The sequence below is a fragment of the Spirosoma profusum genome (assembly GCF_014699005.1).
GTDB classification, from domain to species: Bacteria; Bacteroidota; Bacteroidia; order Cytophagales; family Spirosomataceae; genus Spirosoma; species Spirosoma profusum.
Genome location: NZ_JACWZY010000028.1, coordinates 1 through 115,343, shown reverse-complemented (window position 1 = coordinate 115,343; position 115,343 = coordinate 1). Strand labels below are relative to the sequence as shown.

Annotated in this window: 93 protein-coding genes, 2 tRNA genes and 2 pseudogenes (1 of these 97 running past the window's edge); 47 read left to right on the top strand and 50 right to left on the bottom strand. The window is 48.5% G+C overall.

What is annotated here, in order from left to right; translation table 11 throughout:
- The 3 genes in view from IC229_RS26255 to IC229_RS26245 are tightly spaced (at most 23 nt apart) and all read right to left on the bottom strand, a layout consistent with a single transcriptional unit that may run on beyond the window.
- Nucleotides 1-1,608 carry the 5' portion of a hypothetical protein gene (locus IC229_RS26255; protein WP_190890525.1) on the bottom strand. The gene continues 441 nt to the left of window position 1, outside the view, so the window shows 1,608 of its 2,049 coding nt (coding positions 1-1,608); its start codon is at nucleotides 1,606-1,608; its stop codon lies beyond the left edge, outside the window.
- On the bottom strand, nucleotides 1,608-2,000 hold the full coding sequence (locus tag IC229_RS26250; RefSeq protein ID WP_223834205.1) for a hypothetical protein: 393 nt from the start codon (nucleotides 1,998-2,000) through the stop codon (nucleotides 1,608-1,610). The genes IC229_RS26255 and IC229_RS26250 overlap by 1 nt, the downstream gene beginning before the upstream one ends.
- Nucleotides 2,001-2,023: 23 nt before the next feature.
- Nucleotides 2,024-2,428, bottom strand: coding sequence for a hypothetical protein (locus IC229_RS26245; protein ID WP_190890521.1), 405 nt, complete (start codon nucleotides 2,426-2,428; stop codon nucleotides 2,024-2,026).
- A 219-nt stretch (nucleotides 2,429-2,647) separates the two neighbouring features.
- On the opposite strand from IC229_RS26245, the gene IC229_RS26240 reads away from it, so the two are divergent.
- Nucleotides 2,648-4,288 (top strand): autotransporter outer membrane beta-barrel domain-containing protein, encoded by a 1,641-nt coding sequence (locus IC229_RS26240; RefSeq protein WP_190890519.1) that lies wholly within the window; start codon nucleotides 2,648-2,650, stop codon nucleotides 4,286-4,288.
- Between the two features lie 93 nt (nucleotides 4,289-4,381).
- Here IC229_RS26240 and IC229_RS26235 read toward each other — a convergent pair whose 3' ends face one another.
- Nucleotides 4,382-4,990: a hypothetical protein gene (locus IC229_RS26235; RefSeq protein WP_190890517.1), complete on the bottom strand. Its 609-nt coding sequence runs from the start codon at nucleotides 4,988-4,990 to the stop codon at nucleotides 4,382-4,384.
- A 31-nt stretch (nucleotides 4,991-5,021) separates the two neighbouring features.
- Between IC229_RS26235 and IC229_RS26230 the strand changes: the two genes are divergently transcribed.
- The 9 genes from IC229_RS26230 to IC229_RS26190 all read left to right on the top strand — a co-directional run bounded on the left by IC229_RS26230 (nucleotide 5,022) and on the right by IC229_RS26190 (nucleotide 11,771).
- Complete coding sequence (locus IC229_RS26230) at nucleotides 5,022-5,273, top strand: helix-turn-helix domain-containing protein (RefSeq protein WP_223834204.1); 252 nt, start codon at nucleotides 5,022-5,024, stop codon at nucleotides 5,271-5,273.
- Between the two features lie 161 nt (nucleotides 5,274-5,434).
- A complete protein-coding gene (locus tag IC229_RS26225) occupies nucleotides 5,435-6,175 on the top strand; it encodes a S24 family peptidase (protein ID WP_190890513.1) in 741 nt (246 codons plus the stop codon).
- Entirely contained in the window at nucleotides 6,172-6,585 is a 414-nt protein-coding gene (locus IC229_RS26220) for a hypothetical protein (protein ID WP_190890511.1), read from the top strand. Before IC229_RS26225 ends, IC229_RS26220 begins: the two co-directional genes overlap by 4 nt.
- On the top strand, nucleotides 6,575-6,991 hold the full coding sequence (locus tag IC229_RS26215) for a hypothetical protein (RefSeq protein WP_190890509.1): 417 nt from the start codon (nucleotides 6,575-6,577) through the stop codon (nucleotides 6,989-6,991). Before IC229_RS26220 ends, IC229_RS26215 begins: the two co-directional genes overlap by 11 nt.
- Nucleotides 6,988-7,257, top strand: coding sequence for a hypothetical protein (locus tag IC229_RS26210; protein WP_190890506.1), 270 nt, complete (start codon nucleotides 6,988-6,990; stop codon nucleotides 7,255-7,257). The genes IC229_RS26215 and IC229_RS26210 overlap by 4 nt, the downstream gene beginning before the upstream one ends.
- A 199-nt stretch (nucleotides 7,258-7,456) precedes the next feature.
- The gene (locus IC229_RS26205; protein ID WP_190890504.1) at nucleotides 7,457-8,701 is read left to right on the top strand and encodes a hypothetical protein; all 1,245 of its coding nucleotides are present in this window, start codon (nucleotides 7,457-7,459) and stop codon (nucleotides 8,699-8,701) included.
- 233 nt (nucleotides 8,702-8,934) lie between these two features.
- Nucleotides 8,935-9,699 carry a hypothetical protein gene (locus IC229_RS26200; protein ID WP_190890502.1) on the top strand — a complete coding sequence of 255 codons (765 nt, stop codon included), beginning with the start codon at nucleotides 8,935-8,937 and terminating at the stop codon, nucleotides 9,697-9,699.
- A 45-nt stretch (nucleotides 9,700-9,744) separates the two neighbouring features.
- The gene (locus tag IC229_RS26195; protein WP_190890500.1) at nucleotides 9,745-10,269 is read left to right on the top strand and encodes a hypothetical protein; all 525 of its coding nucleotides are present in this window, start codon (nucleotides 9,745-9,747) and stop codon (nucleotides 10,267-10,269) included.
- Between the two features lie 122 nt (nucleotides 10,270-10,391).
- The gene (locus IC229_RS26190; protein ID WP_190890498.1) at nucleotides 10,392-11,771 is read left to right on the top strand and encodes a right-handed parallel beta-helix repeat-containing protein; all 1,380 of its coding nucleotides are present in this window, start codon (nucleotides 10,392-10,394) and stop codon (nucleotides 11,769-11,771) included.
- 120 nt (nucleotides 11,772-11,891) lie between these two features.
- On the opposite strand, the gene IC229_RS26185 is transcribed toward IC229_RS26190, so the two are convergent.
- The 6 genes from IC229_RS26185 to IC229_RS26160 all read right to left on the bottom strand — a co-directional run bounded on the left by IC229_RS26185 (nucleotide 11,892) and on the right by IC229_RS26160 (nucleotide 16,401).
- The gene (locus tag IC229_RS26185) at nucleotides 11,892-12,320 is read right to left on the bottom strand and encodes a hypothetical protein (protein WP_190890496.1); all 429 of its coding nucleotides are present in this window, start codon (nucleotides 12,318-12,320) and stop codon (nucleotides 11,892-11,894) included.
- Between the two features lie 420 nt (nucleotides 12,321-12,740).
- A complete protein-coding gene (locus IC229_RS26180; protein WP_190890494.1) occupies nucleotides 12,741-13,829 on the bottom strand; it encodes a hypothetical protein in 1,089 nt (362 codons plus the stop codon).
- A gap of 90 nt (nucleotides 13,830-13,919) precedes the next feature.
- Nucleotides 13,920-15,245, bottom strand: a complete 1,326-nt coding sequence (locus tag IC229_RS26175; RefSeq protein WP_190890492.1) for a hypothetical protein — start codon at nucleotides 15,243-15,245, stop codon at nucleotides 13,920-13,922.
- 500 nt (nucleotides 15,246-15,745) lie between these two features.
- A complete protein-coding gene (locus IC229_RS26170) occupies nucleotides 15,746-16,054 on the bottom strand; it encodes a hypothetical protein (RefSeq protein WP_190890491.1) in 309 nt (102 codons plus the stop codon).
- 73 nt (nucleotides 16,055-16,127) lie between these two features.
- Nucleotides 16,128-16,200 (bottom strand) — tRNA-Lys (locus IC229_RS26165).
- 127 nt (nucleotides 16,201-16,327) lie between these two features.
- Nucleotides 16,328-16,401, bottom strand: a tRNA-Arg gene (locus IC229_RS26160).
- 220 nt (nucleotides 16,402-16,621) lie between these two features.
- On the opposite strand from IC229_RS26160, the gene IC229_RS26155 reads away from it, so the two are divergent.
- From IC229_RS26155 to yiaA, 3 genes are all read left to right on the top strand, one after another.
- Complete coding sequence (locus tag IC229_RS26155; protein WP_190890489.1) at nucleotides 16,622-17,629, top strand: ankyrin repeat domain-containing protein; 1,008 nt, start codon at nucleotides 16,622-16,624, stop codon at nucleotides 17,627-17,629.
- A gap of 12 nt (nucleotides 17,630-17,641) precedes the next feature.
- Nucleotides 17,642-18,250 (top strand): CbrC family protein, encoded by a 609-nt coding sequence (locus IC229_RS26150; RefSeq protein ID WP_190890487.1) that lies wholly within the window; start codon nucleotides 17,642-17,644, stop codon nucleotides 18,248-18,250.
- A 71-nt stretch (nucleotides 18,251-18,321) separates the two neighbouring features.
- Nucleotides 18,322-18,711 carry an inner membrane protein YiaA gene (gene yiaA, locus IC229_RS26145; RefSeq protein ID WP_190890485.1) on the top strand — a complete coding sequence of 130 codons (390 nt, stop codon included), beginning with the start codon at nucleotides 18,322-18,324 and terminating at the stop codon, nucleotides 18,709-18,711.
- A 100-nt stretch (nucleotides 18,712-18,811) separates the two neighbouring features.
- On the opposite strand, the gene IC229_RS26140 is transcribed toward yiaA, so the two are convergent.
- From IC229_RS26140 to IC229_RS26090, 11 genes and pseudogenes are all read right to left on the bottom strand, one after another.
- Entirely contained in the window at nucleotides 18,812-20,104 is a 1,293-nt protein-coding gene (locus IC229_RS26140) for an enolase C-terminal domain-like protein (protein WP_190890483.1), read from the bottom strand.
- A 98-nt stretch (nucleotides 20,105-20,202) separates the two neighbouring features.
- Nucleotides 20,203-21,318, bottom strand: coding sequence for a mannonate dehydratase (locus tag IC229_RS26135; protein WP_190890481.1), 1,116 nt, complete (start codon nucleotides 21,316-21,318; stop codon nucleotides 20,203-20,205).
- Nucleotides 21,319-21,336: 18 nt separating this feature from the next.
- Nucleotides 21,337-22,209 (bottom strand): annotated as a pseudogene (locus tag IC229_RS26130) (2-hydroxy-3-oxopropionate reductase); the annotation flags it as partial.
- Nucleotides 22,210-22,440: 231 nt separating this feature from the next.
- Complete coding sequence (locus IC229_RS26125; protein ID WP_190890478.1) at nucleotides 22,441-23,868, bottom strand: GntP family permease; 1,428 nt, start codon at nucleotides 23,866-23,868, stop codon at nucleotides 22,441-22,443.
- 65 nt (nucleotides 23,869-23,933) lie between these two features.
- The gene (locus IC229_RS26120) at nucleotides 23,934-24,701 is read right to left on the bottom strand and encodes an HpcH/HpaI aldolase family protein (protein ID WP_190890476.1); all 768 of its coding nucleotides are present in this window, start codon (nucleotides 24,699-24,701) and stop codon (nucleotides 23,934-23,936) included.
- Nucleotides 24,698-25,657: an amidohydrolase family protein gene (locus tag IC229_RS26115; RefSeq protein WP_190890473.1), complete on the bottom strand. Its 960-nt coding sequence runs from the start codon at nucleotides 25,655-25,657 to the stop codon at nucleotides 24,698-24,700. The genes IC229_RS26120 and IC229_RS26115 overlap by 4 nt, the downstream gene beginning before the upstream one ends.
- Nucleotides 25,658-25,721: 64 nt before the next feature.
- Nucleotides 25,722-27,251 carry a SusD/RagB family nutrient-binding outer membrane lipoprotein gene (locus IC229_RS26110; protein WP_190890472.1) on the bottom strand — a complete coding sequence of 510 codons (1,530 nt, stop codon included), beginning with the start codon at nucleotides 27,249-27,251 and terminating at the stop codon, nucleotides 25,722-25,724.
- A gap of 45 nt (nucleotides 27,252-27,296) precedes the next feature.
- Entirely contained in the window at nucleotides 27,297-30,764 is a 3,468-nt protein-coding gene (locus tag IC229_RS26105) for a SusC/RagA family TonB-linked outer membrane protein (protein ID WP_223834203.1), read from the bottom strand.
- Between the two features lie 114 nt (nucleotides 30,765-30,878).
- On the bottom strand, nucleotides 30,879-31,994 hold the full coding sequence (locus tag IC229_RS26100) for a FecR family protein (protein ID WP_190890468.1): 1,116 nt from the start codon (nucleotides 31,992-31,994) through the stop codon (nucleotides 30,879-30,881).
- Between the two features lie 38 nt (nucleotides 31,995-32,032).
- Entirely contained in the window at nucleotides 32,033-32,629 is a 597-nt protein-coding gene (locus IC229_RS26095; RefSeq protein ID WP_190890467.1) for an RNA polymerase sigma factor, read from the bottom strand.
- Between the two features lie 169 nt (nucleotides 32,630-32,798).
- Nucleotides 32,799-33,974 (bottom strand): glycosyltransferase, encoded by a 1,176-nt coding sequence (locus IC229_RS26090; protein WP_190890465.1) that lies wholly within the window; start codon nucleotides 33,972-33,974, stop codon nucleotides 32,799-32,801.
- Nucleotides 33,975-34,146: 172 nt separating this feature from the next.
- Here IC229_RS26090 and IC229_RS26085 point away from each other — a divergent pair, with 172 nt between their 5' ends.
- Nucleotides 34,147-35,103 carry a nitrilase family protein gene (locus tag IC229_RS26085; protein ID WP_190890463.1) on the top strand — a complete coding sequence of 319 codons (957 nt, stop codon included), beginning with the start codon at nucleotides 34,147-34,149 and terminating at the stop codon, nucleotides 35,101-35,103.
- A gap of 213 nt (nucleotides 35,104-35,316) precedes the next feature.
- On the opposite strand, the gene IC229_RS26080 is transcribed toward IC229_RS26085, so the two are convergent.
- The 3 genes from IC229_RS26080 to IC229_RS26070 form a co-directional block, all read right to left on the bottom strand.
- Nucleotides 35,317-39,087, bottom strand: coding sequence for a PVC-type heme-binding CxxCH protein (locus IC229_RS26080; protein ID WP_190890461.1), 3,771 nt, complete (start codon nucleotides 39,085-39,087; stop codon nucleotides 35,317-35,319).
- A gap of 23 nt (nucleotides 39,088-39,110) precedes the next feature.
- Nucleotides 39,111-40,223: a Gfo/Idh/MocA family protein gene (locus tag IC229_RS26075; protein ID WP_190890459.1), complete on the bottom strand. Its 1,113-nt coding sequence runs from the start codon at nucleotides 40,221-40,223 to the stop codon at nucleotides 39,111-39,113.
- Nucleotides 40,224-40,293: 70 nt separating this feature from the next.
- Nucleotides 40,294-41,178: a sugar phosphate isomerase/epimerase family protein gene (locus IC229_RS26070; RefSeq protein ID WP_190890458.1), complete on the bottom strand. Its 885-nt coding sequence runs from the start codon at nucleotides 41,176-41,178 to the stop codon at nucleotides 40,294-40,296.
- Nucleotides 41,179-41,308: 130 nt separating this feature from the next.
- Between IC229_RS26070 and IC229_RS26065 the strand changes: the two genes are divergently transcribed.
- Nucleotides 41,309-42,181 carry an AraC family transcriptional regulator gene (locus tag IC229_RS26065; protein WP_190890456.1) on the top strand — a complete coding sequence of 291 codons (873 nt, stop codon included), beginning with the start codon at nucleotides 41,309-41,311 and terminating at the stop codon, nucleotides 42,179-42,181.
- A gap of 86 nt (nucleotides 42,182-42,267) precedes the next feature.
- Here the strand turns inward: IC229_RS26065 and IC229_RS26060 are convergent, their stop codons facing one another.
- On the bottom strand, nucleotides 42,268-43,143 hold the full coding sequence (locus IC229_RS26060) for an alpha/beta fold hydrolase (protein WP_190890454.1): 876 nt from the start codon (nucleotides 43,141-43,143) through the stop codon (nucleotides 42,268-42,270).
- A 118-nt stretch (nucleotides 43,144-43,261) separates the two neighbouring features.
- On the opposite strand from IC229_RS26060, the gene IC229_RS26055 reads away from it, so the two are divergent.
- Nucleotides 43,262-43,747, top strand: coding sequence for a DinB family protein (locus IC229_RS26055; protein ID WP_190890453.1), 486 nt, complete (start codon nucleotides 43,262-43,264; stop codon nucleotides 43,745-43,747).
- On the opposite strand, the gene IC229_RS26050 is transcribed toward IC229_RS26055, so the two are convergent.
- The 3 genes from IC229_RS26050 to IC229_RS26040 form a co-directional block, all read right to left on the bottom strand.
- Nucleotides 43,729-44,733 (bottom strand): glycine-rich domain-containing protein, encoded by a 1,005-nt coding sequence (locus IC229_RS26050; protein WP_190890451.1) that lies wholly within the window; start codon nucleotides 44,731-44,733, stop codon nucleotides 43,729-43,731. The genes IC229_RS26055 and IC229_RS26050 overlap by 19 nt on opposite strands.
- Before the next feature lie 158 nt (nucleotides 44,734-44,891).
- On the bottom strand, nucleotides 44,892-47,816 hold the full coding sequence (locus IC229_RS26045) for a fibronectin type III domain-containing protein (protein ID WP_190890449.1): 2,925 nt from the start codon (nucleotides 47,814-47,816) through the stop codon (nucleotides 44,892-44,894).
- A gap of 270 nt (nucleotides 47,817-48,086) precedes the next feature.
- Nucleotides 48,087-49,763: a Kelch repeat-containing protein gene (locus tag IC229_RS26040; protein WP_190890447.1), complete on the bottom strand. Its 1,677-nt coding sequence runs from the start codon at nucleotides 49,761-49,763 to the stop codon at nucleotides 48,087-48,089.
- A 169-nt stretch (nucleotides 49,764-49,932) separates the two neighbouring features.
- Between IC229_RS26040 and IC229_RS26035 the strand changes: the two genes are divergently transcribed.
- On the top strand, nucleotides 49,933-51,858 hold the full coding sequence (locus IC229_RS26035; RefSeq protein ID WP_190890446.1) for a sensor histidine kinase: 1,926 nt from the start codon (nucleotides 49,933-49,935) through the stop codon (nucleotides 51,856-51,858).
- 216 nt (nucleotides 51,859-52,074) lie between these two features.
- Here the strand turns inward: IC229_RS26035 and IC229_RS26030 are convergent, their stop codons facing one another.
- From IC229_RS26030 to IC229_RS26020, 3 genes are all read right to left on the bottom strand, one after another.
- Entirely contained in the window at nucleotides 52,075-52,698 is a 624-nt protein-coding gene (locus tag IC229_RS26030; protein ID WP_190890444.1) for a response regulator, read from the bottom strand.
- Between the two features lie 172 nt (nucleotides 52,699-52,870).
- On the bottom strand, nucleotides 52,871-53,695 hold the full coding sequence (locus IC229_RS26025; RefSeq protein WP_190890443.1) for a glycoside hydrolase family 16 protein: 825 nt from the start codon (nucleotides 53,693-53,695) through the stop codon (nucleotides 52,871-52,873).
- A gap of 27 nt (nucleotides 53,696-53,722) precedes the next feature.
- Complete coding sequence (locus IC229_RS26020; RefSeq protein WP_190890441.1) at nucleotides 53,723-54,613, bottom strand: alpha/beta hydrolase; 891 nt, start codon at nucleotides 54,611-54,613, stop codon at nucleotides 53,723-53,725.
- Nucleotides 54,614-54,767: 154 nt separating this feature from the next.
- Between IC229_RS26020 and IC229_RS26015 the strand changes: the two genes are divergently transcribed.
- From IC229_RS26015 to IC229_RS26005, 3 genes are all read left to right on the top strand, one after another.
- Complete coding sequence (locus tag IC229_RS26015; protein WP_190890439.1) at nucleotides 54,768-55,472, top strand: esterase family protein; 705 nt, start codon at nucleotides 54,768-54,770, stop codon at nucleotides 55,470-55,472.
- 76 nt (nucleotides 55,473-55,548) lie between these two features.
- The gene (locus IC229_RS26010; protein WP_190890437.1) at nucleotides 55,549-55,989 is read left to right on the top strand and encodes a DinB family protein; all 441 of its coding nucleotides are present in this window, start codon (nucleotides 55,549-55,551) and stop codon (nucleotides 55,987-55,989) included.
- Nucleotides 55,990-56,672: 683 nt separating this feature from the next.
- Nucleotides 56,673-57,737: an ATP-grasp domain-containing protein gene (locus IC229_RS26005; protein WP_190890435.1), complete on the top strand. Its 1,065-nt coding sequence runs from the start codon at nucleotides 56,673-56,675 to the stop codon at nucleotides 57,735-57,737.
- 141 nt (nucleotides 57,738-57,878) lie between these two features.
- On the opposite strand, the gene IC229_RS26000 is transcribed toward IC229_RS26005, so the two are convergent.
- Entirely contained in the window at nucleotides 57,879-58,088 is a 210-nt protein-coding gene (locus IC229_RS26000; protein WP_190890433.1) for a hypothetical protein, read from the bottom strand.
- Between the two features lie 191 nt (nucleotides 58,089-58,279).
- Here IC229_RS26000 and IC229_RS25995 point away from each other — a divergent pair, with 191 nt between their 5' ends.
- From IC229_RS25995 to IC229_RS25925, 15 genes and pseudogenes are all read left to right on the top strand, one after another.
- A complete protein-coding gene (locus IC229_RS25995) occupies nucleotides 58,280-59,938 on the top strand; it encodes a TldD/PmbA family protein (RefSeq protein WP_190890432.1) in 1,659 nt (552 codons plus the stop codon).
- Nucleotides 59,939-59,994: 56 nt separating this feature from the next.
- The gene (locus IC229_RS25990; protein WP_190890430.1) at nucleotides 59,995-61,362 is read left to right on the top strand and encodes a TldD/PmbA family protein; all 1,368 of its coding nucleotides are present in this window, start codon (nucleotides 59,995-59,997) and stop codon (nucleotides 61,360-61,362) included.
- Nucleotides 61,363-61,477: 115 nt separating this feature from the next.
- A complete protein-coding gene (locus IC229_RS25985) occupies nucleotides 61,478-63,118 on the top strand; it encodes a TldD/PmbA family protein (protein WP_190890429.1) in 1,641 nt (546 codons plus the stop codon).
- Between the two features lie 123 nt (nucleotides 63,119-63,241).
- Nucleotides 63,242-64,603, top strand: a complete 1,362-nt coding sequence (locus tag IC229_RS25980; protein ID WP_190890427.1) for a TldD/PmbA family protein — start codon at nucleotides 63,242-63,244, stop codon at nucleotides 64,601-64,603.
- Nucleotides 64,593-65,015 (top strand): annotated as a pseudogene (locus IC229_RS25975) (GxxExxY protein). The gene IC229_RS25980 and the pseudogene IC229_RS25975 overlap by 11 nt, the downstream one beginning before the upstream one ends.
- Before the next feature lie 53 nt (nucleotides 65,016-65,068).
- Nucleotides 65,069-66,709, top strand: coding sequence for a TldD/PmbA family protein (locus IC229_RS25970; RefSeq protein WP_190890426.1), 1,641 nt, complete (start codon nucleotides 65,069-65,071; stop codon nucleotides 66,707-66,709).
- Nucleotides 66,710-66,796: 87 nt separating this feature from the next.
- The gene (locus IC229_RS25965; protein WP_190890424.1) at nucleotides 66,797-68,134 is read left to right on the top strand and encodes a TldD/PmbA family protein; all 1,338 of its coding nucleotides are present in this window, start codon (nucleotides 66,797-66,799) and stop codon (nucleotides 68,132-68,134) included.
- 18 nt (nucleotides 68,135-68,152) lie between these two features.
- The gene (locus IC229_RS25960; protein ID WP_190890423.1) at nucleotides 68,153-68,662 is read left to right on the top strand and encodes a GNAT family N-acetyltransferase; all 510 of its coding nucleotides are present in this window, start codon (nucleotides 68,153-68,155) and stop codon (nucleotides 68,660-68,662) included.
- An 81-nt stretch (nucleotides 68,663-68,743) separates the two neighbouring features.
- A complete protein-coding gene (locus IC229_RS25955; protein WP_190890421.1) occupies nucleotides 68,744-69,250 on the top strand; it encodes a GNAT family N-acetyltransferase in 507 nt (168 codons plus the stop codon).
- Between the two features lie 36 nt (nucleotides 69,251-69,286).
- Nucleotides 69,287-69,904 (top strand): DUF4159 domain-containing protein, encoded by a 618-nt coding sequence (locus IC229_RS25950; RefSeq protein ID WP_190890419.1) that lies wholly within the window; start codon nucleotides 69,287-69,289, stop codon nucleotides 69,902-69,904.
- A 104-nt stretch (nucleotides 69,905-70,008) separates the two neighbouring features.
- Complete coding sequence (locus IC229_RS25945) at nucleotides 70,009-70,983, top strand: AAA family ATPase (RefSeq protein WP_190890417.1); 975 nt, start codon at nucleotides 70,009-70,011, stop codon at nucleotides 70,981-70,983.
- 100 nt (nucleotides 70,984-71,083) lie between these two features.
- Nucleotides 71,084-71,935 carry a DUF58 domain-containing protein gene (locus tag IC229_RS25940; RefSeq protein ID WP_190890415.1) on the top strand — a complete coding sequence of 284 codons (852 nt, stop codon included), beginning with the start codon at nucleotides 71,084-71,086 and terminating at the stop codon, nucleotides 71,933-71,935.
- 10 nt (nucleotides 71,936-71,945) lie between these two features.
- Nucleotides 71,946-73,139 (top strand): BatA domain-containing protein, encoded by a 1,194-nt coding sequence (locus tag IC229_RS25935; RefSeq protein WP_190890414.1) that lies wholly within the window; start codon nucleotides 71,946-71,948, stop codon nucleotides 73,137-73,139.
- On the top strand, nucleotides 73,136-75,382 hold the full coding sequence (locus IC229_RS25930; protein WP_190890412.1) for a hypothetical protein: 2,247 nt from the start codon (nucleotides 73,136-73,138) through the stop codon (nucleotides 75,380-75,382). The genes IC229_RS25935 and IC229_RS25930 overlap by 4 nt, the downstream gene beginning before the upstream one ends.
- Nucleotides 75,383-75,387: 5 nt before the next feature.
- The gene (locus IC229_RS25925; protein WP_190890410.1) at nucleotides 75,388-77,025 is read left to right on the top strand and encodes a hypothetical protein; all 1,638 of its coding nucleotides are present in this window, start codon (nucleotides 75,388-75,390) and stop codon (nucleotides 77,023-77,025) included.
- Nucleotides 77,026-77,300: 275 nt separating this feature from the next.
- On the opposite strand, the gene IC229_RS25920 is transcribed toward IC229_RS25925, so the two are convergent.
- Nucleotides 77,301-78,251 carry a hypothetical protein gene (locus tag IC229_RS25920; protein ID WP_190890408.1) on the bottom strand — a complete coding sequence of 317 codons (951 nt, stop codon included), beginning with the start codon at nucleotides 78,249-78,251 and terminating at the stop codon, nucleotides 77,301-77,303.
- Between the two features lie 407 nt (nucleotides 78,252-78,658).
- Here IC229_RS25920 and IC229_RS25915 point away from each other — a divergent pair, with 407 nt between their 5' ends.
- The 4 genes from IC229_RS25915 (at nucleotide 78,659) to IC229_RS25900 (ending at nucleotide 83,021) form a co-directional block, all read left to right on the top strand.
- On the top strand, nucleotides 78,659-79,759 hold the full coding sequence (locus tag IC229_RS25915) for a carboxylate-amine ligase (protein ID WP_190890407.1): 1,101 nt from the start codon (nucleotides 78,659-78,661) through the stop codon (nucleotides 79,757-79,759).
- A 134-nt stretch (nucleotides 79,760-79,893) separates the two neighbouring features.
- Entirely contained in the window at nucleotides 79,894-80,724 is an 831-nt protein-coding gene (locus tag IC229_RS25910; protein WP_190890405.1) for a type 1 glutamine amidotransferase, read from the top strand.
- A gap of 87 nt (nucleotides 80,725-80,811) precedes the next feature.
- Complete coding sequence (locus IC229_RS25905) at nucleotides 80,812-82,023, top strand: hypothetical protein (RefSeq protein ID WP_190890404.1); 1,212 nt, start codon at nucleotides 80,812-80,814, stop codon at nucleotides 82,021-82,023.
- 221 nt (nucleotides 82,024-82,244) lie between these two features.
- Nucleotides 82,245-83,021 (top strand): SDR family NAD(P)-dependent oxidoreductase, encoded by a 777-nt coding sequence (locus IC229_RS25900; RefSeq protein WP_190890402.1) that lies wholly within the window; start codon nucleotides 82,245-82,247, stop codon nucleotides 83,019-83,021.
- Nucleotides 83,022-83,039: 18 nt separating this feature from the next.
- On the opposite strand, the gene IC229_RS25895 is transcribed toward IC229_RS25900, so the two are convergent.
- The 12 genes from IC229_RS25895 to IC229_RS25840 form a co-directional block, all read right to left on the bottom strand.
- Nucleotides 83,040-83,831: a glucosamine-6-phosphate deaminase gene (locus tag IC229_RS25895; protein WP_190890400.1), complete on the bottom strand. Its 792-nt coding sequence runs from the start codon at nucleotides 83,829-83,831 to the stop codon at nucleotides 83,040-83,042.
- Nucleotides 83,832-83,850: 19 nt separating this feature from the next.
- The gene (nagA, locus tag IC229_RS25890; protein WP_190890398.1) at nucleotides 83,851-85,029 is read right to left on the bottom strand and encodes an N-acetylglucosamine-6-phosphate deacetylase; all 1,179 of its coding nucleotides are present in this window, start codon (nucleotides 85,027-85,029) and stop codon (nucleotides 83,851-83,853) included.
- Nucleotides 85,017-86,333: a sugar MFS transporter gene (locus tag IC229_RS25885; protein WP_190890396.1), complete on the bottom strand. Its 1,317-nt coding sequence runs from the start codon at nucleotides 86,331-86,333 to the stop codon at nucleotides 85,017-85,019. Before IC229_RS25885 ends, nagA begins: the two co-directional genes overlap by 13 nt.
- A gap of 56 nt (nucleotides 86,334-86,389) precedes the next feature.
- Nucleotides 86,390-87,757 (bottom strand): Gfo/Idh/MocA family protein, encoded by a 1,368-nt coding sequence (locus IC229_RS25880; RefSeq protein ID WP_190890395.1) that lies wholly within the window; start codon nucleotides 87,755-87,757, stop codon nucleotides 86,390-86,392.
- Nucleotides 87,758-87,994: 237 nt separating this feature from the next.
- Complete coding sequence (locus IC229_RS25875; protein WP_190890393.1) at nucleotides 87,995-89,314, bottom strand: NHL repeat-containing protein; 1,320 nt, start codon at nucleotides 89,312-89,314, stop codon at nucleotides 87,995-87,997.
- Nucleotides 89,315-89,340: 26 nt separating this feature from the next.
- On the bottom strand, nucleotides 89,341-90,708 hold the full coding sequence (locus tag IC229_RS25870) for a neutral/alkaline non-lysosomal ceramidase N-terminal domain-containing protein (protein ID WP_190890391.1): 1,368 nt from the start codon (nucleotides 90,706-90,708) through the stop codon (nucleotides 89,341-89,343).
- On the bottom strand, nucleotides 90,705-92,123 hold the full coding sequence (locus IC229_RS25865; RefSeq protein ID WP_190890390.1) for a DegT/DnrJ/EryC1/StrS family aminotransferase: 1,419 nt from the start codon (nucleotides 92,121-92,123) through the stop codon (nucleotides 90,705-90,707). The genes IC229_RS25870 and IC229_RS25865 overlap by 4 nt, the downstream gene beginning before the upstream one ends.
- Before the next feature lie 187 nt (nucleotides 92,124-92,310).
- Nucleotides 92,311-93,960, bottom strand: a complete 1,650-nt coding sequence (locus IC229_RS25860) for a DUF4980 domain-containing protein (RefSeq protein ID WP_190890388.1) — start codon at nucleotides 93,958-93,960, stop codon at nucleotides 92,311-92,313.
- A gap of 13 nt (nucleotides 93,961-93,973) precedes the next feature.
- A complete protein-coding gene (locus IC229_RS25855; protein ID WP_190890387.1) occupies nucleotides 93,974-94,990 on the bottom strand; it encodes a Gfo/Idh/MocA family protein in 1,017 nt (338 codons plus the stop codon).
- Between the two features lie 92 nt (nucleotides 94,991-95,082).
- Nucleotides 95,083-95,904, bottom strand: coding sequence for a PhzF family phenazine biosynthesis protein (locus IC229_RS25850; protein ID WP_190890386.1), 822 nt, complete (start codon nucleotides 95,902-95,904; stop codon nucleotides 95,083-95,085).
- A 27-nt stretch (nucleotides 95,905-95,931) separates the two neighbouring features.
- Entirely contained in the window at nucleotides 95,932-96,627 is a 696-nt protein-coding gene (hxpB, locus tag IC229_RS25845; protein ID WP_190890385.1) for a hexitol phosphatase HxpB, read from the bottom strand.
- Between the two features lie 81 nt (nucleotides 96,628-96,708).
- A complete protein-coding gene (locus tag IC229_RS25840; protein WP_190890384.1) occupies nucleotides 96,709-96,996 on the bottom strand; it encodes a YciI family protein in 288 nt (95 codons plus the stop codon).
- A 245-nt stretch (nucleotides 96,997-97,241) separates the two neighbouring features.
- Between IC229_RS25840 and IC229_RS25835 the strand changes: the two genes are divergently transcribed.
- Entirely contained in the window at nucleotides 97,242-99,683 is a 2,442-nt protein-coding gene (locus IC229_RS25835) for a S9 family peptidase (protein WP_190890383.1), read from the top strand.
- 150 nt (nucleotides 99,684-99,833) lie between these two features.
- Here the strand turns inward: IC229_RS25835 and IC229_RS25830 are convergent, their stop codons facing one another.
- The 5 genes from IC229_RS25830 to IC229_RS25810 form a co-directional block, all read right to left on the bottom strand.
- Nucleotides 99,834-102,146 (bottom strand): T9SS type A sorting domain-containing protein, encoded by a 2,313-nt coding sequence (locus IC229_RS25830; protein WP_317171638.1) that lies wholly within the window; start codon nucleotides 102,144-102,146, stop codon nucleotides 99,834-99,836.
- A 192-nt stretch (nucleotides 102,147-102,338) separates the two neighbouring features.
- Nucleotides 102,339-103,130 carry a LytR/AlgR family response regulator transcription factor gene (locus IC229_RS25825; RefSeq protein WP_190890381.1) on the bottom strand — a complete coding sequence of 264 codons (792 nt, stop codon included), beginning with the start codon at nucleotides 103,128-103,130 and terminating at the stop codon, nucleotides 102,339-102,341.
- Nucleotides 103,127-104,245: a sensor histidine kinase gene (locus tag IC229_RS25820; RefSeq protein ID WP_223834202.1), complete on the bottom strand. Its 1,119-nt coding sequence runs from the start codon at nucleotides 104,243-104,245 to the stop codon at nucleotides 103,127-103,129. The genes IC229_RS25825 and IC229_RS25820 overlap by 4 nt, the downstream gene beginning before the upstream one ends.
- A 139-nt stretch (nucleotides 104,246-104,384) precedes the next feature.
- Entirely contained in the window at nucleotides 104,385-105,470 is a 1,086-nt protein-coding gene (locus tag IC229_RS25815; protein WP_223834201.1) for a sensor histidine kinase, read from the bottom strand.
- A gap of 327 nt (nucleotides 105,471-105,797) precedes the next feature.
- Complete coding sequence (locus tag IC229_RS25810) at nucleotides 105,798-106,292, bottom strand: hypothetical protein (protein WP_190890380.1); 495 nt, start codon at nucleotides 106,290-106,292, stop codon at nucleotides 105,798-105,800.
- A 295-nt stretch (nucleotides 106,293-106,587) separates the two neighbouring features.
- On the opposite strand from IC229_RS25810, the gene IC229_RS25805 reads away from it, so the two are divergent.
- From IC229_RS25805 to IC229_RS25775, 7 genes are all read left to right on the top strand, one after another.
- On the top strand, nucleotides 106,588-109,080 hold the full coding sequence (locus IC229_RS25805; protein ID WP_223834200.1) for a DUF11 domain-containing protein: 2,493 nt from the start codon (nucleotides 106,588-106,590) through the stop codon (nucleotides 109,078-109,080).
- 145 nt (nucleotides 109,081-109,225) lie between these two features.
- Nucleotides 109,226-109,966: a peptidase gene (locus tag IC229_RS25800; protein WP_190890379.1), complete on the top strand. Its 741-nt coding sequence runs from the start codon at nucleotides 109,226-109,228 to the stop codon at nucleotides 109,964-109,966.
- 94 nt (nucleotides 109,967-110,060) lie between these two features.
- The gene (locus IC229_RS25795) at nucleotides 110,061-110,891 is read left to right on the top strand and encodes a transglutaminase family protein (RefSeq protein WP_190890378.1); all 831 of its coding nucleotides are present in this window, start codon (nucleotides 110,061-110,063) and stop codon (nucleotides 110,889-110,891) included.
- 196 nt (nucleotides 110,892-111,087) lie between these two features.
- Nucleotides 111,088-112,488: a phosphoglucosamine mutase gene (glmM, locus tag IC229_RS25790; RefSeq protein ID WP_190890377.1), complete on the top strand. Its 1,401-nt coding sequence runs from the start codon at nucleotides 111,088-111,090 to the stop codon at nucleotides 112,486-112,488.
- A gap of 293 nt (nucleotides 112,489-112,781) precedes the next feature.
- A complete protein-coding gene (locus IC229_RS25785; protein WP_190890376.1) occupies nucleotides 112,782-113,144 on the top strand; it encodes a YtxH domain-containing protein in 363 nt (120 codons plus the stop codon).
- 152 nt (nucleotides 113,145-113,296) lie between these two features.
- Entirely contained in the window at nucleotides 113,297-113,656 is a 360-nt protein-coding gene (locus IC229_RS25780; RefSeq protein WP_190890375.1) for a hypothetical protein, read from the top strand.
- A gap of 24 nt (nucleotides 113,657-113,680) precedes the next feature.
- The coding region (locus IC229_RS25775; protein WP_190890374.1) for an FAD-binding protein at nucleotides 113,681-115,343 on the top strand (1,663 nt) is incomplete at its 3' end.

Here is a 115,343-nt window from a genome sequence, read left to right as displayed (position 1 = left end):
GTTATCCTGCTTAAACTCCTGAAGGTTTTTTAGCTTGCGCTCCAACTCTTCCAGTTCAGTCAGTGGCTTGGTATAGGATTCTTTTTCCGGTTTCGTAATAACGGGAGGTTTGACTGGAGCCAGGGGCTTACCCTGTGCGATCCTGATTTGATCGTTCAGCCGCTTAATCTCCTCCTCGCCCTGCGCTTTTTTAATGCGTCCTAGTTTGATCTGTTCGCGTACCTGAGCAATCTGCTCTTTGTATCCGTTAACCGTTGCGGTCGTTAAATCGGATTGACGCTCTGCGTTCTCCTGTGTGAGTCTGGCAAGTTCAGCCTCCGCTTTTTTCTGTTTCGCCAACCCCTCGACAAGGTCATTAGGTAGTGCTGTAAGTCGGTTACTGACAGGAGCCAGCCCGCCAGGCGTTTGTATAAATTGAGGTTGTCGCGCGGCAATCTTTTTCGCCAAAGCCACCCGATCAGCCTGACTCATGCGCTCAAGCTCAATTTCGGTTTTGCCTGATTCCCTCGCTAGTATTTGCAAAGCGGTACTTTGCTGACGTATCGAATCGGTTAACTCCTCATTGGCTTTTTTGATCTTCTCCTCACCTAATGCAATCCGGATCTTTCGCTCATACTGTGCATTTACGTCAGCCAGTCGCCTGGATAGTAACTCAGTCGAAACCGATTCAGCGTCAATCTTACCTAGAAATTCAGGGTAATCCTGGTTGAGTTTTTGAATCAGGCTCAGGCGTACCGTCTCGTTATCATTGGCCAGAGCGATAGCCCCTACCAGCGAGTTAAGTTCTACCTGTTGCTTTCGTAGTTCCTGAGCCGGGGAGTTTGCCACTAAGTCGGTAAACACACCCAGCAACGAACTAGCCGCGCTCACCACCTGCTTAAATGTTCCCGAAATACCGGCATCGCCCAGCGCTACCAGCAAACGGTCGTAAGCATCGCCCAGGTTGCTAACTAGCCCCTCCTGCGTCTGAGCAACGGCGCTCATGCTGCCTGCTACACCGGAGAGTTGTCCGAACTTCTGAATTGCGCCGGTAATTCCCTCACTAGTTAAGCCAACGGTCTGCGTAAGTCCTTTAAACGACAAAGACACCTGATCGCCGGATTTAGAGGCACGAACACCGAACTCCTTTAGCCGTTCGAACTCGCCGGACTGCGCGTCAAGTATGGCCTCGGTCAGTTGATCGAATCCCTTGCCCTGTGAGGCTGCCAGATCGCCAAAATTAGTAAGCTGCTGTTTCGATGGGATTAAGCCCCGATTGACGAATTTGATAAACGAGCCGGTTAACTCATCTAGCTGGTTGGGTGTTTCAGCGGCAAAGTCGGTGAGTTGGCCTAAGCTGGATCGGGCGGCTGACTGACTACCGAGGGCGTTTTTAAGAATGGAATTATATTTCTCAAACTTGCCCGATGTGCTCAGGAGTTCCTGCCCGAAACCAATAACCTGATCGACCGCAAACAGGCTACCTAATGACTTCCCGATGGTACTTAATCCATTGAAGTCATTTTTAATCTGTTTGCTGAATTGTGAGCTGGTTTGTCCGGCCTGTTTAAAGCCGTTGACAAAGTCGGTAATAATTACACCGAGTACAATATTTACGGCCCCTGCCATTAGCTTTCTTGGTTAGTAGGTGTTGAGTCGTTGTCTATGGTGCTTTCTTCTACTGGAGACCAGGGTTCGCCACGATGTAAGGCTATCCTTGCCTGTCGCCAATCGCCGGGAGGTGGCCACTGCCAGCCATTCGCCCGAAACTCGGCTTTAGCTATTTCTTCCTCTGTCCAGACCATTGGTTTAGTTTTTCGCTCCCGTTTGGGCTTTTCCCCTAAGAAGGTCAATACGTCTTCGCCTGTAATCGCCGGGTTCTTTTCGCCCCGATTGAGGTTGTAGTGCAGCGCGTACGTTTCCCGGTAGTAGTAAGCAGCGCGGTTCTCCCGTCGGTAGTATCCCTCTACTTTTTGAACAAATACCGAGGGGGGCATATCCCAGAATTGCTGAGGAGTCATCCCCATCTCGCCAATGGCCAGACTTAAGAGGGCGTCCCAGTCGGTTGGGGTTGGTTTTCTACGGCTTTTTGTGCCAGTGCTTTTACGTCCTCTTCGGCCACGCCCAGCACCCGGCTGATAAACCCCAATGCCCGTTTGCCTGCCTGTACCAGCTCGCGGGTGGTGGCCTCGTCAAAGTCGTCTAACAGCTCATACATTTCCTGCTTGGAAATGGTCTCTTTCATCTGGTTAACAGACTTGGCTTTCAGGGCGCTGATCAGCACGTTGGCCACAGCAAACCCCTCGTCTTTCTCTTCGGTCAGGTTCACCAGACCGTCCCCGTATACCTGTTCAAGGTTATAGCGGAATGACCAGCCAAACCCAAAGGTATAGTTGCGGCCAGACTTGCCGATTTTGGTGATTTCGCCGGATAGTGCTTCCGTTGTCATAATTATTCTATTAAATTATATATATAGGTAAATATAATAATGACACAACTAACCAGCAAGGAATTAAGGTGATATCTGGGAAAACAATTACGATTATGTATATACGTAGTCTTTTAATGCCGGTTGATCAAAAGTGTAATCTTGTTAAAGTCGATTTTGTAAATTACTGCCTTGTAGTAAGCTATTTTTAAATCTCTCCTCACGTTAAACTATCCTTGTATGATTAAGCACTTCACCTTCGTTGCCCTTCCCCTGCTTTTACCTGGCTTGCTACTGGCTCAGGGCAACTATGTGGCCAATACAGCCAACAATACTACTCGTGGAACAAACAATACGCTGGTCGGTCCTAACGCTGCTCCATCCGTAACGAGTGATCGGAATACAATCGTCGGCTATAATGCTGGTTCTGCCTTAACCCTCGGGAAAGATAACAGCTTCTTTGGGGCGGGAGCCGGTCAGAATAATACAATCGGTGGGTATAATGTGTTTCTAGGCAAGGAGTCGGGTTACAATACTACATCTGCCTCATATAACACCTTTATCGGCATGAGAGCGGGGTATAGAAATACCACAGGTGGAAGTAATGTAATTACCGGCGCTTATGCGGGATATAACAATACCGAGGGTGATGATAATGTATTTAGTGGAAATTCTGCGGGGTACAACAACACCACAGGTAGTTATAATGTATCTAGTGGGCCTTTTGCTGGCTATAGTAGCACGACAGGCGACAACAACGTGTTTTTAGGTAATCGGGCAGGCTTTACTAACACTACCGCCAGTAATAACGTGTTCATTGGTTATCAGGCTGGCTACACCAATACCACCGGCACCGCTAACCTATTCCTGGGTTCCTACGCAGGTGTCAGCAGCAACGGCTCCTACAACCTGTTCATGGGCAACTCATCCGGCCAGCAAACGACCTCGGGGGCAGGCAACACCTTCATTGGCAATGGCTCGGGCTACGGCAATACCACTGGCCTGAACAATACCTATATCGGCAATGGGGCTGGCTTTACGGGGAATGGGGCGGGTCAGAGCAACACCTTCATTGGCCAGAATGCAGGAGTGTCATCGGGAGCCGTCGTCAATAACGCCACCGCCATCGGGGTAGGTGCCCAGGTTTCGGCCGACTATGCGATTGTGTTAGGTGCTCCCAATCCTCTGTGGAAAGTAGGCATCGGTAACACGGCTCCCGGCAATAAGCTGGAGATTACCCACGGCACGAATGGTCAGTCGGGATTACGCTTCACCAACCTGAAAAGCACGAACTCGGCTACAGCCACGAATGCAACAAAAGTGCTGTCTGTTAATGAAAATGGGGATGTGATTCTGGTGAGTACAAACGGTTCAACTCGTGAGGGGGTTAGTGAATTCCTATGGCAACGTAACGGTTCGTTTTTGCAAAGCACTCAGAACGATGCGGTTATTATTGGGGAGGGTGTCAGCAAGACCCCATCGGATTACAACCTATTTGTGAGCAAGGGGATTCTAACCGAGAAAGTGAAAGTAGCGGTTAGGAATACGAGCGATTGGAGCGATAAGGTGTTTGATGAAGGGTACAGCCTGAAAGGGTTGGCAGAGGTGGAAAAGTATATACAGGATAACAAACACCTGCCGGGTGTACCCTCGGCCAAAGAAGTCGTTGAGAAGGGTGTTGACGTAGCCAAAATGGACGCTAAACTTCTGGAAAAGATTGAGGAGCTGACCTTGTACAGTATTGGGCAGGAAAAGAAAGCCAGTAAACAGGAAGCTATAATTCAGCAGCAGCAAGCGCGTATCGATCAACTAGAATTACAGCACAAGAAAGAGATCGACGAACTCAAGGCGCTAGTTAAACAGCTTCTGGAGAAGAAATAGAGATACCCTTATGAGAGGAAAAATATCCTTGTTTTTGAGGGGGAGGCTAGATTAGTGCCAGCGGGAATATATCCGGCAACTTCATGCCGGATACTATTGTTTTTTGCCTCCAATATCTATCCCCAATTTTATTGCCAAATAGGTATTTACCAGTGCTAATGAAGCCGAGCCTGCCCCTCCTGTACTGGCAATGAGGGAAGACTGAGAGTCTGGTATGAAATTATAGTCTGCTCCCAATACGATCCTCCCAGCTTTTAAACCGGCACGGATCATTGCGCCCAAGTATATACCAGAATTATCAAAGCCGTATGTCCAGTAACCACCGCCGTTCCCAACGCTTACTGCTGGAACAAAAAATATCCCTAAACCCACCCCAACGAATGGTCGCAATCCGGCTGGATTTGTAATTGTACAGTTGCCTGTTGCCATTATAGACTGGATAGTTTGCGCTTCTTCACTAAAATAAGTTCCGGGCCTCCCTTGAAAACCTCGAACCATTGTCGCGGCTTCATATCGAAGGTAAACATCGAATGTTTTATTTAATCCTAGCTTCGGCTCTACTGAAATCAGATAACCATTTTTACTGTTATTACCGTTAGGTAAAGCGATTCCTCCGCCAAGCTGTAAGTGAAAGCCTTTGTAGGGTTGGCTTTTTGCTGTCATAGACAGTGCAGTTAATAAAACTATAAGTAGATATTTCATATGCATAAAATATGGTGGAATGATAAACCTATTGACTAAAGAATTTAACTTTACACCAAATGGTACTTTACTTCTGGTGTCTAACCCTACACAACATACAGGACAAATGATCAAAGAAGCAAGAAAAAAAGCTGGCTTGACTCAAAAGGAGTTGGCTGAAAAAATGGGAATAACTGTTTCCGCAGTAACTAAAATGGAAACTAGAAAAGTTGGACATTCGGTGGAAACACTAGAACGGGTAGCAATGGCTATTGGCAAACAGTTACAAATCAATTTCGTGTAATATTTTTTTACCTAGCAATGTGAACTGTAGTTCACATTTTGTTTCTATATTGTAACCAGAAAGCAGGTGAAGTACGTCTGCTAGACATGAAAAACCCCAGCACTTGAAACTTTCGACGGTAGCAGTGCTGGGGTCATGTGTCACACAAAACGCTTAATTCTATGAACACGGTGCAAAACTACGTGGGTAGGGGCAACTATGCAAATACCCCTCCACAACCGGCCAAAAACGGCCTATCTCTCACCCCTGCGGCTCAAAGTGAGCCCGCCATCAATCCCCGCATTTTTCAGGCGCAGGCCCGACTGCTCGAACTCTGTGACAAGTTCACCGCTCGGGGTAATTACGATCCCCTGCAAGCAGTGGGTGACCTGCTCCACCACTGGTTAGCTACGCCCGCTGAAACCCTTACAGAAGAGGGAGACAAAGACCAGCTACATGCTGTGCTGTTGCTGATCGATACGCTGAACGAAGTTTATCCCATTGATGGCTTGCCAACCTTCTCTGAGGATGGAGAACGGCAGGAGCCCTTCCGTTTATTCGACCGCTACGCTCTCAGGCTAGCTCCTGATTACTTGAACCGTCTAGACCTGACTGAAGAGGAAGAACAGCGGACAGGGCTGGTACTGGCTCCTAACGACAGCATGGCTCCCCAGATTCTGGCAGGGGCTGAACTGGTTATTGTGGCTTACGATCCATCCGAGTACGCACAGGCTAGTGGTGTAGTCATTGCTAGCCCGGACTGCACACCCCGCCGATACCTGATTGGCCGAATTGCCCATAATGATGGCAACTCTATTCTGCTACTGGCTGACAATCCTGAATGTCAGGAAGAGACGCTGCTACTGTCTGACCTTCGGTATCTGGCTCAGGTGCGCTACCTGCTAAATCGTGAGGTGATATGAACGGGACAAAGCAACTACCTAGCCCGTTGGCACAAACCACCCGCTTAGTGATACCTCCACAGGCCATCCACCCGATACGGATCTACTATAAATTCATTCCGGGCAAAGCCTCCATTTTTGCCGAGGGCAATGTGGAGCTATTCATTGCCCTGAATGACGAACTGTTTGGCCCCTATCCAACCGAGATTCAATGTAGTCGGGATACCTGGCAGCAACACGCCAAGATCGCACCCAATCGGGCAGGATTTAATCTGAGCAAAAAGCTCAAAAGCCTGCGGGATAGTCTAGTTATTGCCTGGTTGGAGCTAATGCAAAGAAACGTAACGATTACGGGCGAAATGGTCCTGAGAAAAGCAGGATTATTTGTTCCGCAAACTCTAGGCGAGGAGGGCCAACTCCATGCGATTTGATTTTGCTTACGGTAAAGACGAAAAAGTGAAAATCTTTTTTCGGTTCTGCGAAAAGCCCAAAGCTGGCCCTCCTCTAGAGTTGCCAGCCGCCCAGGGAGAGGTAAAAGTCTGGATTTACATCAATCGGCAATGGTCTGGCCCCTTCGCACTGGGGATGCCTGCTCAACGTAGGGAAGTAGCCACGAACCCAATGGAACTGGTAACGGTAGCGCAATTCCTGATACGAGATGCTATTTATGACCGTTGGCATAAGTTGCGGGATATTGAAAAGGAGTTGAGACAAAAGGCTGGTCCTTTCTTTACTGCTGAACAGATGATGGAGCGATTCTATCAACTCTATCCAATTCAAAGCGATGCTGAAGCGGCTCCCGTTGCTTCAGCTAATTCTAACCGGATCGGGTCATGACGTTATACAACCGCAATCCTTACGAGTGCAACGATCTGGACGAACTGCGGGAGTGGGTAGCCAGACTCAAGGAATCGGCTTCCATTCTTCGAGAGATTGACCGCCATCTGCGGGAGATGAACGATCTGCTGTACCAGACCAATACCGAGCAGGGGTATCTGATCGATGCCCAGAAAGAGCAGATCAATCTGTTGCGGGAGAAGTTAGCCCAGTACGAGATTGCCTTTTCGGTTGAGCATTATAATCATGTATGTAGGTTGAATTAAGACGAAAGAACGCAATGAATACACGAAACGCTGGCTCTGGTTGGGGCTGGCGTTTTTTTTGCTTCGAACCGTTCGCTCAAAAGTACAGATGAACAGCCAAGGGGACTTATCCTCTTCTGGCTAAATAGCCTACCTTTAATTTGTTTTTAATAAATGGCTATCAGCCTGATTGCCCTCCAATCTGTTAACGGATCAACTCATGAAATTACTTTGCTCATTAACCCTGCTCCTGTTGACTAGTACCCTTCTGGCTCAGAATACCAATTATATCGTGACAACGGCTAACTCAGCCACCCCTGGCCAGCATAATACAATCATTGGCCCCTTAGCTGGTAATGCCGCTATGACGGGGGACGAAAATGTCTTTCTGGGCAAATCAGTGGGGAATGTTAACACCTCTGGCAATCAGAATACCTTTTTGGGCTATGCGACAGGAGCCAGAAATACAACCGGTTCGTTTAATACATTCCTGGGTTATATTTCGGGCTTTGCCAATACGATAGGGCAGTACAACACGTTTCTAGGCTACCGGGCGGGCGATTCAAATGTCTCAGGGAGCTCCAATACATTTGTAGGCTATAGGTCTGGCGATGATAATACAACAGGCTATTCAAATACATTTGTGGGTTATGTAGCCGGTCAAAACAATGTTAACGGGCATTCCAATACGTTCCTGGGTTATTTCACCGGCAATGCCAATACGTCAGGTGCCCAGAACACGTTGATCGGTTATCAAGCAGGCTATAACACCACCATAGGTGAGCAAAACACGTTTCTGGGTTATCAGGCGGGCTATAACAACACCACGGGCAGTAACAACATTATTATCGGCCCTAAGTCCGGCACGGCCATTATCACCAGTGATGATAACGTGCTGATGGGCTATAACAGCCAAGCTGAAAATGGCCTTAAGAATGCGATTGCCATCGGAGCCAACAGCCGGGTAGCCATGAGTAATTCGTTAATCTTAGGCAATCAGGTCAACGTAGGTATTGGCACCTCAGCACCTGCCAATCGCCTGGAGGTAGTTAGTGAATCGCCCAGCCTAACGTTAACGAACCTAACCAATGCTAGCCCCGCTGCCCAGACCACCGATCAATTTCTAACGGTCAACGAGAAGGGAGAAGTCATCAAAGCCCGCTACCAGCTTCGTATCAACAGCCCCAGCGAGTGGAGCGATAAAGTCTTTGCCTCTACGTACCAGTTGCGTTCACTGCCCGCTGTTGCCACTTACGTAGCCCAACACGGACATTTACCCGGTGTACCCTCTGCGGAGCAGGTAGCGAAAGAAGGTGTCGATCTGGTGAAGATGAATGCAACCTTGCTGGAGAAGGTGGAGGAGTTAACCCTGTATGGTATTCAGCAGGACAAGAAGTCCGAGCGACAACAGAAAGAAATTGATGAGCTTAAGGCCTTGGTTAAACAGCTATTGGAGAAGAAGTGACAGTAGATTCTATTCAAGCGATTTAGGGGATGGATGATTCGTCACGTCCTTTCTTTTTTGTTGCTCCTAGTCAAAGTGACTCAATTTTCTTCATTTTTTATCTGCCAGAATCCCTTTTGGGACAATCCTTATAGCTTTTGGGAGGAATTTCATAGCCCATCGAGGCACAGAACCCTACTTTTAGGCCGTCATTCTGGCGGTCCTCATCCGGGCTAAACATCCAATCGATACCTATGCAAGCTGCATCTACGTTCAACCTCGCCCGGCCCCCTCGGCGCTGGTACCTGTTTTGTTTGCTGAGTGTGTTTTCGCTGGCTACCTACGGGCAAGGCCGCATCTGGTACGTCAAAGCCGACAGTTCGGCGGCTAATACGGGTAGCTCCTGGCAGACGGCTACTTCCTTTCATAAAGCACTGCGCGGGGCCCAGGCCGGTGATCAGGTCTGGCTAGCTCAGGGAACCTACCGACAGTACCTCCCCTCGCAGCAACCTCCCCCTTTGGACAATAACCCTGCCACCATTGCCAAACACAATTATGTCGCCCGGCAGTTTTTTCTCATCCCCAGTGGAGTGAAAGTCTACGGTCATTTTGCTGGTAATGAAACAGCCCTGGCTCAACGTCACGGAAGCAAAACCCTGCTGTATGGCATGCCCTACGTGAGCCATGTGATCGTCTTCAAGAACGCGGCCCAAGGGACGCTCCTCGACGGGGTGAATTTTCAAACCCAGAGCGCACCACCCGATTATTCGCTTCGCCCCGACGATGGACTGACGACCGTAGGTGGGGCTCCGGGTGCTGACACCCGTCAGGTAGGTCTGAACATTCTCAACTATGCCGAGAACGGCACCTCCAGGCCCACCCTCAACGATTGTGTCCTGGACCAGGGGTTGTCCCGTGAGGGGGGGCATCATCACCAACCAGGCCACCGGCGCCACCGCCCTGGCCAGCCTGCGGGTGCTCAACAGCATCATTGGCAATTCGGTAGGCGTGATGATTGATAACGCCGTGCTCAACCGCAGTTTTTCGGGGGCAAAGCGGATCTGGTGTTCTATAACACCTATTGGTCCAATACAAAGACCAGTCCTGATTATTATCTGTTTTATGCCGGTGCATCGTCGATCCTGATTTACAATACAGGAGTGGGCAATACCTGCCGGATCATTAATAACACCTTTGATCGGGTGGGAGCTGAAGGGGGCACGGGGGCCGCCACTTACCTGGCAGTCAGCCGCAACGGGGCTACGACCGACATTGTCAACTGCTCCTACATGAACGTGAAAAACACGGACTATAACATTCACAATGGCATTCCCATAAGCTTTGACAATGTAAACCTGTCCTATTCGGTGTTTCACTCCTTCGAGGATCAGTTGGCTGTGCCCACCGATCCGGCCCGCCACCTGGTCAACATCTCCAATGGTATCCCCACGCTGCCCCCCTGCACCGACCTCTACATTGATGCCGGCGACAACACCATCCTGCAACGCTGGCCCGATCTGGCCGACACCCGGGCCTGGCCCAGCGCCTGGCCAACCACATTGACATTGGTACCCAGGAGAAAGCCTTAGTCAGCGCTGCGCACACCCGCTATTACGTCAACCCAATAGCTACCGGCAACAACAACGGCACCTCCTGGCAGGATGCTTTCACCGACCTGGCTTATGCCCTGACGCAGCGTAATGAGTGTGGTATGCAGGAACTATGGGTGGCCCAGGGGACCTATTCGACGTCGGGTAGTTTTTCCTTTCAGCCAGGGATCAGCTACTACGGCGGCTTTGGAGGAACGGAAACCATTTTGAACCAGCGGGATATACAAGCTCATCCTACCATCCTGAGTCGTACGGCCCCGGGTGCCCCCATCGTTCAAAACCAGAACCTGACGGCCACCACCCGCCTGGATGGCTTTGTGATCCAGGGCGGTAATACCCCCTCGGGCGGGGGGATGTATAACCAGAACAGCAGCCCCACCCTGGCTAACTGCACCTTTAAGAACAATACCGCCAGCGGAAATGGCGGAGGCTTGTATAACGATGAGGCCAGCTACCCCACCTTGCTCAACTGTAACTTTACGGCCAATAAAGCAGCCCAGGGCGGAGCCATTTATACCAGTAGCGCCACCAGCCTGACGCTGGTCAACACCCAGTTTAGCAGCAATACGGCCACCAGTGGTGGAGCGCTCTTCAGCCAGAATAGTAGTCCTCTGCTGACCCGATGCCTCCTCACCCAGAATACGGCCACCAAAGGTGGAGCCATCTATACCAACAATTCGGGCGGACCGACCCTGATCAACACTCAGTTTATCCAGAACACTGCCTCGAGCCAGGGTGGGGCCTTGTTTGCCAGTGGGGCCAACAACAGCGGTGTGCTGGTCAAATTAATCAACTGCATTCTGGTGGGTAACCAGGCCAGCCAGGGCGGGGCCTTCTACAATGCCCTGGCTCAGGCCAGCCTGATGAACTGCAGCCTGAGCGGCAATTCATCAGCCAGTCAGGGCGGGGCCTTCTATAACCTGACCAGCTCCGTGGATCTGACCAATTCGGTGGTCTGGAACAATGGGGGCAGTAACAGCTTTGCCAATAGTCTGGGAGGGACGGTTTCAGCCCGCTTTAGTTTACTGGAGGCTACCGTGAGCGGCTATAATTCGGAAACAGCCAATCTGATGACGACCATCTCCCCCTTTGTCTCCTCTACCCCTCAGACCCCGGCTGATCTAGTCTTGGCCGCTGGCTCGTTCGCCATCAATAGGGGAAACAACACGGCTTATGCTCAAGTGAATGGCCCCACCACCGATCTGGCAGGCAATCCCCGGATTCTGCAGACCACTATCGATATGGGTGCCTACGAAGGCGCGTGGGAGTGTACGAGTATGTATACCCTGAAAGCAGGTGCCTGGAATGATGTCAGTATATGGTCTTGTGGTCGGGTGCCCTTGCTAACTGACGTAGTAACGCTCAATTATGCCGTGAGCTTACCCCCTACCTATCAGGGGCAGGCTCTACGGGTGATCTATAGTGCAACGGGACGGTTGATCTTTGGCTCGACTAGTCGGCTAAGGCTAGGGGGCAATTAGCGCCTGAAATAAGGGGGTAGTAGCTGTACAATACTTTTACAGCTACTACCTCAACTAAACCTAAGATGCTCTAAAGTCATCTGTTTACCTTGCTCATGTTTTCGGTATGAGACCTACACCCTACTTAAGGGTAAGACGGGGTGAAATGGTCTGTCCTGTCAGCCAATAGTCTCGTACCATCATAGAGGTGGGCTCTATATCAGCGAGGATTAATTCCTGTAGTATTTGCCGATGCTGAGCCCGAATCTCGGAGAGGGCCCGGTTGACCACGAGTGCTTCGGTCGAGTTGTTTTCAAGTTGTTGCCCGTCGACATTCCACTGCAAGGCCAGCACAAAGACACCGGAGCCGTAGGGTGGGCATGTCGTGCCTCCTACGCGCAGATGACACTGGAGCTCGCAAAGGCCCTGGTTGAGCTGAGCAGGCAATTCGAACAGCAGGGCCAGTTCAATGCGTTGCCGTTTGAGCGTAAAGGAAAGTGGTTGCTGGGTATTCATGACTTGATGTGTAGTTAAGCGAGAAAAAGGATTTTCGGGTGATCTGTGGCTCATGGTCCCACTAACACAAAAGCCCTGCCAGTTACGGCAGAGCTTTGTATATAAGTAAGGAAGGGATGTTATTTCCTCTCCAGTACCTGTTTCAATAACTTTTCTAGTTGTTCGCCCGCTTCTGCTGCTGAATACTGTACAGGGCCAACTCCTCCACCTTCTGAAGCAGTAGCTATTATCTCCATTTACTTTTTACGCCTTCTGACAATCCACCACACCCCAAATGCGAGCCCAATCAGTATCCCAAGGGGTATCAACAGGCCCCCTTTATAGATTACCCCATAATAATCGCCCGGTAAGGGCTCCTGATTAGGTTGTTGAGTGGTCGGATTCATAGTTTATCTGGTCTTGTATCGACGTTTCACGATTCGTTTTAGCTCCTCAATCTCCTGATGGATGAATTAACTGTTGTAGTATACTATTTTAATTGACCTTGGTCAAGGTAAATGTACCGGCATATCCATTAATAGGGGAAGTATTTTGCCAAATCCCAGCGGTCAATTTACCTGTAATGCTGTCGAAATTGGCAGTAACGGATTGTAATGTGTTTTCACCTGGTGTAAAGCCATTATCGTACGTGTAGGAAGCAGTAAAAGCTGTCCCATTTAAAGACCAGGTACCGGTGGCTCTATAGGGTTGCCCATAATTTTCTGAATTAACGATAAGACTGCCGTCAGCTCTAATCTCAAAGCTGAAATATTGGGAGCCTAATTCAGGGTTATTATCGTAAGTATAGGTGCCAGTAAATACCCCTTGAATTGTATTAATACCCATTCGAAGGGTGCTACCCGTACCGAAAAGTAACCGTTGACCGGCATCGAATACAACTTGCATGGCCTCGGCCTGGAAATTAGGTGGAAGGGTCACCACATGCTTTATCTGGGCCAAGTCCGAGATCTGTGGAATTCGACCACAAGACCAAACGCTGGCATCCGTCCAGCTCCCTGTTTTAAGGGTAAATGTGGTGGTTAGGTCGGGAGGGGCAGTATTAGTGATAACGTAGTTTAGTATAGCGGGTTGGCCCAGGCATTCGGTTTCAGGATTAAACAGCCGATTATTATTGAGATCAATATATGGCGTAAAGGTTTCACTCAGCGTTCCGGTTACGGTTGGGTTGATCAAGATATAGGCACCAAACGAGCGATTGAAGTATTCAATACCTACATCTGTCGGTATCCTGAGTGCCGGAACTGGTAAACCTTCAAATATTACATTCTCGTTGGAGCTGATCTGTTCAATAAACCGAAGATTAGCTGTCGGTACATCGGCGGTCAACATACCCACCGCCAATAGCCCGCCGTTGCATATGGTCAGTACAGGTACTGTGGACAAGGTGTTGGAAACAAAGGCTCTGGTGGTGCTCGAAACCGTATAACTGAAAGTGGACGGACATGTAGTAGCGAGTGGAGAGGATACAACCTGACCAGTGGGTAAACTGCCTGCGTAACTCGTAAGGACTGGAGCAAGTAGCAGAATGACAATAAGCAGGGGATTAGTAAATTTTTTTTTCATACTGGATAAGTAGGTGTTAAACAGGTATTACCTAAGTGGTTTAGGCTAAGAAATGGAATGTAATCAGGTAGGTTAAAATCAGCTTTCAGGTTATTTTCTTTCCTTTTTCAGTTGCTCTATTTGCTTCTGCTGCTCAATTACATACAGCGTCAACTCCTCTACTTTCTGTAATAATAGCGCATTCATCTTGACAAGATCCACCCCGTCTGTTTTCACCTGCTCAGCTGAGGGAACATCTGGCAAATGGTTATGTTGCTGTATATACTGCTCGACCTGAGCAAGTGTTTTTAACTGATACGTTGGCGAGAATACTTTATCGCTCCACTGATTGGTGTTGTTGATCCGCAAACGATACGTAGCCAGCACCGTTTCACCAACTTCGTTTACCGTTAGAAACTGGTCAGTAGTGCCCTTAAACAAAGGATTGCTGAGATGGGCAAATTTGATTTTTCCATTGTTGCGTAGGTTGATTGTACCACGAACATCGAGGGGAAACTGAGGAGCATTGGTCCCGATGCCCACCGCGATGTTGGGGTTGGAAGCATCGCCCAGCACAATGGCATTGCTTAACGCTACGGTGGCATTATAACCAATGGCGATCGCATTCTGGAGGTTAGCGGTGGTGGGGCTGCTGTTATAACCCAGCATCGTGTTGTTACTGCCGGTAATGTTATTTTGACCTGCCCCTGTTCCCAAAAAGACATTATTTTCGCCGGTTGATGTAGAATAACCAGATGCTTTTCCGATAAAGGTATTCCGGGAACCTTTCGTATTGGTACCGGCTGCATCACCTACGAATGTATTGAGGTTACCGTTAACATTGTAGTAACCTGCCCCATAGCCAATGAAGGTATTGGAGGCACCGCCTAAATTAGAGGTACCTGCTCCAGCGCCTACGAAGGCATTGAGGTTACCGGTTGTGTTCGAGTTACCAGCCTGACTGCCCAAAAAAGCATTGCCATCACCCGTTGTATTGGATAAGCCCGCAGTGGTGCCCAGAAATACGTTGCCACCACCGGTTGAATTGGCATACCCTGCCTGATAACCTAGGAAGGTATTGGAGCTACCAGTTGAGTTGGTATACCCCGCTGAATAGCCTAGGAAGCTGTTCATAAAACCGGTTGAATTGCTATACCCCGCTGAATAGCCTACAAACGTGTTGGCATTTCCTGATGAGGTTAGTCTTCCAGCACTATGGCCCACAAATACATTGCCTTGAGCCGTATTGTACTGGCCAGCAAAGGCCCCCAGGGTTACCGTCTGAGCCCCTCCGGTTGTCCCCGCATAGGGACCCAGGGTTATATTGGATTTGCCATCTTCTGCAGTAGCAGCCGTATAGTAGATACTTTGAGTTTGCTGAGCCAGAGCAGTATTGGCTAAGATACCTGCCCAAAAAAGTAGAATAGCTGGTTTCATAAAGTCAGCGATTTAGTCATTATCAAATCTAGCTGATAGCCAGTCTATTTTTGTTTCATTTTTACTTTCCGGTACAATCTTTCAGCAAGAAAAACCCAAGTAAGTAGAAGGAGTAATAATGTAGGATGTTTAGGAAATGTAGGCTAAAAAACATCTTTTTATTTTTTAGCCTAGCAATCCGAATACCTAGGAGGGCTGAATTACAGCGATCAAGCCGCCTTTATACCAAATGCGGAGTAAAAAGAGTAAAATTTGGTCAGGCCCTACCCCCTTTGCCATTAACAGAAAAAGCCTTTTTTGTAAATTTTATCCACAGACCATTCTAGACGCAGAGCAGTCAAACTAAAAAGGGGTGTATAGGGGCCTTTTCTGGTAGGCGCTACAGAAATGGTAAGACGAGCCTTTTAAGCGCTTGCGGAGTGGTATGAGTGGTAGTGGAACAGTCTTTTATGTAAAGCAAGGGCGGAGTCATATTAGTACATTAGCAATATCTATAAGCATCAGGAGTATGACTGGGGTAAAAGCTCTGCACTGGCGGCTACCGAATGTTGAAGTTTAACCAGTGCCATCGAATCGCCCTGCTCAAAATCGACTAAATCAACTGCGGCATCTTTGATAAGCTTATTCCATGCAGGTGCGAAGGAGGTTGGATCACTTGCCAAGGTAATTGTTTGCTGCAATAAATTGCGGTAAGCGCTAAAGGCTAAGGTGATGTTGTCAGCCACAGTCAGTCCATAGAAAGCCCGAGCCTGTTGCCTGAGCGCAGTACAGGGGGATTCATTGGGTTGGGGCGAGTTGATGTGGGACATACTATAGATTCAATTTGTTTAACCAATAACAAAAAAAGCACTTAACATTTCAGCTAAGTGCTTTTTTGCTAAGTGACCCCGGACAGGTTCGAACTGTCGACCCATTGATTAAGAGTCAATTGCTCTACCAACTGAGCTACGGAGTCAATCTATAAATTAATCAAACTTACAGCCTGTCCTTAATTTTCATTAAGAGCTTTGCTGTGTATCAAACTGTGTATCAAATAATCAGGCACTTACAATTTTTACACTATAAGTACGTGATTTTCAATGTGATCCCGAAGCGACTCGAACGCTTGACCGTCTGCTTAGAAGGCAGATGCTCTATCCAACTGAGCTACAGGACCTGATTATGTAATGGTATTGAAATTGTCTCCTGATTACGTGGCACAGGAAATAACCTGTATGTCAACGTAGCCATTTGATACCCCAAAATTAGGCTTATTCGAGCACTATTCCAATATAAGACGCTGGGATTCATATGCGTGGTGCGTCAACTGTTTACTTATTTCTACTGGTTATTGATTTCAGATGGCTTTCTAAAAATCGACCAACCAATTTTGGCGCATGAAAGTCATTAATATCTCCAATTGGTCGCTGATTGGGCTTTATGCGCTGGCTATACTCTTTTCTGCCCTCAGACTTAAACAAACGACGGACGCTGCAGGCTGGGCTTTGGGCTCTATCTATCTAATAGTCGGGACCATTGCATTAATCATTCTGGTTGGGGCCAATCTGATGCCATTTCTTGCTGTCAAAATTATAGTCTTTATTTTACTGGTAATGCCTTCTTTATATGGAGCTATCCACTCAATCAATGAATTATACGAAACGTCGGCTGTTCAGGAGAGAGAGGTACAGCGGGCCGATGGTAGCTATTATTTCACTGATGCACCCCGACAACAAATCGCTACCGCTATTGCCAATCTGGATACCAATCGTTTGCAAACACTCTTAAGCCAATCGACGCCCTTCCTGAACAAAGCCGGAAACGAAAACACTACGTTGCTTGATTTTGCAGCTATGAAAGCGGTTCATAATTATAATCCACAGGACGCCTTGCTGTGTGTTTCTCTGCTTCTTCAAAAAGGAGCTGCAATCCAAATCAGAACTCCCGGCCATATTCCAACTCATGCACTTGTGGGTCGGGAGTGCTCTGCCGAACTGCTTTCATTATTGCTTAAGCAAGGTGCAAATCCAGATGCTCAAGCCGCTTCAGGTCTTCCTTTGCTGTTGGCCATTCTGGATTATCCAACCGATCGCACTGAAAAAATAAACGTATTGCTTAAACACCATGCCAATCCTAACTGTGAATTTCCGTCTACTGATACGAGTTGGCTTCGCGGACACAGTGCATTGCTGGCTGCCGGTCGAATGGAGTTGTGGGACATCTGTCAACTATTGCTGGAAAATGGGGCCGATATCTCATTTGAAGGCCCACAAAACCAACGTTTTCCTGAATTAATTGAACAAAATACCAGGACTTATGAGCAAATGGGTTCGACTCCCTCAGAATTTTCTCAACTGAAAGCGTTTCTTCGCGAAAACAACGCAAAGAATAAAAACCGATTATAAAAGCTACTCGTCATGGACTTCAAATATTTCGCAAATCCAGAGTTATACGTCGGTTTTCTAGCGGATAAAGTTGCCTGCACCGGTTGCGATATCGTTAAAGAATGTTTCGATGCGACTGGATTCTACGGGCAAGAAAAGATTGATGCCATATGTACCGACTGTTTAGGAAATGGGAAATTAATCGGTCGTTCCATTTCCACCTGTGAGGGCGACGCAACCCGCCTGAAGCAGCAACTTCGCCAACTGAATCCCAGTTTAAGTTGGCCGGATATCGCTAACGTAGTGAAACTAAAGACCGATGAGCTTGAGAAAACCACACCACAACTCGTAACCTGGCAAGACTGGCTGTGGCCCTGCAGCGATGGCGATTATTGTCGGTTTATTGGGTATGGCTCACAGGTGCTTTATAAGAAGATAGCGCACGATGGCCGGGGCAAACGCCTTTTCATCCAATCACTTACAATGGATTCTGACGACGTGGATGCGGATGAATTATGGGATGAGTACCTGCCGGAAAAAGAGATTAAAGACTATCAGGACAGCAGCGATCATAGTACACTTTTTTATGTGTTCAAAAGTCTGCATTCTGATGAAATCAAAACCATTTGGGATACTGAATAACCACACCTCTCGATCGTATTCATTTAACAAATAGATTGCATTCCCCTTCACATAATAATCACAACCAAGTAATGAATCAAAAACCATCAATGGCATTTGTTGGCGCATCCTGGGTGGCCCTGGGTGCCGGTATGTTTGGCTTTCTAATCGGCCTGTGGCGGTCAGACATGCAGCTTAATGAAAAAGGCTTTTACTTCACCGTCCTGATGTATGGGCTTTTTGCTGTGGTATCCGTACAGAAAAGCGTCCGCGACCGATTGGATGGGGTGCCTGTTACAGATATTTATTACGGTATCTGCTGGTTTTCAACCATTTTAGCTATTGTCTTACTCACGGTTGGCCTTTGGAATGCTACGTTATTACCCAGCGAAAAAGGATTCTATGCATTCGCTTTTCTGCTGGCTTTATTCGCGGCAATCGCAGTTCAGAAAAATACCCGCGACGGCCAATCGACAACGTAGCACGTTCGACTCCATCTCAACGTAGTAAGCCCAATACGTTCCTCCTGTAGTTTCTGGAGGAACGTATTGGGCTTACTACGTTGAGATGGAGTCGAACGTGCTACCAACGTACCGTTTGAAATGTCCAGCCGGGCTGTACTTTCTGCATTTCTGTCTCATCGTCACGTTTTGTCAATCCACAGTTCAGATAAGTCTGATGTAGTTTAGCCAGCGCTTCCCGGTCAAGCTCTACGCCGAGGCCGGGTTCCCGAGGTACCTGTACCATGCCTTCTTCAAATTTGAACCGACCCGACGTAATGACCTCGTCCGACTGCCAGGGGTAGTGCGTATCCAGCGCAAACGGCACCTGCGGTAAGGCCGCCCCCAGATGCACCATAGCCGCCAACGAAATACCGAGGTGACTATTAGAATGCATAGATAGTCCCCGCCCGAACGTATCACAAATAGCGGAGAGGTTCATGGACGAACGTAATCCGCCCCAGAAATGGTGATCGCTTAAGATAATGTCTTCTGAACCAATGGCAATGCTGTTCGGAATATCTTCGAACGACGTAGTACACATGTTGGTAGCCAGCGGTGTTTTCAGGGCGCTACGTACCTTCGCCATGTTAGCCTGCCCCCGAACCGGATCTTCCAGGTATTCCAGGATCGGCTCCATCATTTTTCCATAATGGATGGCCGTCTCTACTTTCCAGATGGCATTCGGGTCGACACGTAGTGGTACGTCTGGCCCAAAGGCTTCGTATAAGGCGAACATCGCATCGACTTCCTGCTGGGGTTCAAAAACGCCCCCTTTCAGCTTAATCGACTGAAAACCAAACTCAGCGCACATGGCTTTTGCCTGGGCAACAATTTCGGCAGGAGTCAACCCGCTGGCTTGTCGGGCAGCGGCCCAGTCCGTGGCATTTGGGTCGGTACCGAATCCGAGTTCACCGCCTGCTCCTTCGTATTTATAAAAGAGATAAGCCGAAAACGGAACACAATCCCGCATTTTTCCGCCCAACAAATCAACCACTGGTCGACCCGTAACTTTTCCGATAATATCGAGGCAAGCAACTTCGACGGAACTGAAAACATGCACAAGTTTCCGCTGGTCCCAAGGTGTTTCACCTCGTTTCACCATCCCCTCCGTCCCGAAATAATTGACTAATACGTGCCGAATTTCATTGAGTTGAAAAACGTCTTTTCCGATGAGCAACGGAAGAGTTTCCGCCAGAGCGATGTCTATATCTTTATTGCCGGGAATCTCACTGATGCCTGAAATGTTATCGTCGGTCACGATCTCAACGATGGTCCGTAACGCATACGGTGCATGAAGTCCAGCCGCATTCAGCAAGGGCGGATCGACGATGGCAATGGGAGTAATGTGAATTTCTTTAATTCTTGGACCCATAGGTAATAGTATAATGTATGATGCTTGACGTATGATGCATAAAAAAGTCTGAAGAGCCAACTTTCTCATACATCATACGTCAAACATCATACATAAATTTAAGCGGCTTCGTCGCTGACGGTTTGAATGAGTCCTTTTATATAGCCGTAGCAGAACGAAAATGCCTGCAAATCGCTGCCGGTTGCGGCATGGTGTGGTACGTGGTCGGGCATTACCATACCAGAGTAACCAACATCACGTAACGCCCGCACTACGTGCAGAAAGTTCATGTCGCCGTTATCGGGGTATACCTCCTGAAAATTGTTCCAGCCGCCTTTGATGTTGCGCATGTGTATGTTGAAAATCTGGTTGCGCTCCCCTACCCATTTAATGATCGGCAAAATTTCGGTTTTCGGATCTTTCAATCCTTCAGCGACAGACCCAAGACACAAATTAAAGCCGTGATATTCAGAATCATACAACTTGGCAAATCGCTGAATTCCTTTAAACACGTCCGGGCTATTCCAGCGCGTAATACCCCGATAGCCAACCGGCGTTGGGGGATCGGCAATGTGATTGGCCATCTTCACTTTGTACTCTTTAGCGACTGGCAGAATTCGGTCGAGGAGGTACGTAATACGTTCGAACATCTGGTCAATCGATACGTCACCCGCTACCGTTTTTGGATGGTTCTGCTTCAGTGCTTCTTCGTAATTCCAAACGCTGTAGATGGCATTCCCACGTTTAGGGTCGGTAAATTTTCCGGTACGTAGTACGGGCAAAATGGTCGTGTTGTAATTCAGGACTTTAATGCCGGTTTTGCCCGCCACCTGAATCATCTGCTGAAGAATTTCGATTTCGCGATCGCGTTCGGGGCTTTTGCCAAGCATGATGTTCGGATACTCAGCCCTATCGATGCCCGACGAAGCCAGTGGGAAATGGTACGCGTCGAGACTGATGCCGTACTTTTCGCAAGCTTCTTTCTTACGGAGCGAATCTTCCAGATCCCAGCCTTTGCCGGGTATGGTTTTAGGTGCCCCGCCATCCAGATTATACACGCCATGACGCGCTTTAAATTCCAGATTTTCAATGGACGTTCCTCCCGACTGACAGCCGACTTTCATCAGCACTTTCTTGGGTTTCGCTACGTTCCCGGCTTTAGCAACTTCCGGTTCCCAGACAACCGCTCCTAGTGAGCCAGCCGCAATAGTTCTAATAAAACTCTTCCGTTTCATCGTGTTAAGCGTTAGGTATTATTCTTTTTTCTCTAGCAATAACAGCAGCGAACTGTGGTCTAACTCGCCATTACCGCCCTCTACAGCGGCTTTCATCTGATTGGCCACCAGAGCAGTTGCCTGAAGTGGCACCGAAAATTCGTCGCCGGTTTTCAGGGCAATACCCATGTCTTTTTTGTGCAGTTTGATTTTGAAACCGGGCGCAAAATTCCGGTCGATCATGCGTTTTCCGTGCAGATCGAGAATGCGACTTTGGGCAAAACCGCCCAGCAACACCTCCCGCATTTTCTCCAGATTCACACCCGCTTTTTCGGCCAGAGCAAACGCTTCGGCAACCGCCTGAATCGTAATGCCGACAATCATCTGATTACAGGCTTTGGTGGTCTGCCCGGCTCCGGGTTCGCCAATATGTATAATGTTTTTGCCCATCGCCTGAAACAAAGGCAGCGCCCGTGCAAAAGCCGCTTCACTCCCACCCACCATAATCGATAACGAAGCCGATTCAGCTCCAACCTGGCCACCTGATACGGGAGCATCCAGTGCCTCCACTCCTTTTTCCTGCATGAGCTTGTAAATGGTACGTGCAGTAGCCGGAGCAATCGTCGACATATCAATGAACAAAGCGCCCGATTTGATCCCTTCCAGCACTCCATCGGGACCAGTAACGACCTGCTCTACGTCAGGCGAATCGGGCAGCATTGTGATAATTACATCGCACTGTTGGGCTAGTTCTTTACTATTCGAAACGGCCTGTGCGCCAGCCTCAACCAACGGATCAGCAGCCTTACTTTGACTCAAAACCATTACGTCGTAACCCGCTTTCCGCAAATTCAACGCCATGGGTTTTCCCATGATACCCAATCCAATAAATCCTATTTTTTCCATTCGTTTACTATTTTGTTCAAACCGGGCCGCCGGTGCGGTTCCAGGTTACAGACGTAAAAGCCGATACTTTATACTTAGAAGCTGTCTGAAAACTATTTTGTAATTCGCTCAAAAACCCCTAAATCCCCTGAAGGGGACTTTGTTCGAGTGCGAGTTAAGTCCCCTTCAGGGGATTTAGGGGTTTTTCAGACAGTTTCTTAGAACCTGGAACAAGAAATCTAGAACTTTAACATTTTTCTATACCAGCGGAAACAGTTGTGCCGCTATCATAATGACAATCAATCCTGTAAGCCCCATCACCACGAGCAGTGGTGAAATGGTTTTCAACGCTTCTTTTTCAGTCAGATTACTGAGTTTGCAGACAATCCAGAAACCAGCGTCGTTCATCCACGGAATCAATTTGGAACCGCAACCGATAGCCAGTCCAAGATAAACAGGGTGAAACGCCAGTTGCGCATTCGTGGCCATTCCCGACAAAATTCCCGAAGCAGTAATCAACGCTACCGTCGCTGATCCCTGTGCAGTACGTACTACAGCTGCGATGAAGAACGCCATCGGAATCAGCGCCATCTGGTAACCTTTGGTCAGTTCGGCGATACGTCCGCTGATTCCCGACTGCTGCAACATTCCACCGAATGCACCACCGGCTGCCGTAATCAGGATAATACCGCCCCCACTCATTAAAGCCGCCTGCACAAATGGCGTCAAACCTTCTTTACCACCTTTTTTCTGACTCACCAGAATCAGCAAAGCCGCAATGCCGCCAGTAATAACAGCCAGGTTTTTTTCGCCCAGAAAATGGAATACGCTGGCAATTGGCTTCATCGAATCTGATACAGAATCCATCGCACTAAACGCGGTATCGACGCAGATGAACACCAGCGGAATCAGGATTGGGAGTAGCGATACGCCCAGTGGGGGCAGACTTGCGTCTTCTTTGGCGGCAATGGCTTTGATATCTTCCAGTTTGGCATCCAACGAATCACGTAGCGGAATCGGCCATTTTTTATTCGCCCACAAGGCAAAAAAGTAGCCCGACGTAATGGTAAACAATCCTACAATAGTGCCGGCAATCATCATCAGACCGATAGGAATTTTCATTTCTCCAATAAGAAACAGAGGCCCCGGCGCGGGTGGCACCAACGAATTCGCCATGGCTGCTCCGGCCATAATACAGAGTACCAGCAGCAGGTAATTTTTGCCGATACGTAGCGTCATGGCTTTGGCGAGCGGCATCATCAGAAAAATGACCGTATCGAAAAACACGGGTATGCCGATGAAAAAGCTACTAATCAGAAACGCGATTGGCGCTTTTTCGATACCGGTCAGACGTAGCATCGACCGGATGATACGTTCGGCGGCTCCACTTTCAAGCATGCATTTACCAATAATAGCGGCCATGGCAATCAGAATGCCGATTTTACCGCAGGTGTTACCAAACTCCGTAGCGATACGTTCGCCGACACTCTTTTTCGCCAGCGCTGCGGCTGCCGCTGGAGCCGTTCCTTTCGAAATGGCAAACGCTTCAATGACGGATGCGGGTGTCATCAGTGCCACCACAAAAGCGCCAAGCAGCAGGGCTAAAAACGGGTGTAGTTTCAGCCCAATAATACCCCCGACAACAATGATTACACCAACGGCTAAAATAAAAAGAGGATCAGTCATGATTAGAGTGTAACGCGGGTGGAAACCCACAATGTTGAGCTACTAATTGCGGGTTTGCACCCGCATTACTTAGACCTTGCTTCGTTCAACTTTTTCGCCATATTCCGGGCACCTTCGGCGACGAACGTAGCATCGGCCCCACAGGCAATTAGTTGAATACCCAAGTCGTGATACGTCTTATAATCATCAGGATTGAAAAACAGAATTCCAGTTGCCTTGCCTGCTCTTTTCGCTGCATTCACAGTTTTGTGCAGCGCTTCCTTGAACCGGGGATGGTCGAACTGGCCGAAAATCCCTAACTCCATCGACAGATCGGCCGGTCCGATGAACAATACGTCGACGCCATCCATATTCGCCACAGCATCCAGATGATTCAGCACTTCTTTTGTTTCAATCTGAACAACTCCCAGAATGGTATCGCGGGACGCTTCGTAATACTGGTTGAAGTTCTGCGCAAAGTTTGTGGCACGTACCATTTTCGCCACTCCCCGATTTCCGTGTGGCGGGTAATGCAGGCCATTCACTACTTTCTGCGCATCATCCTGATTCTTGATTTTAGGGCACATAATCCCTTCGGCGCCCATGTCCAGCACGCGGTGAATGCGCTGGCTCTCAGCACTTTCCACTCGTACTATCGTACCAACGGACGTATGTGCGAGCGCCTGTAGCTGATAGAGTGCATCTTTTTCCGAACCAGCCCCGTGTTCGAGATCAATCAGCACCCAGTCGAAACCAGCCTGACCAACAATCTCGGCGGTAAGCGAACTTCCCAGATTTAACCAGCACCCATTGAGGGTTTCTCCTTGTTGGAGTCGTTTTTTTAGATTTTTCATACCGCCCAATTTAGCAACTTACGGAGATTTCCGCCCTTCACCTTAGCACGATCTGTCTCGGAATACTCAGCCATATGTTTCTCAACAATAGATGGTGAATCACTTCCCCAAACTACCCGTTCCGGGCCAAACTCCTTGATTACCCGACGTGTAAAAGGTCTAGCACTCTCAAAATAGGGTTCGTCATTGGCAAAATGTCCCAGTCCGGATAGCTTCATAAATACATTAGGAAACCGGGCTAGCTCTAACACATCGGCATATTCGGGCCCTGTTCCCATTTGCGGTTCAGCCAGGTGATCGATCAGGACTTTACAACCGGGAAATGCCGCAATAGCCTGCCCGGCCTGACGCGCATAATTGGGCCCAATGTGCAATTCAATCACCAGATTGAGGTCAACCGCCTGCTTCCACAGCGCCCGCACACCTGAGTCGGCAAATGTATTCAAGTACATTTCTTTACCCCGATGGGCATGAAAGCGGGTAGAGACGATGCGAGGCTCCTGCCGCACCAATGCAGCCAGCTTCCGGGGCGATTCGGTGTCGTTCGGGAAATATAAAGTCGTTCCTCTCAACCGGTTAGGCTCGCGTCGGAGGCAATCGAGAATCAATGCGTGGTCGTCACCATAGGGTTCGGGATGGACGATAACCGCCCGGTCGATTTTTTCATCGTTAAGTCGTTGCAGATACGCAGCCAGGGGATCGGCAGGTTGTTTAGACACATCCGGTTTATAAACAGCCTTGGGATGAAACGGAAAACGGCTCAGATCGGGACTGAAAATGTGCGCATTCCACTCGATAACTGGTTCAGCGGGACCGTAGGCTAACAGCTTTTCCTGATTCAGAGATCCACCAAAACAGACCTGTGCAAGTCCCAATCCTGTCAGAGAACCAAGAAGTTCGCGCCGGGTTGTCATTCCGTTGCGTCTCCTGTTGTTACCATTCCTGTCAATTTTCATGAAACAAAAAATAGTCTAAACCCGCTACGTAACCAAGTTGATGAGGCATTTCCCCCGCCAATTTTTACTTCTTATCCCACCAAATGCGGGTGTCTAATAAATTGGGGCCCTGACGGCTGATTGCCTGCTGCACATTCGTTTTGTTGACGTTCAATTCAGCGTCCGTATAGGTCAGTCGGCGGATGAACGGCTCGGTTTTCAGGTCGCTGCCGGGGTATGGATTTGGCGTCAGAACCGGGAAACCGCTACGTCGGAAATTCGCCCAGGTTTCGGGGCCGATCAAGAACGAAGCCACCCAATACTGCGTGTTGATTTGCTCCAGTTCTTTCCCCGCCGTAAGCGGGTTGGCCGTTACGTAGGTATTGATGGCGGCATCGGCAATAGCTGTACTGGCCCCGTAACTGGCAAATTGCCGCATGTGCGACCGGATACCGTTGGAGAATAAAGCAGCCGCATCGCCGGTTGCCCATTTCCGAAATACAGCTTCGGACAACAAGAGTTGCGTTTGGGCATACGTAACGAGAAAACTTGGCGCAAGTAGGCTAGCCATCCGAGTGCGGTCGAGTTGGCTGTAATCCCATAGGCTGGCTAATTTACTCGCCGTTACGGCTGAGCTGATAGTTGTGTTATCGTAGCCCAAAGGTGCGCCAATCTGAGCGGCTGGCGTGCGGTTGGCTCTGGACTCGACCTGCTGTGCGCCACTGGTTGCACCAACGTAGCGAACGGCAATGGAAGCCAGTCGTGGGTCGTTGTTTTGGCTCAGGTATTTAACAAAATCGTCGGCCAGGTAAAAGAACGCCGACTGACCCCCATTTAGCTGAGAACCAATAGGGTTCGTGAAACTGGCCGTATGCCGGATGATCGCATTGTCGTCGTTCGACTGCATCAGGCCACCCGCAACGGCTTTCGTTACGTATTCGGCCGCTTTGGTCGGGTTTACTTTTGAGAGTCGCATGGCGGCACGTAGCAACAACGAGTAACCCATTCGCTTCCATTTCACCACGTCGCCATCGTACATTATGTCGGTGGCAACCTTCGCTTTTGCAGCATCCATTGCCGCCGAAGCTCCATCCAGTTCGGCCAGAATGTCTGTGTAAACTGACTCCTGCGTATCGTACACGGGCGTTACGACGCCTTCCAGATAGCTTTTTCCGGCCTGGGTGTAGGGTATGTCGCCATACGTATCGGTCAGGAGCATGAACGTATACGCCCGCCAGATTCGAGCCATGTTATACAGGTTACTACGTGCCGCATCTGATTTGGTTTTGGTGATTACGTCCGTTAGTTCCTTAATGTTGGTCTGATAATACGAATTCCAGTTGCCAGCCGCTACACTTCGGTTATCCTGATTGAAATTGGCCGCCGAGCCCTGCCCACTAAAAGGCGTAATCATCTGTTTTACAATCGTAGTTTCGTAGCTCAGATTCCCGTAAGCGGGGGCACTGTTCACAATAGCCGTATTCAACTGAAAGCCAGGATCAACAGCCGTCAGGGCTATCGGGTTGACGTTCATCTGGTCGAAGCCTTTGTCGCAGGAGCTTAGCAGAAAAGCACTCAGCACACCTACAGAAAGGTATTTATTGAAGGTTTTCATGATAGTCTGTTTTGGAGATTCACAAAATAATCTGCCGGGATGCTATTAAAATTTGACGTTCAGATTGAATCCGATGCTACGTGTAATGGGCAAACCAGTGGCTTCCAGACCGATCAAATTATCCGAAGGAAAACCAAACTGCTCGGGGTGAATATTGGGAACCCATTTCTTGATAACTGCTACGTTGTTAGCCACGGCATTCAACCGTATACCTTTAATGAACGGAATCGTAGACGGCAGAAACTTCGAGAAATCGTAGCCGATGGTGATCTGGCGCAACTGCCACAGACCAGCGTCATACACAAACTCTTCGGCGATGTTCTGCGAACGTACCGTTTCGTAATAAGCCTGTACACCTGATTTCGTTTTGTTTACTTCTCCGTTCGGATTGACACCATCGCCGATCACGAAATTTTCGGCCCGACCAATTAGCGTTGCCTTATGGAGACCGTGCCGCCATGCATTGTGGTTAGTACCCGAAATCATTTTGCCACCTAATTTGAAATCAATCAGGAACGATAAACTGATGCCTTTGTACGTGAAGCTGTTGGTAATACCTCCTACCCAAAGTGGCAACGCACTTCCAAATGGAATCTGAGTCGCAGTACGTAATGGCCGTCCGTTACCAGCATCGAACACCTGACGTCCCTGCGCATCTCTCAGATAACCAAAGCCGTAGAGCTGGCCCATTGGCTGGCCTACTACCTGACGCAGTTCCCCGGTAAATTCGCCCGTTCCGACGGTGATCATGTTGTCGGCGACACTGGGGCCCAAGTCAAGCACTTTTGTTTTGTTGTAAGCCGCATTCAGGTTAACGTCCCAGAGAAAATTAGGCGTTTTCAGGGGAGAAAAGGTCACCAGCATTTCCAGTCCCTGGTTCCGACTTTGTCCTACGTTGATTAACTGCGACAGGTAACCTCCCGCATCTGAAGTCTGCGCTCGCAGAATCTGGTCCGACGAGAGTTTGTCGTAGTACGTAAAATCCAGGCCGATCCGGTTGTTGAAGAGTTTCAACTCCAGCCCAAACTCTTTTTCCGAAACCCGCATAGGTTTTAAATTGGCGTTAGGAACTGTAGAGCCGCTGATGGTTGCCAATGGCTGAGCGGCACCGCTGGGCGATGGAAACTGCTGGGCGTTGATGCCGTAGAAGAGATTATTAGAATAGGGCTGCACATCGGTATCACTACCTACTTCGGCATAGGCAGCACGGATTTTTGCGAACGAAATCCAGTTTGGCAAGCTCTGCGCAAATGCCTGCGACAGCACGAAGCTGGCCGTAACAGATGGATATAAAATGCTCCGGTTTGCGGGGGAAAGGGTTGAGAACCAATCGTTACGTACCGTTCCGTTTAAAAATAGAAAGTCTTTGTACGATACTTCGGCAGAGCCATACAGCGAGTTTACCTGCCGCTCTGAGAATTCATACGTAGCGTCGCGCTGGCGACCATTGCCGATGGTGTAAAGGCCACGGGTGTAAAAATCCTGCACAAATACGTTGTGCCGACTGATACGTCGGTACATCTGGTTGCCGCCCGCATTCAGGTTCACCCCAATTGGCCCGAAGGTGCGATTTGCTCCAATCAGGAAGTCTGTATTGAGTTCACGAACCATCCGGGAGTCCTGCGTATACTGCCCGTTCACAAAACCCGCCGGGGCTGCGGGTTGACGCTGGGTTCCGGTAGGCAGGTTGTAATCCTGCTCGCGGGAGTAATAGTCCTGCCCTACCCGCGCCTGAATGAAGAGCCAGTCCGTGAAGTTGTAGCGTGCGGTCAGGTTGCCGAAAATCCGGTCGTTACGTATGTTATCGAAGCGTTTCAGAGCGAAATATGGATTGGTTCGGTTGGTAAACCGCGACCAGACAACCTCGTTTCCGTTGGCATCCGACGCGTATTTTTCCAGCAAATCAAGTGGCATCGAATTCGCCATGCTGAATATTACCACCGGGCTATAATCCTGTTCGGCGATGTTCGGCGGGTTTTTCCGGAATTCATTGGAGTAATTGATGTTTCCTGAAATAGTCAGCTTTTTAGCCAGCGTCTGTGTAAACCCCAAATTGATCGTCTTACGGTTATAGCTCGAACCGGGCAAAATGAGCCGGTTGTCGAGGTTGGAAATGGACAGGTTGAAACCGCCGAATTCGCCCCCCGACGACAGACTAACGGTATTAGTCCAGGTTTGGCCTTTCTGGTAATATTGCGAAATCTGATTCCGCTGCGCTACGTAGGGAGCCTCTACACCATCGAACAGAATCTGGGTCATGCCCGGTTGAAATTTCTCGCCAAAACTCCACTGCCCCGACGTAGGAAACGGAGCCGTTGGCCGAACGCCATTTTCGCCCTGCCCGTATTCGTATTGATAATCCGTATAATCGAGTGGCGTTTCGCTGGTGAAGTTGGAGTTGTATTCTACGCCAATCCCCGAACCAGTTCCTCGGGTTTTCGTCGTAATCATGATAACGCCGTCCTTCGCCCGCGACCCATACAAGGCCGAAGCCGCTGCACCTTTCAGCACGGTCATCGTTTCAATATTGTCGGGATTGATGCTACTTAGACCGTCCCCACCATCGGACGTACGGTTGCTGCCTTTTTCCGATACGTCGCCCCGCGCACCGTAGTTGGTGTTATCGATAGGTACGCCGTTGACCACAATCAGCGGGGAATTATTGCCTCCAAATGACGACTGGCCACGAATCCGAATTTTAGACGTACCAGCCGGACCCGTGCCCAGCGACGTAATGTTTACGCCCGGAATTTTCCCCTGAAGTGAATTCATAAAATTCGCCGTGCGGTTCACCGTAATCTGGTCCGACGTAACGGTGGAGGTAGCGTAACCGATACTTTTGGCCTGCTTTTTAATACCTAACGCCGTCACGACAACCTCACTCAAGGCTTTGTCGGCGGGTGTCATCAACACCTGAAACGTCGATTGATTTCCCACCGTCATTTCCTTGGTTTCGTAGCCGACAAAACTGAACACCAGCACCGGATTTCCGCTATCAGGAACATCAAGTTGAAAGGTTCCTTCTGAGCTGGTCGTTGTTCCCCGTTGTGAGCCCTTTATCAGTACACTCACCCCTGGAAGCCCAGCTCCTTTTTCGTCAGTTACTTTTCCCGACACAACACGTTTAGGATCGGCCGCTAACGTGGGGTTGGGTTCAATGGATTCGATCATGCCCGTTTGGGGAGACGAGGGAGTAATGGCTGATAAAACCAGCTTTCGCCCGACTAGTTCGTAATTCACTTTCAAGGGTTTAAAGTACCGAATCAGTACTTCTTCCAACGTAGCGTTATTGGCCTGAATGGTGATTTTCTGTTTCGGCTCAATCACCTCCGTACTGTAGACAAACTGCACACCTGTAGCTTTCTCGATATCGGTCAATACCTTTTTAATTTCCTGATTATCTGCATGAAGCGTCAGGCGTCGGCGCAGATAATCCTGCGCACTTGACGGATAGGCATACGAAACGCCCACCACGAAGATCATTACTAAACTTTGGGTTAGTGAAAACCTCATGATCGTAGCCCAACAGTAGTTAGGGAGATATTTTTTCATGAGTATTGTCTTGATTAAAAGGTTAGGAATAGGATTTCAGGAACGTTACGTTGGCGCGGAGCCTGCCGGAGCTTTCTATCGATAGCTTTTCCGGGTGATCACAATCTGGCCGTCGGTGATTTCGTAGCTGGCCGAAGCCGCTTTGCACAATACGTCCAGTTTTTCATAGAGCGACTCATTTGACAGCGTAGCCGTGATTTTACAGGTCTCAAAACTTTGTTCGTCAAACTGAATCGGGATGCCGTAACTCAGCTCAACTTCCCGCAGAATAAGCGGTAGCGCTACTTCATCATACACAAATTGATTTTCGTCGGCTTCCTGCGTCGTTAAAGCTGGATTTGTCACCAGCGTTTTGGTCAGATTACCATCACTTTTTTCGAAAATGGCAGCCTGATTGGCGTGCAGAATCAGACCTTTCACTTCCTTGTTGTTGGGCGACTGATTGGGTGAAGGCTTGTAAACGGATACCTTACCCGACAGCACCTGTACCGTAAATTTTTTGTCAAGATCAAACGCCCGCACCACGAAGCGCGTACCGAGCACTTTCGTCACCATATCGCCGGTATACACCATAAACGGCTGATTACGACGCTTTACCGAAAATTGAGCTTCCCCTTTTAGATACACCGTCCGTGTGGCACCGGCAAACTGTGAGGGATAACGTAGCTGGCTTTTGGGACTTAGCAAAACCTCTGAGCTATCACCCAGAACCACACGTAGTGGCTGCTGGCTATCATTCGCCGTTATAACCAGTTGATTGGCCGTCGATCGCTTTGCCAAATGAGGCATCAATTGCGTCCGACTTTCGGTGGTAACGTACCAACTCAAACCCGCCAACACAACCATCAGCATCGCTAATACGACTCGTTTACCTAACCGATAGCGCGCTGTCGATGGTTTTCTGGCACTACGTATTGGCTCGCGGATAACCTTACGGTGAGGTATATACGCAGCCGCTTTTCCCAGAAACTGTTCAGTTTCTTTTCGGATTTCCGCTTCACCAATTTCGTCGGATGTAACAGAAGCCGCCCGAATGAACCGCTCAGCCAGGTGAAAAGCCTCTTGTTTCTGAGGATGTTGCTGAAGAAACGAAAGCCAGAACGTCTCCTGACTGCTACGTCCCTGCACCCAGTCGCGAAAGTCTTCATCCTGAATAAAATCCTCAGCCCCGTATGAGTCGTAATTTTTCATCTCCGTTTACAATGTTCGGTTTCGCGTGTGCGGTGATACTACGTATTGAGCCAGTAAATCATGAACCCCAGGAGGCTGGCAGTCCAGTTTTTGCGGAGGCTATTCAGGGACTTTTGCAGCAAATTATAGACCGACTGCCGACCGAGCTGCATGACTTCGGCAATCTGCTCAAAATTCAGGTTCTGGTAAAACCGAAGGTAAATGAGTTCTTTCTGGCGCTCGGGCAGGTGGTTGATGACATGTTCCAGCCGACGGATCTGATAGATTTCATGCTCTTCCTCAATGAGCCGTACATCAGCGGCAAATTCAACTGAAAACGCGTATTCGTCGGGCAAAGACGCCTGATACGTTGGTTGTTTACTGGATAACTCGCGCAGAATCCGTGTTTTGAGCACCACCAGCAAATACGACCTTACATTTTCGACCGACCGAATCGACGACTGCATTTTCCAGAGGTTCATAAACATCTCCTGAATGCAATCTTTCACAAATTCCCGGTCGGCGTGCAGCCGCATGCCCCAATGAAACAGATCGGGATAATACCCCTGCATGAGCTTCGCCAGGGCATACATGTCGCCCGCCTGATAATCCTGCCAAAGTTGCTGTGCTTCGCGTTGGGGTAACCGTCTGCTCATGTTGGTACGGTGGGTTTATTAGTATGAGCAGATTTTAAGCAAAACTTAACCTCTGTTTTAAGATTATTTTTCTAAAAAATTAGAAAATAGCTTGAATCAAACACTAAATGAAGTATTAGCCCACCGCTTTAGCTTTGGGCTAATAAGAATTTTGGCTAGGCGAGCTAATTCACAAGACATCAAAAATTGTCTCGGCGAAACAGACGTCGGAATTCTGATAAGCCAGTTTCTGAAGGTTTTCTTCTGAATACGTAACACCTTCCGTCAGCACTTTTTCCAGAAGTTGGCTGATAGCCTCCGGCGATGTCGAATCGACCACGGCGCCCAGTTTTTCCTGCTCGACAATTTTGCCGACGTAACCGTAATCTGATGCTAATACGGGTTTGCCTGACACAGCCGCCCGGATAATTACCGAAGCCATTCCCACGTGTCGCTGATACAGCGCCAGCGCATAATCGGCCAGATCGAAAAAGGCCTGAATACGTTGCCCACGTACTTCACGGAACTCACAGACGATTTGAACAACAGGGCTTATTGCTGCTATTTTCTGCTCAATTGATTGCTGGTAATCGCTACGTATCGCGCCCGCTAGTACCACACAGATGCGCGAATGCAGTGCCGGATTCAGGTGTTTCAGCGCTTCGAGCAACGGCTCTATGCCTTTGCGGTCATCCAGATATCCAAAGAGAAGAAACACCTGACGTTCAGGCTTGATTTTTAGTTCGCTACGTAGCTTATCGATTTCTATAGATGGAATCGAATACGCTTTTACCGGGTCAGGAAGCGGTACTACGTTGACGCCCGGTTCAATGGCCTGAAGCGTGGCTACCACAGAGTGGTCGAGACAGAACAGATTGGTAAGTACATTCCGACGTAGCATTCCACGTAACGTCAGTTTTTTCCGTACTACGTTCAGGCGAGCTTTTACGCCATGTACCGTTTTGTAGTGAAAATCAGGCCGAAAATAAATACCCGATACCTTACAGGGAACTTTGCGCCCCAGCCATAGCCCCATCTGGAAAATATCGAAATACATTAGCAGGACGTGTGAAGGCTGGTATTCATGAACGTAGCGACGTAGCAGATTCCATTCTTTAAACGCACGAGCCAGCATCGACGCCCGATGTGTTTGCTCAATTTCCGATTGAGGAATTGGGATAAAACGTACCGCAGCGCCCGTTGGCGCTACGTCGACCAGTTGCTGAAATGTTGATTCGAAAGACGCCTGCGTAACAACAAGTAACTCGCCTTCGGGCCGTTGATGAAGCCAGAAATTTATCAGATGAGTCAGATAATCAGCATGGTGCCCATCAATGATTGTATCAAACAGAACAATTCGTTTCATAATATCCGCTACGTTACTCCTACAGGCACGTAGCGTTCACGTACACAAGCCAGATTTTTAATCAATGAAAGGTCAAAGTTATCGAAAAACGGCCTGACTACGTGTTTGCTTCCTTTACCACTACGTATCATTTCTTTTTCTCATACCTTTGTTAGTCACCTTCTTCTGAGTCATGCAGAATCTTAAGATTGCGACAGCACAGTTCGAAAATGCCAGCGGAGATAAAGCCTACAATCTCCAGGTGATTAACCAGTTAGCGGCTAAAGCAGCCCGGCAGGGCGCTCAGGTTATTGCCTTTCACGAATGTTCTATCACGGGTTACACCTTTGCCCGCCACCTGTCAGAAACGCAGATGCTGGCCATTGCCGAGCGCATTCCCGAAGGCGAAAGTATTCAACGACTCACCGAAATTGCTCAGGAAAATGACATTGCTATTCTGGCGGGCCTGTTTGAAAAGGATGACCAAAATCGGCTTTTCAAAGCGTATGTATGCGTCGATAAAAATGGGCTTGTGGCTAAATACCGGAAGCTGCATCCGTTCATTAACCCGCATCTGCTCCCCGGCGATCAATACGTAGTGTTCGACTTGTTCGGCTGGAAATGTGGTATTCTGATCTGCTACGACAACAACGTAGTTGAAAACGTACGTGCAACGGCGCTACTAGGTGCCGATATTATTTTCATGCCACACGTTACCATGCTGACGCCCTCCACCCGCCCTGGAGCTGGTTTTGCCGACCCTACACTCTGGAAAAACCGGGAAAACGATCCAACGTCGCTACGTCTGGAATTTGATGGGATGAAAGGACGGGCCTGGCTTATGAAATGGCTGCCTGCCCGCGCTTACGACAACGGAATCTACGCCGTGTTTTCCAATCCAATTGGCATGGACGACGACCAGTTAAAAAATGGCTGCTCCATGATTATTGACCCATTTGGCGACGTCATCGCTGAATGCCGCGAACTGGGTAACGACATCGCCGTAGCAACCTTTACACCCGCAAAGTTGCAGCAAGCAGGCGGCTACCGTTACCGAAAAGCCAGACGCCCGGATTTGTATCGAGATATTATTGGTCAGGAGCATACGCCAGAACAGAAAGTCGTCTGGTTGAATTCGAATGCTCAGTAGCATTACGAATTAATGAATGAGTCATAGAAGCGTTTTTGTCATGCTGACGAAGGAAGCATCTTAAGATATCCTTATTCTCAGATTTAGACGCTTTAAGATGCTTCCTTCGTCAGCATGACAAGCACAGATAATAGATTCTTTTCACACAAGGAAAAACCGGCATCAGGCCGGTTTTTCTTTATTCATTAATAGTAAAATCACAGCTTTAGCCAATTACTTCATATTCATAGCCTGCCCAGCTTTCACAACTTTCATAACGCCATTCATAATGCGCCAGTGGCCGGGGAACGTACAGACGTACGGATAATCGCCGGGGGTAGTTGGTGCCGTAAATTTCAGGCGGTATGTCTGGTCGGGGTTGATTAGTGGCGTAGCGACAATGACCTGCGAAATCGACGGTACGTAGTTTTTCTCAGCACCGTCTTTTGCCGTAATCATTTTGTCAGCAGCCGCGCCGATAGTGTCCATGCTACGTGGTTTCCCGATGACAAGGTTATGCTGCATGGCATCGGGATTTTCCAGTACAATTTCAATCTGCTTGCCCGCCGTTACGGTAAATTCTTTTTTATCGAAACGCATCTCCTCCCGAACGGTTTTCATACGTACCACCTCCACGTTCGGATCTTCGGGCTCAGCTTTTTTCATACCCCAAACTTCATAAAGTCGGGCCAGCCGCTCGCGGTTGTCGGTTGATACGCTGTTACTCAGACTTACCAGGAACGTCTTGTTGGCTTCTGCTACGTCGGATTTCTGTTTCATGTTCCAGCCCTCCGTAACGCCCTTCACAAGAGCCTCGCTTTCGGTAGAAGGAAGTTTCTGCGCCCAACGTAGCAGCGCAACTACTGAATCGACCGGAGCTACTGATACGTAGCTGCGGGTTGCGCGCTCAAGTGCGTAAGTGGCCAGGCTCTGCGGACCGCGATACGTTAATTTGTGGGTTGCTACGTTGTTTTGTTCGTTGCCTTCTGCAATTTTGTTCTCCCGGTCGAGCATGGCCGTAATGGTGTACTGACCGGCTTTTTCAAACGAAACACCCATGTCACCCACCCAGGGACCGTTGTTCGACTTAGTGATGGTTACCGTTTCACCGGGGGCAATACCCGACTCGTGCGTTACGCTCACAAAATCAATTTTAGCCTTTTCACCCGGTCCCGAAGGTCCTTCAACACGTACCGACAGCGGAATCGGCGTTCCGGCTGGAATGGCTACTCCACCAGCATTTTTCACGTCGACAAACAACTGCGCTCTTTCGCGAACCGCTGGTGAAGCTGGCGTTGTGCGAATGGCTGCCACAATCAGATCAGGTTGATTGCCCGAGGAAGATTGGGAGTTATTCGTGTTCGACGTAGTAGCCTGTTGTTCACCATGATTATGAGCGCTCATGTCGTGCTGCATGGACGATGACGGAGATGGGCCTTTCTTCGCCAGTTCAGCCATGTATGTTTTAAGTAGTTCGCCATCGTCACCGCTTAATAACAAGGCATACGCTTCGGGTATCCAGCGATCACTAACGTAGTTATTGCTCTGAAGTTGAGCAAGAATTGCTTCTTGTTCTGGTCGTTCCAGCGACGATTTCGACAGAGCTAACAGGGCTTCCAGAACAACCAAAGGCTCTTTATCTTCCAGCAGTTTCTCCCGGAAAATATACTTTGCAATCCAGCCATCTTTATCCGTCGGCAATATCCGAATTACAGCCCGACGTACTGCCGGTGCCGGATGATGCAGCACTTTCGTAACGGCTGCCGATACGTTCGGATCAGTTAAGGCACCCAAGCCGTGCAGTGTCCAGAGGGCGTGGAGGACACCCGGCGCATTACCAATTTCATCGAGCGACGGATCGTTTAGGAGTTCCAGCAGTTGCGGTACTACGTCCTTGTTGTTACGGTCGACAAGCAACCGCTGGGCAGTCATGCGCCAGAACATATTCGAATTTTTCAGAGCAGCTACCAATTGGTTAGGCTGCTCTTTGCTCAACGACATGGGCGAATAAGCCGGTGCGCCCTTGTAGCCAACACGGTAAATCCGACCGTGCGTAAAATCACGTAGCGGAGTTTCGTAAGCGTTACCTGATCCATTCGTAGCACCTTTAGGCGTCGGGTTGTGCTGAATGATGTAACTGTACCAGTCGACCACCCAGACAGCTCCGTCGGGACCAACTTCGGCAAAGACAGGTGAAAACCATTCATCGGCACCAGCTATCAGGTTGAAGCCTTCGCCATCGGCAAAATCGGTTCCGTTTTTCTGCATTACGTTCTGGTGAACGATGTGCCCCGTTGGCTCGGACACAAACGCTACGTTGTTCCAGTATTTTCGGGGGAAAGCGCGGGCGGTGTAAAAGTTATGACCAGCGGCCGCTGTAAATCCACCAAATACGTCCACCTGCCGAACTTTCTCGGTGATGGGTTTCATGTCTTTGTGTGTGTCGGTGCTACGGCTACCATTCTCGCGAATGTGCGGTGCTCCGTGGAAATACTGGTTCGGAATGGCCATGTACCAGCCGTGCGAATTGTTGGCCGTCGAGCCGAAAATATCGCCGGTTTCGGTAAAGCCCAGCCCCCAGGTGTTATTTGATGTACCCGTTACGTGCTGTAGCTCAGAACCATCGGGTCTAAATCGAAAAAAGCCCTGCCCGAACTTAACGCTATCGGCTCCAACTTTACCTTTGAAACCTGAGTAACCAACGCTGCCCCAAATCCAGTTGTCGAAACCGTAGTGCAGGTTGCTCGGTCCCGCGTGCGTATCGAACGTACCGAATCCAGAAAACAGAATTCTCGTTAAATCAGCCCGATCGTCGCCGTTGGTATCCTGCAAAAACAGCATGTGTGGTGCCTGTGATACGTAGAGGCCACCATTTCCAAACGCCATCCCTGTCGGAATACTGAGTCCTTCGGCAAAATTGGTAAACTTATCGGCTTTGCCATCTTTGTCGGTATCCTCGCAGATGACGATGTAGTCCGATCCACCTCCCGTCTTACGTTCATTAGGGTAATCCTTGGTAATCAGCACAAACAGGCGTCCGCGCTCATCCCAGGCCATCGCGATGGGGTGCAATACGTTGGGTTCGTGGGCAAACAGTTCGAGCGTAAAATCGACCGGCACCTGAATGTGCTTCATCGACTCTTCGGGCGACAGCGGCTCCTGCTGCATTTGCGCGCCGGGCCGTTTTTCATAGTTCGGCAGGTTGGCTTCATGATACGCAAACGGCTGCGGATTCAAGTCGTCGTGCAGTTTTTTGACTTTATCACCCACAGCCCAGAGAATGCCGCGCTCCAGCAACTGCTGAAAACCGGGCTGGCTCCAGGTACGTTCGTCGTGGCCGTAAGCCGTGTAAAAAACGCGGCCTTTTCCGTAAGTCCGGGTCCAGGTATAAGGTTCTTCATTCTTGTCGGGGCGATCCTGCCGTTGGTTGGCTTTGATTTCGCGGACGGCCAGAACGTTGTTATCTTCCTGAAGATGAGTGTGCAGGTACGTTTCGTCGAAGGCTTTGAACGACTGCAAACCCATTACCAGCGCATTTTCAGGCTGGGTAAAGCGCGTCTGGATGGTATCCATTTTGTGCCGCCAGAACTGACCGCCAACCACTTTATCGACGTATTCGGTCGAATTGCGGAAGCAGTACGACGCACAGTGAACCGGAATCACGCCATGACCCGACGATACGTAGTCGAGCAGCGCTTTTTCCTGCGGCTTCGGCAGGCTGTCCCAGTTGGCGTAAATCAACAGGCCGTCGTATTTATTCAGATTGTCGGCGTTGAGGTCTTCCAACTTATCGGTGTACGTAATATTGATGCCCCGGTTTCCCAGCGCAGCCATGAGTTGCGGTACCCGCTCGATGGGCCGGTGATGACCGTTATCACCCAAAAACAGGATTTCGGTCCGGCGAGCCCGCGTCGACTCCTGCCGGACGGTCGTTTGCGTGCCCGACAGGCGGGCGCACTGAGCAAAAAGGGCGGCTAACCCAATGAGAGTGAGTAGTTTTTTCATGGCCTTACAAACGACCGTGTTTATTAAAGGTTAAAATCGGGCAATTCAATCAATTTTCCACCCTGAAGCGCCGACTCGTGCGCCAGAATACCCACGCTGGTCCAATTGGCCGACTGAGCCGCATTCGGGAATGGGTCGCGGTTTTCAACAAGAGCTGACACAAACTCATGCACCATATGCGGGTGCGACCCACCGTGGCCCCCACCCTGCGTGAACGAAAGGTGCTGTGTTTCATCGGCATCATACACGCCTTTGGTCGTGAAGCGCTGAATTTCTTCCGGCAGATAATGCGCGTAATCGGGAACGGTAACTTTTTCAGGAATTTCCGGCTCTGGTTTTTTAGCCGTGTGAATTACCGGTTGTTCGTCTTCAATTAGTTGCCACTCAAACGACTTTTTATCACCGTACACCTCGAAGCTCTCCCGATACTGCCGTGCTACGTCGAACAACGACCGATACACGTATGCCGATAAATCGCTGTTTTTGAACTTGATATGCGCTGACTCTACGGCAAACGGCGAGTTATGAATTTTCGCCAGTTCTTCGCGAATAGTGCCCGACCCAAAGCATGATACGTATTCAGCTTCCAGTTTGAGCAACCCGGCAACCGGCCCAACGCAGTGCGTAGCGTAGTGCATAGGCGGCAGACCAGGCCAGTAATCAGGCCATCCGTCCATGTCCTGCTGGTGGCTGGCTTTCAGAAACTGTACTTTACCCAGTTCACCTTTTTCGTATAACTCCTTGACGAACAGAAATTCACGGCTATACACCACGGTTTCCATCATCATGTATTTCTTGCCCGATTCTTTGGTAGCCTTCACAATTTCCAGGCATTCCTCAACCGTAGTGGCCATCGGCACCGTGCATGCTACGTGCTTACCGGCACGTAACGCTTTGATGCTCTGTTCGGCATGGTTCGGAATCGGCGAATTGATGTGAACAGCATCAACGTTCGGGTCAGCTAGTAATTCATCATAGCTGCTGTAGCGTTTTTCAATGCCATATGCGTCACCAATCTTGTTCAGACTTTCGACGTTACGCTGGCAGATGGCGTACATGTTAGCGTTCGGATAACGCTGATAAATTGGAATGAATTCGGCCCCAAAACCCAGGCCCACAATGGCGACGTTGATCATATTTAAAGAGTGAAAGAGCGAAAAAATGAAAGAGTGAATCGGAACGTTGAACCGGAGCAAAAGAGTGATATTACGACGAGAGCAACGCGCTCTTTCGCTCTTTTACCATTTCGCTCTTTATAAACGCCAGTCCATCTACCGCCAGTTGTTCAGGGGAGGTAAACATGGGCCGGAAAATATGCGTGGCGGCCGCCAGATCGGGCGGGTTCGGACCGAAGGCTTCAATAGCAATCGGGCCTTCGTAACCAACTTCCTGCAGCGTAGCAAATACCTCATCGAACTGGATATGGCCTTTGCCAGGGGTAGAACGGTCATTTTCCGAAATCTGAACATGAACCAGATACGGCGCTACGTTCCTGATGGCCTCCGCTACGTTCTTCTCTTCCATATTGGCGTGGAACGTATCGAAAGCGGCCCGGCAATTCGGATGATTGACCGCTTCAACGTAACGAACGAGTTCATCGACGCACGTAAGTAGGTACGTTTCGAACCGATTGAGGTATTCGATGGCCAGTACTACGTCTTTCGACTGTGCGTATTCGGCCACTTCGCGCATCCCTTCTACCGACCAATTCCATTCCTGTTCGGTGGCAGGTTTACCTGTAAACGTCTTGAAACCAGCATACATCGGTCCCATCAGAATGTGGGAGCCAACGGCTGCGGAGCAATCGATAATCTTTTTCAGGTACGTAACACCCGCCCGTCGCGTAGTTTCGTCGGGGCTGATGAGGCTGACGTCATGACTACAGATTGTACACGTTTGCACGCCCAAATCCAATGCTTTCAGTTGTTGCCCGATACGTTGCCATTTAGCGAGGTTCGGCGTATCGTTCGGTTCGCTGATGGGTACTTCCACAAAATCGAATCCGCTGTCTTTCAGAAACGCTAAGGTTTCAGACAAGTCTTCGTCCATCGACGATGTCCAGACAAACAGATTCATTCCTATCTTATTCATATTACGTCTCTAAAAAATTACACAAACTTAACTAGTAACTAAACACAAGGTATAGCTTTTATTAATGAATACCGACTGTATTTTTACGTAAAACTTCTATTTTTGGCCAAGATTACGTTAAATAAAAACAATGAGACCGCCTTTACGCAAAGATATCGAACCCGTTGCGGCTTCGTTCATTGTTAAAGAACTGACAGAGCCTAACTTCGACCCAAACTGGCATTTCCATCCCCATTATCAGTTATTTCTGGTCGAAGAAGGGACGGGTATGCGATTTATCGGCGACTCGATCAAACCGTTCGGTCCTGGCGATCTGGTTTTCCTAGGGCCCAATTTACCGCATCTCTGGCGTAGTGATCAGGCTTATTTCGATAAATTTTCGGGCCTGATAACTAAAGGCATTGTAGTTTATTTCGCCGAAGATTTTCTGGGAAGCGACTTCTTCAATAAACAGGAAATGACGCTGGTGCGGCAGTTGCTTCATAACGCCCGACAAGGGCTGGAATGGACTGGTGAAACTCGTAGACAAACTGAACGATCGCTACGTAATCTGACAAAACAAACCGCCGACTTTGAGCGCGTGCTTAGTTTACTCTCGCTACTCAATACGTTGTCACATGCATCAGACTACCGTTTTCTGACGAGTTCGGGGTATACCAACACGGTGAAACCTTCCGAAACAGATCGGATGCAGTTGGTACACGATTACGTACTGGAGCATTTCCCGGACGACCTCAGTTTAGACACTATCGCCGATCTGGCCGGCATGACGCCACCCGCTTTTTGCCGATATTTTAAGACTCGGGCGAATAAAACGTTCTCTGAATTTGTGTCGGAGGTACGTATCGGCCATGCCTGTAAGCTGTTGATGATTGGGAAGCTGAATATTACCCAAATCAGCCTGGAAAGCGGTTTCCGTACACTCTCGAATTTCAATCGCCAGTTCAAAGACATAACTGGCCAAACCCCTTCGACCTACGTAAAGACGTATCGGGAGCTGTAAATGGAGTAGAGACAAGGCATGCCTTGTCTCCTATGCGTCAGCAATAACCATCCGGAAATGAGACAAGGCAAGCCTTGTCTCTACAACTAATACGTTACCGTGCTGGCTGGTTCACGAACTGATACGCCTTCTTTAATAAAGGTGAGCAGGTCTTCGTTGAGCCGATCTTTTTCGGTTACAAACAAGCCGTGTGGTGCGCCTTCATATACAATATACGTAGCATTGGGCAGGGCATCAGCCGTCCGTTCGCCCGACGCTTCGATGGGTACGGTTTTATCGGAATCACCATGAATAATGAGCGTCGGTACGTTAATTTGCGTCAAATCATCCCGGAAATCAGTGGTTGAGAAGGAGTTAGCGCAGTCAAGAGTAGCCTTGTGCGATGCTACGTAGGCACGGGCAAAGTCACCATTGAGGTGGGCCTGACTAACGGGCTGGCTGATCAGACTGACACCATAGAATTGTTTACCGAAAGTTTGCAGAAAATCAGCCCGGTCTTTCTTGATGTTCTCGGTAATTTCGTCGAATACTTCCTTATCGACACCGTCGGGATTATCTTCGGTTTTCAGCAAATAGGGCGTTACAGCACTGATAAAAGCCACTTTCGCCACACGCGCGCCACCATGACGGCTCATGTAACGAGCAACTTCGCCACCGCCCATCGAGAAACCAACCAGCGTTACGTTCTGTAAATTCAGTTCATCGAGAACGGCTTTCAGATCGTCGGCTAACGTATCATAATCGTAGCCATCCCAGGTCTGCGTCGATTTACCGAATCCGCGCCGGTCGTAAGCCACTACACGTATCCCATGTGCTGGTAATTCGGCCAGTTGATAATCCCACATTTCGTGGCTGAGGGGCCAGCCGTGAATGAGTACCACAGGATTGCCGGTGCCTAGATCCTGATAAAATAATTTGATGTCATTGCCTGAGGCATCAGTGCCTGCTTTGATATAGCTCATAACGTAATTTGGTTTATTGTTTTTACTCGAGTTAACTTATAGACAACTCTACATACGCCAAATGGTTTGTTATGGTTTTGTGATTTGATTGTTATAGAGATTAGTCGATTATTGGGCCATGAAACAATCGTTACTCTCCCGCCTGGCTGAACAACCACATGCCCTGAACCATTTGTTATTCGGCCTCACCGAAGACCAAATCCAGCAACGGCCCCAATCAGATAAATGGTCAATCTTTGAAAATCTGGCGCATCTGGGTCGTTATCAGGAAGTTTTTCTGGATCGGATTCAACAGATTATCAGTAACGTAACACCACGTTTCGACCGTTACGTTGCCGATAACGACTCCGATTTTGCTGAATGGACGCGGCTGTCGTTTCAAACCCTGACCGAGCGAATGCAGCACGAACGCGCGGCACTGAATGCCTTTCTGAGTATTTTACGAGAAGAACAATTAGTAAGCGTTGGCCTGCACCCGGCCTTTGGCCCGATGACAGTGGAAGGCTGGGCCGAATTTTTTCTGCTCCATGAAGCGCATCACTTTTTCACAATTCTGAAGATAGGCGGAACCTTACGAACGGAAGATCAACCGATGGGATGGTAGTAACGATAAGTGATGAACGATGAGTGAATCATTTTGCACTTATCGTTACCACAAATGGTCTGGTTATTATTTCCAGCGAATGATAACCAGCCCATCAGCTCCTTTTCCCCATAATTGTAGCCGCATCCGCCCCCTCCTCCTGGAAAATTTCCGTCAGTAGCGGCTACTTGATACAAGACTGATCCGCCGTTTAGCGTAGTTACCTGACCACCATATCCCCCCGGCATGGTTCCATAAGCACTACCTCCGTTGCCCAACTTTAAATTTAAAACGTGGTCAGTACTTCCACGTGGCTCATAGGCCATAACCAGATCCTGACCACGCTGACCTGTTACATTCGTTAAGATATTGGATGAAATACCTCCTCTGTACCCTCCAGCGCCATTAACTTCTCCCCCACCAACATCTATGTAACTAATTCCATCTGTACCAATTCGAATAAATGTATTACCACCCCCACTATTGCTCAGAGCAGTAACACCATTGCCAGCAGCTCCTCGTCCCCCTCCGCTTACCTGAACTGTCAATGAAGTTGCTGGTGATACATTGACGAGTTGGCTAATGTATCCGCCACCTCCACCACCTTTACAAGTTATAGTGCCATTTCCCAAATTTGTATAAATATTTCCTCCAGCTCCTGCTCCCCAAGCTTCAATTAGGACCTGATTTACTCCGTTTGGAACAGTCCAGAAATACAGGGACGGGCTATTAATATTATAAAATATAGCAGACTTTTTAAACTCGCCTGTATCACCTCCGCCCAGATACCCCCAGCTTATTCCATTATGCACCGCAACGGCCTGTTGTTCTGTATTATAGACAATATTACCAGCCTGTTGCGGTACAGTTGCGGTTGAGCTCTGCTGAGCGGTAGTGACGCGGGGCAACGTAATGGCATACGGTTTCAACGCCCAGGGCGTTTGGGCATTTACGCCACAGTGAATCAGTGTTAGCAATAAGCCGATGTAAAACAGTCGGTTGCTCATGATGTTAAACTCGGTTTTTAGGGGTTAATTAAACTTATTTTTATCCTGCTGAATTTTTGTCATGCTGAGGTACGAAGCATCTTAATGTTTATTCACTTTAGAATATGGAAGCTTTAAGATGCTTCGTATCTCAGCATGACAAATACGTATCAATAGGGTCAGTTACCGAGAAGTATTCGGGCACCAGTTCCAAACAATAAGCGAGCACCGTTGGTATATCGGACAGTACGTGCTGGAGCCAGGTATCCCGCCGGAACCGTAATTTGATGCCTGATTTCGACCGGAGTGGCAAAATTGCCGGGGAAACTCAACTCCGGTACGCGTCCTGTCGACCAGACGCTGTAGTCAGACCAGTCGCCGTTTTTTACCGTGTAGAAGTTCCCAATCGGATAGAATCCCGGAATGATACTGAAGATATAGGATTGACTAAATACCGACGTACCGCCACCCAAACAATTAGTCTGAATCTGCCACTCATACGTAGCGTTTACTTCCAGATTACCAATGTATTGACCAAAACCACCCGACGTAATATTGCTGGCCGTAAGCCACGTAGTAGTGCCTAGTTTCCGCCAGCGCATGTTAAATGTTGTCTGCTCCTGAAAGTAAAAACCCCGTCGCCATTGGATAGTGGCATAGGCAGCATTTCCACTAATGCCCCCATCAGCCAGATTAGCGTTCGGGGGAGGAATGCAGCCTAACGCGGTGAATGATTGAATGGGCGTCCAGTCGGACGTAGAAGTCGGGTTGCTGCAATTGTTACGGGCCTGCCATTCATACGCTACGTTGGGCGATAACCCAGTCAGGAAATCTCCGTTATTGAAATTGGAAACAGGAATCCAGGAGCCAACCGGACTTTTCGTACGGTATTGCACCGTAACCGGATACGTGGTCGAACCAATCTGCCCCGACCATTGTAACCTGGCCATGCCTTCATTGTAAACCAACGTAGCGGGCTCAATCAGTTGTTCGCAAAGCGAGGTCGTAAACTGCGCCAACGCCGACCAGGGTGATAGATCACCTTCCGGGCAAACTGTCTGAACCTGCCATTCATACGTAGTACTTGGCGTGAGATTCTGAAAAACAGGGGGATATTCATTACCTGGGTAGTTCGCTACGTTACCTACCCAGTTGCTTGTATTGATGGGTCGATACCGTAAATTATACGTTTCAGCCGTAGTTCCGGGAACCATGTCGTTCCAGGTAAACCGCGCATTGCTACGTGTTATCTGACTGTTGGCTAACCCAGTTGGCGTAAGATTAGCACAAACAATAGGGGCCAGGGTACCGAACGTAACGGGAGCTGTCAGCGTGGAGGTATATCCCGGCGAGCAAACTGCCTGTACCTGCACTTCATAGTTCGTACTGGACGACAGATTCAGAATCGTATGTGTGCCACCGAAGTCGCCGGTTACCGTAAATGAAGTCCAGCTACTGTTGCTGCCCGCTACCCGATATTGCCCCTGATACCGATCCGCATTCAGATAGCCGCCATCGCTCCAGAGCAGACTAGCCCGTCTGTCGGTTACGAAATCCGTTCGAAGGTTAGTTGGGGCCAGACAAGGCTCCTGGGCCAAGGTAGTAAAGGTAGCCGAAGCCGTCCAGTCGGATATCCCTCCCGTCTCGATACATTCTGATTGCACCTGCCACTCATACAACGTGCTGGCTTTCAACCCTCGAAGCATGTAAACACTGTACTGCGCGTTCACCTGATTCAGCGTTGTCCAGGAGCTGACTGGACTGGTAACAGGTCGGTATCGAAGATTATACCGTTCGTTATACACAGTTGTCCAGTATACATTCCAGTATCGGTCGGAACCTGAGCCATACAAAGGGTTGGTTGATGGTAGCGGACAGGGCGGTGGGGCAGTAGGTGTGGTAGTTGTAAAGTTATTTCCTTCGGCGTTCCACACCGATTCGTACCCTGTGGCACAAACCGACCGCACCTGCCATTGATACGTAGTACCCGGCGTCAGACCGGTAAGCGTATACGACGTAGCATTGGTTGTTACCGTAGACCACGATAACGGACTGATTGTACTGTACCGTATCTCGGTCGGCGACGTAGGATTAGCGCCGGGCATAAACCATTGTAAACGCACCGTAGAACCAGTTGGAGCCGAAGCAATTGGCGTTATGGGTCGCTGACAGGCGTTGGTTGTCCAGCCCTGGGTTGTATAAGCCGATTGGCCTCCCACCGGGCAGGTAGCTCGCAATCGAACCTCATAGTTAGTGTTTGGTAATAATCCAGTCAGGTTGTAAGCCGAAGCCGTTATTCCTGGTATAGTTGTGTAACTCGGCGGCCCCGATTGCACTCGATAACTGAGTTCATACGTAACGGGCGTCGTTTCCTGCGTGCTCAATTCCAGAGCTATGAACGTAGCACCCCGACTTTGTTCAACCAGGCCCGGCCGATTACACGCGGTCTGAAATGCGGGTCCGGCCGTAAACGACGATGGTCCAAAACTGCACTGACTACGTACCTGCCACTCATAGGAAACATTGGGTGAAAGGCCAGTCAGTGGATAAACGCTGTTCGTGGTTCCAGGTACGGATGTCCAGTTCTGGTTACCAGTACTTCGATACTGGACCTCATAACTCTGTGGAGCGGGATCGGTTGGTGTTTCCCAGGTAAGCAGCTGTCGGGTTGTCGTTTGAGCGACGGAGCTGACCGTCGGATTGCGGGGGATAGGGCAGCCCGTCGTGAACGTAGTGGAGACAAAGGGCGAGATGCCTCCATTGCTGCAATACGTCTGGATACGGCATAAATAAGGCGTATTATCTGTCAATGGACTAATGTCTGCTACGTTGGTTGGTGCTTCAGCCGTAAAGACCTGCACAGTGTTGGTATTGAGATTTTGCACCTCAATCCGGAAGCCCGTGCCAGAAGAATAGCTGGTTGTCCAGTGAAGTTGTGCAGTCGTGCTGGTGATTCCCGACACAAAAACATTGCTGGGTGTAAAGCAGGTCTGAGCATAAACAACCTGGGCAGATAGACTTAACCAGATACCTAATGCCAGCAATCGACCTAAATAGTTGATTGTCCACAAGCCAACAGCCGTAGTTTGTAAAGGTGTCTTCATGGGAATTTGAGTAATGGTGTGATGAGGTATTGAATAGTCGTTGCACCAAATGTCAGCATGCCAAATCAGAGACACCATCCCATAAAAGGGGGATACCGCCTGACTCGAATAGGGAAACTAACCCACTCGTTTTCACCACTCGGTCAGAAAGAGAATGAGGATGTTACGTTGGGGTGAATTATGGAAAGTCGACATGTCGAAGCCCCTAGCGTCAGCAACATTCTGTTAATCAACGCATTATCTTACCATTTCACCATGATTCGCGCTACGTTAAGGTGTAAACTCAAGCATTTTCAGCTCAAAACCCGGCACAACGGTTCCAATGACATACATCTTGTTATTGCCTGGAAACAACAGGGGCGAATTGACCTTTGCGCTAAATTCCCGGCGCTCGGTCCAGGTATCCGAAGGAGCATCGTACTCCCAAAACCGGGCATTTGTCGTTGAATTCTGAAGCGCGTAAATTTTGTTGTTCAGCAAACTGACAGTTTTACTTTCAGAGGCCGCATCCGAAGACGGCGCATCTTTCAGGCGTTTCCAGCTATTTCCGCCCGGATCGTATTCGTAAACTTTTTGGGTTGAATTTCCCTGATCGTAGGTAGCAATAAAATAAAGCTTACTGCTAACGCCCAGCAACGTATTGCCCTGAAGCTGCTCGGGCAGGTCGGTTTTCTGCGTCCACTTATCAGCAGTTGGGTCATATTCCCACCAGTCCGTATACCGCGTTGTTACGCTGCTCGTCATAGTACCCAGCCCATAATAGATCTTCCCACCAACTGAACCCACACTCGGACTCATCCGCAGATTTCCCGGAAAATCGGCTTTGCGTTTCCAGGTGTTCGTTGGAATGTCATATTCCCACGTCTCACGTACGTAGTTCAACGCTTTGTCCCGACCATGCAGAACGTAGATTTTCTGTCCGACTGAAGCCAACCGAATCGTACCGGAAGCGGTACCCGGAAAATCTGCCTTCTTGGTCAACGCTGCGGTAAGCGGTTCCACCTGATAGGTATTGGTCGAGGTTACCCAAAATTGCTTCGTATCGATAGTCAGGAAACTCGAATAGCTGGACTGATTGTACTTACCCAGGTCTTTCCATGTACCGGTTAAAACGGCTTGTGGTAATGTTTTAACCGGTAGTACATCTGAATAGACTACGTTTGTTTTTCCATCGGCAGCATACTCGCCAAATGCCCTTACGTAGCAGGTCTGATTGGCCGAAAGCCCACTAATCGTATATTCATAGGAAAACGTACTGGTAGTCAGGCCATTGATTACCTGATCCCATTTTTTCGTGTCAGTCCCGTCAACGGTTGGCGTTGTATTCGACGTCGCCCAGACAAAACCATATTTAGAAACAGGCGACGGACTGCCGCCTAAAGCCGTAAAAATAGCCAGCGCCTTGAAGCCATAGGATGTAATGTTTTCAGCTTCTTTAATAGTCAAAACGGGTAGCGCCGACTGAGTGGTTTTCAACAGAACTACAGCGCTGTACCCTGTTCCTTTTTCATTCGTGGCATACGCCCGAACGTAGTACGTTGCGTTGGCTTCCAGCGTCGTCAGTTTGCTGATGATGGTTAATGGAAATGGGCCGCTGGTAGTCCCTAATTCTGTTTTACTATCGGAAAGCGTTGGCGTCTGATTGATTTTGCTGTAGATAAAGCCATGCTGGGTTATTGTTGCTCCTCCGTTCGAATTTAGTACAGCCGATACGTTAGCCGAAGTAGTCGTAACGCCCGACGTAGCAGGAGCCGTAGCAGTACTGAATGTTGGAGCGGTTGAGGTAGCCGACGTAGTACTGCCGGGGGTTGTCGTTGTGGTGCTACCAGGGGTTGTCGTGCCACCGGGTTGGGCAGGGTCTGGCTCCGATTTTTTGCAGTTCTGCAAGCCGAATAATAACCCGGTTAATAAACTAACCAGGTGTAACGAGAAACGAAATGATTGCATGATGATGAGGATTAGAAACGGGATACCGATTAATTTCCCCAAAGGTCACCAAAGTTTTTAGGGTGCGAAATCCCATAAAAGGGGGATACAGAAGGATTTATGTCGCATTTTTACAATTACAGGCTATCCCATACACCGAGTTTTGTCTTGATCTATAAATTTCCTCCAGGTGGCAGGTTTCTATTCATCCTCTTCAGCGCTACGTCGACATAGCTCTATTTCTGGCTGGCTTTTGCTTTTGTTTTTCTTAGGAAGTATGTCTGGACTGGCGCAAACATATACGTATCCATTCACCAATGGGCGCGCCGAATTACCAGCCTTGTTTCCTGTTAAAAATAAATCCATCGTGGCTACTTATCGGATTCAAAACCCTACCAATAAGCCAGTTGAGGTTATTCTGTATTATGGAATTGATCAATTAACTGCTTACCGGATTGACAACGGAATTGCTACGTTACTAGGGCAATCGGGCTGGCTTTATCCCGCGCCGATGCTCCAGTTCGATCAATATCCGGAGTTTGGCCTGCAACACCGAAATGGGCTCCTTTTTCAGGTTCTCCCCGAACGAACTATGCTTCTGCGGGTCGTTTTCCTGAATAAATCGTCTGTTAATACCATCCATTATTCTCCTGTCTTATTCAGCCGGACTGGTTATCAGCAATTCCTGGATCATCGAGCCATCGAACATTCACAGACACGCTTGCTGGGAACAGGCTTTCTGGGTTGCCTGCTGATTATGTTTCTCTACACGGGCATGCAATACGTTATTCTGCGGGAGCGGGTTCTTCTGTACTATTCGTTGTATGTTTTGCTGGTTATGCTACGCAGCGTAATGACCGACGAATATTTGCGTGGGCTGGATTACTGGCCATTGCTACGTTCCGTAAATTTTGTCAGTCGGCATTCGCTTACGTTTATGTTCTGGTCGCTGGCGGCATATGGGTTATTTCTACGAGAATACGTCCAGTTAAAAACGCGCTCTTCCAGAATTGATACCGTTTATGTAGTCGCCAGTATTCTTTTTGTACTGCTGGGCATTGGTGATGTGTTTGTGGTAGTCGATAAATTTACGGAGCCTGTCTGGCACCTGGCACACCGAATTATTGATATTGGCTTACTTTTATACGGCCTTTATACACTTTATACACTCTGGCTTTTTTACGATCCTGTCACCAGATTTTTGTTCTGGGGAGTTCTGTTCTTTATCTTAAGTGGTATTATTTCCCTCATCAATCGGCTATTTTTCCCGGATTCGCCAACGGTCTATGATGTTGAGGCAGGCATTTTTATGACGGGCTATATTCTTGAGATTGTAACGTTTGCCCTCGGAATTGCCCAACGTCATGAACTGATCCGGCAGGAAAAATTACAGATTCAGGCTAAATTGATTGAGCAATTGCAGGGAAATGAACAGAAACAGGCGAAGCTAAACAGCCTGCGCGATGAAATTGCCCGGGATCTGCACGATGAAGTAGGTTCGCAATTAAGCAGCATCAGCATTCTGAGCCAGACGACCACGCGCTACGTAACAGACGAACGCGCTCATCAACGTTTGCTCACGATTGGTCAAACGGCCCGGCAAGTGATGGATTCCATGCGCGAAATTGTCTGGAGTCTGAATTCGTCCAGTGATTCGCTGCAAGACGCCGGGCAACGTATTCGCGAAACGGCTTACACGCTGTTTCAGGACAGTTTGGTTCGTCTCCACATCGACATCACTGAAACCAGTGCCCAGCTTGAGTTTACCGAAAAACAACGACGCGAGTTACATCTGATTGCCAAAGAGTGCCTGACGAACGTATTTCGCCATGCGAATGCGCAAAACGTCTGGATTACGCTACGTATTGAAGCCAGCAACCTGCAACTCATCATTCGCGATGACGGCGTTGGGCTTGACCAGAACGCCACCACCAGTGGTCTGGGACTACGTAGTATTCAGCAGCGCGTGGAAAGTTTACGAGGACGTTTATGTATTGAATCTGAGCCAGGTCGGGGTACTACGTTCTCTATTAATTGTTCCATTACGTTGTCACAGCACTACCAGCCAACAGAACCACGGTTTGCTACCTCTACTAGTTCATCAGATAATAGTTAACGTAAATTATGGGAAGTGATTTTTGTCATCCTGACGCAGGAAGGATCTTAAGGTTTTCTTACTGTAGTGCCAGAAAATCCTAAGATCCTTCCTGCGTCAGGATGACAAAAATCTTGATATAGATATGTTAATTAGACGTTTACTCGGTAAAACATTCATTATTCGCGCTAATTAGTGCTGGAAATTTATCTAAAGTCTAGCTGTTACATTGCTGACCTACAGCTTATACTTCGCCACTGCTTCTACCACCGAGTGCACGTGCAGCTTTTCGTAAATCCGTTTGATGTGCGTTCGGACGGTTTCAATACCAACGCCCAGCTCTGCGGCTACGAGTTTGTAGCTCATGCCCTGCGCCAGATAGTGTAACACCTGACTTTCCCGACTAGTAAGCTGATCGAGACTTGCCGACCCTCCCGAACGGGCCGGAAATGATTGAATGACTTTCCGGGCAATACTAGGCGACATGGGTGACCCGCCAGCGTATACCGATTCAATTGACTCAATGATTTGATCGGGTGTAGTTTGCTTTAGTAAGTAGCCTGACGCGCCGGCACACAAGGCTCGAAACACGCGGTCGTCGTCGTCGAAAACGGTAAGCATCAGGACTTCCACAGCCGGAAACTCGCGATGCAAGCTGGTTACCGCCTGAATACCGTCGCGACCAGGCAGATCAATATCCATCAGCACTACGTCGGGCTGGAACTGATACGTCTGGTCATTGGCACGCAGACAGTCGCCGAAAGCGCCTACTAATGCGCAGCCATCCGTATCGTCGATCAGGGCACTTAAGGCTTCGCGTAAGGGCGCGTTATCCTCATAAATCAAGACACGGATTGGCATAATTAAAGATAAAAAAAGCGGAGTCAGTTTTTACGCCGTTAGCGTAAAGGTAATCAGGCGTTATAGCTTAAGGGTATCCCATATTCGGGTGATACGTTGCCGTCCACGCTTATAGCTAACGTATCAAAAAAACGAGCAATTGCTACGTTGCTCGCCTTTTTGATTCCCTCAACTATTGATACACCCGAACGTAATCTACTTCCATGCGTCGGGGCCAGATACTTTCGTCAACGCCTTTCTGACCACCCCAGTTGCCGCCCACCGCTACGTTCAGCAGTAGATAAAATTTCTGTTCAAAAGGCCATTCCGCTACGTTGCCTCCTAAAACAGCTTTCTCGACTGTGTTGTATTTCTGGTTATCTACGTAGAAATCAATCTTATCGGCGGTCCACTCGATGGCGTAGAGGTGATACGTCTGGGTAGCATCCGGAATGTTGATCTGCTTGCCTTTCTGGGTCTTTTTGGCGTGGTTATAGGTTTCGGTATGGATGGTGCCATGAATAACGCCTTCATCGAAACCAACGTGTTCCATGATATCGATTTCGCCAGCCAGCGGCCAGCCAGCGGTTTTGATATTATTGCCCAGCATCCAGACTGCCGGCCACGTACCCCGCCCCGACGGAAGTTTAGCGAAGGCTTCGATACGTCCCTGTTTCCACGCCATTTTGCCCCGCGTCAGCAACCGCGCCGAGGTGTAATTCTTACCTTCGTACGATTCTTTGCGGGCTTCGATAATGAGTTTCCCATTTTCGACGCGGGCGTTTTCTCTACGTCGGCGGGTGTAGTACTGAAGCTCGTTATTGCCCCAACCGCCCCCGCCTACTTCATAATCCCATTTTGTCGAATCAGGTAGTCCCGGCTTGTCAAATTCATCAGTCCAAACGAGTTTACGAGCTGTGGGCGAAGTTGTTACGTTAACCGGTGCCGTTACGTCGGGGGCTTTGCAAGCCAGAATGGCAATTAATACCAAGGATTTAATTATCAATAGATTTTTCATGACAAATAGCCTAAATCGCTCATTCGCTCATTTAACATCCGTTACGGCACTCTTTGGAAACGCCCACGTCAGAAAATCGGGCATGATGGCGCTCCAGGTTTCCTGATTGTGTTTTCCACCGGCAATTTCAACGTAGCGAATGTCGGTCGGTTGGCTGTTACGTTGATAGCCTTTTTTCTCTAACTCTGTTATCAGGTCAAGGGTATCGTCGATGGCGTCGATGATGCCATTGTTGTTGCGGTCGCTGGTTTCGTCGTCGGTTCCGGCTTCGAACCAGAATTTCTGACCTTTGTGATACGTTCCTTTTCGTACCAGCGCGTGCATGATACGGTCGGTTTCGTCGCGGTAGCCGTCTTCTGTACTTTTACTACGCCACCAGAGCGCCCCCGAAAATACGCCTGCTTTGGAAAATCGTTCGGGATGATGGAAAACAATATCGAAGGCCGATAAGCCACCCAGCGAGAAACCCGCAAATACCGATTGGGCCGGATCAGTGCTGACGCGGTATTTTTTTCTGACGTAGGGAATAAGTTCGGTAAGTACGAAGTCGGTGTACAGATTTGCCTTGCTGCCCCGGTTCATGTAATCGGCCTGAGCCGACGTACCATATTCCTGAATCCGGTCGCCGGCGTGAATGGCCACGAGTACAAACGGCCGTATCGCCTGTTTTTCGTAGAGCGAATCCAGTACGTCTTTCATTCGCAAACGACCTAAATCCTGCCCATCGTTCAGGTACAAGACAGGCAATTTTGCTACGTCGTCCTGTCGATTCGTACCAACAAAAGACTGGTAATGAGGAGGTAATACTACGTCCAGATGAACAGTTCGTTTTAGCGGAACCGAGTATAGTGAGTCGTCGTGCCGAACCGTTACGGTGGATTGTTCGGCGCGTGGGAGGGTTGGTACAAGTTCAACCATAAGCGCAAAAAATAACAAAAGGATAATCTTCACAACTGACAAAGTAGCTAAATTTTTCAATGCCCACGGCGTTGTTTTTGTCGGTACCAGCTATTTCTTCTATTTTCAGCCGAAATTTATAAGCGGTTAAAACACTCATTAAACAACTATCAACGTGCAGGAAGACTATCGAAAATGGTATTCGCATCACCTCGGGCGTGACATCGAGATGCTGGTTTATGGCAATTGGGGCTATCCGGTACTGATGTTTCCGACCTCCATGGGCCATTACTACGAGTACAAGGATTTCGGTTTGATCGACACAGCCCGCTGGTTTGTGGAAACCGGGAAAGTAAAACTTTACTGCATCGACAGCATCGACAAAGACAGTTGGTACGCCAAACACCTGCACCCCGGTACCCGCATCTGGAATCATGTTTTATACGACAAGTTTCTGCATGAAGAACTGGTACCGGGTATGCAGCGAGAATGTAATGTGCAAAAAATCGGTGTTTCGGGAGCTTCGTTCGGGGGGTATCATGCGTTGAATTACGCTTTCCGGCACCCTGAGCAGGTTGGTCATTTGCTCACGATGGGCGCGGCTTTCAACATCAAGTCGTTTCTGGGCGGTTATTACGACGATAACGTGTATTATAATAATCCTCCCGATTTCATGCCCAACGCCCAGAACGATGAGTTTCACCATATGAATATCGTGCTTGGTACGTCGGAATATGATTTCTGTAAACCTGATAATTATCAGATGTCGGGGATACTGAGCTACAAAGGCATTCGCCATCAACTCGACGTAACGCCCTGGGGCAATCATGACTGGCCCGTCTGGAAAGATCAGTTTCCCAGATATTTAAGTAAAATTTGATGTATGAACTATGATGTATGAACTATGGCAACCGTATTTCATACATCATACTTCATATATCTTATATCATCATTCCATGCACCACCTCGACCGGCTTCGCCAGCACATTTCGGATGTACCTGTGCACCTAAAAGCCTTCTCAGAAACTGATTTGACGCAGCACGCGCCGGATAAATGGTCGCGTAAGCAAATTCTGGGGCATCTGATTGATTCGGCCATCAATAATCTGAAGCGGTTTACCGATGCCCAGTTTTCGGAAGGAACGTATCAGACTACATCTTACAATCAGAATCAGTTGGTCGTTGTCAATCAATACCAAACGTTACCGCTGGAGCACCTGCTCACGCTTTGGAGCAGTCTGAATACGCAAATTCTTTACGTTGCCGAAGTCATTCCAGAGGTCACGCTTGCTCAGCCCGTTCAGTATAATGGTGTAGCAGCAGAAACGTATACGCTGGATTGGATTATTGAGGATTACGTAGCACATCTAGAGCATCACCTCAAGACATTACTCTAGTTTTCTGGCTGATTCAACAAGCGTTTCGGCTACGTAATAATATCTTTTTCTACGTAGTATCAGTTCGGCACAGTAGTTGTTTTGGATGACCTAAAACCTCATCCTCTCCAATCCACTATGACAACTTTTACGCGGGTATGGCCAAATTTTCGTCGTACGAAGACCGGTTTGCACATGTACATTCAGCACCGCAATAAACAGGGATTCGTATTGAGCAACTACGTCTGTTCAGCGCTCTATAATTGAAAAAAAGAAAAGCCCGCTTAATTACGGGCCAGTTACAGTGTCGTGATGGTTTGTTCAGGTTGCGGTGGACAAGCGGAAAACCATGCACAAATATAGGTAGTTATACGCAATACGCGCATACCTTCATATTAAAACGGGATTAATTTCTCGTTTTATTTAACCTGTATCTTACGTAAAATCAGGTCATTACAAATGAAAACATTTACACGTGACACATGATTTGAGCCGATCAGTTCATTCTGCTGTACTGACTCATAAAACCCGATTTTTAAGTAGTTTATGTACTATAAACGAAGTAGGGAAACGTTATGATTGACATTGCGTCGCGTTAAACAATGTGAAAAGCGGTATGTTTACCACATCAACAACCAATGTTTTCACAGTTTAACCAACTGTCGTTAATTTAAGTCATTTAAATTAACCTTAACTAATTCATTATGAGCAAGAAATCGAAAATCGGCATTCTATTCGGGCAGGAAAACACGTTCCCACAGGCTTTTGTCGACCGTGTTAATGAAAAACAAAGTACGTTTTCTGCCGAATTTGTCAGTATCGATCAGGTCGAACAAAGCGTAGCGACAGATTACGCCGTTATCATCGACCGTATTTCGCAGGATGTTCCATTCTATAAGGCTTTTCTGAAGAATGCCGCGCTGACCGGAACAGCGGTGGTAAATAACCCTTTCTGGTGGAGTGCCGACGAGAAATTTTTCAATAACTGTCTGGCTGTTCAACTTGGGGTACCTGTTCCAAAAACGTTTTTGCTTCCTTCCAAAGAGCGCCCCGACGACACAAATCATAACTCGTTTCGCAACCTGAAACACATGAATTGGGATGCTATTTTCAAGCATATTGGTTTCCCGGCCTTCATGAAGCCGCACGCGGGGGGTGGCTGGAAAAGCGTTTACAAAGTTGACAATCCTGAGCAGATGTTCAACGCCTACGATGAAACTGGACAATTAGTAATGCTGTACCAGGAAGCCATCGACTTTACTGATTACTTCCGGTGCTACTGCATTGGTGGTAAAGATGTACGTATCATGTCGTATGAGCCACGTAATCCGCACCATTTGCGGTACGCTTCTGAAATGAAAACCACGGGCGACGCCGGCAAAAAACTGCTGGAAACCATGCACGACTACGTATTGAAACTGAACCACGGACTTGGCTACGATTTCAATACAGTTGAATTCGCTGTGCGCGACGGTATCCCCATCGCTATTGACTTCTGCAATCCCGCTCCCGACGCCGACGTTCATTCGGTTGGGCAGGCCAATTTTGACTGGGTAGTTGAAGCAGCCGCAAACATGGCCATCGACCGGGCAAAAAAAGCGCAAAAAGGTAATAACAACCTGACCTGGGGTACGTTTGTCCGTGGCTCAGTTGCTGATATTGCGGCACCTTCAGCCCCTGCTAAAGAAGCTAAAGCGCCAAAGGCAGAAAAAGCAAAAGAAGCGCCTAAAGCAAAAGAAGAAGCAAAGCCTAAAAAGGGTAAAAAGTAAACACATTTGTCATGCTGAGGAACGAAGCATCCTGAAGCATCCTAACTACGTGCTAGGAAACCTTAAGATGCTTCGTTCCTCAGCATGACAAAAAACGTCCCGAACGATTCTAATACGTTCGGGACGTTTTTTTGTGCTCCTTCAAAGACCAATTCGCTTAGGATCAATGCCCGTATCGCGGGCTGATGAACGTAGTATCGCCAGCATTTCGCCGTAGCTGAACAATCGCCCGTCTATGTAATCATGTTCTTCAGAATCAGCGAACGTTCGCTTCTCTTCCAGATCGCGAATATTCGCATGAATCGTTATCAATACGTCCTGAATAAACTCCTCAAATTGCTGTTCGTGCATAATCACGTAGCGTTAAACCAATTTCTATAAATCTTTCTAAATTCTCTGCGCAAAAGCCTTTTCTCCGAATAATATTAGGCATATCGGCAAAATTTCGACTTACCGTTCGTCACAAAAGTACTGTCACTTCAGCATTTTTAACCATATTCGCGTTTTCCGAATGTTTGAATCTATCATCAACAACGTAGTACATGCAAAGACGCGATTTTATCCAGTTGTCGGGGCTGGGCATTGGTAGCCTATTTACCGCTGGCGTCCCGGTATTTGGCAATAACGTATCAGCAGATTATCTGTTCGATGCCTCAGGCTGGGGAGCTGGCGTCGACGCGGCCGCCAAGAAAAAATTAGCCGACGTAGCACTCAATACGGCTAAAAGCCAGGGCGCTACGTATACCGACGTTCGCATTGGCCGCTACCTGCAACAGTACCTGTTCACCCGCGAAACGAAAGTCCAGAATATTGTAAACGCCGAATCATACGGCATTGGTATCCGGGTTATTGCGAACGGTACGTGGGGTTTTGCCGCCACCAGCGACGTAACACCCGATGCCATCGCCCGATGTGCGAAAACGGCCGTATCCATCGCCAAAGCCAACTCTCGCCTTCAAACCGAACCCGTTCAGCTGGCTCCGCAGAAAGGCGTTGGCGAAGTAACCTGGAAAACGCCTATCCAGAAAAATGCTTTTCAGATACCCGTCAGTGAAAAAATAGACCTGTTGATGAAGGTCAACGGCGAAGCCATGAGAAATGGCGCGGCTTTCGTTACGTCGAACCTGTTTTTCATTAACGAACAGAAATATTTCGCATCGACCGATGGCTCTTACATCGATCAGGATATTCACCGCATCTGGCCTACGTTCACGGTATCGGCAGTTGACCGCGCTGCCGGAAAATTTAAAACCCGCGATGCCATCAGTTCGCCGATGGGTATGGGTTACGAATATCTGGATGGGCTGGCTTCCGAAAAAATAAAAGCACCAAACGGTCTGGTGGGTTATCGGTATTCGTACGACATGGTTGAAGATGCTACGTTGGCCGCGAAACAGGCGAAAGAAAAACTCACCGCCAAAAGTGTTCAGCCGGGTAAATACGACCTTGTGCTCGATCCCAATCACCTCGGTTTGACCATCCACGAATCCGTCGGTCACCCTACCGAGCTTGATCGCGTATTGGGTTACGAGGCTAATTATGCGGGCACCAGCTTCGCTACGTTGGATAAGTGGAAATCGAAGACGTTCAATTACGGCAGTAAACTGGTCAATATTGTTGCCGATAAAACGCAACCCAATACGTTGGGCACAGTTGGTTACGACGACGAGGGCGTTCCGTGTAAAGAGTGGGATTTGATCAAAGATGGCATTCTGGTGAACTATCAGGCTATCCGCGACCAGGCCGCTATTCTGGGCGAAAAGGAATCGAATGGCTGCTGCTACGCCGACAACTGGAGCACAGTGCAGTTCCAACGGATGCCGAACGTATCACTCAAGCCCGGCGCAGAAAAACGCTCTGTTTTCGACATGATTAAAGGTGTCGACAAGGGTATTTATATCATTGGCCGTGGTTCCTATTCAATTGACCAGCAGCGATATAACTTTCAGTTCGGCGGGCAATTATTCTACGAAATCAAGAATGGTGAAATCGTGGGTATGCTCGACGACGTAGCGTATCAGTCGAATACCCAGGAATTCTGGAACTCCTGCGCCCAACTCTGCGACAAGGACGACTACCGCACGTTCGGTTCTTTCTTCGATGGTAAAGGACAACCGTCACAAGTGAGTGCCGTTTCGCATGGTTCAGCTACTACGCGTTTCAATGGCGTCAACGTAATCAATACAGGTCGGAAAATATAAACGGAAGTCAATTGCTGGCAGCTATCGACTGCTGACTATCGACTATTGACAAAACTATGTCCATCTTAACCAAAGACGAAGCAAAGAAAATAATTGACAAGGCGCTCTCCTACGCCAAGGCCGACGAAACCAGCGTCAATCTGTCGGGGGGACGTACCGGCAACATTCGGTACGCTCGCAACGCCGTATCGACCAGTGGAGAAGGCACTAATCTTTCGATGAGTATAACGGCTGTTTTTGGCAAGCGTGCCGGCACCGCTACGCTCAACGAATTTGATGACGCGTCGATTGAAAAGACCGTTCGGCGAGCCGAAGAAGTCGCCCGTCTGGCCCCCGAAAATCCAGAATACGTACCAATGCTGGGGCCACAAACGTATCTTCCGGCTGATCCCTACTCTGAAAACACAGCTAAAATAGACCCTGATTTTCGGGCAAAAGCTACGTTCAATAGTCTTGACCCTTGCCGCAAAAAGAACCTGACAGCCGCTGGCTACATGGAAGATTCGACTCGATTTACGGCCATCGGTAATACCAAAGGACTGACGGCCTACAATCGGGAAACTTCCGTTGAATTTTCGATTACGGTACGTACTGCCGATGGAACCGGCTCCGGTTACGCCACCCGCGACGTAACGGACGTATCGAAACTAAGCACGAAAGACGCCACCGAGATTGCCATGCAGAAAGCGATGGCATCGACAAATGCCCGGGCTCTTGAACCCGGTAAATATACCGTTATTTTGGAGCCAGCTGCCCTGTTGAGCAACGTAGATGCCTCGCTGATGGCCGCCATGATGAATGGTTTAGATGCCCGAAACGCCGAAGAGGGACGTAGCTTTATGAGTAAAAAAGGCGGTACTACCCGACTGGGCGACAAGTTATTTGATGAGCGTGTCACCATCTATTCTGACCCGACAAATCTGGAAGTTCCCGCAGCCGCGTTTGGAGGAGGAGGGGGCGGTGGTCGATTTGGGGGCGGAGGCAGTGACGGGCGTCCGCAGGAAAAAATCACCTGGATTGAAAAAGGGGTTGTCAAGAATCTATCTTACTCCCGCTACTGGGCTGAGAAAAAAGGCGTCAAGGCCGTACCACCACCGGCCAATTTCATTATGGAAGGCGGCACGCAATCGCTAGCCGATATGATTAAAAGTACGGAAAAAGGAATTCTGGTCACGCGGTTCTGGTACATCCGCACTGTTGATCCACAGACACTTTTATACACGGGCCTGACCCGCGACGGTACGTTCTACATCGAAAACGGGCAGATAAAATTCCCCGTCAAGAATTTCCGCTTCAATGAAAGCCCGGTAATTATGCTCAACAACCTCGAAGCGCTAGGCAAACCCGTTCGGATGGGTGGTAACCTGATTCCGCCCATGAAAATCCGCGACTTTACGTTTACGAGTTTATCGGATGCGGTGTAAAAGTCATTAGTCATCCGTCGCTAGTCAACAAAATTATTGACTAGCGACGGATGACTAATGATTTCCATTAACAAACTCTTCTTAACCAACGACTATTGACTATCGACTATAATCCATGAACCGTCGAGATTTTAACCAGTTACTAAGTATGGGCACAGCCGGAATCCTGATGCCCTCATTACCCGCTTTTTCCCGATCGGTCACCCCAGAACAATTGCTGGAACCAGGTCTGGACGTAGCCATAAAAAAACGGCTGGCCGATGCAGCACTCAACACAGCAAAAAGCAAGGGCGCTACCTATGCCGATGTACGTATTGGCCGATATCTGAACCAGTTCGTTCTTACCCGCGAAAACAAAGTACAGGGCATTGTTAACTCTGAGTCGTTTGGCGTTGGCGTAAGGGTTATTGTGGATGGGTGTTGGGGATTTGCGTCAGTAGGCGATGCGCGGGATGAATCGGTTGTTGCCAAAGCCACCGAAACAGCCATCAAAATCGCCAAAGCGAACGCCCGCTTATTGACCGAACCCGTTCAACTCGCACCACAAAAGGGTTTTGGCGAGGTAAGCTGGAAGGCACCTATCAAACGTAACGCTTTTGAAGTTCCGATTAAAGAGAAAGTAGAGTTACTGCTGTCCTGCAACGCTGCGGCTATGCAAAACGGGGCCAACTTCGTCAATAACGTACTGTTTCAGGTGAATGAGCAAAAGTATTTTGCCTCGACTGACGGTACGTATTCCGATCAGGACATTCACCGAATCGGACCAAGTTTCACTGTAACAGCCGTTGACCCTCAGAACGGACGGTTTGCTACACGCAATTCATTAAGTGCCCCAATGGGAATGGGTTACGACTATCTGCAAACCAACCCAGCCGACAAGCTCACCGGCGTCACGACCCGCTATAACAAAGGGTACGACATGCTGGAAGACATCACCGCAGCAGCCAAACAAGCCAAAGAGAAACTCTCGGCCAAGTCGGTGGAAGCAGGTAAATATGACCTCGTCCTCGACCCGTCGCACACCTGGCTGACTATTCACGAATCGGTTGGACACCCGCTCGAACTCGACCGTGTACTGGGCTATGAGGCCAATTACGCAGGCACCAGCTTCGCTACGTTAGACAAGTGGCAAACAAAGAATTTCAACTACGGTAGTCCCGTCGTTAACTTCTTCGCCGACAAAACCCAGCAAGGCTCATTAGGGTTGGTTGGCTGGGATGATGAAGGCGTTAAAACTAAACGCTGGGATCTGGTGAAAGATGGCATTCTGGTAAATTACCAGGCCATTCGTGATCAGGTACATATCATCGGCGAAAATGAATCGCAGGGCTGCTGCTACGCTGACAACTGGAGTTCAGTACAATTCCAGCGCATGGCCAACGTATCACTGGCTCCTGGTAAAACGCCTTTGTCGGTTGACCAGATGATTAAAGACGTCAAAAAAGGCATCTATATTATCGGCGATGGCTCGTTCTCCATCGATCAGCAACGGTACAACTTCCAGTTCGGCGGTCAACTGTTTTACGAAATTAAGGACGGCCAAATTGCCGGTATGCTCAAGGACGTAGCGTATCAGGCTAACACCCGCGAATTCTGGAACTCCTGTGTAGCCGTCTGCGACGAAAAGGATTACCGGTTGGGTGGTGCATTTAACGACGGAAAAGGGCAGCCACCACAATCAAGCGCGGTATCGCATGGCAGCTCGACGGCTCGTTTTAATGGTGTTAACGTAATTAATACAGCACGGAAAATTTAAAAATGGGCCACAGAGATGCACGAAGGGTAACAGAGAGTCACAGAGAAAAATTATCTCTGCGTATCTCCGTTTGTCTTGACGGTCCGCCGTTGCGGTGCATCTCTGTGACCCAATCAACGAACTATGGCTATTTTAACCCAAGCAGAGGCAAAACGTATCATTGATAAAGCCCTCTCCTACGCCAAGGCCGACGAAACCAGCGTGAGCCTGACAGGGGGACGTACCGGCAACATACGTTATGCCCGTAACTCGGTATCGACCAGTGGCGAAGCTGACAATCTGGCGCTGGCGGTAACAGCGGTATTCGGCAAACGGTCGGGTACAGCAACCATCAACGAGCTGGATGATGCCTCGCTCGAGAAAACGGTACGTCGGGCGGAGGAAATTGCAAAACTCGCTCCTGAAAATCCAGAGTATATGCCGATGCTGGGGCCACAAACGTATCTACAAACCAATACGTATGCCGAAAGCACAGCAAAAATAGACCCTGAATTCCGGGCCAAAGCCGCTTTCGACAGCATCGGTCCCTGCAAAACGAAGAACCTGACAGCCGCCGGTTACATGGAAGATACGACTGGCTTTACATCCATCGGCAATAGCAAAGGACTTTTCGGCTATAACCGATCTACCGGTGTCGATTTTTCCATCACAGTACGCACCGCTGATGGACTTGGCTCCGGTTATGCTAATCCCGATGTTAACGATGTAACGAAGCTCAGCACGAAAGCAGCCACGGAAGTAGCTATGAGCAAAGCTGTTGCCTCCGTTAACGCTCGTGCGCTGGAACCGGGTAAATACACAGTCATTCTGGAGCCAACCGCGTCGGTCGAGTTATTACAAAACATGATGTTCAGCATGGATGCCCGCAATGCCGACGAAGGACGTAGCTTTCTGAGCAAAAAAGGTGGAGGAACTCGCCTGGGCGAAAAACTTTTCGACGAACGCGTCAACATTATTACCGATCCCATGAATGCCGAGTTGCCCTTATCGCCGTTTGGTGGAGGAGGGGGCGGGGGCGGAGGTGCCGGTCGTTTTGGCGGTGGCAGCGACGGTCGTCCACAGGAAAAAGTAACGTGGGTGGAAAAAGGCGTTGTGAAGAACATGCCAGCGACTCGGTTCTGGGCAGAGAAGAAAGGAATTAAAGCCATTCCTCCCCCCACTGGCATCATCATGATGGGTGGTACAGAATCGTTGGCCGACCTCATCAAAAGCACAACGAAAGGAATTCTGGTCACGCGGCTCTGGTACATCCGCGCCGTTGATCCGCAGACATTGCTGTATACGGGCCTCACCCGCGACGGTACGTTCTACATTGAAAATGGGCAGATTAAGTACCCTGTCAAGAACTTCCGGTTTAACGAAAGCCCGGTTATCATGCTCAACAATCTTGAAGCGCTGGGCAAGCCGGTACGTGCGGGGGGACACCTGATTCCGCCTATGAAAATTCGTGACTTTACGTTTACCAGCCTGTCTGATGCAGTGTAATATTATTATGCTGGGACGCAGAGATCACGGAGACACACAGAGATTCACAGAGAAGGATTTAGCGACAATTGTTATTGACAAAGCTATTGAAGTGCATCACACACTAGGGGCGGGTCTACTTGAATCAGCCTACCAGGAATGTTTATACTATGAACTGCAACAAACGGGATTGCTTGTCGAACGCGAAAAACAATGCCCGTGATTTATAAAAGAGCATGGCTACCGGGTCGACTTATTAGTAGAAAACAAATTGGTGATTGAGCTTAAAATCGTTGACACCTTAATGGAGATTCATGAAGCACAGGTATTAACGTATCTGAAAACGGGCAACTTTAAATTAGGATTACGTATAAACTTCCGCGTTAAGATGCTTCGCGAAGGCATCAGACGATTCGCTAATTTTTCTCTGTGAATCTCTGTGTGTCTCCGTGCATCTCTGCGTCCCAGCATAAAAAACACAATCCAATGAACCGCCGACACTTTAATCAACTTCTGGGCATGGGTACCGCCGGTATCCTGATGCCTCCCCTACCCGCCTTTTCGCGCCCCGTTTCGCCCGAAATGCTGCTGGAACCTGGCCTGGACGTAGCAGTCAAGAAACGCCTGGCCGATGCCGCCATGAATGCCGCCAAAAGTAAAGGCGCTACCTACACCGACGTACGTATTGGCCGCTACCTCAATCAATTTGTGGTCACGCGTGAAGACAAAGTGCAGAACATAGTCAACACTGAATCGTATGGCGTAGGCGTTCGCGTAATTGCTGATGGCTGTTGGGGATTTGCCGCCGTGGTCGATGCAAAAAGCGAGGCTGACCTGGCTAAAGCAGCCGAAAAAGCGGTAGCTATTGCCAAAGCCAACGCCAAACTGATGAAACAGCCCGTGCAGTTGGCACCCCAAAAAGGTTATGGCGAAGTAAGCTGGAAAGCGCCCATTCAAAAAAATGCGTTTGAGGTACCGATCAAGGAAAAAGTCGATTTGCTTTTATCGGTAAATAACGCAGCACTGAAAAACGGGGCCAACTACGTGAACTCCATTCTGTTCATGGTCAATGAGCAGAAGTATCTGGCGACTACCGATGGTACCTACGCCGACCAGGACATTCACCGCATCTGGCCACTCTCAACGGTGACGGCAATCGATGCTAAAACCGGCAAGTTCGAGACACGGCAGGGACTGAGTGCACCAGTAGGTATGGGATATGAGTACCTGCAAAGTAATCCGGCCGATAAAATCACGGGCATTACAACGCGCTACAACAAAGGGTACGATATGCTGGAGGACATTACCGCTGCCGCTAAACAAGCCCGTGCCAAGCATGCCGCTAAATCGGTCGAAGCTGGCAAATACGACCTCGTGCTTGACCCATCTCACCTGTGGCTCACCATCCACGAGTCAGTCGGTCACCCACTCGAACTTGACCGAGTACTGGGCTATGAGGCCAATTTCGCGGGTACCAGCTTCGCTACGTTGGACAAATGGCAGTCGAAAAGTTTCAACTATGGTAGTAAACAGGTTAATCTATTCGCTGATAAAACCCAGGTAGGTTCACTGGGAGCTGTTGGTTATGACGATGAAGGCGTACAAACCAAACGCTGGGATCTGGTGAAAGATGGTACGTTAGTAAACTACCAGGCCATCCGCGACCAGGCGCACATCATCGGCGAGAATGAATCGCAGGGATGTTGCTATGCGGATAGCTGGAGTTCAGTGCAGTTCCAGCGCATGGCCAACGTATCGCTGGCTCCCGGTAAAACGCCTTTGTCGGTACAGGACATGATTAAGGATGTCAAAAAAGGCATTTACATCATCGGCGACGGCTCCTTCTCTATTGATCAACAGCGCTATAATTTCCAGTTTGGTGGGCAATTGTACTATGAAATCAAAGATGGTCAGATTGCCGGAATGCTTAAAGACGTAGCATATCAGTCAAATACGCAGGAATTCTGGAACTCCTGCGTAGCGGTCTGCGATGAAAAAGACTATCGGCTAGGCGGGTCATTCTTCGACGGAAAAGGACAGCCTCCACAGTCAAGTGCGGTTTCCCACGGTAGCTCTACGGCTCGGTTCAATGGTGTAAATGTTATTAATACAGCTAGAAAAATATAAGTCATTAGTCGACAGTCATAAAGTTTAAATAAGCTAAAACTTTGCGACTGATGACTACCGACTGATGACTATCGACTGACTAAAATCATGGCAATCATACTCACTGAAGCAGAAGCCAAGACGCTGCTCACTAAAGTTCTCAGCTACTCAAAAGCCGACGAGTGCGAGGTCAATATTCTCGGCGAAGAACGGGGTAATCTGCGTTACGCCCGTAACGAAGTGTCGACCAGCGGCTCACTTATCAATAAAAATCTAGCGGTTCAGTCGGCATTTGGTAAAAAAGTCGGCGTGGCAACTATTGATGAGTTCGACGACGCATCTATAGAAAAGGTAGTACGTCGTTCGGAGGAACTGGCGCGACTAGCTCCCGAAAATCCGGAATACGTAAGCGTATTAGGGCCACAGCAGTATCTGAAATCAACCGGTTTTTTCGACACAACCGCCCAGATTACACCCGATAAACGCGCCGAGGCTGTCGATAAAAGCCTTCAGCTCTCGCGGGAGAAGAATCTGGTAGCCGCCGGCTTTTTGCAGGACCAATACGGCTACACCGCCATGATGAATTCCAAAGGGTTGTTTGCCTATTACCCCAGCAGCAATGTAAATTTCTCGCTAACGGTACGTACCTCCGACGGCAAAGGATCAGGATACGTAGCACGCGGTTATAGTGATTTCAGCAAATTAGACACGGCCGAAGCCACACGTATTGCCATCCAGAAAGGTCAGGGATCAGCCGAAGCGAGAGCCATCGAACCTGGCAAATACACCGTCATTCTGGAACCGACGGCCGCCGTCGTGCTGCTCGAAAACATCTTCTTCAACATGGATGCCCGATCTGCCGATGAAGGTCGGTCTTATTTCAGCAAAGCGGGCGGCAAATCGAGATTGGGCGATAAGATTGTCGATGAGCGCGTTACGATCTACTCCGACCCGACGAATCCCGAGTTGCCCGCTTCTCCCTGGTCGGGCGATGGGCGTCCGCAGGAAAAAACGATGTGGATTGAGAAAGGAGTAGCAAAGAATCTATCGTATTCTCGCTACTGGGCTCAGAAAACAGGCAAAAAAGCCATTCCAGGCCCTAATAACGTGATTATGATGGGTGGCAACGCTACGTTGGAAGACATGATCAAGAGCACCCAGCGCGGTATTCTGGTCACTAAACTCTGGTACATCCGCGAAGTAGATCCACAAACGATCCTGCTCACCGGCCTCACCCGCGACGGTACGTTCTATATCGAAAATGGAAAAATCAAGCATCCAATCAAGAACTTCCGTTTCAACGAGAGTCCGATTATCATGCTTAATAATCTCGAATCCTTGGGCAAACCAGAGCGCGTGGTCAGCACCGAAACCGACCAGAACTACCTGATTCCGCCTATGAAAATCCGGGAGTTTACGTTCACGAGTCTCTCAGATGCGGTGTAAGTGTGTTATTGATGTAAAATGGTCACGATCCGATACGGAGTCATTCAGGACAAAAGCGCACTTTGTGAATTGTATCGGGACGTAGCGCGTATCAGTCAGGGCATTGCCCGAACTGAGATCGAAATCACGGATGAATACGTAGCGTCGCTATTCCAAAGTACTGAAAAACAAGGACTGATGCTCGTTGCGACCGACGTATCGAACCGACTTGTAGCCGAAATCCATGCGTCGAAATACGGCATCCATATTTTCGACCACATTTTAACTGGTCTGACCATTGCTGTTCATCCTGATTTTCAGGGCAAAGGTGTCGGCAAAACGTTATTTCAGGCATTTCTGACCGAAGTGCAGGTTCGATTTCCGGAAGTGCTGCGTATTGAACTGGAATCGAGAGCTTCGAATCAGAAATCTATCGGGCTCTATCGGAGTCTGGGATTTGTTCAGGAAGGCACGATGTTGAACAAAACCAGAAATGCGGACGGATCTTTTGAAGACAGCCTGTTAATGGCCTGGACTAAAAATAAATGAATACTGATTACTGAATAATGATTTATCTGACACGTGCCATTTAACATTATTCAATAACCAGTATTCTTTCGTTAGTAAGCTATGATTGCTATTACCGATGTTAGTGAGTCCGATTTATCGATTATACAGGATATTGCTCACCGAACCTGGCCCAGTACGTTCGAAGCCATTCTGTCGCCTACGCAAATCAGCTATATGCTCGAAATAATGTATAGTCTGGATTCGCTCAAGGCGCAGATACAGGATAAAAATCATGTCTTTCTGCTGGCGAAAGACCAGACAGATGATGAACCCCTGGGCTACGTATCCTACGAGTTGAATTATAAAAAAGAGCCGTTAACCAAGGTCCATAAAATATACCTTCTGCCCAGTAGCCAGGGCAAAGGCGTCGGGCGATTATTGATCGATAAAGTTGCCGAAATCGCACAATGTAACGGAAACAACCGACTGGGGCTGAACGTAAACCGATTTAACAAAGCGCTTCAGTTTTATGAACGAATGGGCTTTTTGATGGTTGGCCAGGAAGATATCGACATTGGCGAAGGGTTTCTGATGGAAGATTTTATTTTGGAAAAACAGTTAACGTAGCATGGCTACGAATTGCACAAAACTGGACAAACGCTATTGAAACCGTTTTTTTTCACCCGAATCCAATATACCTCCGGCGACTGGGATACCGATCAGCGAATGCCTTCGAACCTGCTGCATTCACTAGTCGAATACACTACGTTGCCGGTCGATCAGAGGGAACGGGTGGTCCATTTAAGCAGTCCTGACCTGTTCAAAAGCCCGTTCTGTTACCTCAGTGGACATAAATTGGTGGAATTTTCGGCGCAGGAACGCGACCATTTCAAACGCTACGTTCAAAATGGCGGATTCGTATTTGTCGATGATTGCAATCACGACGTCGACGGGCTGTTTGCGAAATCGTTCGAGCAGGAAATGGCCCGAACGTTTGGACCAAAAGCGTTACAGAAAATACCGAACACACACCCAATTTATAGCTGTTTTTTTAAGTTCGACGATGGGCCGCCCACTACGTCGTTCGAACTAAATGGATGGGGTGATGATCTGGTCCACGACTATCTCAAAGCCATAACCATCAACGGACGTATCGGTGTGTTGTACAGTAACAAAGACTACGGCTGTGAGTGGGATTACGATTTTCGGAACAAGCGATTTCTGGCCGAAGACAATACAAAATTTGGAGTGAACATTGTTACGTATGCGCTTACGCTTTAAAAATTATGACACAGAGTTGCACGGAGCTGCACAGAGACATATTAACTCTTTGTGCATTTTGGTGCAGCTCTGTGACTCAATCAACTGAACAACCTGAATAGAAATTGGATACACAACATTACAAAACACTCGTCGCTAAACTACCGCTACTAAAAGCAGAAATCGGGAAAGTCATCATCGGGCAGCAGGACGTTATCAACGAAGTACTCATTACGTTGCTGGCGGGTGGTCATTGTTTGCTCGAGGGCGTACCGGGATTGGCCAAAACGCTGATGGTCAAGACCATGTCCGATGCGCTGGCGATGCGTTTCAAGCGCATTCAGTTTACGCCCGACCTGATGCCCGGCGACATTGTTGGCACCGAAATTCTGGAAGATGACCATGAAACGGGTCATAAAGTTTTCGTTTTTAACCGGGGACCGCTGTTTGCCAACGTAGTACTGGCCGACGAAATCAACCGGACTCCTCCCAAAACGCAGGCGGCTATGCTGGAAGCCATGCAGGAATACAAGGTTACATACGGTGGCACCGACTACGAACTTCCCCGGCCTTTCCTGATCATTGCCACTCAGAACCCAATTGAGCAGGCCGGTACGTATCCGCTTCCCGAAGCCCAACTCGACCGATTTCTCCTTTATATAAAACTGAGTTATCCGTCGGAAAATGAGGAGTTGAACGTACTGAAAAGTACCACCGGCACGGCCAAACCAAAACTGGAAACAGTGCTCTCCGACAAGGACATTCTTGATTTGCAAACCTTAACCCGGCAGGTGCATATCAGCGACGAACTGATCGACTATATCAACCGGCTGGTACGTTCCTCACGCCCGCAAACCACTACGTCGGCTTTTGTGAAGCAGTGGGGCGAATGGGGCGCCGGTCCTCGTGCCGGACAGGCGCTGGTGTTGTGTGCCAAAGCACGTGCGGTGCTGCATGAGCGGTTTTCTGTCATCTCCGAAGACATTCAGTCGCTGGCGTACCCCGTGCTACGTCACCGCATCGCCCTCAACTTCCGCGCTGAATCTGAGGGCATTACTACGGATAAGGTGATCAGTGAATTGCTATCAGCAGTTAAATAGCAATTACGCAGAGATGCACAGAGCAGATAGAGATTCGCAGAGAATTCTCTGTGCGTCTCTTACTTCTCCGCGAATCTCTGCGTAACAATTTGTCACATACATGCTCACTCAAGACCTCATCAAACTAAATAACCTCCAACTGGCTGGAAAACTAGTCAGTGATGAGTTGATGCTGGGTGTTCAGCAGAGTCGGCGGTCGGGTATTGGAACCGAGTTTGAGCAGTTTCGGCACTACGTTCCGGGCGATGATCCGAAACGTATCGACTGGAAATTATTTGCGAAAACCGGGCATCATCTGGTACGGGAATCGGCTACGGAAAGTAATCAGCAGATTCGGCTGCTACTCGATTTGTCGGGTTCGATGAATTACGCCGAAGGAAAAATCAGTCGCTTGCAATATGCGAAAATCCTGCTAGCCTCGCTGGCGTATCTCACTAACAGACAGGGAGATCAATTGAGTTTGTACGCACTTCAACAGGGTTCGGTGAAACCGCTCGTTCCGTCGGGCAAACAGGCTTTTCTGAAGATTGTAGCGCAACTCGAAGCAGCTCGTGCAGAAGGTCCCTGGAGCAATCAGGGCGATGTGATTCCTGAATTCGGTCGTAAACAAAATGAGATGCTCATAATTGCGTCAGACTTTTTACAGGTGAATGATGAGTGGGTAAACCTCATTCAAAAAGTGGCCGCTCCGCGCCGGGAAATTGTCCTATTTCAGTTATTGGGCGATCAAGAACTGGATTTTTCCATGAGTGGCTTTTACCGATTTCAGGACTTAGAAACGGGCAAGGAACTTGAATTACAAGCCGATACAATTCGAGAAACGGTTCGCCAGCGAGCCACTGATTACCTGGCAAGTCTGGACGAAAGTCTTCGCTTACCACACGTTCGGTTGATACGTATCCGATTGAGCGAACCCATTGCGTTAGTGTTAAAACAGTTTTTGTTGACTTAGAACTGACCTGATGTCATTCATTGAGCCATTGTTGTTGTGGGGAGCGTTGGCTATCGTTATTCCGGTGGCTATTCACTTCTGGCACCAGAAGCGCGGAAAACCGCTACCCTGGGCGGCTACGCAATGGCTCATTGAAAAGCAACAGCAACAAAGTCGTGGGCTTCGACTCGATAATATTCTGCTGTTGATTATTCGCTGCCTGCTGCTGGTTCTGCTTGCCTTTTTACTGGCTCAGCCTATGTCAAACTGGTTGGCAAAGCCACCTGTTATCCGGAAAGTTCACCTCGTTCAGCCGAATACCACCGTTGCCGACAATTTTCGATTTGAATTAGCGGAAGCACAAAAAAAAGGCGAACGGATTGCCTGGGCCGATGAACAGCTTACTACGTTTGGCGAGAATGCCACTGCTTCGAAACAGTCGGTGAAGCCGAATACTTTATCAATTCAAACGGCTATCAATCAACTTGATACAAAAAATACAGAGCTTCACCTCTACGTTCTGAACAACCAAACCCTGGCTGACGTACCTGTCATAACGGTACCGGTACGGTTTCATCTGCATCCGCTTGTCGATTCAATCGCAGAGTCCCGCCCGTATTTGAACGTACAGCAAAATAAAAAGCTGTTCATGAATCTGGCAGGGAAACTGACTGCGGCATCCACGCTAGATCCAGCCCTCAGATTTCAGTCGGCACCGACCCATTCAGGCACTTTATTTACGTTGATTAATTATCGAAACCCACGAGAACGGCAAACTGTAAAGGCCGCTCTGAAAGCACTGATGGACGTGTACTCGCTGGATTTAGTCATTGACGAACAACCAGTTCCAAATCGAACGTATCATTGGGTTTTAGCCGATCAGCTACCTGCCAAGCCGCTTCCGCAAATACTCTATATCGTGTCGGCGCCCGTGCAACATCTGGGGTTACGTAACGTCATTTTTACGAATGAAACACTAACGCCCCAAACCTCGGATCGGGTCGAAACAGGGCAGTTACCAGAGTGGCTGGGGGAGCATTTGGTACGTCATTTGGGGCTTTATACCAATCAAGTGCCATTGAGTCAACAGGATGTAAAAGCCCTTTTTATTCCATCTACGAAAATCGACAAACAGCAACAGGCCGGATTTCAGAACGCACTCTTACTGGTTTTTATCAGTTTACTACTAGTTGAACGCTGGCTTGCTTTAACCAAAAACGCATGAACGAACTAAAACGCCTGCTTGCATCGGTAACCTACCAGTTGTATGCCAATGCGCTGCTACGTTGTCTGTTGATAGCGGCATCGGCTTATCTGCTGACTGTTACGTTCGCCGGTCCATCGGTGGTCTGGCCGTGGCTGGCTGGCCTGGCTGGATTTTCCGCTGGTGCCATCATTACCAAACTTTATCAGAGTAAAAAAGAGCAGGCCATCCGACTCATTCACCAGACTGTCGGAAATGTCGAATACAGCTTACCCTTGTTGGCCAAACCAGAGCTTAATCTAGCCGAACAATTACAGGTCGAGCGACTGAACGAACACATTCAGAACGTGCGCATCCCTGTTGTGCTTTGGTCGAAAATCAGTTTGTATGTACTGCCTTTGCTGCTGGTGCTGGGAGTTCACTACGTTTTTCCAATTTTTCAGAAAAATACGCCCGGTAGCCCTAAAGAACGAGGTTTTCTGAAAACGTTCGTAACAGAACCTGAGCCGATTCCACCAACGTTTAAATCAGCCAGTCTGCACGTTAAGCCACCTGCCTACACGCGTCTGTCCGATACGCGCTCGAATAACCTGAACGCATCAGCCACGGTCGGCGCTACGTTGACGTGGCAAGTACAATTCACTGACAATCAGAACGTATTAGTACGTCTGGTTGGAAGTCGTGGGCAAGAACTGGCTTTTCGGAAAGCAGGAGACGGGTTTACGTATCAGGATAAGTTGGTCAGTTCGGGTTTGTATGCCATCAAAGCGTACTGGCGGATGGAAAACAAACGCGATTCGCTCATTTATCAATCTGATTTTTATCGGCTCGAAGCCAAACCCGATCTGGCCCCCAAAATCGAGCCCAACTCAAAGGAATTATACAAATTTCACTTCTTGAAAGACCCAAAAACGTTGACTATTGGTGCTAAAATCTCAGACGATTTTAACGTATCACAAGCGTTCATTGTGGCGACCGTAGCGCGGGGATCTGGCGAAAACGTGAAATTTCGGGAAATAAAACTACCCCTCAGTCAAGAAAATTTCCAGGAAGCAAAACTGACTAAAGCGCTTGATCTCAACGCCTTGCAATTTGCGCCCGGCGATGAACTGTATTACTACTGGGCCGCTTTCGACAATCGCCAGCCCGAACCAAATTTCACCAAGTCAGATACGTATTTCGTGGTGTATAAAGACACGACGCAAGCCGAAGAAAGCGAACTGGCAACGATGGCGGTTAACATCATGCCGGAATATTTTCGAAGTCAGCGCCAGATTATCATCGATACCGAAAAACTGATTGCGAGTCGTAAAAAGATGGCCGACAAGTTGAACGCGACCCCGGCCTTCAAAAGCCAATCCAATGAAATCGGTTTCGACCAGAAAGCGCTACGTCTCCGATACGGACAATTTTTAGGCGAAGAGTTTGAAAAAAACATCGGGGGCGGCAGTCCTCTGCCCACCAACGGCGATGGTGCGGTTGTGGCTGGAATGGCAGCCATTCAGGCTTACATGCACAAGCACGACGAGGGCGAAGGCGAGCAGGTAGCCCCTACTCCTGCACCCGCCCATAGCGCCGATGACGGCCATAATCACGGCGGGGGCGGCAATTCAGACGACAAAGACCCTGTAGCTGCGTTGCTGGAGCAATATATGCACTCGCACGACGATACCGAAACCAATACGTTCCATGAACAGTCGACTCGTTCGTTACTGAAAATGGCGCTGGAAAACATGTGGCAATCGGAACTGCATCTGCGCCTGTATGAGCCCGAAAAAGCCCTGCCTTTTGAACGCGAAGCCCTGAAATATTTGAAATTATCGCAGCAGAAGGCCCGTTCCTACGTCAAGAAAACCGGTTTCGACCCGCCCCAGACCAAAGAAAAAGAAACCCGGCTGACGGGCGAGCTGAAGAACGTAACAGACGCGTTTCGTCAGGAACGTAGCTATAACCAGCAGCGTATTGAAGCGTTAGTTGCTGAAACGCTTGGCTTTCTGGATTTGCCGACGCTGAGTTCCAGGCAACGCCAGACTGTTCAGCAACTTGGCAACGCGCTGACCGAACGGGTTGTAAATAGTGGTATTACAAACTGGTCAGTGCTGGCGACACTCCAGAAATTGGTGGCGGGTAAATCAATCACGGTCGTAGAAAAAACTGGTCTCAAAACCCGCTTGTACGCCTTAGCGAACCCCTCGGAACGTACTGGCGCAAACTACATGAGCGACCGTAAACTACAACAGGTTTTCTGGCAACAGTTAAAGTAAAGCCAATGCAAAGTATTGTAAATTGGACCGATCCAATCAATTGGCTCATTGCCACTACGTTGCTCATTCTGCTGGTTGGCCAAATCTGGCTGATTGCCCGAAATCCGTCGCTCAGCATCGGGCGGAAATGGGTAAGGGGTGGATTAAATGGGCTGCTGTGGTTGCTATTGACCGGTTATTTTCTTCAGCCTGAGTGGCCCATCGACCGACCTGCCCGGCATATTTTACTCGTGGGCGATGGCGTACCGTCTGCCTTTGTCCGGCGCATGAAGGATAGCCTGCGTATTCAGGAAAGCTTTACGAGTCAAAATTTCAAAGCGAATGTTGATTCGGTAACAATGTTGGGCCAACGCTTCCCCACCGAAACGCTCACGAAACTGAGTAACGTAGCACTACGTTGGATTCCTTACGACGCACCCGATCAGCTTCAGTCGATTCGCTGGAAAGGCATTGTGCAACAAGGTGAAATGCAGCACGTAACGGGCCGAATTTTCTCCTCAGAAACCCAACCCTTGAAACTTCGTTTCGGCAATCGAACGCTGGATAGCGTGGCGCTACGTGAGGGGGATAATACGTTTGCGTTCCAGTTTCCGGCGTTTGCCCTCGGGCAGAATCAGGTGAACGTAATACTGGGCAGCACTACGTTGGATACGCTACGTTATTTCGCCCGTTCCAATCAGCCACTCACCATTCAGTTTTTGCTCAACAATCCTGATTTCGAAAGCAAAACCCTGGCCGACTGGCTTGGAAAACAGGGACATAGTGTAACCATTTCCGCTACGTTATCTAAAAACCTCAGCAGTACACTCAGGATCAACAATCCTGGAAAATCCATTAGCAAAACGCCGGACCTCATCATTACCGAGCCAGCCAATGCTAACAACGTAGCAGTTCGTAAGGCAATAGTCAGTGGCAAGGCCGTCATGTTTATCAACCTTACTAATCCGGAAACAGATTGTCAACTCATTAATCGGGCGATGGGAAGTCGTTGGCAAGTTCGGAAAATGAGCAATGAGCCGATAATACCGCTTTCGAATGGACTGAACGCCCTACCCTACCGTTTTGTCGACAATCTGAATCAATTTCCGGTGACGAATTTCCCCGTCGCTGTGCAGCAAACGACAGGCCGTTTGGGTGTCAGTCTGTTAAGCGAAACGTATCCGCTCGCGCTCAGTGGCGACAGTCTTACGTATACACGCCTGTGGACGAGCGTACTGGCTCGTCTGGTGCGACCGGATCAGAATACTTTTCAGGTCGAAGCTCCGGTTTTTAAAGGAATCCGGCAGTCCATTTTGGTAAACAGTTCCGGAAAACCCGCTCGATTTGTTCGCGTTGGTTCAGACACTACGTATCTGCATCAATTACCCATCAACGAACGCTTATTGGAGGGTGTATCGCTGTTCCCGCAATCGGGCTGGCAGTCGGTGCAGGATACACTGGCGGTGTATGTGAATGACGTAGTAGCCGATGATTTACTACGTAACAAACAGATAATTAGTCAGTTCATAAAAGCTCATTTGCAGCAGCAAACCATCCGTACTACGTTAAATCAGGCGATATCGGCGCAATTACCAAACTGGATTTGGTTGTTATTTTTAATTACGTGTTTCACAGCGTTGTGGGTCGAGCCGAAAATTAGCTGAGATTCGATTTTAAAGAGGTCATTTCGAGCTAATCTGTTATAGTCCTAATCCTTGGAAAGTGTGTAAAACTATTCCCTTCGAGGATTATGACTGATACAGATTAGCTAGTGAAGCTGTTTAAACTTTTCTTTTTGAGCCAAACTCGGGTGTATTTTTTTGTCATGCTGAGGCACGAAGCATCTTAAAGTTGCCTATCAATCGACTTTAAGATGCTTCGTGCCTCAGCATGACAAAAAACAGCCAATTCACCAGCATTTTACTAAGTTTAAACAGCTTCAGTAATTAAGTGAACAATTTGTGCATTTCCCCGCTTCGCAGTACACTACTTTTCCCAGAAATGGGACACTTTTAGAGCCTTTTACACATCCGCTCGTACCTGAGTTACATTTGCAACTTTCAGCGGCCACCCTTGCTCTTGATACAAATCCGTCATTGGTTGCGGAATTTGTAAGAAAATAGGCCAGCGTTTTGTCTACTGGAACTAATACAACTCGTCCATAGGCACTTACAACCACAAATTCGTAGTTTTCAGGCATTTCTTCTATCGAGTTTGCCTTATAAAGTTGTTCCGTGTTTTTTCCCTGATAAGCAGTAACAAATTTTCTTAGTCCTTCCTGAACTTCTTTTACATCAAGTATTTCGGATGTAATACACTTCAAACCACTCAGCCCACTTTTCTCGGTTACAAAGTGAATATCTTTCGAAAAATCAATCACTTGACTATTCTGAATTTCTACATCCTCACTGCCAATACGAGCAGAAGTCATGTTTGTACATGCTCCACATTGATCATTCATTAAACAACCAATCGTCGTTTTCTGAATGGTTGACACTAACGGGCTACACCCAGAACCTTGTGTACATTTACAAGTCACTTTACCACCAGTAAGGGCTGTTTCAGCAACTCTGGCACCAGACCCTGTCAGGCGATAATTTATGGGCAGCGTAAATAAAAGTGAGTGAGGATCATTTTCAATTTTTTGAATAACCGTCCCTTTTGGTAAGGTCAATTGATTGTCTACCAACGCTTCTTGTTCCAGCGTAAACGAATTGTTTTTAGTGTTTAGCCCTAGATTTACTTTAGCTTGCAGTCCACCAATTTCCATGTACTGGTTGTCATCTTGTGATTTTACGGGCGTGTCACTTTCCTTTTTACAGGATACTACATAGCCTAAAGACAAAAATATAATTGCCGCAAAAGCCCATAAACTTTGATAATTTTTCATTTCTTTACATTGGTTTGATAGTAAGACATTGAACTACTAAAAAAAGCCCTGCGTCCTGTCTCCAAACTAGCGTGGGGTTTTCTATGCGCAATATTGACACTTTAAATAAACAAAAAAATAATTATAGGACATTTATATAATTATTTATAATCACTCTGTAGTTACATAAATCACCTGTATTAAGTATTTAAACTACGTAAGTGAGATATAGATGATATAAAACATACGAATGATATATCAGCAAATGAGGCAGCATTTTTTACTTCAGGAAATATTCTTCAAATAGTTATAACTCCTAACAAAAAACCGCTTGTCCGCACCGAACGTAGTGCGTCAATGCAAAAACTAGTATATTCCATTTTCGTTTCTTAGCTTACAGAATCATATTTCTCAAACCCATATTGCCGATGCCAGTCTTCACCTTAGGAATTGAAGAAGAGTTTCAAACAATAGACCCCAGTTCAGGCGAGTTGCGTTCGCACATGTCAAAAATTGTCGATGGCGGACAAATTGTGCTTCAGGAGCGTGTAAAGGCCGAAATGCACCAGGCCGTGGTGGAAGTTGGAACCAATGTGTGCAACAATATTCAGGATGCGCGTCAGGAGGTTACGTACCTCCGCAAGATGATCATCGAACTGGCCGAAAAACAAAACCTTAAAATAGCCGCAGCTGGTACGCATCCTTTCTCCGACTGGCAGGAACAGCTTATTACGCCCAATGAGCGTTACGACCGGCTCATCGAAGAATTGCGCGACGTAGCACGATCCAACCTGATTTTTGGTCTGCACGTCCACGTTGGTATCGAGAGTCGGAACGAGGGCATTCAGATTATGAACGCAGTACGTTATTTTCTACCTCACATTTACGCACTCTCCACCAATTCACCGTTCTGGCGGGGACGTAACACGGGCTTTAAATCGTATCGCTCCAAAGTTTTCGACAAATTTCCCCGGACCGGAATTCCCGACTTTTTCTCGTCGGCGGCCGAATACGACGAATACATTAATCTGCTGGTAAAAACGGGGTGTATCGACAACGGCAAGAAAATCTGGTGGGATATCCGGCTACACCCGTTCTTCGATACCATCGAATTTCGTATCTGCGACGTACCGATGCGAATTGACGAGACGATTTGTCTGGCCGCCATTATGCAGGCGCTGGTTGCCAAAATCTATAAACTCCACAAGCAAAACCTTAATTTCCGCCCGTATCGACGGATTCTCATCAACGAAAACAAGTGGCGGGCCGCTCGTTACGGTATCGAAGGAAAACTCATTGATTTTGGCAAACAGGAAGAAGTACCGACCCACCATCTGATTCACGAACTGCTCAATTTTATTGACGACGTAGTAGATGATCTGGGCAGCCGGGCAGAGTGTGAATATGTCCTGAAAATTTTGGAAATGGGCACCGGTGCTGATCGGCAAATCGCTGTGTTTCAGCAGCACAACAACCTGAAAAGCGTGGTCGATTATATCGTTCAAGAAACTTCTTATGGTATCCAATAGTTGTTAGTAAGGTGGCTTTCATCCCCCAATATTGTTGACAGTTCTCTGTTTTCGGTTGTCCGTTTTGCCGATTTAAACGTCTAAATACCGACAACAGAAAGCTGTCAATTTGTTTAACAGATGCATTTACCTCTATGAGTCTAGTAAAAATTGCCGTTCTGGATATGAATAACAACCATGCCAACGAAGGTATGCGTTGTATTTTACAGCTAATCCGTAACGTACAGGGTAACGATCATGACCAATTGGCATTCGACGTATTTAATGTTCGGGCTGAAAATCAGGTTCCTGGTCTGGACTATGATATTTATATTTCGTCGGGAGGGCCAGGAAGCCCCATGGCTTCGACCGATGCGTGGGAAGCCCGCTATTTTGACCTGATCGACCAGCTTTTCGACTGGAACCAACGTAGCGAACGCAAGAAATTTGTTTTCCTGATTTGCCATTCCTTCCAACTGGTAACCCGTCATCTCGATGTGGCGGTATTGAGCCGACGCCGATCAACTTCGTTTGGTATTCTACCCGTTCACAAAACCGACGATGGTTGTACGGAACCATTGCTACGTGGTCTGCCCGACCCTTTTTATGCCGTTGATTCGCGCGATTATCAGATTACATCGCCAAACCTCGAACGGATGGAAGAGTTAGGCGCAACTATTTTATGTCTCGAAAAAATTCGTCCACACGTACCACTCGATCGGGCTATTATGGCTGTGCGTTTTTCGCCTGAAATCATTGGAACTCAGTTCCATCCCGAAGCCGACAATGAAGGGATGTTGCGGTATTTCAAGAAAGAAGAAAAGCGCAATCAGATCATTAATAATTTCGGTCAGGCCAAATATGACGACATGGTCGCTTATTTACAGGACCCCGATAAAATTCCGCTGACTGAATCTGTGATTTTGCCAGGTTTCCTACGTCGAGCGATTTCGTCGTTAGCACCTGCCGAGCAGTTTGCAGAATAAACGTAACATCAGGCCGTTTTTGGTCAAACTATCTTACTCAAACCCAGTAATCTGTCAACCGGTTACTGGGTTTTATGAATCTGAACCATGATACAGTTCGTTCGTCAATCGTTCAATGCAGCTTTCAGCCCGGAAACCTACCGGGCTTTCCTGGATAAAATCAACGCCGACCTACCTGGCCTGTTAGATTTTCGTGTAGCCGAAACGCCTGTTTTTGTACCGAAACTACTGACAGATAAGATTTTACAGGCTTGCGATGATATTGTCAGCGTCATAACTCGTGACGATTTTAAGGCATTGACCGAAAATGCCATTCCCGAGGGTCAGCGTGTACCGAATGAGGATGAACACACGCAGTTTCTGGCCGTCGATTTTGCGGTTTGTCATGACAACTCAGACGGTCCTTCGCACGGAGAACTAACACCACAGCTTATTGAGTTACAGGGGTTTCCTTCGCTTTATGGTTTTCAGCCTTACGTAGCAAATCTATTTCGGACGTCGTATCCAATTCCTGACAATCTTTCCCATCTCTTCGCAGTCGATACCAACGACGATTATCTGGCCCATTTGCGCGATTTACTCGTTGGTGATTGCAACCCGGAAGAAGTGATTTTGCTGGAAATTTACCCGGAGAAGCAAAAAACACGTATCGACTTCGTGTTGACGGAAAAACACACCGGCGTTAAAGCGGTTTGTCTGACCAAAATTCGGAAAGAAGGCCGGGAACTGTATTACGAAAAAGACGGTCGGCAGATACGTATCAAACGGATTTATAATCGATTGATTTTTGATGATCTAACCAATTTCCCCGATTTACAATCTGACTTTCACCTGACCGACGACGTAGACGTTGAGTGGGTTGGGCATCCGAACTGGTTTTTCCGCATCAGCAAATACACGCTTCCGTTGCTAAAAAGTCCCTACGTACCAACGAGTTATTATCTCTCCGACCTCGCTACGTACCCAACCGACTTGGAAAATTACGTATTGAAACCGCTTTTTTCATTTGCCGGAAGTGGCGTAAAACTGAACATCACCCAAGCCGATCTTGATGCCATTCCCGTGGAACAACGAGACGGTTACCTGCTGCAACGGAAGGTGAAGTACGAACCCGTCATTCAATCGCCCGACGGATTGGTAAAATGCGAAATCCGAATGCTCTTCATCTGGCCCAAAGATGACCCAAAACCTACTCTGATGACAAACCTGAGCCGTTTGAGCCGGGGGGAAATGATCGGAGTTAATTTCAACAAAAACAAAGATTGGGTCGGCGGTTCAGTCTGTTTCTTCGAAAAGTAAGTATCTACCTTTTTTCACAGAGATACACAGAGGGTAAAGCTCTATTGCCTTTACGTACTAAGGAAGTTTAACTTTTTGGGTACAAATCCACAAATGAGTGGTTTTGTCATGCTGACGAAGGAAGCATCTTAAAACACCCAAATCTGAGAATAAGAACGATTTAAGATGCTTCCTTCGTCAACATGACAAAAAAAGGTACTCCTAAAACTGGTAATTTATTTATGGAAACCCACCCTGAAAAAGCCCTTTTTGACCTTACAGATAAAATCGCCCTCATTACCGGAGCCAGTAAGGGCATTGGCGAAGATATGGCCCGCGTTTTTGCTCGTTTTGGAGCGAAAGTTGTCGTCAGCAGCCGAAAACAGGACGCCTGTGATGCACTTGCCAATGACATTAAAGCGCAGGGGGGCGAAGCCACAGGGATTGCCGCACACGTTGGCGATCCGGCTCAACTTCAGCAATTGGTCGATAAAACCATTGCTACATACGGCGGCATCGATATCCTGGTGAATAACGCAGCCTCGAATCCGGTCTTCGGCCCCTCACTCGACTGCGATGGGGCCGCTTTCGATAAGATTATGCAGGCCAACGTTAAAGCGCCGTTTGAGTTGAGCAAGCTGTGTCACCCCAGCATGAAAGCACGCGGTGGCGGCAGTGTAATTATGGTCAGCAGCATTGCCGGCCACACGCCCGACCCCGGTTTGGGCATATATAGCGTAAGCAAATCTGCCTTAAATATGCTCACCAAAGTGCTGGCAAAAGAATGGGGGCAAGATGGCATCCGGGTCAACGCCATTTGTCCGGGTCTGATTAAAACGAAATTCAGTCAGGCGCTCTGGCAGGACGAAAAAATCCTGAATCATTTCACCAAACGTATCCCCATCGCCCGCATGGGTACCACCGACGAAATTAGCCCACTAGCCTTGTTTCTAGCCTCCGATGCTTCTTCGTATTGTACTGGAAGCTTGTATTATGCTGATGGCGGAACGGTAATTTAACGTACTGCAACCGTTTATTTAAGCCCTATTCAAATATTCAGCAGCACTATCCTGATCGATGAACAACGTAGCGTCGGGGTGCGAACGTAGTATGGTAGATGGGTATTTCTCGGAGATGGTATCCAACAATGTATGGTAAATAGCTTCGGCTTTATGGCTGGCAGGTACCATGCAAAACGCGTGTTTGGCACGTATCAACGCCGGAATGGTCAGAGTTAGCGCGTATTCAGGAACCTGCTCCAGTGTTTCGAAGCATTTATCATGAACTTGTTGCTGGCGGCTGGTTAAATCAAGCTGCACCGGCCTCACCAGAACTGGGTCGTTGAAATCTGCTACGTGGGGGTCGTTGAACGCAATGTGGCAATTTTCGCCAATACCCATGCAGACAATATCAGTGGGATACTGCTCCAGCAACGTAGCATAACGCGCGCATTCCTCCTCAGAATCAGCCGCATTGGCATTTATATAGAAAACTTCCTGAATCGGTACGTTATCGAAAAGTTTGTGCTTGAGAAACTTTCCAAAACGTTGCGGGGCATCGTCAGACAAACCGAGGTATTCATCCATATGAAACGCCCGCACTCGCTCCCAATCAATACCCGCTTCCAGTACCAGCCCATTCAAAAATTCATTTTGCGACGGGGCCGACGCAAAAATCATATTGACAAATTCCTGCTGTTGCTGTAACGCCCGAATTTGGCTGGCCACGGCCTGAGCCGCAGCTTTGCCCAAATCCTGACGATTTTTATAAAGATTAACCCGAAGTTTATCAATCGCAAACGTTTGGCTGAAAGGGGTAATCGAGGTCATGATACGTATACTAGTTGTTTTATTTTGAGTAAACAATTTTCCCGCCAACCAACGTAGTGGCAATATTTATGTTCTTGTCAAAAATGACGATATCCGCATCTTTACCCACTGTTAGTGAGCCTTTCCGTGAATCGACACCCATGATACGTGCCGGAGTTGTGCTGGCCATACGCACGGCGTCCAGCAACGATACGTCGGCGAGTTGCACCATGTTACGTACCAACCGATTCGTAGTGGCAACACTACCCGCAAACGAACTACGATCGGGCAGTTTTGCTACGTCATCTTCGACAATCACTTTCAGGCCGTTCTTGAGCGAACCTAGCATGCTTTCGCCTTCGGGCATCCCGGCGGCCCGCATTGCGTCGGTAATCAACGCAGTCTTGTCGGCTCCTTTTATTTTGTAAACCAGCTTGAGCAAGGGCGCAGGCAAATGAACGCCGTCGGTGATGATCTCAACATCCATATCCAGCAAAAACGCACTTTCAATCGTTCCGGCGTACCGAAACGCATTCCGGCGCGTCACACCCGACATGGCTGAATATAAATGCGTTGCCAGCGAATAACCATTTTCATAAGCGGCCAATACGTCTTCATAAATCGCGTCGGTATGCGCCACGGCCGCCAGAATACCTTTTTCGCGTAGCCGACGACCGAAGGAAATGGCACCGGGCAATTCAGGAGCCGCACTCCACCGGACAATTGACGACGAATAGGTAAGAATTTCTTCGTATTCCTGCGGGTCTGGATTTCGGATATAACGCGGGTCCTGCGCCCCCCGCTGACTCATGGCGAAGTACGGCCCTTCCAAATGGATTCCCAGGAACGTAGCCCCCTGCTGGTTGTTCTGATTCGCCCGTTCGTACGCATCGAGCGTCTGCAACAGGTCTTCTTTTTCGGCGGTCAACGTAGTGGGTACCAGCGACGTAGTGCCGTAACGAGCGTGGAGTTCGGCAATTTTCAAAAAAGCTTCTTCGGTACCATCCATGAAGTCGTAACCACCGCCCCCATGCACGTGAATGTCGATAAATCCCGGCGCTACGTATTGTCCAGCCGCATCGAGTAACGTAGCATTTGGTACGTCGACATCACGCTCATGAATGCCCAGAATGCATCCATTTTCAATCACCAACGTACCATTTCGAACGTTGCGGTAGGGCGTAATTAACGTAGCATTGCTAATTTTCAGAAGCCCCATTTCCGAATTTGATGGCCTTTCACGGCGTAGAAAACCAGGTAGAGGTAACACGGCATCAGCACCCAATACGCCGTCCGAAGGTCGAATTTATCGGCGAAATAACCATAAAACACGGGCATAATGGCGTTTCCGCAAAGTCCCATAATCAGCAGCGACGCACCCAGTTTCGTGAACCGTCCCAGCCCATCCAGCGCCAGCGGCCAGATACCCGCCCAAATCAGTGAATTCGCCAGGCCGAGGAGCACTACAAACCAGATTGATATATCGGTTGCGTGGCCCAGCAACGTAACGTTCCCTTTTGTAAACAGAATAAGCAACGTGAACGTAGTGCCTAGAAGCGTGCAGACACGTAGCGCGTTGACCTGACTGATAAAACGGGGAATCAGGCTGATCCCAATTAGGTATCCGCAGATGGTACAAGCCAGCGTATACGACGGAAACACTTTGGCTTCCAGCAAATTAACACCCATTGAACCAGCATAGCCAATTACGGTATCGATAGCGATTACCTGCGAACCTACATGAAAAAAAATGGCAAAGGCACCTAACACCAGATGGGGAAATTGCAGAATAGTTGTCTTCCCAGCGTTTGCGGTTGCCACTTCGGGACTTTCCTGTTCCGTATTCAGTTCGGGCAGGGGCGAACGATAGACCAGAAAACCTAACAACAGCAGAAAACTCCCGAGCGCCATGTAGGGCGTAATCACTCGCCGAACCAGTTCATCGAGCGCTGCCGCGCGCTCGGCAAATCCCATAGTACTCAGTTTCGCAAACAGATCAGTATCGGTCGGACGCAGGATAACGGCGGCAAAAACCAGGGGCGACAGAATCCCGGCGGCTTTGTTGCAGATACCCATCAGACTGATACGTTGGGCGGCTCGCTCTTTGGGTCCTAGAATGGTAATGTAAGGATTTGCAGCCGTTTGCAGGATAGCCAGGCCAATGCCGATAGTAAACAGGCCCATCAGAAAAATGGCGTAGGTACGGGTCATTGCCGCTGGCACAAAAATGAAAGCGCCCAAAGCCATGAACCAGAAACCGAACATCATCCCTTTCTTAAAACCCACCTTTTTGAGCAGATACGACGCCGGCACCGACATCACGAAGTAGGCAATATAGAAGGCAAACGCGACCAGATAGGCCTGAAAACTAGTGAGTTCGCAGGCAATTTTGAAATAGGGAATCAGGATGGAATTCACCCAGGAAACAAATCCGAAAATGAAAAACATTAGCCCGATCAGAAAGATCGAAATCGCCGTATCTCGCTTTGTCAGCCCCTGGGCACTAATGGCTAATGAGCTCATAATGAAAGTAATAAATAACGAATAACTGAAGTGAACAACCTATTCTTCATTCTTCATTAAAGAGTTGGTTCCCAGCCTTTTTCGTAGTCCCGTTTCCAAAGCTTTTCGGCTTCCTTGTTACCCTTAATGTGCCCGTTTGTCGGATCGATGGTGAGCATGCCGCCGGAACGTAACGCAATGTTTCCCAACTGACAAAGCAGCGTACTCTGGTGCCCACCGACAATATCGGAAGTCAACGAAGTACCTTTTTTGATGGCGTCGAAAAAGTTCTGGATGTGAATGGCATCCAGCGCCTGCGACGGATTCATTTTGTTCCGAGGGTCAATTTGGAGGTCATTCTTTACGTCTTTCACCAGTTTATTTTCCAGGTCAAATACTTTGTAAGAATTTCCCGATTCAATCAGGATTGAGCCCGTATCGCCGTAAAAAACTACACCAACGCTATTTCCTTCAACGGTACGTCCATTGCAGCTACGTCCCTCCCATGACATGGCCGTATTGTTGGCAAATTCCAGATTAATTACCTGCGTGTCAGGCGCTTCCCAGTCGTCTTTGTAGCGATAACGTCCGCCTGCCGATGTCACTTTGGTTGGATACTCCACACCTAATCCCCAGCGCATCAGGTCGAGCATGTGCGTACCGTTATTGAGGGCTTCGCCGGTGCCCCAGTGCCAGAACCAGTGCCAATTGTAATGGATAAGATTATCTTTAAAAGCCCGTCTAGGAGCCGGGCCCTGCCATAAATCGTAATTCAGCCACGACGGAGCGGGCACCTCTTTACCCATTCCAATCGACGCGCGGTTGTTGGTGTACCAGCCTTTTGCGAAATACGGCCGACCAATAACGCCGTTTTTTACGTCCTGAATAGCCTGCGCTACGTTCGGCCACGACCGGCGCTGGTTACCCATCTGAATCACATTTTTATACTTCTTCGCGACGGCAACCAGCAGCTCGCCTTCATTAGGGTTGTGGCTGCACGGTTTCTCCAGATATACGTGCTTGCCCGCTTTCGACGCCAGAATTGCTGCGGGTGCGTGCCAGTGATCAGGAGCGGCAATTACGAGCGCATCGACGTCTTTATCGTCCAGCGCTTTCCGAAAATCGGGCTGGTTTTTGGGCTTTGATTTCTGAATACCCTCAACGGTAGTAATGCATTTTTCAGCCGCCCGCGTATCCACATCTGATATCGAAACAACCTCACAATTCGGCTGAAGCGCGTAATTACTAGCCAGTGCCAGTCCCCGACTATTGACACCCATCACACCGACGTGTACTTTCTCATTAGCGCCCAATATCCGGGCATAACTTACCGGACTGAAACCCGGCAAAATACCGCCTACCGTCAGGGCTGCGGTGCCAGTGAGCGTTTGTCGAAGGAAAGTTCTACGCGATTCGGCGGGGCGGGCGGTTTCTGTATTTTTCATAGCGATAGGTTTCGGAATATCTTTTTGTCATGCTGAGGTAGGTACGAAGCATCTTAAAGCATCCAAATTTGAGTGTATAAAAACCTTAAGATGCTGTCTGAAAACCCCTAAATCCCCTAAAGGGGACTTAACTCGCACTCGAACAAAGTCCCCTTCAGGGGATTTAGGGGTTTTCAGACAGTTTCTAAGATGCTTCATTCCTCAGCATGACAAAAAGCCATCATACAAAAACAGATTTTATGGTTTTGGAAATGGATTTGGAATTTTTACCAAATCCTGAATTTCGTGTCCATTATGTTCAAATCGAGCCAGCGTATAAACCGAACCATCGTCGCCAATAGCAATGGAATTGACGTACGTAGGCCGGGTTCCATCGGTGTAAAAAATAGGGCCGTGGTCCTGATACGTTCGACTTGGTATGTTGTACGTAATCAGATGCAGATTTTCCAGTCCTTTAGCCGCTCCTTTAGCAATTTCACCCTCGCCCTTTACCCGTTTACCGTCAATGTAAATTGGCCCACCAGTCAGGTAATAGATGGTTTCGCCATCGGGTCCCGGCTGAAACCCAAGATACCCATAACTGAACTGATCGAACATGCCGCTACGTTTCGATGGCTCCGACGCGATACGTTCAACAAGCTCCAGTTTTGGCGCACGCGGGTCGAACCGAAATAAGTAGCCCGAATTTCCGTGAACACCATACGCAACGGCTTCGGGTTCGTACCAGAAAATCTTCCGCCAGTTGTAGCCCATACTGCCCGGTCGGGTAGCATCATATCGACCAAAATAATCAAGGCGTAAATGGACATCTTCTACTTTCCGAATCTTCCCGAAATCAGGATTATACGTTAAAATATCACCCGCTGCTGTAGACAAGTAAAGCGCGCCATCACCCGGATCAACGAACATAGACCGGCAGATTACCCGATAATCTTCTCCCACCGTTCCAGCCTCTCCCCGACCGCACGTCAATCCGGCATTGGTCAGTTTACCCGTATTCAGGTCATAATGAAAAAGATAGCCAAGCGGCCACGATAGCGCATAAATATGACCTCGTTCCCGATCGAGTGTCATGGTAATCAGCCCTTCTCCATCCGGTGCAATGGCTAGATTTTCGAACGTAGCAGTTGCCAAATCATACGACAGAATGTGACCGCCGGGATAGAGACTATATTCTTCTGGCGGATTCTGGGGCAACCGCTCCATGCCGTCAATCATTTCATACACACCGATATGCGTGACGAAATAAAGCTTCCCGTTACGTTCATAAAATCGAACGTGACTTTTGCCCTGTGGTATCGCTTTACGGTCTTTTTCGCCACAAACTTCTGTTAGGTCGGCAATAAACGTAGTATTATCGGTACGTGGGTTGTACATATACATTTGCCCGCCCTGATCGTACGATTCAGAGGAAAGAACGTAGTAAATGTTACCATCACTGGCAGCATTGATCGCATTATACGTATCATGCGCCAGTTCGAAGCCAGAATAATATCGTTTCGCTTCCAGATACTTCGCTGGGGCAGAAGTCGCTTTATCGCCAATCGAGCTATACATTGTGATTTTCAATACGTTATTTATCGTCACGGCGTTTTGACACCTGCCTGCCGTGCCACCTTAACAACCTCGTTCAGAATAGTCGTTTCGATGGTCGATGCCCAAACACCGGGCAGGCCGTAGACCATCTGAGCCGTATCGCCTTCGTAGCCGCCTTCGCGCAACACCGTAGTCGATGGAATATAGCCCATTACGTCGTTGGAATAGCCCGCGATAAACGTATCAGGGCCAAAAATCTGCTTCAGTTTTATAGAATATTCAACCACAACTTCGCCCCCCAGACTGATAATCGGCTGGTTACCGAGTTGCCAGACCTGCACTGGATATGCGTAAGACGTCATAAACGATTCACCTTGACGGAGTTTAGCCAACATACGCTCGGCCCACCGTTTATAGTACGGCACATCTGATTTCGTGACGGCCAGCAAATCAGTTTCCGTCGGCGATTTGGCGAATGCCAGATCAACTTCGGAATAAGCCGTTGAAAGTTGGGGTGATAAAGTACGCATGGGTTCAGCCAGTACCCGCTCAACGGCAGACGCCAGTTCGCGCCCGTATTGCTGTGCCAGTGGTATCGTGTGTCGTGGTAAGGCATTCTGATCAGCACCAGCGCATTGAAAAAAGAGCGCTGTTACGTCGGGATGGGCTTTTTCCAGTTCCAATTGCGCAAAACCGACGTAATCGCCCGACCATCTATAGATGTCGAGAACGGTCGGATGGCAGGAGTAGCCAAACAAAACTGCTTTTAACGTACCGTTAGCTTTCTCCACTTTAATAACTGGAACGGCGTAATCGTTCGGGCCCTGCAACTCTGGCAACCGATGCAGCAACGTAGCATTGTTGTTACGTCGGTTCACCTGAAATCGGGTCACCCCCTGTTGCGCTGACAACGTAACGGGTTCTTTGCTACGTAGCGCATCGCCCACCAACGTAACGATTTGATTTTCCAACGTAGCGGTATACTGCTCAACCTTAGCTAGTTGTTCAGCATCGATGGGGTAAATATCCAGCAGTGCATCCGACAGAACCGGCCCAGAATGGGTATGCGAACTGTTCAGAATAATTTGCGCTTTCGATAATCCAAAGCTGGTTTTTAAACGGTCGCGGATGCGGTCGGAGAGTTTTTTTGGGAAACCCAGCAGATCAGTTGTCACGAAAACTGCCTGCTTTCCAGTTTCATCTTCCAAGGCCAGCGCTTTTGCCCATAGGTCGTGCAACGTACCGTCAGCCGGATGTGTTCGCACGGCAAAGCCCGCCATCCAGATTGGCTGTTTTGGGGTAATGATCACGCGCGAAACACCTGCTTTCCAGCCTGCTACGTTGATGTCGGCTTTCGTCAGAACGGGGGTCAGGCATAACCAGATTATAAAACTGAGTGAATGCAGTAACTTCATTTTTTACTCAGCTTAATCAGTTCGTCGGCGTTTTTATGCACTTTTTCGATGGCCGCAGCAATGTCGTTCATGTCTTCTTTAGTACCCAGCAGCATATTCTGCGTAAACCAGACAGCTTCTTCATTGCAGAGTTTGTCGTTTTCGGGACACTGGTTCTGCGCTACGTATTGCTTGAAATCGAGCCTTTCTTTCGGGTACACTTTCTGGAAGTTTTTCGACCGAAAGGCGTCGTTCAGATACGGCTGGTTATTCAACGTAGCGTAGCCGTTCGAGCACGGAATCCCTTCAGCCTGAAGCGCTTTCAGAAAAGCGGCTCGCGGCAGTCCCTTAAATCCCTCTTTCTGGTAACGGAAAGGGAAAAGATGAAATGCCGCCCGCGTTACATCGTCGTACAGTTTGTAGGGCACAATTCCCGGAATCTTCTCAATCTGCGCTTTGAGGTAAGCCGCGTTTTCGTTACGGGTGGTCGTCTGCGCATCCAGCCGGGCCAATTGTGCCAGCCCGATAGCTGCCTGATATTCCGTTGTCCGCAGTTTATTCCCCTGTCGAATGCTACCGACACTTACCGAACCCACACCCGCACCATACGGATTGCCGAAGTTCTGATACGAGAAACAACGGTCCATGAAGGCATCGTCGTTACTGACCACGGCTCCGCCTTCGCCAATGGCCAGATTTTTAGAGTTTTGAAAACTGAAGCAACCTGCACTCCCGAACGTACCGACTTTCTGGTGATTGATTTCGGCCAGATGTGCCTGACAGGCATCTTCAATCACGACCAGATTATGTTTTTTGGCGATGGGCAGAATCTGGTTCATCTGAGCTGGTAAACCCAGAATATGTACCGGAATTATGGCTTTGGTACGTACCGTAATTTTCGCTTCAATTTTGGCCGGATCAATCTGGAACGTAGCGGGATCGACATCAACAAAAATGGGCATAGCGCCCGTTGCCAACACCGCCGACACCGTAGCAATGAACGTATAAGGCGGAACCAATACCTCATCTCCTGCCCGAATGTCAAGTTGGCTCAGCGCGATAATCAGGGCATTGGTACCGTTGACAACCAGCAAACTACGTTTTACACCCAACGCCTGCGCCCATTTCTGCTCAAACTCGGTTGCTACGTTCGCCCGCGACCAGATGCCGCTACGTATCACCTCGAGTAATTGCTTTTCATCGGTTTCCGGTTTCCAGATGGGCCAGGTCGGCCAGCTTTTCGTACGAACGGGTGCGCCCCCCAGCAAAGCCGGGCTGCTGGACGTAGTGTGTATAATTGAGATCGGTACGTCAGAAACTGGCGTCGCCGGACTATCCATACTGTTCGTAAATAGTGATGGGCTCAACATGGCGCTGAGGCCGGTCAGGGAATTTCGCCTGATGAACTCGCGTCTCGATACGTTTTTAGATGCCATTCTTTTGCGGAGTTAAACTATCCAGGACGAATCTTTTAAGATTTCGAAAAGAAGTTAAAAATGTGCGTTTTTGTCATTCTGAGGCACGAAGAATCTTAAAGCATCCATACTCTCGAATTAAGGAACATTAAGACTCTTCGTACCTCAGAATGACAAAAAATGACAAAAACGGTTCCTTACAAAAACCTTATTTCCAGATTGATTTTGCTGTATATAGTTGAAGTTCCTTGACCTCAATTCGATTCCCCCAAAACTGAAGGTTTTCCTTGGGATTCGCAACTGGCTTTCTTTCAAGGGAATAGGAATACTCACCCCCGTTAATAAATACCTCAATCGAAGTTCGATCAACATAAATATCGGCAGAAATTTCCATGCTGGTCATGTTTTCCGGCGAGTAGAAAACGCCATTCACCAGGTTGGAATTCAGATCGTAATCAAGTATGCGCTGGCCCATTAGCGAGAGACCTGCACTGGTAGCGTGCGACAGTTTAAGCGTTGTCTTTATTCTAAAGCGTTCTAGTTGATCGAATGCCTTCAATTTCTCATTAGCTTCGGTTGCATCCAGCGAAGTCCATTGCTGTACTGGTGTAAATAACTGTGCCGTTTCTTTAACCGGCACACTGAACAGACGCGGACCGTTTCTGGTAGTGCGGAGTTGCAATTCGGTGGGCAACAGCATCATGTGATTGAAAGGCATTCCTCGTTGCGGAATCCGCCCCCAGCCAATCTGAATACGCCGGGGGTCGCTTTCGGGCATATTCGTGAACGTTTGTGCCGCATAGATGGAGCCAGTCGTGTAAGAATGTTTACCGGATTCGGGCGTAAACGTTTTTCCGTCGAAGGTGCCAATCATGTACGTAGTAGATGCGCCATACATGACCCATTTCGTCTTATTTTTATCGCCATCTACGGGTAATTCAAATAAGTCAGGACATTCCCAGAAACCGGTCAAATGGCTTTGATACGTCCAGTCCCGCATGTTTTTTGACGTGTAAATCGAATGTCCGTCTCGCTCGTTGAGCACCATCACCCAATGACGACCGGGTTTATACCAGAACACGCGCGGATCACGGGTATCTTTGCTGTTCCATTTCGCCTTCGAATCGATTAACGGGTTCTTGGCATATTTTGTCCAGGTTCGGCCTTTATCCAGACTATAAGCCATGCACTGAATCTGTTTTTCTGGATTATCGACGGTAAAAAAAGCGACCATTGCCGGTACGTTTCCTTTGTTAAAACCCGCCGTATTTTCATAGTCGATTACGGTAGAGCCGGAAAACATGGTTCCTAAACTATCAGGCGATAAGGCAGTTGGCAACTCCTCCCAATGAATCATGTCTTTGCTGACGGCATGGCCCCAGGACATGTTTTCCCATTCGCGTTCGTAAGGATTATGCTGATAAAAAAGGTGATATTCCCCTTCGTAAAATATCATCCCGTTGGGATCATTGATCCAGCCCCGGCGCGTAGAAAAGTGGTATTGGGGGCGATTTTTCTCTTTATACAGCGAATCCTGACCGGCGATTTTATCATCCTGATAAATTTTACTCAATCCCTCCGAATTTCCGTCATAGCTAATGGAAATAGTTTTTCCTTGTAGGGCAGCCATGTCGCAAAACACCCAGTAGTCAGGCTCACCGGAAGCCAGGCGTATTTTAAATGTCCGCTCCGGTTTATCAGTGATACTGAACTTCATGTTACCCCTATTCTGGGCTTGTGTAACAGGAAGATTCAGGTATCGTTTTGTGATCGTAATCGAACGATTTTGCGCCTGCGCTACCTGAGTCACGCACAAAATCAACCCGATTAATGTGACACGTGTACTGGCTGATTTCATCTGAGTAGGGTCGTTACTTCTTTAATTTACTCATTACGCTTTCCAGACTCACAGCCGCGCCACCCCGCCGTTTGCTTTCGTCGGCAGCTTCCATAAACGCAAAAATCTCGATGGTTTCTTCTGGTTTAACGGGTACGTTACCCGTTTCGAAATAGTTGATAATCTCCTTTAGGAGAGGCTCATAACCACCATACGGGCCAAGTTTTACGTTACCGTTCTGCGTATACACGGTTCCGCCGTAATCGTGTTTGCCCGTACGTGTTCCCCGGAACGTACCAACACGTCCATCGGCCCAGGTGCCTATCACTACGTCGGTACCATCAGTATGCACCCGTACTACGTTGCGGCAGCCCGTTCCCATGACTGTGTAGAGCGTTTCTACGCCGTGTATGCCGTACCAGAACAGATCAGGATGCGTTTTTTCCAGTACGGCGGGACTGAACGTATCGGCACCGACAACCTGACTTTTATCGATGCTTTCGATGCCTTTGATGTAACGTAGTGAAGAGGCCGAAAAAAGTGGAACTTTATACTGCCGCGATGCCTCAAAAATAGCCACTACGTCGCTCAGCGAAGCCGCAATCGGTTTATCAATGAAGACTCGTTTTCCGGCTTTCAGTACCTGAATGGCCTGTTCTTTGTGTAGCCGACCGTCGTTGGTTTCGAGCAGCACTACGTCGACTTTCTTCAGTAAATCGTCAATGGAGTCAACGATTTCGACGTTCAGTTTTTTGACTTCCTCGATATACCCCGGAATCCGTTTTGAACTGCTTTCGATGTCGCGGCTGCCGTAGGGATAGGCCGCCACGATTTTGTAACCTGCATAATCAGGGCTTGCGTCGGCGGCATTTAACACTTTGGTAAACGCCGTACTATGCGACGTATCGAGTCCGATTATTCCAACCCGTTTTCCTTTATCGACCTCATTCCTACTCGCCCACGACCAGGCGGGGTTTAGTAAGCCAATTGCCGCGCTTCCCACGGCAGCTTTTTTTAGAAATGTTCGGCGGGTATTGGATTTGTTGGTCATGGCGAGAAAGTTAAGGGGCGAGATACAGAGTATAACGAGTGCCATTACTCCAAGTAATGGCACTCGTTATACTTAGGTCAACATGAGAACACTCAGAAGTTAATATCGCCCGTCATGTAAAGCTGTACCTGGCCTGAAATATCGACCCGACCGGGGCCGTTTTCATCAGCATTGAGTTTACAGCGCAGGTATCCACCCCGCTTAGAAAGTTGGCGGGCCGTAAGTTCGATTTTACCCAATTTCTCGGTCCAATACGGCATCAGGGTTGTGTACGCCGATCCCGTAACGGGGTCCTCATCAATGCCCGACTGCGGTCCAAAGAAACGAGCCACGAAATCAACATCGGAATCCGCATCGGCAGGCGCGGTTACTATAACACCCCGCGCAGGAACGGTGCTCATTTCCCGGAAGTCAGGGTTCAGCGCTTCGATTTGGGCCTGCGTTTCATAAACCAGCAGATAATCCGTTTTTCCCTTGTGAACTTCGACGGGTTTTTCGGTTACGCTAGCCAGTAGTGCGGGAGGTTGCAGGTTTGCTTTGTGCACTACGTCAGCAGGAAAATCGAGTGTCAGCCAGCCATTTTCGCTCCGACATACTTTCAACTGGCCGCTTTGTGATTCAAAAAAAATCTGGTCGCTTTCGGGCATTGAGTCCGTTTCCAGAAAAAACACGACATAACCCGTTGCCAACGTAGCATGACCGCATAACGCCACTTCGACTGTGGGTGTAAACCAGCGAATATGATACGTATCAGGCTGATCGGTTTTGACATAAAAAGCGGTCTCAGCGAGGTTATTTTCAGCAGCAATCTGAAGCATCTGTTCATCGGAAAGCCATTCGGTTAACGGCATGACAGCCGCTGGATTTCCGGCAAACAATCGGTCCGTAAAAGCATCAAGCTGGTAAATACGCATAAAAAGTAAGGGTGTGCCAGGCACTTGTTAAATGTTAGGAATAGTATGTTCTTTTAATGTATTGAATGTCAGATCCGAAAAATCAGTAAGCGAATTCAGGATACTATCGGCAATAGCAAATTTAGGATCACTACGTTCAAAATCAGCCGGAACCGCAATGGTTCGCATACCCGCTGCAGTAGCCGACCGGAGCCCATTGTATGAATCCTCAAAGGCCAGACACGTCTCGGGCAAAACACTCAGTCGACGGGCCGTACCCAGATACACATCAGGAGCCGGTTTATTACGAGCTTCCAACGTAGCAGAATGCCAGAGTGTCAACGTATTATAAATACCCAAACGCTTCACCACTACCTCAATCAAACTCATTGGCGACGCCGACGCAATAGCTGTCGGAATACCACGACGCACGAAAAAATCCAGTGCTTCCAGCGCGCCCGGCATGGGTTCAGCATAATGAGCGATACGTTCGTGAACACCCGACGTAATGGCTTCTCCCAACTCTTCGAAACTACGTCCGGCTGCGGCTTCTTCTGTCCACGGAGTGCGGGCGTACCAGTATTTCACTACGTCTAAGATGGGCAGGCCAGTGGTCTGTTTACATTGATCATCAGTTAGATACAACCCAACGGTGTCAAAAACTTCCCGTTCCATGATACGCCAGTGGGGTTCTGAATCCACCAACAAACCATCCATGTCAAAAATTGCTGCGCTTATTTCCATTTATTTCTTCAAATACCTCTCCGTCGGTACATTTTTTACCGGACTGCTACCAAAAATTAGCTACGGAATGACTTTATCAGGCTATACGTCGGCCTGCCGAAAAGGTTTTACGTCAATTTTTTCCCAAACTCCTTGTACGATATAGGGGTCTGTTTTCAGATAGGCGTCCAGTTGTTCCTCGGTTTCCATGTCGAGCAAGAGCATCGATCCAATCATTTTGCCTTCAGGGTCGAGTAGCGCCCCACCCAATATAAATTGTCCGTCTGCTTTTAACTGACGGGCGTAATCAAAATGGCTGGGTCGAGCCGCCATGCGTCTGTCAAGTGCATCGGCGTCGGTATAGTCGTAGGCATGAACAACGTATCGCATCAGTCAGGTTAAGTTTAGTTGGGCAAGATACTATCTTTCGGCAACATAAACCTATGCCTCCGCTAAGGTTATTACTCCTTTAGACGTCGTATAAATAACTGGGTCAATCGACACCAAAGTAAGCCAGCCTAAAAGCATAAAACGCATACTGACGCAATTGACAGCCGTTTTATGCTAAAAAGTAAGGTTTTCGGCCATTTCTTCCTAATTTCCGGTTTCATCCATTTCATTCACTTCGTCTTTATATGCGCCACCTCTTCAGCTGGTCGTTTGCCCTGATTGCTACGTCGGCACTGGCTCAATCATCACCCGGTACTACGTCCACCAATACGTCGGCCCTCACCGTCGAAATGATTATGCAGGACCCAAAGGATTGGATTGGTACGTCGCCAACCAATCCGTTCTGGTCCGATGATTCGCAAACGCTTTATTTCAACTGGAATCCCGAAAAAACCAAAAGCGATTCGCTTTATAAAGTGACATTTACACGGCCAGCACGTAGTAACGCGCTCGTACCATCGAAACCTGTTAAAGTGAGTCCCGCCGAACGTAGCGCCTTGCCGACGGCTCCCATAGAAGCCTACAACCGGACCCGGACGCAACGACTATTCGACCGACAAGGCGATTTATTCTGGATTGATGTTAAAACCGGTCGAATTCGCCAGTTGACCAATACTGTCGAGACCGAAAGCGACCCCGTTTTTTCGGGTGATGAGCAGCGCGTAATTTTCCGACGTAGCGAAAATTTGTTCAGTATCAATCTCAGTACGGGCGAACTTAACCAACTCACCGATTTCCGGTCTGGCACAAAAAAAGCTGAACCAAAGCTCACCGATGAGGAGAAATTCCTCAAACAGGATCAGTTGAAGTTATCGTCGATTTTGAAAGAACGGAAAGAGAAAAAAGACGAAGGCGAACGTATCACGAAAGCCAATAAACCCAAACGAGCCAAAGAAATCTATCTGGACGACAAGCGCTTATTCAATCCGCAGGTTAGCCCCGACGGGCGTTTCATTACGTATCGGCTGGCGAAAAATCCGACGGGGGCCAAAACGGCGCAGGTGCCCAACTACGTAACGGAATCGGGTTATACTGAAGATATTCCGGCCCGAACCAAAGTAGGCGCTCCACTGGCTACGCATGAGTTTTTTATTTACGACGTAGCAAAAGATACCGTTCGGCTGGTGCCGGTTAAAGATATTCCGGGGATTTCCGATAAACCGGCCTATCTGACGACAAGTGCTACGTCGAAGGCTGATACGTCGAAAAAAATGCGGTCGGTGGTCGTCAATGGCCCTATGTGGTCTGATGATGGGAAGTTGTGCGTGGTAGTGGTTCGTTCGCTGGATAACAAAGACCGCTGGATTATGCGCTTCGACCCCGAAACGCTGAAACTTTCTATACTTGACCGTCAGCACGATGACGCCTGGATCGGCGGCCCGAATATCGGCGGATTGAATGCGCCGGGAACTATGAATTTTCTGGCTGATAATCAGACGATCTGGTTTCAATCGGAGGCCGATGGCTATTCACATATTTACACGGTTAACGTACTGACAGGCGAGAAAAAGCAGTTAACGAAGGGCAAGTTCGAAGTGCAGCAGGTGGTATTGTCGAAAGATAAAACCCACTTTTTCATGCAAACCAACGAGGTTCATCCGGGCGAACAGCATTATTATCGGATGTCGGTTAATGGAGGTGAGCGGGTTCGCTTAACGACCATGACGGGCGCAAATGAGGTAACACTATCGCCCGATGAAACCCGTATGGCGATTCGGTATTCGGCCAGCACTCAGCCGTGGGAGTTGTATGTGGGAGTCGTCAGTCCTCAGTCGACAGTCAATAGCAAATCTAAAACGGCAGTAGCTAGTGCGCCAATTAAGCTAACGGAATCGCTGACGGATGCTTTTAAAAAGTACAGCTGGCGGGAACCAACGCTGGTGACGATTCCTTCCCGCGATGGTCAGCAAATCTATGCCCGACTTTATAAACCGCAGCGGCCATCGGGGAAGAGTGTTGTGTTTGTGCATGGAGCGGGTTATTTACAGAATGCCCACAAATGGTGGAGCCAGTATTTCCGCGAGTATATGTTCCATAACCTCCTGGCCGACAAAGGCTACACGGTTCTCGATATCGACTACCGGGCCAGTTCTGGCTACGGGCGCGACTGGCGCACCGGCATTTATCGATTCATGGGCGGCAAAGATTTAGAAGACCACATAGACGCTGCGAAATGGCTCGTTCAGACGCAGGGAGTCGATGCCAATCGAATTGGAATTTATGGCGGTTCCTACGGCGGCTTCATTACGTTGATGGCCATGTTTACCACCCCCGACGTGTTTAAAGCTGGAGCCGCGCTACGTCCCGTAACCGACTGGGCCGCTTACAATCACCCATATACCGCCAATATTCTCAACGAACCGCAAAATGATTCGCTCTCGTACCGTCGTTCATCGCCAATCTATTTTGCGGAAGGCTTAAAAGGGCATTTACTCATCTGCCACGGGATGGTGGATGTTAATGTGCATTATCAGGACACGGTTCGACTGTTGCAACGGCTCATCGAACTCCGTAAAGAAAACTGGGAAGTAGCATCTTACCCCGTCGAAGACCACGGATTTGTGGAGCCCACTAGTTGGATGGATGAATACAAACGGATACTGAAGCTTTTTGAGGAAAGACTCTAAGTTATTCCAAGTTCCGATTAACAAAACTCAATTGAGGGTTTTGTCATGCTGAGGCACGAAGCATCTTAAAGCATCCTTACCAGCTTATTTGGAAACCTTAAGATGCTTCGTGCCTCAGCATGACAAAACCCTCAATTGAGTTTGCGTTATCTATTGCACAAGCACACGTAGCACTGATTGGCGCGAGTCAGCATTTACTTTCAGCAGATATGTTCCGGTAGTGATGCCGCTCATAGGCCATTCGGCCTGTTTTTTACCCGTAAAGGCCGGAATTTCATAGGCACGTATCGTCCGTCCGGTCGCATCGAGCAACTGTACCTGCACCGCTGACCGCTCAACTTGTTCAATTTCCAGTCGTAAACGGTCAACTATTGGATTAGGAACGACTCGCACGGACAGGCCAGCATCTGGCTCTGGGGCAGTTAATACAAACGTGATAACATCGGATGGTGGAGAAGCGCAGCCGCCAGTGTTGGTCACAATAACGTAGTACGACCCACTCGCAAACGGCGTTAGCGTTGAGCTTGTTGCATTCGGGACAGCCGTTCCAGGGTCGGTGCCGTTGCGGACGTACCACTGAATCCCGGCAGGCGGTTCAACAACGTTCAACGTACCGCCAGACTGTGCTAACACTGGTTTAGTTGGTACCAGAAAAAGTGCTTTCACATTGACAAACGCCGTACTGGTCGTGCATCGATTGCTATCAACAACACTCACCGTATACGTACCTTCAGACAAGCTCGCTTGTGACGGTGTATAGGTTTTCAGGGTATCTTTCCGTTCGGTCGTCCAGTAATACGTAAACGGCTTTTTCCCTCCGGCAATCTGTACGGTTGCCTCGCCATCGGTGTTGCCTTTACATACAATATCCTTGACGCTCGCCACTGAGAGCGTCAGTGCCTGTCCATCGGTTACGACCGCCCTTACAGAGTCGGTACAGCCCGCTTCGTCGATAACCCGTAATAAATATGAATTCGGGCGAAGGCCACCGATCTGACTACCAACCTGATAAGGCTGACCAGCAACCTGAAACTGACGTAGTATGCCACTGCCGCCCGAACTTATCAGGTTTACGGCCCCCGTAGGACAAACACAGCACGTAGCGGGAACTGGAGTCGCCTGTACCTTCAATACTTCCGCTTGCGTAACCGTAACTGACACAAGACTCGTACAGCCGTTGGCATCCGTTCCGACAACTGTATAATCGCCAACGCCGACACCCGTAAATACATTACTGGTTTGAGAGACTTTGGTCGACGTAAGCTGATACGTAACAGCACCGGTTCCGCCCGAAGGAGTTACTGCAATGGTGCCACTTGTGGGACCGAAACAGTTTACCTGTTTCGACGTAGCGGTTAGTTGCAATGGACTAGGTTGCCCAATGGTAAACGGTTGGGTTGTTAAACAACCGTTGGCGTCACGAATGGTAACGTCGTACGCTTTGGCCGACAACCCGGTAAACTGTGCACCTGTCTGAAAAGCACCACCTCCCAACTGATACTGATATGGAGCCGTTCCGCCGGTGACAACTACCGATACGCTGCCATCAGTCGTACCCGTACAGCGGGTGAGTTGCGGGGTCAGTTTAACCTCTATCGCGTTGGGAGCGCCAACCTTTACGTCCTGAAAAAACACACAGCCATTCCTGTCACTGACTCCAAGGCTGTAAGTCGCATTCGCCTTTAAATCGACAAATGTGCCGGTTAGCTGTAGGGTACCACCATTCAGAAAATAGCGATATCCACCATTGCCGCCCGATGCAACCGCAATGATTCCGCCATCACTCCCACCCGTACATTTAGTGCCTACTACCGTAAGACTGAGGGCCAGGGCTGGAGGCTGAGTTACCTGAACGGTACTTTGGAGTGTACACCCTCGGGAGTCTCGGACGGTAACCGGGTAAGTACCTGCTATCAAGTTGCCATACTGGTTACTTGCTTGCAGAGGCATGTTATTGAATTGGAACTGATAACCACCCGAACCGCCCGATGGAGTAAATAATACGTTGCCATCTTTGGCATTGTTGCAGGAGACGTTCGTGATCGACGAATTCAGTACAATGCCCGGATGTACCTGAACCGTAGCTTGAGCTGTCGTTGTATTCGTCGTTACGTTGGTTGTGGTAACAACAGACGTACTGACTGCGGTAGAACTCGTGGCCGTAGAGCTACTGCCGGTCGAGCTGACCGGAACAGTTACGGTGCGGGTTTCTACTGTTGTTACGGAAACTAAACAGCTTAATGAATAAACCGTTGTTTGGGTGGGTGCTACGTTGATGGCGGTCGTTGTCTGCCCGGTCGACCAACGTAGTGCTCCGTTAGTCGGACATTCCGTCGCGGTCAGGGCGACCGTAGTACCCGGACAAACCGGCGATGCGCCCACCGTAATCCCCAGGGCAGTAGGCGCTTGCGGATCTGCGGCATCCGTAGCCCAGGCAACCGAAGTGACGCTTATGGTGGCCACTATACAAACCAATACGTGTCTGAAAAACCAAATAACTGAGTGTAAACGAACGTCCATATACAAGCTACTACGTCAAATCAAGCAAAGATAATCAGTTAATTTACGAAAATCGCTCAATTGCCGGTACGCTTTCTTATTAGCTGGCTACCACAGCAGTAGACCCATTTGTTTATTAATCGGTTTAAACGCCATTTATTTACCCATCCATTTTTTGAATTCGCTCAACTTTTCGCGGCTCACAATCGCTTCCTTATCGAACGTCGGACGTAGCGTAAGTGCCAGACGATTACCGAAATACGGCTGCATCTGGTCGACGGCTTTATGGGTAACCAACATCCCCCGGTTGATGCGATAAAACTGGTCTGGATTCAGAGCATCGGCCAACTCATCGAGGGTATAATCGACCAGAAATTTCTGATTGGTGTGCGTTCGAAAAAAGCTAAACCGCTCATCCGTATAGAAATACGCAATCTCACCCGTCTCGACTGACAATAGCCGTTGCCCCTGCCGTACCAGAAAACGCTTGCGGTATTCTTTAGGCTGATTCTGGATTTGCAGTTCGCGAAGCAGCTTGTCCAAATTCAGCGACTGGCCTCCCGACGTAGCAGCCTCCTCCGATTGTGATTGACTCCGTAAATCGTAAAATTTCTTCAGGCTACGTTGTAAATCTTCTTTCTGGATGGGTTTCAGCAGGTAATCGATACTATTGACCTTGAAGGCCTGCAACGCATATTCGTCGTAGGACGTCGTAAAAATAACCGTACTTTTTACCTCAACCTGTTCAAATATTTCGAAACTCTGACCATCGGCCAGTTCAATATCCATGAAAATAAGGCTGGGTGTGGGATTTGTCTGCAACCAGTTGACCGATTCTTCGATACTAGCCGTAACCCCTTCAATCGACAGCGATGGATCTACTTCATTGACTAATTTACGCAGTTTGCGAACGGCCAGGTCTTCGTCTTCAATAATGAGAACATTCATGCTTTCTGTGGCATTAATAATGGTAAAATAACGGTAAAATAGCCGTCGTCGTCACGTACCGACGGCTCTGTTTTGGCCAGCAATTGATACTTGGCGGCAATGTTGCTTAAACCGACATGATTCGACAGGACGCCCGTTCCACTCTTTCGCTGTAGGTTGTTTCGGACGATTAACTGACCTGCCTGATACGTATGAACCGAAGAATATTCATCGGGTACGGCCCGAATTTCGAGCATCAGGGGTTTACTGGCACTGATTACGTTGTGTTTTACGGCGTTTTCAACCAGCATCTGCAAAGTCAGTGGCGGTAGCAGATAGGACTGATAATCAGCCGGAATATCGACTTCCAACCGGATACCGGCCCGATAGCGAGTCTTAAGCAGGTGATAATACGAATCAATAAACGACAGCTCGGTGGACAACGTAGTGAGTTCACTTTCGTTGGTCTGAAGCAGATACCGATACACTTTCGACATTTCATCCACAAACTGCTCGGCTTGTTCGGGTTCATCGGCAATGAGCGACGAAAGCGAATTCAGGCTGTTGAACAGAAAGTGCGGATTTACCTGGCTTTTCAGACTAGCCAGTTGGCTCTGCAAATTCACCTTCTTTAATTGTTCGCGTTCGATGGCATTTTCGCGCCATTTTCCCAGTGAATACGTCGTTTCATCAATCCCTACCGACAGCAGATTTGCACCTATGTTAATCATAAGAATCAGGTAAGTATTCGATGAATCAAACGTATAATTGAACAAATGGAACCAGTCGTAGCAGAGCAACGTACCGAAAATAAATAACGGTGTCACCAGCATAAATACCAACAGCAACCGGCGCACACGCGGCCAGGTCTGTCCGTAGTTCGGGTATCGGCGGATGATGGCCTGGGTTAATAGGTCGAGCGTAACAAGGCACGTAGCGGCAATGGTCAGATTAAGCACCGTTGCGGTAATGAACGTCTGGAAGCTTTCGATATACGACGGCCCAATGGCCCAGTACGTAATGAGGGGAATAAACCACGGAAACAACAGCAAAAAATGCCACAGCGTCTGCGTCCGAAGCGAACTCAGCCCGACTCGAGGCATTTGGTTGTTGACTATGGTTATAAATTTATTCATGCTACGTTATTAAATCAGAAACAGCCCTTATAGGTCTAACGTACTGCCAATTAACAAACAAACATCGGGGCCTGCACTTGAATCCTTCCCGAAATGCACTATACAAGGTTCCTTCTGCATAAAATCATACCTGAGTTGTTTAGAGACGTTTGGCGGGCGGGGTATGAAATAAAGGCAACGTAATAACGAAACGAGCTGAGGTCTCCTGAATCGCTACAGGCTCCTCGGTCAACAGTTGGTATTTGGCAGTCAGATTCGACAGTTCCGACTGTCGGGTTTCAACCCGTAAATTCTTTCGTTGCAAATTATTTTCAATACGTAATTGCCCAAAGGCAGTGGTGTGTATACTAATGGTTAACGGCTTATCAGACAGCATAATGTTATGTTTAATCGCGTTGTCGATGAGAATCTGTACGCTAAGCGGAGGCAACTGATAATTCAGAAATAACGCATCGATACGTTGCTCCACTTGTAGATTATCACCGTAGCGAATGCGAAGCAGATTAATATAAACGGCAACAAAATCCATTTCGGCCTGCAACGTAACAAGCTCATTTCCACCGATGGGGTTCTTGCCCGCCTGAAGCATATAGCGATAAACTTTGGCTAAATCATCCACGAATCGCTCGGCCTTCGCCGGATCTTCGCTGATGAGTGAGGAAAGCGAGTTCAGGCTATTGAACAGAAAATGAGGATTAAGCTGCCCTTTCAACCGATCGAACTGATGCTGAAGTGCCATTCGTTTCAATTGCTCATTTTCGGTCACATGGTTTTTCCACTGCGCATACGTATAAAACATCGAGAGCGCGATGCAGAGAAACAGATCGAACAACAGGCCCAGCACCCAGATTGGCCGAACGGCATCCCAGTTGAACGTGACACCTGTTAGCGGGAAAATACTGTAAATCCAGACATCGAAAATAGCCAGAACAATTGTGAGTGCGCCTACCAGCAGGAGCATCGTGAGCGTGCGCGGCAACGCCTGACGAACATCGGGGAAGCGGGCAATTACCCAACGTACTGCAACTGTAAGTACAATGACAGACAGCCAGTAGAGTCCGAATATAATGCTTGTTCCGACGGCAAATACCAGTGGTTCATTAAAATATCGCGCACCAATAAAGTAGTAATTACCCAGCGGAAACAGTACCGGCATCAGCAGCAGATGATACCACCATTCGTACGTAGAGAAAAAAGCTGGCCGCTTGAGAAAAAACGAAATCATAGTGTACAGGACAAGTTAACGCCGACAGCCCCGAAAGCCTGTGCCAGTCAGTTGCCAACCGCAAAATATACCGTATGAATTGAGGAAAATGATGGATGAATTGTAATTACAGTTGAGAAGCTGCTTATGGAGTTTTCTGTCATGCTGAGCTACGATTCGGACCGCCGAAGTGGCATCTTAAAGATTCCTGACTTAAGCGTAATGATACATTAAGCTGCCGCTTCGGTGGTCCAATTCGTACCTCAGCATGACAGAAAGCCATCATACAAAAAATCAGCCTGTGTTTGGCACAGGCTCCTAGTGATTTCCAGTAAATAAGGGGCAGAATCAGTAAAATAATCCCCAGTCGTCGGGAGCGTCGTTATTTTTGTCGAAGTTGTTTACCCATTCCACAAATAAAAGCCTGAACTGTTCGATTTCATCGCGCAGTACGTTCAGATATGCGGGAGTAGCTAGTTTTTCGGCTTTGCAGTACGATGTTTGTGCCAGCAATTCGCGGGCGTGCATTTTGATAATGACAGCATTTTCCATCCGCAGCGTATACAAATCTCCGCCCTCAGCGCCTACAATTTTAGGAGCCAGCATCATGGCGTTGGCTAGCATCTGCTCATGCATCATCAGCACATCGTCTTCTTTGTTGATGGTTTCCACAATGGCTTGTGTGAGTTCCATCAGCTCATTGGCTTTGCGCAGAATGGGTAAGTTTTTGATACGTCGATTTTCGGCTTCCATCTCGGCTCGGGTTTCTTCGGGATCGTAATCCTCATCGAAACCATCCCAATCCATGAAGCTGTCATCGTCATCTTCATCGTCAAAGTTCATCGCAAAATGGGCAGAGGGGTTGATTATCTTCTGGTTGCCAAAGTAACACAAACCTTTCTCAAAAACAAACCCTTATTTTCGAAATCATCATCACTACAATAAGAATTCTTTGGGGAGGTTGCTCACTATCAGGCATATTTTTTGCTATACCCTTTCTTTACGCTATAGTACGCTAGCGGATTCGGTATGTTACCGTTTCCGCCGTTATGTAATTTAATTTTTTAATCAGCAAACGGGGCGTATATTTGGTCACATAAATTCTATTATTACATAGATTTTATCGACTTTATCCAACATGAGCATATTTTTAAGGTTTGTGATAGGCTTATTCCTGATAAGCCGTTGTCTCTACGTTCCGCAGGTTTCAGCTCAGGTCGACGTTACATATCCCGTAAACCGGATGATCATCCAACGTAACAACGCCAATACCGCCATCGTCCAGATTGCTGGTAGTTATTCACAGCCTGTAGACTCCATCGAAGCCCGCTTGGTTGCCCGCGCAACGGGGCCGAATCAGGGCACCACCACCAGTTGGATGACAGTCCAGCGCAACCCATCAAATGGTCAGTTTAATGGAACCATGAGTGCCGATGGCGGCTGGTATAAGGTTATGGTGCGCGGAAAGCGTAACGGCAGCGTTGTTGGTATCGACTCCGTCGATCGCTTTGGCATTGGTGAAGTATTTGCTATTATGGGCCACTCCAATGCTCAGGGAGGCAGTTGCCCCGATGGAGGTGGTAATGAGCGTTGTCCTACTATAGCTGGGGCTTCTGATGACCGTGTTTCGGTGGTCGTTCTCGATGAGTCCAATCCCGATTTTTACCAGTATGAACTTTCGGTAGACACGCGTTATCTGCCCGGACTCACCTTTAACCAATTACCTACGTTTCCGGGCCAGTCACCTTTTGGTCATTTTGCCTGGTTCTGGGGAAAAATGGGCGACCAGTTGGTTCAGCAGCTCGGCGTACCTGTGCTGTTCTTCAATGCCGGTTTCGGCGGTACTAACATGCAGCAGACGTATCAGGCGGCCTACGATCAGCCATTTAATCACGGCTTTGTTAAATATTCCCTACGGATGCCTTATGCAAATTTCCGCAGTCTGATGAATCTATACGTACCAAGCACGGGTATACGGGCTGTGCTATTGCATCATGGTGAGAACGACCGGTTCAGCCCATCTGATTCGCTTCAGACGTATTATTCTGGCGTCATTACCAAAACAAGGCAGGAATTTAACAAAGCCGATCTGGCTTATATTATCGCTATTTCTTCGTGGGTAGGGGGCACCGATGCTCAGGTACGTTATGCTCAGTCACAAGTTGCGAATCAGTCCGGCTTCCGCACATTTCAGGGCCCCGACCTCGATAACATTAATTCATACAACGACCGTCCCGATGGCCTGCATTATTCTCCTTCCGGCCAGGAAAAAGTCGCCAATGCCTGGGCCAATGCCATTACTACGTCTGTCTTACAAAGCATAACACCCTACTCAGCCGAAACCCAGCCTTTGGCCAATATTGCCTGTGCTCCCGGCAACCAGCTTATGCTTACTCAGCCCGGTGGTTTTCAGGATTATTTCTGGAATACCGGAAGTACTAATCAGGCGTTGACCGCCGGTAGTGGTACGTACAGCGCACGGATACGTAACGCCCAGCAGAAAGTATATTTTCCGCCAGCGATAACCGTCCCGAACGACGTACAACCAGCAACACCAACAATCAATGGCGGTACGTCGGGGATCTGTTCTCTCACTGGACTAACTCTTACCTCCAGTTATACGGGGTTGAATCAATGGAATACGGGTGCCTCTACTCAGTCGATCACCGTTGTTGGTACGGGGGTGTATAGTGTGCAGGCCAAAAATCCTGTGTATGGCTGCCTGTCGCCAATAGCCTCCAGAACGGTTACGCTGTCTGGTGCCGATCTGGCTTTATCGCTGGGTGTTAGCCGGATGGTTGTTGCAACGAATGATACGCTCACTTATACATTAACCGTACGTAGCGAAAGTGATTGCGATGCAGGCGGTGTGACCATTAGAAACCGATTGCCTAACAATGTTACGTTTGTTTCGTCTCCTGATGGATTAAGTGTATCCAATGGTGTAGTCACAGGAGTCATTCCGGCAGTAGCGGCACGTAGCAAAATTACCAAACGATACGTAGCACGGCTGACCTCAAACGGTACCTATCTCAATGCGGCCGAAGTGCAGATTCAGGCTACTTCAGACCCCGACAGCCAGCCCGGTACAGGAACGGGCGATGGTCAGGACGATATGGCGATGGCTCAAGTACGTACCAAACCACTCAATGCAACGGCAGTCTATTCATCGCCGAATCCCGGTCAGCCCCCTTTATCCGATCCAATACCTAACCAACCTCCTCCTTCACCAACCAAAGCCGATTTAAGCTTAGCCTTACAGGCTAATAAGAGCGTAGTAAGCGAGGGAGAATCACTTACGTTTGTGCTCACAGTGACGAACGTTGGCGGCATACAGACTAGTAGCGTAGCAGTCGGCTTTACATTGCCGTCTTCTCTATCGTTTGTTAGTTCTGTATCGGGTATGACGGTCAATGGATCTACTGTTTCGGGTACGGTAGCTCAACTGGGCGTTAATAAAGTAGCCATTTTCCGATTTGAAGCAAAAGCACTCAGCGCTGGTCCGGTGATTAACCGGGCGCAGATTACCGCGTCTGCCCAGTCCGATCCTGATTCAACACCAAATAATGGAACGAATAGAGGTGAAGACGACGAAGCCCGCTTCGATATACGCATTGTTCCGTCCCAATAAAACACCTCATAATCAGGAACCAGATAAGCATTTTTCGAGAAATAGTGGCTGAAAATCGAACAAAAATAAGGGTAACCTGTATATTTGTCCGTATTCCATTCGGGGCGTCTACTCGTAAACGCTCCCGAATTTCCCACTGAATCGAATGACGTATTGTTTAGGGATTAAGGTTGCGTCGGGCTTAGTGGCTATCGCCGACAGACGGCTCACCTCTGGTACCGAAGTATCATCGAACCGGAAAATATCGGTTCATGAAGTTGAGAACCACTCGTTGTTTGTCATGACATCGGGCCTGCGTTCGGTACGCGACAAAGCCATCACTTACTTTAAAGAAGTGCTCACCGAACAGGATCGATCCTTCAATAAATTATACAAAGCGGTAAATGCGTTTGGCGAACAGGTGAAGCGGGTAGCGCAGGAAGACAAAGCGTCTATTGTGGCTAATGGATTGAATTTCAACCTGAATGCCATTGTTGGTGGGCAACTGGAAGACGACGAAGAGCATAAACTTTTCATGCTGTATCCCGAAGGCAACTGGGTGGAAGTTGATCAGGGCTCACCATTCAAAATAATTGGCAACTCAGGCTATGGCAAGCCGTTGCTGTTTCGGAATCTATCCTACGAAACCAGCATGCAGGACGCCCTCAAAATTGGTTTTCTGGCCTTCGATGCCACCCGGGTCAGTGCCAACGACGTCGATTACCCGTTAGATGTTGTTATTTACCCGAAAGATAGTTTTCACATGACCGAGTATCGTCTTGAAAAGGACGATATGGATGAGGTGTCGCACCAATGGAGCGCCCTGCTTAGCAATTCGGTCCGGAAACTCCCCTCCTACTGGATGGACCCGATCTTTGAGAAAGTACGCGCTACCAAACAAATATAATGTATGATATATAATGTATGAAGTTTAATGGTTAATTCAGCCGTTATACCTCATACTTCATATATTACATATCATACATTAATACTCCTTTTACATGCATCTCCACGTTCGACATGAGTCCGAATATACGTATGACCTTCCCGTCGCACTGGGGCCTCAAACGCTTTACCTTTACCCCCGCATGTACCCTTACCAGCGGCTGCTGGATTATCAGTTACTAATTGACCCCATCCCCGACCGAATTGTTCGGAATATTGACGTAGAGGGTAACGTGCAGCAACTGGTTTATGTCAATCAACCGACGAAATACCTCAACGTAACGGTCGAAATACAACTGCAGTCGGAGGAATTCAACTCGTTCGATTTTGTCTTGTTTCCATTTGATACGCAACGCGTTCCGTTTCGATACCCAAAAACCGAAATCGACCTTCTTCTCCCCTATCTGGAGCGAGTGGATGTTTCGGAAAAGGTGGAGAGCTGGGCCCGGCAAATCGCGGCCAGTGTAGGCTGGCAAACCGTCGATTTTCTTATTGAACTCAATAAAACCATCTGGCAGTTTACCTACGAAATTCGGGAAACCGGTGCCCCCTTTTCGCCCGAACAGACGCTCACGACATGTAGAGGTTCCTGCCGCGATTATACCACGCTGTTTATGGCGGCCTGCCGGAGCCTGGGCCTTGCAGCCCGGTTCGTAAGCGGTTATCTGTTTGGGAACCCCCAGCAGGAACACCAGCTTCACGCCTGGGCCGAGGTTTATTTACCGGGCGCGGGCTGGCGCGGCTTCGACCCGGCCGAAGGTTCGGTAGTAGTGAATCGACATATTTTTCTGACGTCCACCGCAAAACCCGAATTGTCGGCTCCTATCAGCGGCACATATAGCGGAAAGGCGAAATCCAGCCTTCGCTCAGAATTATTGTTTGTCTAAGTATCGGATAAAGCACACTCCTTATTACTGATACGTATTTTTTCTTTCGCCCGGTCAGAAGATTATTTGCATGAAATAGCCAGTAGCTAACGTTATTTACAGGAATCAACGTAGCACACGCTCCCGACTGACGGCGATTACTTATCTTTGCAGTCAATCATAGTGTATAATATTTATCATATTCTAACCCAGTACAGTGGCCTTAATTAAGTCTATTTCCGGCATTAGAGGAACGATTGGAGGGCGTAGCGGAAACGGGCTGACTCCTCTTGACGTAGTAAAATTTACAGCCGCTTTTGGGCAATGGTTGAAACAACGTAGCACCGAACGCCGAACCGTTGTTATTGGACGCGACGGCCGTTTATCAGGCGAAATGATCTCTAAATTGGTAGCCGCTACGTTGCAGGGACTTGGTTTGGATGTCATCGATCTGGGCTTATCGACTACGCCTACTGTGGAGATGGCCGTACCCGGTGAAGGTGCTGCCGGCGGTATTATTCTGACTGCCAGCCACAACCCGATCCAATGGAATGCCCTCAAACTGGTTAATGAAGCCGGTGAATTTATAACAGCTCAGGATGGCGCCGACGTACTGGAAATTGCAGAATCGGAATCCGTTGAGTTCGCCGAAGTACGCAAACTGGGAACGTATCGCACCGATGATACGTGGCTACAAAAACACATTGACCAGATTCTGGCATTACCGCTGGTCAATCGCGATGCCATTGCCGCCCGTAATTTTCGGATTGTTGTCGATGCCGTCAACTCTACTGGAGGGCTGGCCGTGCCGATGTTACTGGAAGCGCTGGGTATTGAGAAAATCACCAAACTACACTGCGAACCGACGGGCAATTTCGCCCACAACCCCGAACCGCTGCCCGAAAACCTGCGCGACATTATCAAAGAGATGGGAAAAGGCAAAGCCGACCTCGGCATCGTCGTTGACCCCGACGTTGACCGTCTTGCCCTGATTTGTGAAGACGGCTCTCCTTTCGGCGAAGAATATACGCTCGTTGCCGTAGCCGACTACGTACTGAAAAACAGTAGTAAGGGCGGTAATACCGTGTCGAACATGTCGAGTACAATTGCGTTACGTGACATTACCCAACGATATGGTGGTCAGCACTTTGCTTCGGCAGTTGGTGAAGTCAACGTAGTGGAAATGATGAAAGAAAAAGGCGCAATTATCGGGGGAGAAGGCAACGGCGGCATTATTTATCCCGAACTGCATCAGGGGCGCGATGCATTAGTTGGGATCGCTCTGTTTCTGAGTCACCTTGCTACGTCCGAAAAATTAGCATCTATCCTTCGTCGGACGTACCCGAACTATTACATTTCTAAAAACAAGATTGAGCTTACTCCTGATATCGACGTAGATGCCGTACTGAATCAGATACAGACCAAATACGCTCGCAATCCAATTAGCACTATCGATGGTGTGAAAATCGAATTTGATAAAGAGTGGGTTCACCTTCGCAAGTCCAACACTGAACCGATTATTCGTATCTATTCCGAATCCGATACGTTGGCCACCGCCGATTATCTGGCCGGGAAGATTATCAGCGACATTCGGGAAGTAATTGCCGAAAAACGCTAACAACCTGCGCAACAATTCCCCTTAACCTTGAGTCAGGCTACCCTAAAAAGTAGCCTGTTTTTTTGTTTCTCCTAAAAAAGGTTGTGACACACCTCTTTCTTTACGCCCATTCAAAGCCCCTATCTTGTAGAATAAAATACTCAATTGGTATGCATTTATCGCGATTAATTAATCAATTCAAAATTTTAATAAACTGATAGCCAACTGCGTAAAAGCAATACTCAAGTTATGGCATACTTTTTTAAGCGTGTTCAGTAGATCTCATACATTACTAATTCAAAACAATCAGCATTATGGGCTTTTTGAGAGGAGTATTAGCGGGCTTGGCAATAGGTTATTTAACAGCGCCCCGTAGTGGAAAAGAGACCCGCGACAAACTGGCGCAGGGATTCGACGATATACAGCAACAGTGGGAAGATGGCGTCGATCAGGTAAAATCGCAGATTGACCGACTAGCGGGTAAAGCCGAAAAACAGGCAGATAAATACTCAAACGAGGCTGAAGAAATTTTTGACAGATATAGAGATGACGCGGAATCGAACTACAATCAGAAACGCAGCCAGGCTAAAACTGCTTACAATGATAAGGTAGATGAAACCGCAGACGCTGCTAAATCAGGTATCGACAACGCCGAAGAAGCACTGAAATTCAACTGATTTAATCAGTAGTTTTTCTAAAAAAGGGTACACCCTCCAAAGTCTGGAGGGCGTACCCTTTTTTATTATTTACCGTTCGCTCAATGAGTTAGATATTGAGCAAGCATTCCATGTAACTTTTACGACGATTATGAACTACATCACCTTCCTGTATGATCCCAAACATTTTTCGTACCCGGTCAGTCAGCTTTGGGCATCAATTTGTGGTCCTGGCCTTTCTGGTCAGCGGTCTTTCTAGCTGTATAACTACACGTGTCATCACAGAGCCAGATTGCGATACGCCTGCCAACGTTACGTATACCAGTCAGGTAACGACGGCCTACTTCTGGGGCCTTAGACAACCACTCGACATCAAGCCCCCCTGCGACCCGCGTTTCAACCACCTCAACGGCGTAACGGTAAAGTCTACCTTTGGGCATTACGTCCTCACAACCATTACGTTGGGTATTGTGAATAAACGACGCGTACAATGGTGCTGTGCGCCTTACGTACCACCTACAGATTCCATTTAGGCCACCATTCATCCACAACCAATTATGAGCCTTCCAAACGGCATCCAGCAGTTGGCAGTGAGTAGCCTGACCAACCGCCACGAGAATTATACGCAGCCGCTCACCGCCAATGCCTCCTTCAAACTGACCATTCCTTCGGGAATGCCCGACAGTAAATCGGAGTATCGCCAGACAACCGCTAATTTCCAGTGGCTTATTCAACATGCCATCGATAACAACCTTCGTCTGCGGGCTATCGGTAAAAACTGGTCGTTCACGAAAGTAGGCGTCACAAATGGAGGTATGATCGATACGGATGCGCTGATGCAAACCTTCGCAATACGTAGCAGTTCCGTTGCTCCGGCCTATCTGAACGCAGGCAAATCGGCAGATAATCTATTTTTTACGGAATGTGGCACCACGATTCACATTCTGGAGCAACTTCTCGAAGCACGTAACAAATCGATACGTGCCTCAGGTGCCAGCAACGGCCAGACCATTGCCGGTGCTACGTCGACAGGGACACACGGAGCCGCTTTTGATTCCGGTTCAGTACATGATACCATTGTGGGATTACACATTGTTTGCGGCCCAAATCGACACGTCTGGTTAGAACGTAAATCCTATCCCGTGGCCGGAAAACCTTTCACTGATTTGCTTGAGGTCACGGACGTAATACGCGATGATGACTTATTCAATGCAGCCGTCGTTAGTTTTGGATCGTTCGGATTTATTCACGGCGTCATGCTCGAAATCGCTGATTTATTCTGGCTCAAGTCATACAGTATCAACAGCGTAGCCTACAACAGCGCACTGAAGCAAGCAATGACCGATTGTGATTTTTCGGGTATCACTACAGCCCTGAACCTGCCGCCCGCTACGTCCGATGCTGCGCCTTATCACTTTCAGATCATAGCCAACCCACACCAGTTCGACGTAACGGGAAATGATATGGCACGAGGGCCATTTGTTCGAATACTTTATAAACACCTGACCAAACCCATCGGTGCCATACCGCCCCCACCTAAATCCGGTTTCACATACGGCGACGATACGATGGGCCTGATTCAGACATTGCTCGATAAGTTAACACCAAGTAAACTGGTCCCCTCACTGGTAAATGCACTTTACCCCCAAGCTATTGAGAATACAAACGGCTGGGTTGGTACGATGAGTGATTTTTTCGGGAATACGAATATTCGGGGGAAAGCGTCGAGTGCCGCCATCGGTCTCGACGCGAAGGACAGCCCTCAAGTTCTGGAAGAAATGATTGCGCTGAACAACAAGCGCGGTAGAGCTTATCCGGGTATTATGGCGATGCGATGGGTGAAGCAAACACCCGCTACGTTAGGCTTCACCCGATTTCCGATAACCTGTGTGCTGGAACTCGACGGTATTGAATCGGAACTAACCCGAAAATTTGTGGAACGAGCCTGGAATCGACTCGATGAACTCAATATTCCGTTTACGATGCACTGGGGAAAAGTAAACTTCGGCCTCACCGCCGACCGTGTCCGGAAAATGTACACCGATGCAAAAGTAGATGCCTGGCTCACAGCCCGTCAACAATTGCTGGATGCGCCAGCACGAGCGGTTTTCACCAACGAATTCATGGAAAACTGCGCGTTAGATCAGGATGACAAAAAGCCGTTTCAGCAAGGAGGGGGATGTATGCCATTACTTCGAGTAATAGCATACATCCCCCTCC

Bases quoted from the DNA above. Each gene is read 5' to 3' on its own strand.
- IC229_RS26210 (WP_190890506.1), top strand. From the start codon at position 6,988: ATGACGTTATACAACCGCAATCCTTACGAGTGCAACGATCTGGACGAA.
- IC229_RS25885 (WP_190890396.1), bottom strand. From the start codon at position 86,333: ATGAGCTCATTAGCCATTAGTGCCCAGGGGCTGACAAAGCGAGATACG.
- IC229_RS25805 (WP_223834200.1), top strand. From the start codon at position 106,588: ATGAGCATATTTTTAAGGTTTGTGATAGGCTTATTCCTGATAAGCCGT.
- nagA (WP_190890398.1), bottom strand. From the start codon at position 85,029: ATGGGGCTTCTGAAAATTAGCAATGCTACGTTAATTACGCCCTACCGC.
- IC229_RS25910 (WP_190890405.1), top strand. From the start codon at position 79,894: ATGAGTCTAGTAAAAATTGCCGTTCTGGATATGAATAACAACCATGCC.
- IC229_RS25810 (WP_190890380.1), bottom strand. From the start codon at position 106,292: ATGAACTTTGACGATGAAGATGACGATGACAGCTTCATGGATTGGGAT.
- IC229_RS26010 (WP_190890437.1), top strand. From the start codon at position 55,549: ATGCACCACCTCGACCGGCTTCGCCAGCACATTTCGGATGTACCTGTG.
- IC229_RS26070 (WP_190890458.1), bottom strand. From the start codon at position 41,178: ATGAATAAGATAGGAATGAATCTGTTTGTCTGGACATCGTCGATGGAC.
- IC229_RS25985 (WP_190890429.1), top strand. From the start codon at position 61,478: ATGAACCGTCGAGATTTTAACCAGTTACTAAGTATGGGCACAGCCGGA.
- IC229_RS25920 (WP_190890408.1), bottom strand. From the start codon at position 78,251: ATGAAAAATTATCAAAGTTTATGGGCTTTTGCGGCAATTATATTTTTG.
- IC229_RS26105 (WP_223834203.1), bottom strand. From the start codon at position 30,764: ATGAGGTTTTCACTAACCCAAAGTTTAGTAATGATCTTCGTGGTGGGC.
- IC229_RS26135 (WP_190890481.1), bottom strand. From the start codon at position 21,318: ATGAAACGGAAGAGTTTTATTAGAACTATTGCGGCTGGCTCACTAGGA.
- IC229_RS25955 (WP_190890421.1), top strand. From the start codon at position 68,744: ATGATTGCTATTACCGATGTTAGTGAGTCCGATTTATCGATTATACAG.
- IC229_RS26085 (WP_190890463.1), top strand. From the start codon at position 34,147: ATGCAGAATCTTAAGATTGCGACAGCACAGTTCGAAAATGCCAGCGGA.
- IC229_RS25825 (WP_190890381.1), bottom strand. From the start codon at position 103,130: ATGAATGTTCTCATTATTGAAGACGAAGACCTGGCCGTTCGCAAACTG.
- IC229_RS26215 (WP_190890509.1), top strand. From the start codon at position 6,575: ATGCGATTTGATTTTGCTTACGGTAAAGACGAAAAAGTGAAAATCTTT.
- IC229_RS25795 (WP_190890378.1), top strand. From the start codon at position 110,061: ATGCATCTCCACGTTCGACATGAGTCCGAATATACGTATGACCTTCCC.
- IC229_RS26180 (WP_190890494.1), bottom strand. From the start codon at position 13,829: ATGAAAAAAAAATTTACTAATCCCCTGCTTATTGTCATTCTGCTACTT.
- IC229_RS26090 (WP_190890465.1), bottom strand. From the start codon at position 33,974: ATGAAACGAATTGTTCTGTTTGATACAATCATTGATGGGCACCATGCT.
- IC229_RS26040 (WP_190890447.1), bottom strand. From the start codon at position 49,763: ATGCAATCATTTCGTTTCTCGTTACACCTGGTTAGTTTATTAACCGGG.
- IC229_RS26075 (WP_190890459.1), bottom strand. From the start codon at position 40,223: ATGATCAACGTCGCCATTGTGGGCCTGGGTTTTGGGGCCGAATTCATT.
- IC229_RS26000 (WP_190890433.1), bottom strand. From the start codon at position 58,088: ATGCACGAACAGCAATTTGAGGAGTTTATTCAGGACGTATTGATAACG.
- IC229_RS25860 (WP_190890388.1), bottom strand. From the start codon at position 93,960: ATGAAATCAGCCAGTACACGTGTCACATTAATCGGGTTGATTTTGTGC.
- IC229_RS25835 (WP_190890383.1), top strand. From the start codon at position 97,242: ATGCGCCACCTCTTCAGCTGGTCGTTTGCCCTGATTGCTACGTCGGCA.
- IC229_RS25960 (WP_190890423.1), top strand. From the start codon at position 68,153: ATGGTCACGATCCGATACGGAGTCATTCAGGACAAAAGCGCACTTTGT.
- IC229_RS26055 (WP_190890453.1), top strand. From the start codon at position 43,262: ATGAAACAATCGTTACTCTCCCGCCTGGCTGAACAACCACATGCCCTG.
- IC229_RS26235 (WP_190890517.1), bottom strand. From the start codon at position 4,990: ATGAAATATCTACTTATAGTTTTATTAACTGCACTGTCTATGACAGCA.
- IC229_RS25915 (WP_190890407.1), top strand. From the start codon at position 78,659: ATGCCAGTCTTCACCTTAGGAATTGAAGAAGAGTTTCAAACAATAGAC.
- IC229_RS25980 (WP_190890427.1), top strand. From the start codon at position 63,242: ATGGCTATTTTAACCCAAGCAGAGGCAAAACGTATCATTGATAAAGCC.
- IC229_RS26200 (WP_190890502.1), top strand. From the start codon at position 8,935: ATGCAAGCTGCATCTACGTTCAACCTCGCCCGGCCCCCTCGGCGCTGG.
- IC229_RS25800 (WP_190890379.1), top strand. From the start codon at position 109,226: ATGACGTATTGTTTAGGGATTAAGGTTGCGTCGGGCTTAGTGGCTATC.
- IC229_RS26220 (WP_190890511.1), top strand. From the start codon at position 6,172: ATGAACGGGACAAAGCAACTACCTAGCCCGTTGGCACAAACCACCCGC.
- IC229_RS26005 (WP_190890435.1), top strand. From the start codon at position 56,673: ATGAGCAAGAAATCGAAAATCGGCATTCTATTCGGGCAGGAAAACACG.
- IC229_RS26125 (WP_190890478.1), bottom strand. From the start codon at position 23,868: ATGACTGATCCTCTTTTTATTTTAGCCGTTGGTGTAATCATTGTTGTC.
- IC229_RS26050 (WP_190890451.1), bottom strand. From the start codon at position 44,733: ATGAGCAACCGACTGTTTTACATCGGCTTATTGCTAACACTGATTCAC.
- IC229_RS26245 (WP_190890521.1), bottom strand. From the start codon at position 2,428: ATGACAACGGAAGCACTATCCGGCGAAATCACCAAAATCGGCAAGTCT.
- IC229_RS26150 (WP_190890487.1), top strand. From the start codon at position 17,642: ATGGACTTCAAATATTTCGCAAATCCAGAGTTATACGTCGGTTTTCTA.
- IC229_RS26080 (WP_190890461.1), bottom strand. From the start codon at position 39,087: ATGAAAAAACTACTCACTCTCATTGGGTTAGCCGCCCTTTTTGCTCAG.
- IC229_RS25940 (WP_190890415.1), top strand. From the start codon at position 71,084: ATGCTCACTCAAGACCTCATCAAACTAAATAACCTCCAACTGGCTGGA.
- IC229_RS26240 (WP_190890519.1), top strand. From the start codon at position 2,648: ATGATTAAGCACTTCACCTTCGTTGCCCTTCCCCTGCTTTTACCTGGC.
- IC229_RS26020 (WP_190890441.1), bottom strand. From the start codon at position 54,613: ATGGTTGAACTTGTACCAACCCTCCCACGCGCCGAACAATCCACCGTA.
- IC229_RS25970 (WP_190890426.1), top strand. From the start codon at position 65,069: ATGAACCGCCGACACTTTAATCAACTTCTGGGCATGGGTACCGCCGGT.
- IC229_RS25900 (WP_190890402.1), top strand. From the start codon at position 82,245: ATGGAAACCCACCCTGAAAAAGCCCTTTTTGACCTTACAGATAAAATC.
- IC229_RS26025 (WP_190890443.1), bottom strand. From the start codon at position 53,695: ATGAAAAATCTATTGATAATTAAATCCTTGGTATTAATTGCCATTCTG.
- IC229_RS25995 (WP_190890432.1), top strand. From the start codon at position 58,280: ATGCAAAGACGCGATTTTATCCAGTTGTCGGGGCTGGGCATTGGTAGC.
- IC229_RS25850 (WP_190890386.1), bottom strand. From the start codon at position 95,904: ATGCGTATTTACCAGCTTGATGCTTTTACGGACCGATTGTTTGCCGGA.
- IC229_RS25785 (WP_190890376.1), top strand. From the start codon at position 112,782: ATGGGCTTTTTGAGAGGAGTATTAGCGGGCTTGGCAATAGGTTATTTA.
- IC229_RS26175 (WP_190890492.1), bottom strand. From the start codon at position 15,245: ATGAAACCAGCTATTCTACTTTTTTGGGCAGGTATCTTAGCCAATACT.
- IC229_RS26060 (WP_190890454.1), bottom strand. From the start codon at position 43,143: ATGAGCTATATCAAAGCAGGCACTGATGCCTCAGGCAATGACATCAAA.
- IC229_RS26030 (WP_190890444.1), bottom strand. From the start codon at position 52,698: ATGCCAATCCGTGTCTTGATTTATGAGGATAACGCGCCCTTACGCGAA.
- IC229_RS25990 (WP_190890430.1), top strand. From the start codon at position 59,995: ATGTCCATCTTAACCAAAGACGAAGCAAAGAAAATAATTGACAAGGCG.
- IC229_RS26225 (WP_190890513.1), top strand. From the start codon at position 5,435: ATGAACACGGTGCAAAACTACGTGGGTAGGGGCAACTATGCAAATACC.
- IC229_RS25875 (WP_190890393.1), bottom strand. From the start codon at position 89,314: ATGTATAGCTCGATTGGCGATAAAGCGACTTCTGCCCCAGCGAAGTAT.
- IC229_RS25925 (WP_190890410.1), top strand. From the start codon at position 75,388: ATGCAAAGTATTGTAAATTGGACCGATCCAATCAATTGGCTCATTGCC.
- IC229_RS25820 (WP_223834202.1), bottom strand. From the start codon at position 104,245: ATGAATAAATTTATAACCATAGTCAACAACCAAATGCCTCGAGTCGGG.
- IC229_RS26065 (WP_190890456.1), top strand. From the start codon at position 41,309: ATGAGACCGCCTTTACGCAAAGATATCGAACCCGTTGCGGCTTCGTTC.
- IC229_RS25840 (WP_190890384.1), bottom strand. From the start codon at position 96,996: ATGCGATACGTTGTTCATGCCTACGACTATACCGACGCCGATGCACTT.
- IC229_RS25965 (WP_190890424.1), top strand. From the start codon at position 66,797: ATGGCAATCATACTCACTGAAGCAGAAGCCAAGACGCTGCTCACTAAA.
- IC229_RS26110 (WP_190890472.1), bottom strand. From the start codon at position 27,251: ATGAAAACCTTCAATAAATACCTTTCTGTAGGTGTGCTGAGTGCTTTT.
- IC229_RS26250 (WP_223834205.1), bottom strand. From the start codon at position 2,000: ATGACTCCTCAGCAATTCTGGGATATGCCCCCCTCGGTATTTGTTCAA.
- IC229_RS25895 (WP_190890400.1), bottom strand. From the start codon at position 83,831: ATGACCTCGATTACCCCTTTCAGCCAAACGTTTGCGATTGATAAACTT.
- IC229_RS25880 (WP_190890395.1), bottom strand. From the start codon at position 87,757: ATGAAAAATACAGAAACCGCCCGCCCCGCCGAATCGCGTAGAACTTTC.
- hxpB (WP_190890385.1), bottom strand. From the start codon at position 96,627: ATGGAAATAAGCGCAGCAATTTTTGACATGGATGGTTTGTTGGTGGAT.
- IC229_RS25855 (WP_190890387.1), bottom strand. From the start codon at position 94,990: ATGACCAACAAATCCAATACCCGCCGAACATTTCTAAAAAAAGCTGCC.
- IC229_RS26190 (WP_190890498.1), top strand. From the start codon at position 10,392: ATGCAGGAACTATGGGTGGCCCAGGGGACCTATTCGACGTCGGGTAGT.
- IC229_RS26205 (WP_190890504.1), top strand. From the start codon at position 7,457: ATGAAATTACTTTGCTCATTAACCCTGCTCCTGTTGACTAGTACCCTT.
- IC229_RS25870 (WP_190890391.1), bottom strand. From the start codon at position 90,708: ATGAAGTTACTGCATTCACTCAGTTTTATAATCTGGTTATGCCTGACC.
- IC229_RS26120 (WP_190890476.1), bottom strand. From the start codon at position 24,701: ATGAAAAATCTAAAAAAACGACTCCAACAAGGAGAAACCCTCAATGGG.
- IC229_RS26100 (WP_190890468.1), bottom strand. From the start codon at position 31,994: ATGAAAAATTACGACTCATACGGGGCTGAGGATTTTATTCAGGATGAA.
- IC229_RS26170 (WP_190890491.1), bottom strand. From the start codon at position 16,054: ATGTCCCACATCAACTCGCCCCAACCCAATGAATCCCCCTGTACTGCG.
- IC229_RS25935 (WP_190890414.1), top strand. From the start codon at position 71,946: ATGTCATTCATTGAGCCATTGTTGTTGTGGGGAGCGTTGGCTATCGTT.
- IC229_RS26140 (WP_190890483.1), bottom strand. From the start codon at position 20,104: ATGGGTCCAAGAATTAAAGAAATTCACATTACTCCCATTGCCATCGTC.
- IC229_RS26155 (WP_190890489.1), top strand. From the start codon at position 16,622: ATGAAAGTCATTAATATCTCCAATTGGTCGCTGATTGGGCTTTATGCG.
- IC229_RS26045 (WP_190890449.1), bottom strand. From the start codon at position 47,816: ATGAAGACACCTTTACAAACTACGGCTGTTGGCTTGTGGACAATCAAC.
- IC229_RS25905 (WP_190890404.1), top strand. From the start codon at position 80,812: ATGATACAGTTCGTTCGTCAATCGTTCAATGCAGCTTTCAGCCCGGAA.
- IC229_RS25930 (WP_190890412.1), top strand. From the start codon at position 73,136: ATGAACGAACTAAAACGCCTGCTTGCATCGGTAACCTACCAGTTGTAT.
- IC229_RS25815 (WP_223834201.1), bottom strand. From the start codon at position 105,470: ATGATTTCGTTTTTTCTCAAGCGGCCAGCTTTTTTCTCTACGTACGAA.
- yiaA (WP_190890485.1), top strand. From the start codon at position 18,322: ATGAATCAAAAACCATCAATGGCATTTGTTGGCGCATCCTGGGTGGCC.
- IC229_RS26185 (WP_190890496.1), bottom strand. From the start codon at position 12,320: ATGAGCCACAGATCACCCGAAAATCCTTTTTCTCGCTTAACTACACAT.
- IC229_RS25780 (WP_190890375.1), top strand. From the start codon at position 113,297: ATGATCCCAAACATTTTTCGTACCCGGTCAGTCAGCTTTGGGCATCAA.
- IC229_RS25865 (WP_190890390.1), bottom strand. From the start codon at position 92,123: ATGGCATCTAAAAACGTATCGAGACGCGAGTTCATCAGGCGAAATTCC.
- IC229_RS26095 (WP_190890467.1), bottom strand. From the start codon at position 32,629: ATGAGCAGACGGTTACCCCAACGCGAAGCACAGCAACTTTGGCAGGAT.
- IC229_RS26115 (WP_190890473.1), bottom strand. From the start codon at position 25,657: ATGAAAATTGACAGGAATGGTAACAACAGGAGACGCAACGGAATGACA.